This is a genomic window from Bacillus tequilensis, from assembly GCF_012225885.1.
Taxonomy (GTDB): domain Bacteria; phylum Bacillota; class Bacilli; order Bacillales; family Bacillaceae; genus Bacillus; species Bacillus tequilensis.
Genome location: NZ_CP048852.1, coordinates 2,962,230 through 3,077,572, shown reverse-complemented (window position 1 = coordinate 3,077,572; position 115,343 = coordinate 2,962,230). Strand labels below are relative to the sequence as shown.

103 protein-coding genes, 22 tRNA genes, 3 rRNA genes, 6 pseudogenes and 2 riboswitches (2 of these 136 cut by a window edge) are annotated in these 115,343 nt (G+C 44.1%); of the genes and pseudogenes, 96 read left to right on the top strand and 38 right to left on the bottom strand.

Annotated elements, in window-relative coordinates; all coding sequences use genetic code 11:
• Positions 1-1,760, top strand: partial view of an amino acid adenylation domain-containing protein gene (locus G4P54_RS16340; RefSeq protein WP_167873235.1) — the end only. 5,395 nt of this gene lie to the left of the window's left edge; only the last 1,760 of its 7,155 coding nucleotides appear in the window; its start codon lies off the left edge, out of view; its stop codon occupies positions 1,758-1,760.
• On the top strand, positions 1,761-1,970 hold the full coding sequence (locus tag G4P54_RS16335) for an MbtH family protein (RefSeq protein ID WP_167873234.1): 210 nt from the start codon (positions 1,761-1,763) through the stop codon (positions 1,968-1,970). It begins immediately after the preceding gene.
• A 43-nt stretch (positions 1,971-2,013) separates the two neighbouring features.
• On the opposite strand, the gene G4P54_RS16330 is transcribed toward G4P54_RS16335, so the two are convergent.
• From G4P54_RS16330 to adeR, 3 genes and pseudogenes are all read right to left on the bottom strand, one after another.
• Complete coding sequence (locus G4P54_RS16330) at positions 2,014-2,691, bottom strand: YukJ family protein (RefSeq protein ID WP_167873233.1); 678 nt, start codon at positions 2,689-2,691, stop codon at positions 2,014-2,016.
• Positions 2,692-2,802: 111 nt separating this feature from the next.
• Entirely contained in the window at positions 2,803-3,939 is a 1,137-nt protein-coding gene (ald, locus tag G4P54_RS16325; RefSeq protein WP_167873232.1) for an alanine dehydrogenase, read from the bottom strand.
• A 101-nt stretch (positions 3,940-4,040) separates the two neighbouring features.
• Positions 4,041-5,269 (bottom strand): annotated as a pseudogene (gene adeR / locus G4P54_RS16320) (sporulation transcriptional activator AdeR).
• 567 nt (positions 5,270-5,836) lie between these two features.
• Here adeR and G4P54_RS16315 point away from each other — a divergent pair.
• From G4P54_RS16315 to G4P54_RS16265, 11 genes and pseudogenes are all read left to right on the top strand, one after another.
• The gene (locus G4P54_RS16315) at positions 5,837-6,130 is read left to right on the top strand and encodes a WXG100 family type VII secretion target (RefSeq protein WP_003220661.1); all 294 of its coding nucleotides are present in this window, start codon (positions 5,837-5,839) and stop codon (positions 6,128-6,130) included.
• 71 nt (positions 6,131-6,201) lie between these two features.
• Complete coding sequence (gene yukD, locus G4P54_RS16310) at positions 6,202-6,441, top strand: ESX secretion system protein YukD (protein WP_010329928.1); 240 nt, start codon at positions 6,202-6,204, stop codon at positions 6,439-6,441.
• Between the two features lie 14 nt (positions 6,442-6,455).
• Positions 6,456-7,802: a type VII secretion protein EssB gene (essB, locus tag G4P54_RS16305; RefSeq protein ID WP_167873230.1), complete on the top strand. Its 1,347-nt coding sequence runs from the start codon at positions 6,456-6,458 to the stop codon at positions 7,800-7,802.
• A gap of 60 nt (positions 7,803-7,862) precedes the next feature.
• On the top strand, positions 7,863-12,350 hold the full coding sequence (essC, locus tag G4P54_RS16300) for a type VII secretion protein EssC (RefSeq protein WP_167873229.1): 4,488 nt from the start codon (positions 7,863-7,865) through the stop codon (positions 12,348-12,350).
• Positions 12,347-15,559 carry a type VII secretion protein EsaA gene (gene esaA, locus G4P54_RS16295; protein WP_167873228.1) on the top strand — a complete coding sequence of 1,071 codons (3,213 nt, stop codon included), beginning with the start codon at positions 12,347-12,349 and terminating at the stop codon, positions 15,557-15,559. The genes essC and esaA overlap by 4 nt, the downstream gene beginning before the upstream one ends.
• 31 nt (positions 15,560-15,590) lie before the next feature.
• Positions 15,591-16,046 (top strand): type VII secretion protein EssA, encoded by a 456-nt coding sequence (gene essA, locus G4P54_RS16290; protein WP_167873896.1) that lies wholly within the window; start codon positions 15,591-15,593, stop codon positions 16,044-16,046.
• Between the two features lie 63 nt (positions 16,047-16,109).
• Complete coding sequence (locus G4P54_RS16285) at positions 16,110-16,841, top strand: (S)-benzoin forming benzil reductase (protein WP_167873227.1); 732 nt, start codon at positions 16,110-16,112, stop codon at positions 16,839-16,841.
• 135 nt (positions 16,842-16,976) lie between these two features.
• A pseudogene (locus G4P54_RS16280) lies at positions 16,977-17,460 on the top strand (transposase); the annotation flags it as partial.
• Between the two features lie 128 nt (positions 17,461-17,588).
• Positions 17,589-18,155 (top strand): dihydrofolate reductase family protein, encoded by a 567-nt coding sequence (locus G4P54_RS16275; protein WP_167873226.1) that lies wholly within the window; start codon positions 17,589-17,591, stop codon positions 18,153-18,155.
• A gap of 283 nt (positions 18,156-18,438) precedes the next feature.
• Complete coding sequence (locus tag G4P54_RS16270; protein ID WP_024713699.1) at positions 18,439-18,969, top strand: HD domain-containing protein; 531 nt, start codon at positions 18,439-18,441, stop codon at positions 18,967-18,969.
• Between the two features lie 187 nt (positions 18,970-19,156).
• Positions 19,157-19,393, top strand: a complete 237-nt coding sequence (locus G4P54_RS16265) for a YuzF family protein (protein WP_167873225.1) — start codon at positions 19,157-19,159, stop codon at positions 19,391-19,393.
• Positions 19,394-19,433: 40 nt separating this feature from the next.
• Here G4P54_RS16265 and G4P54_RS21585 read toward each other — a convergent pair.
• Positions 19,434-19,723, bottom strand: a pseudogene (locus tag G4P54_RS21585) (DUF2283 domain-containing protein); the annotation flags it as partial.
• Positions 19,724-19,830: 107 nt separating this feature from the next.
• On the opposite strand from G4P54_RS21585, the gene G4P54_RS16260 reads away from it, so the two are divergent.
• From G4P54_RS16260 to pdeH, 7 genes are all read left to right on the top strand, one after another.
• A complete protein-coding gene (locus G4P54_RS16260) occupies positions 19,831-20,940 on the top strand; it encodes an AI-2E family transporter (RefSeq protein ID WP_167873224.1) in 1,110 nt (369 codons plus the stop codon).
• Positions 20,941-21,000: 60 nt separating this feature from the next.
• Positions 21,001-21,222, top strand: coding sequence for a spore germination protein (locus G4P54_RS16255; RefSeq protein ID WP_024713702.1), 222 nt, complete (start codon positions 21,001-21,003; stop codon positions 21,220-21,222).
• A gap of 72 nt (positions 21,223-21,294) precedes the next feature.
• Positions 21,295-21,543 (top strand): YueH family protein, encoded by a 249-nt coding sequence (locus G4P54_RS16250; protein ID WP_167873223.1) that lies wholly within the window; start codon positions 21,295-21,297, stop codon positions 21,541-21,543.
• A 71-nt stretch (positions 21,544-21,614) separates the two neighbouring features.
• Entirely contained in the window at positions 21,615-22,013 is a 399-nt protein-coding gene (locus G4P54_RS16245) for a YueI family protein (RefSeq protein ID WP_167873222.1), read from the top strand.
• A 96-nt stretch (positions 22,014-22,109) separates the two neighbouring features.
• Complete coding sequence (locus G4P54_RS16240) at positions 22,110-22,661, top strand: cysteine hydrolase family protein (protein WP_167873221.1); 552 nt, start codon at positions 22,110-22,112, stop codon at positions 22,659-22,661.
• A gap of 15 nt (positions 22,662-22,676) precedes the next feature.
• A complete protein-coding gene (locus G4P54_RS16235; protein WP_024713706.1) occupies positions 22,677-24,149 on the top strand; it encodes a nicotinate phosphoribosyltransferase in 1,473 nt (490 codons plus the stop codon).
• A 134-nt stretch (positions 24,150-24,283) separates the two neighbouring features.
• Complete coding sequence (gene pdeH, locus G4P54_RS16230) at positions 24,284-25,513, top strand: cyclic di-GMP phosphodiesterase (RefSeq protein ID WP_167873220.1); 1,230 nt, start codon at positions 24,284-24,286, stop codon at positions 25,511-25,513.
• Here the strand turns inward: pdeH and G4P54_RS16225 are convergent.
• Positions 25,489-25,857, bottom strand: a complete 369-nt coding sequence (locus G4P54_RS16225) for a YuzC family spore coat inner layer protein (protein WP_024713708.1) — start codon at positions 25,855-25,857, stop codon at positions 25,489-25,491. The genes pdeH and G4P54_RS16225 overlap by 25 nt on opposite strands.
• Before the next feature lie 461 nt (positions 25,858-26,318).
• Between G4P54_RS16225 and degQ the strand changes: the two genes are divergently transcribed.
• From degQ to G4P54_RS16195, 6 genes are all read left to right on the top strand, one after another.
• Positions 26,319-26,459, top strand: a complete 141-nt coding sequence (gene degQ / locus G4P54_RS16220) for a degradation enzyme regulation protein DegQ (RefSeq protein ID WP_003220708.1) — start codon at positions 26,319-26,321, stop codon at positions 26,457-26,459.
• A gap of 184 nt (positions 26,460-26,643) precedes the next feature.
• Positions 26,644-27,513 (top strand): polyprenyl synthetase family protein, encoded by an 870-nt coding sequence (locus tag G4P54_RS16215; RefSeq protein ID WP_024713710.1) that lies wholly within the window; start codon positions 26,644-26,646, stop codon positions 27,511-27,513.
• The gene (comX, locus tag G4P54_RS16210; protein ID WP_024713711.1) at positions 27,510-27,731 is read left to right on the top strand and encodes a competence pheromone ComX; all 222 of its coding nucleotides are present in this window, start codon (positions 27,510-27,512) and stop codon (positions 27,729-27,731) included. The genes G4P54_RS16215 and comX overlap by 4 nt, the downstream gene beginning before the upstream one ends.
• A gap of 15 nt (positions 27,732-27,746) precedes the next feature.
• Complete coding sequence (locus G4P54_RS16205; RefSeq protein WP_167873219.1) at positions 27,747-30,053, top strand: sensor histidine kinase; 2,307 nt, start codon at positions 27,747-27,749, stop codon at positions 30,051-30,053.
• A gap of 80 nt (positions 30,054-30,133) precedes the next feature.
• A complete protein-coding gene (comA, locus tag G4P54_RS16200; protein WP_024713713.1) occupies positions 30,134-30,778 on the top strand; it encodes a two-component system response regulator ComA in 645 nt (214 codons plus the stop codon).
• Positions 30,779-30,795: 17 nt separating this feature from the next.
• A complete protein-coding gene (locus tag G4P54_RS16195) occupies positions 30,796-31,176 on the top strand; it encodes a hotdog fold thioesterase (protein ID WP_024713714.1) in 381 nt (126 codons plus the stop codon).
• 37 nt (positions 31,177-31,213) lie between these two features.
• Here the strand turns inward: G4P54_RS16195 and mnhG are convergent, their stop codons facing one another.
• From mnhG to G4P54_RS16160, 7 genes are read right to left on the bottom strand one after another with little or no spacing between them, the layout of a single operon-like run.
• Entirely contained in the window at positions 31,214-31,588 is a 375-nt protein-coding gene (mnhG, locus tag G4P54_RS16190; protein ID WP_167873218.1) for a monovalent cation/H(+) antiporter subunit G, read from the bottom strand.
• The gene (locus tag G4P54_RS16185) at positions 31,572-31,856 is read right to left on the bottom strand and encodes a Na(+)/H(+) antiporter subunit F1 (RefSeq protein WP_003228814.1); all 285 of its coding nucleotides are present in this window, start codon (positions 31,854-31,856) and stop codon (positions 31,572-31,574) included. The genes mnhG and G4P54_RS16185 overlap by 17 nt, the downstream gene beginning before the upstream one ends.
• Positions 31,856-32,332, bottom strand: coding sequence for a Na+/H+ antiporter subunit E (locus tag G4P54_RS16180; protein ID WP_024713716.1), 477 nt, complete (start codon positions 32,330-32,332; stop codon positions 31,856-31,858). The genes G4P54_RS16185 and G4P54_RS16180 overlap by 1 nt, the downstream gene beginning before the upstream one ends.
• Before the next feature lie 5 nt (positions 32,333-32,337).
• Positions 32,338-33,819, bottom strand: coding sequence for a Na+/H+ antiporter subunit D (locus G4P54_RS16175; protein WP_167873217.1), 1,482 nt, complete (start codon positions 33,817-33,819; stop codon positions 32,338-32,340).
• Positions 33,812-34,153, bottom strand: coding sequence for a Na(+)/H(+) antiporter subunit C (locus tag G4P54_RS16170; protein WP_024713718.1), 342 nt, complete (start codon positions 34,151-34,153; stop codon positions 33,812-33,814). Before G4P54_RS16170 ends, G4P54_RS16175 begins: the two co-directional genes overlap by 8 nt.
• A complete protein-coding gene (locus G4P54_RS16165; RefSeq protein WP_024713719.1) occupies positions 34,153-34,584 on the bottom strand; it encodes a Na(+)/H(+) antiporter subunit B in 432 nt (143 codons plus the stop codon). Before G4P54_RS16165 ends, G4P54_RS16170 begins: the two co-directional genes overlap by 1 nt.
• Positions 34,577-36,982, bottom strand: a complete 2,406-nt coding sequence (locus G4P54_RS16160) for a Na+/H+ antiporter subunit A (RefSeq protein ID WP_167873216.1) — start codon at positions 36,980-36,982, stop codon at positions 34,577-34,579. The genes G4P54_RS16165 and G4P54_RS16160 overlap by 8 nt, the downstream gene beginning before the upstream one ends.
• Before the next feature lie 231 nt (positions 36,983-37,213).
• Here G4P54_RS16160 and G4P54_RS16155 point away from each other — a divergent pair, with 231 nt between their 5' ends.
• Entirely contained in the window at positions 37,214-37,429 is a 216-nt protein-coding gene (locus G4P54_RS16155; protein WP_167873215.1) for a hypothetical protein, read from the top strand.
• Positions 37,430-37,466: 37 nt separating this feature from the next.
• Here the strand turns inward: G4P54_RS16155 and maeN are convergent, their stop codons facing one another.
• The 4 genes and pseudogenes from maeN to maeL all read right to left on the bottom strand — a co-directional run bounded on the left by maeN (position 37,467) and on the right by maeL (position 41,617).
• The gene (gene maeN / locus G4P54_RS16150; protein ID WP_167873214.1) at positions 37,467-38,813 is read right to left on the bottom strand and encodes a sodium/malate symporter MaeN; all 1,347 of its coding nucleotides are present in this window, start codon (positions 38,811-38,813) and stop codon (positions 37,467-37,469) included.
• A gap of 153 nt (positions 38,814-38,966) precedes the next feature.
• Positions 38,967-39,209 (bottom strand): annotated as a pseudogene (locus G4P54_RS16145) (ABC transporter permease); the annotation flags it as partial.
• Between the two features lie 106 nt (positions 39,210-39,315).
• Positions 39,316-40,023 (bottom strand): two-component system response regulator MaeM, encoded by a 708-nt coding sequence (gene maeM, locus G4P54_RS16140; RefSeq protein WP_024712992.1) that lies wholly within the window; start codon positions 40,021-40,023, stop codon positions 39,316-39,318.
• Entirely contained in the window at positions 40,016-41,617 is a 1,602-nt protein-coding gene (gene maeL, locus G4P54_RS16135) for a two-component system sensor histidine kinase MaeL (RefSeq protein WP_167873213.1), read from the bottom strand. The genes maeM and maeL overlap by 8 nt, the downstream gene beginning before the upstream one ends.
• A 177-nt stretch (positions 41,618-41,794) precedes the next feature.
• On the opposite strand from maeL, the gene G4P54_RS16130 reads away from it, so the two are divergent.
• Positions 41,795-42,352 (top strand): YufK family protein, encoded by a 558-nt coding sequence (locus G4P54_RS16130; RefSeq protein ID WP_024712994.1) that lies wholly within the window; start codon positions 41,795-41,797, stop codon positions 42,350-42,352.
• Between the two features lie 17 nt (positions 42,353-42,369).
• On the opposite strand, the gene G4P54_RS16125 is transcribed toward G4P54_RS16130, so the two are convergent.
• From G4P54_RS16125 to G4P54_RS16115, 3 genes are all read right to left on the bottom strand, one after another.
• The gene (locus G4P54_RS16125; RefSeq protein WP_167873212.1) at positions 42,370-42,783 is read right to left on the bottom strand and encodes a thiol-disulfide oxidoreductase DCC family protein; all 414 of its coding nucleotides are present in this window, start codon (positions 42,781-42,783) and stop codon (positions 42,370-42,372) included.
• A gap of 18 nt (positions 42,784-42,801) precedes the next feature.
• Positions 42,802-44,676 carry a transglycosylase domain-containing protein gene (locus G4P54_RS16120; protein WP_167873211.1) on the bottom strand — a complete coding sequence of 625 codons (1,875 nt, stop codon included), beginning with the start codon at positions 44,674-44,676 and terminating at the stop codon, positions 42,802-42,804.
• Between the two features lie 91 nt (positions 44,677-44,767).
• Positions 44,768-45,976: a multidrug efflux MFS transporter gene (locus G4P54_RS16115; RefSeq protein ID WP_420809529.1), complete on the bottom strand. Its 1,209-nt coding sequence runs from the start codon at positions 45,974-45,976 to the stop codon at positions 44,768-44,770.
• Between G4P54_RS16115 and G4P54_RS21405 the strand changes: the two genes are divergently transcribed.
• Entirely contained in the window at positions 45,879-46,082 is a 204-nt protein-coding gene (locus G4P54_RS21405; RefSeq protein WP_167873210.1) for a hypothetical protein, read from the top strand. The genes G4P54_RS16115 and G4P54_RS21405 overlap by 98 nt on opposite strands.
• Before the next feature lie 75 nt (positions 46,083-46,157).
• Positions 46,158-46,775 (top strand): 3'-5' exonuclease KapD, encoded by a 618-nt coding sequence (gene kapD / locus G4P54_RS16105; protein ID WP_167873209.1) that lies wholly within the window; start codon positions 46,158-46,160, stop codon positions 46,773-46,775.
• 26 nt (positions 46,776-46,801) lie between these two features.
• Here kapD and kapB read toward each other — a convergent pair whose 3' ends face one another.
• The 3 genes from kapB to patB form a co-directional block, all read right to left on the bottom strand.
• Positions 46,802-47,188: a kinase-associated lipoprotein KapB gene (kapB, locus tag G4P54_RS16100; protein ID WP_024713000.1), complete on the bottom strand. Its 387-nt coding sequence runs from the start codon at positions 47,186-47,188 to the stop codon at positions 46,802-46,804.
• A 45-nt stretch (positions 47,189-47,233) separates the two neighbouring features.
• A complete protein-coding gene (locus G4P54_RS16095) occupies positions 47,234-48,520 on the bottom strand; it encodes a sensor histidine kinase (RefSeq protein WP_167873208.1) in 1,287 nt (428 codons plus the stop codon).
• Between the two features lie 125 nt (positions 48,521-48,645).
• Positions 48,646-49,809, bottom strand: coding sequence for a cystathionine beta-lyase PatB (gene patB, locus G4P54_RS16090; RefSeq protein WP_167873207.1), 1,164 nt, complete (start codon positions 49,807-49,809; stop codon positions 48,646-48,648).
• A gap of 86 nt (positions 49,810-49,895) precedes the next feature.
• Between patB and G4P54_RS16085 the strand changes: the two genes are divergently transcribed.
• Positions 49,896-50,156, top strand: coding sequence for a YugE family protein (locus tag G4P54_RS16085; protein WP_167873206.1), 261 nt, complete (start codon positions 49,896-49,898; stop codon positions 50,154-50,156).
• Between the two features lie 24 nt (positions 50,157-50,180).
• Here G4P54_RS16085 and G4P54_RS16080 read toward each other — a convergent pair whose 3' ends face one another.
• The gene (locus G4P54_RS16080) at positions 50,181-51,002 is read right to left on the bottom strand and encodes an alpha/beta fold hydrolase (protein ID WP_167873205.1); all 822 of its coding nucleotides are present in this window, start codon (positions 51,000-51,002) and stop codon (positions 50,181-50,183) included.
• A gap of 148 nt (positions 51,003-51,150) precedes the next feature.
• On the opposite strand from G4P54_RS16080, the gene G4P54_RS16075 reads away from it, so the two are divergent.
• The 3 genes from G4P54_RS16075 to yugI all read left to right on the top strand — a co-directional run bounded on the left by G4P54_RS16075 (position 51,151) and on the right by yugI (position 53,408).
• On the top strand, positions 51,151-51,651 hold the full coding sequence (locus tag G4P54_RS16075) for an Lrp/AsnC family transcriptional regulator (protein ID WP_003220765.1): 501 nt from the start codon (positions 51,151-51,153) through the stop codon (positions 51,649-51,651).
• The gene (locus tag G4P54_RS16070) at positions 51,652-52,812 is read left to right on the top strand and encodes an aminotransferase (protein WP_167873204.1); all 1,161 of its coding nucleotides are present in this window, start codon (positions 51,652-51,654) and stop codon (positions 52,810-52,812) included. It abuts the gene before it with no gap.
• A gap of 203 nt (positions 52,813-53,015) precedes the next feature.
• Positions 53,016-53,408, top strand: a complete 393-nt coding sequence (gene yugI, locus G4P54_RS16065; protein WP_003228864.1) for a S1 domain-containing post-transcriptional regulator GSP13 — start codon at positions 53,016-53,018, stop codon at positions 53,406-53,408.
• Positions 53,409-53,656: 248 nt separating this feature from the next.
• Here the strand turns inward: yugI and G4P54_RS16060 are convergent, their stop codons facing one another.
• Positions 53,657-53,893, bottom strand: a complete 237-nt coding sequence (locus G4P54_RS16060; RefSeq protein WP_003220771.1) for a DUF378 domain-containing protein — start codon at positions 53,891-53,893, stop codon at positions 53,657-53,659.
• Between the two features lie 221 nt (positions 53,894-54,114).
• Here G4P54_RS16060 and G4P54_RS16055 point away from each other — a divergent pair, with 221 nt between their 5' ends.
• The 5 genes from G4P54_RS16055 (at position 54,115) to G4P54_RS16035 (ending at position 58,913) form a co-directional block, all read left to right on the top strand.
• Positions 54,115-55,278 (top strand): iron-containing alcohol dehydrogenase, encoded by a 1,164-nt coding sequence (locus tag G4P54_RS16055; RefSeq protein WP_167873203.1) that lies wholly within the window; start codon positions 54,115-54,117, stop codon positions 55,276-55,278.
• Positions 55,279-55,381: 103 nt separating this feature from the next.
• A complete protein-coding gene (locus G4P54_RS16050) occupies positions 55,382-56,554 on the top strand; it encodes an iron-containing alcohol dehydrogenase (RefSeq protein WP_024713007.1) in 1,173 nt (390 codons plus the stop codon).
• Positions 56,555-56,665: 111 nt separating this feature from the next.
• Entirely contained in the window at positions 56,666-58,018 is a 1,353-nt protein-coding gene (locus G4P54_RS16045; RefSeq protein WP_167873202.1) for a glucose-6-phosphate isomerase, read from the top strand.
• A gap of 65 nt (positions 58,019-58,083) precedes the next feature.
• Entirely contained in the window at positions 58,084-58,449 is a 366-nt protein-coding gene (locus tag G4P54_RS16040; protein ID WP_167873201.1) for a hypothetical protein, read from the top strand.
• A 59-nt stretch (positions 58,450-58,508) separates the two neighbouring features.
• The gene (locus G4P54_RS16035) at positions 58,509-58,913 is read left to right on the top strand and encodes a YugN-like family protein (protein WP_024713009.1); all 405 of its coding nucleotides are present in this window, start codon (positions 58,509-58,511) and stop codon (positions 58,911-58,913) included.
• On the opposite strand, the gene kbfO is transcribed toward G4P54_RS16035, so the two are convergent.
• Positions 58,910-59,896 (bottom strand): potassium channel protein KbfO, encoded by a 987-nt coding sequence (gene kbfO / locus G4P54_RS16030; RefSeq protein WP_024713010.1) that lies wholly within the window; start codon positions 59,894-59,896, stop codon positions 58,910-58,912. The genes G4P54_RS16035 and kbfO overlap by 4 nt on opposite strands.
• Entirely contained in the window at positions 59,893-60,147 is a 255-nt protein-coding gene (locus tag G4P54_RS16025) for a protein mistic (RefSeq protein ID WP_032681571.1), read from the bottom strand. The genes kbfO and G4P54_RS16025 overlap by 4 nt, the downstream gene beginning before the upstream one ends.
• 123 nt (positions 60,148-60,270) lie before the next feature.
• On the opposite strand from G4P54_RS16025, the gene G4P54_RS16020 reads away from it, so the two are divergent.
• The 7 genes from G4P54_RS16020 to G4P54_RS15990 all read left to right on the top strand — a co-directional run bounded on the left by G4P54_RS16020 (position 60,271) and on the right by G4P54_RS15990 (position 66,213).
• The gene (locus G4P54_RS16020; RefSeq protein WP_167873200.1) at positions 60,271-60,534 is read left to right on the top strand and encodes a YuzI family membrane protein; all 264 of its coding nucleotides are present in this window, start codon (positions 60,271-60,273) and stop codon (positions 60,532-60,534) included.
• Between the two features lie 39 nt (positions 60,535-60,573).
• Positions 60,574-61,251 (top strand): zinc metallopeptidase, encoded by a 678-nt coding sequence (locus G4P54_RS16015; protein ID WP_167873199.1) that lies wholly within the window; start codon positions 60,574-60,576, stop codon positions 61,249-61,251.
• A 43-nt stretch (positions 61,252-61,294) separates the two neighbouring features.
• On the top strand, positions 61,295-62,584 hold the full coding sequence (locus G4P54_RS16010) for a hemolysin family protein (protein ID WP_024713013.1): 1,290 nt from the start codon (positions 61,295-61,297) through the stop codon (positions 62,582-62,584).
• Positions 62,585-62,708: 124 nt separating this feature from the next.
• Positions 62,709-64,373 carry a glycoside hydrolase family 13 protein gene (locus G4P54_RS16005; RefSeq protein ID WP_167873198.1) on the top strand — a complete coding sequence of 555 codons (1,665 nt, stop codon included), beginning with the start codon at positions 62,709-62,711 and terminating at the stop codon, positions 64,371-64,373.
• A gap of 117 nt (positions 64,374-64,490) precedes the next feature.
• Positions 64,491-64,889, top strand: coding sequence for a secondary thiamine-phosphate synthase enzyme YjbQ (locus tag G4P54_RS16000; RefSeq protein WP_024713015.1), 399 nt, complete (start codon positions 64,491-64,493; stop codon positions 64,887-64,889).
• Positions 64,890-64,902: 13 nt separating this feature from the next.
• The gene (locus G4P54_RS15995; RefSeq protein ID WP_167873197.1) at positions 64,903-65,928 is read left to right on the top strand and encodes a nitronate monooxygenase; all 1,026 of its coding nucleotides are present in this window, start codon (positions 64,903-64,905) and stop codon (positions 65,926-65,928) included.
• A gap of 30 nt (positions 65,929-65,958) precedes the next feature.
• Positions 65,959-66,213: a hypothetical protein gene (locus tag G4P54_RS15990; protein WP_024713017.1), complete on the top strand. Its 255-nt coding sequence runs from the start codon at positions 65,959-65,961 to the stop codon at positions 66,211-66,213.
• A gap of 12 nt (positions 66,214-66,225) precedes the next feature.
• Here G4P54_RS15990 and G4P54_RS15985 read toward each other — a convergent pair whose 3' ends face one another.
• Positions 66,226-66,963, bottom strand: a complete 738-nt coding sequence (locus G4P54_RS15985) for a protein-glutamine gamma-glutamyltransferase (RefSeq protein ID WP_167873196.1) — start codon at positions 66,961-66,963, stop codon at positions 66,226-66,228.
• A gap of 157 nt (positions 66,964-67,120) precedes the next feature.
• On the opposite strand from G4P54_RS15985, the gene mcpB reads away from it, so the two are divergent.
• The 5 genes and pseudogenes from mcpB (at position 67,121) to G4P54_RS15965 (ending at position 75,481) form a co-directional block, all read left to right on the top strand.
• The gene (mcpB, locus tag G4P54_RS15980) at positions 67,121-69,109 is read left to right on the top strand and encodes a methyl-accepting chemotaxis protein McpB (protein ID WP_167873195.1); all 1,989 of its coding nucleotides are present in this window, start codon (positions 67,121-67,123) and stop codon (positions 69,107-69,109) included.
• Between the two features lie 177 nt (positions 69,110-69,286).
• On the top strand, positions 69,287-71,275 hold the full coding sequence (locus tag G4P54_RS15975) for a methyl-accepting chemotaxis protein (protein ID WP_167873194.1): 1,989 nt from the start codon (positions 69,287-69,289) through the stop codon (positions 71,273-71,275).
• 122 nt (positions 71,276-71,397) lie between these two features.
• Positions 71,398-72,438 (top strand): annotated as a pseudogene (locus G4P54_RS21800) (cache domain-containing protein); the annotation flags it as partial.
• Positions 72,433-73,383 carry a methyl-accepting chemotaxis protein gene (locus G4P54_RS21795; RefSeq protein WP_370444912.1) on the top strand — a complete coding sequence of 317 codons (951 nt, stop codon included), beginning with the start codon at positions 72,433-72,435 and terminating at the stop codon, positions 73,381-73,383. The pseudogene G4P54_RS21800 and the gene G4P54_RS21795, both read left to right, overlap by 6 nt.
• A 112-nt stretch (positions 73,384-73,495) precedes the next feature.
• The gene (locus G4P54_RS15965) at positions 73,496-75,481 is read left to right on the top strand and encodes a methyl-accepting chemotaxis protein (RefSeq protein ID WP_167873193.1); all 1,986 of its coding nucleotides are present in this window, start codon (positions 73,496-73,498) and stop codon (positions 75,479-75,481) included.
• 172 nt (positions 75,482-75,653) lie between these two features.
• Here the strand turns inward: G4P54_RS15965 and iolU are convergent, their stop codons facing one another.
• Positions 75,654-76,640 (bottom strand): scyllo-inositol 2-dehydrogenase, encoded by a 987-nt coding sequence (gene iolU, locus G4P54_RS15960; protein ID WP_167873192.1) that lies wholly within the window; start codon positions 76,638-76,640, stop codon positions 75,654-75,656.
• Between the two features lie 183 nt (positions 76,641-76,823).
• Here iolU and G4P54_RS15955 point away from each other — a divergent pair, with 183 nt between their 5' ends.
• The 3 genes from G4P54_RS15955 to G4P54_RS15945 all read left to right on the top strand — a co-directional run bounded on the left by G4P54_RS15955 (position 76,824) and on the right by G4P54_RS15945 (position 79,093).
• Positions 76,824-77,990: an AI-2E family transporter gene (locus tag G4P54_RS15955; RefSeq protein WP_024713024.1), complete on the top strand. Its 1,167-nt coding sequence runs from the start codon at positions 76,824-76,826 to the stop codon at positions 77,988-77,990.
• A gap of 91 nt (positions 77,991-78,081) precedes the next feature.
• Positions 78,082-78,912: an undecaprenyl-diphosphate phosphatase gene (locus G4P54_RS15950; protein ID WP_167873191.1), complete on the top strand. Its 831-nt coding sequence runs from the start codon at positions 78,082-78,084 to the stop codon at positions 78,910-78,912.
• A 108-nt stretch (positions 78,913-79,020) separates the two neighbouring features.
• Positions 79,021-79,093, top strand: a tRNA-Ala gene (locus tag G4P54_RS15945).
• Between the two features lie 353 nt (positions 79,094-79,446).
• On the opposite strand, the gene G4P54_RS15940 is transcribed toward G4P54_RS15945, so the two are convergent.
• Positions 79,447-80,103, bottom strand: a complete 657-nt coding sequence (locus tag G4P54_RS15940) for a hypothetical protein (protein WP_167871453.1) — start codon at positions 80,101-80,103, stop codon at positions 79,447-79,449.
• A 200-nt stretch (positions 80,104-80,303) separates the two neighbouring features.
• On the opposite strand from G4P54_RS15940, the gene G4P54_RS15935 reads away from it, so the two are divergent.
• Entirely contained in the window at positions 80,304-80,702 is a 399-nt protein-coding gene (locus G4P54_RS15935; RefSeq protein WP_024713027.1) for a hypothetical protein, read from the top strand.
• 31 nt (positions 80,703-80,733) lie between these two features.
• Positions 80,734-81,033, top strand: a pseudogene (locus G4P54_RS21400) (aspartate phosphatase); the annotation flags it as partial.
• A gap of 398 nt (positions 81,034-81,431) precedes the next feature.
• On the opposite strand, the gene cdoA reads toward G4P54_RS21400, so the two are convergent.
• On the bottom strand, positions 81,432-81,917 hold the full coding sequence (cdoA, locus tag G4P54_RS15930; RefSeq protein WP_167873190.1) for a cysteine dioxygenase: 486 nt from the start codon (positions 81,915-81,917) through the stop codon (positions 81,432-81,434).
• A 495-nt stretch (positions 81,918-82,412) separates the two neighbouring features.
• Here cdoA and G4P54_RS15925 point away from each other — a divergent pair, with 495 nt between their 5' ends.
• The 3 genes from G4P54_RS15925 (at position 82,413) to G4P54_RS15915 (ending at position 85,313) form a co-directional block, all read left to right on the top strand.
• Positions 82,413-83,942 carry an MFS transporter gene (locus tag G4P54_RS15925; RefSeq protein ID WP_167873189.1) on the top strand — a complete coding sequence of 510 codons (1,530 nt, stop codon included), beginning with the start codon at positions 82,413-82,415 and terminating at the stop codon, positions 83,940-83,942.
• Positions 83,943-84,094: 152 nt separating this feature from the next.
• On the top strand, positions 84,095-84,943 hold the full coding sequence (gene lytG / locus G4P54_RS15920) for an exo-glucosaminidase LytG (RefSeq protein ID WP_167873188.1): 849 nt from the start codon (positions 84,095-84,097) through the stop codon (positions 84,941-84,943).
• A gap of 106 nt (positions 84,944-85,049) precedes the next feature.
• Entirely contained in the window at positions 85,050-85,313 is a 264-nt protein-coding gene (locus G4P54_RS15915) for a YiaA/YiaB family inner membrane protein (RefSeq protein WP_167873187.1), read from the top strand.
• A gap of 34 nt (positions 85,314-85,347) precedes the next feature.
• Here the strand turns inward: G4P54_RS15915 and ktrB are convergent, their stop codons facing one another.
• From ktrB to gbsR, 4 genes are all read right to left on the bottom strand, one after another.
• The gene (gene ktrB / locus G4P54_RS15910; RefSeq protein ID WP_167873186.1) at positions 85,348-86,685 is read right to left on the bottom strand and encodes a Ktr system potassium transporter KtrB; all 1,338 of its coding nucleotides are present in this window, start codon (positions 86,683-86,685) and stop codon (positions 85,348-85,350) included.
• A 6-nt stretch (positions 86,686-86,691) separates the two neighbouring features.
• On the bottom strand, positions 86,692-87,360 hold the full coding sequence (gene ktrA, locus G4P54_RS15905; protein WP_167873185.1) for a potassium uptake protein KtrA: 669 nt from the start codon (positions 87,358-87,360) through the stop codon (positions 86,692-86,694).
• Between the two features lie 72 nt (positions 87,361-87,432).
• Positions 87,433-87,581, bottom strand: a riboswitch (cyclic di-AMP (ydaO/yuaA leader).
• A gap of 140 nt (positions 87,582-87,721) precedes the next feature.
• Positions 87,722-88,267: a biofilm surface layer hydrophobin BslA gene (gene bslA / locus G4P54_RS15900; RefSeq protein ID WP_024713035.1), complete on the bottom strand. Its 546-nt coding sequence runs from the start codon at positions 88,265-88,267 to the stop codon at positions 87,722-87,724.
• Between the two features lie 206 nt (positions 88,268-88,473).
• Positions 88,474-89,016, bottom strand: coding sequence for a transcriptional regulator GbsR (gbsR, locus tag G4P54_RS15895; RefSeq protein ID WP_024713036.1), 543 nt, complete (start codon positions 89,014-89,016; stop codon positions 88,474-88,476).
• 198 nt (positions 89,017-89,214) lie between these two features.
• Between gbsR and betB the strand changes: the two genes are divergently transcribed.
• The 3 genes from betB to G4P54_RS15880 all read left to right on the top strand — a co-directional run bounded on the left by betB (position 89,215) and on the right by G4P54_RS15880 (position 92,577).
• Positions 89,215-90,687, top strand: coding sequence for a betaine-aldehyde dehydrogenase (gene betB, locus G4P54_RS15890; RefSeq protein WP_167873184.1), 1,473 nt, complete (start codon positions 89,215-89,217; stop codon positions 90,685-90,687).
• Between the two features lie 16 nt (positions 90,688-90,703).
• On the top strand, positions 90,704-91,912 hold the full coding sequence (gbsB, locus tag G4P54_RS15885) for a choline dehydrogenase (RefSeq protein ID WP_167873893.1): 1,209 nt from the start codon (positions 90,704-90,706) through the stop codon (positions 91,910-91,912).
• Between the two features lie 86 nt (positions 91,913-91,998).
• Complete coding sequence (locus tag G4P54_RS15880) at positions 91,999-92,577, top strand: MOSC domain-containing protein (protein ID WP_024713039.1); 579 nt, start codon at positions 91,999-92,001, stop codon at positions 92,575-92,577.
• A gap of 5 nt (positions 92,578-92,582) precedes the next feature.
• Here G4P54_RS15880 and G4P54_RS15875 read toward each other — a convergent pair whose 3' ends face one another.
• Entirely contained in the window at positions 92,583-93,071 is a 489-nt protein-coding gene (locus tag G4P54_RS15875; protein WP_024713040.1) for a DinB family protein, read from the bottom strand.
• A gap of 168 nt (positions 93,072-93,239) precedes the next feature.
• Here G4P54_RS15875 and G4P54_RS15870 point away from each other — a divergent pair, with 168 nt between their 5' ends.
• From G4P54_RS15870 to G4P54_RS15860, 3 genes are read left to right on the top strand one after another with little or no spacing between them, the layout of a single operon-like run.
• Positions 93,240-93,764: an NfeD family membrane protein gene (locus G4P54_RS15870; protein ID WP_167873183.1), complete on the top strand. Its 525-nt coding sequence runs from the start codon at positions 93,240-93,242 to the stop codon at positions 93,762-93,764.
• A gap of 18 nt (positions 93,765-93,782) precedes the next feature.
• The gene (gene floT, locus G4P54_RS15865) at positions 93,783-95,312 is read left to right on the top strand and encodes a flotillin lipid rafts scaffold protein FloT (protein WP_167873182.1); all 1,530 of its coding nucleotides are present in this window, start codon (positions 93,783-93,785) and stop codon (positions 95,310-95,312) included.
• A gap of 24 nt (positions 95,313-95,336) precedes the next feature.
• Positions 95,337-95,858 (top strand): GNAT family N-acetyltransferase, encoded by a 522-nt coding sequence (locus G4P54_RS15860; RefSeq protein WP_167873181.1) that lies wholly within the window; start codon positions 95,337-95,339, stop codon positions 95,856-95,858.
• A 39-nt stretch (positions 95,859-95,897) separates the two neighbouring features.
• Here the strand turns inward: G4P54_RS15860 and thiT are convergent, their stop codons facing one another.
• Positions 95,898-96,476 (bottom strand): energy-coupled thiamine transporter ThiT, encoded by a 579-nt coding sequence (gene thiT / locus G4P54_RS15855; protein ID WP_167873180.1) that lies wholly within the window; start codon positions 96,474-96,476, stop codon positions 95,898-95,900.
• Between the two features lie 100 nt (positions 96,477-96,576).
• Positions 96,577-96,678: riboswitch (TPP riboswitch) on the bottom strand.
• A gap of 378 nt (positions 96,679-97,056) precedes the next feature.
• On the opposite strand from thiT, the gene G4P54_RS15850 reads away from it, so the two are divergent.
• From G4P54_RS15850 to glgP, 29 genes are all read left to right on the top strand, one after another.
• Positions 97,057-98,606 (top strand): 16S ribosomal RNA (locus G4P54_RS15850).
• A gap of 169 nt (positions 98,607-98,775) precedes the next feature.
• A 23S ribosomal RNA gene (locus G4P54_RS15845) occupies positions 98,776-101,703 on the top strand.
• A gap of 133 nt (positions 101,704-101,836) precedes the next feature.
• Positions 101,837-101,952, top strand: a 5S ribosomal RNA gene (gene rrf / locus G4P54_RS15840).
• Together the 16S, 23S and 5S rRNA genes with 21 tRNA genes alongside form the textbook arrangement of a ribosomal RNA operon.
• Positions 101,953-101,974: 22 nt before the next feature.
• Positions 101,975-102,050 (top strand) — tRNA-Val (locus G4P54_RS15835).
• Between the two features lie 31 nt (positions 102,051-102,081).
• Positions 102,082-102,157 (top strand) — tRNA-Thr (locus G4P54_RS15830).
• Between the two features lie 37 nt (positions 102,158-102,194).
• A tRNA-Lys gene (locus G4P54_RS15825) sits at positions 102,195-102,270 on the top strand.
• A gap of 10 nt (positions 102,271-102,280) precedes the next feature.
• Positions 102,281-102,367 (top strand) — tRNA-Leu (locus G4P54_RS15820).
• Between the two features lie 5 nt (positions 102,368-102,372).
• A tRNA-Gly gene (locus G4P54_RS15815) sits at positions 102,373-102,447 on the top strand.
• Positions 102,448-102,461: 14 nt separating this feature from the next.
• Positions 102,462-102,547 (top strand) — tRNA-Leu (locus tag G4P54_RS15810).
• A 9-nt stretch (positions 102,548-102,556) separates the two neighbouring features.
• A tRNA-Arg gene (locus G4P54_RS15805) sits at positions 102,557-102,633 on the top strand.
• A 15-nt stretch (positions 102,634-102,648) separates the two neighbouring features.
• Positions 102,649-102,725: transfer RNA gene (locus tag G4P54_RS15800), tRNA-Pro, on the top strand.
• Between the two features lie 5 nt (positions 102,726-102,730).
• Positions 102,731-102,803 (top strand) — tRNA-Ala (locus tag G4P54_RS15795).
• A 20-nt stretch (positions 102,804-102,823) separates the two neighbouring features.
• Positions 102,824-102,900, top strand: a tRNA-Met gene (locus G4P54_RS15790).
• A gap of 2 nt (positions 102,901-102,902) precedes the next feature.
• A tRNA-Ile gene (locus G4P54_RS15785) sits at positions 102,903-102,979 on the top strand.
• Positions 102,980-102,985: 6 nt separating this feature from the next.
• Positions 102,986-103,078 (top strand) — tRNA-Ser (locus G4P54_RS15780).
• Between the two features lie 20 nt (positions 103,079-103,098).
• Positions 103,099-103,175: transfer RNA gene (locus G4P54_RS15775), tRNA-Met, on the top strand.
• Positions 103,176-103,233: 58 nt separating this feature from the next.
• Positions 103,234-103,310: transfer RNA gene (locus tag G4P54_RS15770), tRNA-Asp, on the top strand.
• A gap of 12 nt (positions 103,311-103,322) precedes the next feature.
• A tRNA-Phe gene (locus G4P54_RS15765) sits at positions 103,323-103,398 on the top strand.
• A gap of 19 nt (positions 103,399-103,417) precedes the next feature.
• Positions 103,418-103,493, top strand: a tRNA-His gene (locus G4P54_RS15760).
• Positions 103,494-103,503: 10 nt separating this feature from the next.
• Positions 103,504-103,577, top strand: a tRNA-Gly gene (locus G4P54_RS15755).
• A 15-nt stretch (positions 103,578-103,592) separates the two neighbouring features.
• A tRNA-Ile gene (locus G4P54_RS15750) sits at positions 103,593-103,669 on the top strand.
• A 12-nt stretch (positions 103,670-103,681) separates the two neighbouring features.
• Positions 103,682-103,756, top strand: a tRNA-Asn gene (locus G4P54_RS15745).
• A 3-nt stretch (positions 103,757-103,759) separates the two neighbouring features.
• Positions 103,760-103,850, top strand: a tRNA-Ser gene (locus G4P54_RS15740).
• Between the two features lie 29 nt (positions 103,851-103,879).
• A tRNA-Glu gene (locus G4P54_RS15735) sits at positions 103,880-103,951 on the top strand.
• A gap of 234 nt (positions 103,952-104,185) precedes the next feature.
• On the top strand, positions 104,186-106,069 hold the full coding sequence (gene glgB, locus G4P54_RS15730; protein ID WP_167873179.1) for a 1,4-alpha-glucan branching enzyme: 1,884 nt from the start codon (positions 104,186-104,188) through the stop codon (positions 106,067-106,069).
• Positions 106,066-107,208 carry a glucose-1-phosphate adenylyltransferase gene (locus G4P54_RS15725; protein ID WP_167873178.1) on the top strand — a complete coding sequence of 381 codons (1,143 nt, stop codon included), beginning with the start codon at positions 106,066-106,068 and terminating at the stop codon, positions 107,206-107,208. Before glgB ends, G4P54_RS15725 begins: the two co-directional genes overlap by 4 nt.
• 23 nt (positions 107,209-107,231) lie before the next feature.
• Positions 107,232-108,263 (top strand): glucose-1-phosphate adenylyltransferase subunit GlgD, encoded by a 1,032-nt coding sequence (gene glgD, locus G4P54_RS15720; RefSeq protein WP_167873177.1) that lies wholly within the window; start codon positions 107,232-107,234, stop codon positions 108,261-108,263.
• A complete protein-coding gene (gene glgA, locus G4P54_RS15715; RefSeq protein WP_167873176.1) occupies positions 108,260-109,714 on the top strand; it encodes a glycogen synthase GlgA in 1,455 nt (484 codons plus the stop codon). Before glgD ends, glgA begins: the two co-directional genes overlap by 4 nt.
• Positions 109,701-112,097, top strand: a complete 2,397-nt coding sequence (glgP, locus tag G4P54_RS15710) for a glycogen phosphorylase GlgP (RefSeq protein WP_167873175.1) — start codon at positions 109,701-109,703, stop codon at positions 112,095-112,097. Before glgA ends, glgP begins: the two co-directional genes overlap by 14 nt.
• Before the next feature lie 30 nt (positions 112,098-112,127).
• Here glgP and G4P54_RS15705 read toward each other — a convergent pair whose 3' ends face one another.
• Both G4P54_RS15705 and cotI read right to left on the bottom strand, forming a co-directional pair.
• Positions 112,128-112,595 carry a TspO/MBR family protein gene (locus G4P54_RS15705; protein ID WP_167873174.1) on the bottom strand — a complete coding sequence of 156 codons (468 nt, stop codon included), beginning with the start codon at positions 112,593-112,595 and terminating at the stop codon, positions 112,128-112,130.
• 85 nt (positions 112,596-112,680) lie between these two features.
• Positions 112,681-113,754 carry a spore coat kinase CotI gene (gene cotI / locus G4P54_RS15700; RefSeq protein WP_167873173.1) on the bottom strand — a complete coding sequence of 358 codons (1,074 nt, stop codon included), beginning with the start codon at positions 113,752-113,754 and terminating at the stop codon, positions 112,681-112,683.
• A 189-nt stretch (positions 113,755-113,943) separates the two neighbouring features.
• On the opposite strand from cotI, the gene cotSA reads away from it, so the two are divergent.
• Positions 113,944-115,077: a spore coat protein CotSA gene (gene cotSA / locus G4P54_RS15695; protein ID WP_167873172.1), complete on the top strand. Its 1,134-nt coding sequence runs from the start codon at positions 113,944-113,946 to the stop codon at positions 115,075-115,077.
• 14 nt (positions 115,078-115,091) lie between these two features.
• Positions 115,092-115,343: the 5' portion of a spore coat putative kinase CotS gene (gene cotS / locus G4P54_RS15690; protein WP_167873171.1), read on the top strand. The gene runs 804 nt beyond the window's last position; the window shows 252 of its 1,056 coding nt (coding positions 1-252); its start codon is at positions 115,092-115,094; its stop codon lies beyond the right edge, outside the window.

Below are 115,343 nucleotides of genomic sequence, written 5' to 3'. Positions count from 1 at the left end.
GCCGTCTAGAGGATTGGTATAACCGCCACCCTGAAAATCGACCGCAGCTGATCAATATGTATGGGATTACAGAAACGACGGTGCATGTGAGCTATATCGAATTAGACCGAAGCATGGCAGCTTTGCGGGCAAACAGCTTGATTGGCTGCGGCATTCCCGATCTTGGTGTTTATGTGCTGGATGAGCGCCTGCAGCCGGTTCCGCCTGGTGTTGCCGGCGAGCTGTATGTATCAGGAGCGGGGTTGGCAAGAGGCTATTTAGGCCGTGCTGGATTGACAGCAGAACGCTTCATAGCTGATCCGTTCGGTCCTCCGGGCAGCCGGATGTACCGCACTGGGGATGTGGCCCGCCTTCGCGCTGACGGTTCTCTAGACTATGTCGGGCGTGCCGATCACCAAGTGAAAATTCGGGGCTTCCGGATTGAGTTGGGAGAAATTGAAGCCGCGCTTGTTCAGCATCCGCAGCTTGAAGATGCGGCAGTCATTGTACGCGAGGATCAGCCGGGAGATAAACGGTTGGCAGCTTATGTCATACCTTCTTCGGAAGAAATGTTTGATGCGGCGGAGCTGCGCAAATATGCTGCTGAGAGGCTGCCGGATTACATGGTGCCTTCAGCTTTTGTGATGATGAAAGAATTGCCGCTGACACCGAATGGAAAGCTCGATCGTAAAGCGCTGCCCGCTCCGGATTTTGCAGCGGCAGTGACAGGACGCGGGCCGAGAACGCCGCAGGAAGAAATCCTCTGTGAGCTGTTTATGGAGGTGCTCCATTTGCCTCGTGTCGGAATTGATGACCGTTTCTTTGATTTAGGCGGGCATTCCTTGCTTGCTGTTCAGCTGATGAGCCGCATTCGTGAAGCGCTCGGCGTTGAACTCACCATTGGCAGCCTATTCGAAGCGCCGACTGTTGCCGGGCTTGCAGAAAGACTTGAAATGGGTTCAAGCCAAAGCGCACTTGACGTTTTGCTGCCGCTCCGAACAAGCGGAGACAAACCTCCTTTATTCTGCGTGCATCCGGCAGGCGGACTCAGCTGGTGCTATGCCGGTTTGATGACAAATATAGGAACGGATTATCCGATCTATGGCTTGCAGGCACGGGGAATCGGACAGTGTGAAGAGCTTCCGAAAACACTTGACGATATGGCTGCCGATTACATTGAACAAATCAGAACAATCCAGCCGAAAGGCCCTTACCATTTGCTAGGATGGTCCTTGGGCGGAAATGTCGTTCAAGCAATGGCCACCCAGCTGCAAAATCAAGGAGAAGAAGTATCCCTATTGGTGATGCTTGACGCCTATCCGAACCACTTCCTTCCTATAAAAGAGGCGCCGGATGATGAGGAAGCGCTGATTGCCCTTTTGGCGTTAGGCGGGTACGATCCGGACAGCTTAGGGGACAAACCGCTTGATTTTGAAACGGCGATCGAGATTCTTCGCCGTGACGGAAGCGCGCTTGCGAGCCTGGATGAATCGATCATTTTAAATCTGAAGAATACGTATGTCAATTCTGTCGGCATTTTAGGCTCGTATAAGCCTAAAACCTTCAATGGAAATGTCTTGTTTTTCAGATCAACAATCATTCCTGAATGGTTTGATCCGATTGAACCTGATGCGTGGAAGCCTTATATTCACGGAAAAATTGAACAAATTGATATTGACTGCCGTCATAAAGACCTTTGTCAGCCGGAGCCGCTTGCTTTTATCGGCAAGGTTCTAGCTGTCAAACTGGAAGAGATGAATAAAGAAGGGGGGAAGCAATAGATGGCAAATCCTTTTGAAAAAGCGGATGGCACATATTTGGTGCTGATCAATGATGAGGGCCAGTATTCCCTATGGCCCGCTTTTATAGATGTGCCGAGCGGCTGGACAGTCGTTCATGAACAAAAAGGGCGTGAAGCTTGTCTGGACTATATCCAATCGCATTGGAGCGATATGAGACCAAACAGCCTAAAGCCTGTTGGAAATGTATAATCGCATAAAAAAGAGACTGCTCGCGGCAGTCTCTTTTTCTATCTTATGCAGACGTTTGGGTATGATCACAATCTCTGACCGGGTTTCCGTTTTCATCTGTACACCACGATTGGGATAAAAACGCTAAAAACACAGCCGCCCACTGATCGCCAAATTGAATCAGAATGCCTCCGTCATGCCAAGAGCCGTTGTCTTTTTTCCAGCGGGTATCCATTGCATTTCCTTGATTCATATGGATATTGTGCATGCCGTTGGTCGGGGTAAAACCAAATATTTTATCTGCAGCCTGTTCCGGCCCAAATTTTGAGCCGAAAATATAAACCGGCGCTTTCTCTGCTTGCGCTTTCTTCATATACGTTTCAATAAAATCATTCAAATCATTATCAGGACCAGTGATTTCATGCGGCAAAGGCTTCATTTCTGCCGGATCAAACAAATTGCCACGCACATAATCCAGCGCCACTTCACGGTTTGCATCATTGATCTTTGTATATCCATACGGCATATTCGGAAGGATGGTGATCGAGCTCGAATCAAACTGATCGTCAGCCAAATACAATACTTCAGATTCCTCAGAGCTGGACATCACGTTGATGGCGCACCTGTAATACGTATTCTCTTCACCGAGCACTTTGACTTGGAAATGAGGACTGTCATCATCGGTTTCCCGCTTCATGTCTAAGACAATGCCTTTTAACACGCCATATTGCTGAACAGCCATATGAATCCTCCTTTATGATCAACTTCATAATTTAATTCGTGAAATGGTCTCTTTTTTCCTTTGAAAAGATAAAAAAAGCCTGCAGAAATCTTTCTGCAAGCTCATTGTGAATTAAGCACCCGCCACGGAGGACTCGTCCTGTAAGGCTTTTTCGGCAGGAACATACTCATATCCTAAATCCTTTGCCACAGCCTCATAGGTCACGTGTCCGTTTGCTGTGTTTAAACCGGCTCTCAGTGCCGCATTGTCTGCGAGCGCTTTCGCTGCCCCTTTGTTTGCGATTTGCAGCGCGTATGGAACAGTAACATTAGTCAGGGCGATTGTTGATGTGCGAGGGACAGCGCCCGGCATATTGGCCACAGCGTAGTGGACGACACCGTGTTTTTCATATGTCGGCTGATCATGTGTAGTGATATGGTCGACAGTCTCGACGATGCCGCCTTGGTCGATCGCAACATCGACAATCACCGAACCAGGATTCATTTGTTTTACCATTTCCTCAGTGACAAGAGTCGGTGCTTTAGCTCCCGGAATTAAGACCGCGCAAATGAGAAGATCCGCTTCTGCGACAGCATCTGCAATGTTGACCGGATTAGATATTAACGTTTTAGTTTGATGGCCGAAGATATCATCAAGCTGGCGCAGGCGGTCTGCATTTAAGTCGATGATGGTCACGTCTGCACCGAGGCCGACAGCCATTTTCGCCGCGTTTGTGCCGACAGCGCCGCCTCCGATAATTGTTACTTTTCCGCGTGAAACGCCTGGCACTCCGGCAAGCAGAATGCCTTTTCCGCCTTTAGGCTTCTCTAAGAATTGAGCTCCGATTTGCGCTGCCATTCGGCCTGCAACCTCTGACATTGGTGTCAGCAGGGGCAATGTCCGTCCTTCACTAACCGTTTCGTATGCAATAGCAGTTACTCCTTTGTCCTTCAAGGCCTGTGCAAGCTCAGGCTCAGCCGCTAAATGAAGGTACGTAAACAGCACAAGTCCTTTGCGGAAATAAACATATTCTTCCGGAAGCGGTTCTTTTACCTTCATGACCATTTCGGCGTCCCACACCTGTTTCGGTTCAGCAATGATTTCCGCTCCTGCTGACTCATAGGCTTCATTTTCAAATCCGCTTCCAAGGCCCGCGCCTGTTTCAACCAGCACCCGGTGCCCGTTTGAAATGAGCTGTGAAACGCCCCCGGGTGTTAATGCGACACGGTTTTCATTGTTTTTTATCTCTTTAGGAACCCCTATGATCATATCTGTCTCCTCCTGTATCTGTGATATTTTTAGTGTAGCTTGATATTTTTGAAAATTCTTTGTTTGAATAAGAAAATAAAAAAACATGGATTTGTGAAATTTCACAAATCCATGTGCCGAAGTTTGATATCTAAATAGATGGTGAATTTTTGATTGATATTTTTTAAATCGATTTCAGCGATCTGGCTGATACGCTTGAGACGGTAATTCAACGTATTGACGTGTATATTTAACACCTTGGAGGCTGTGTTCACGTTGCTGTCAGCTTCAATAAAACGCTCTAGCGTTTCTACCATATTTGACTGGTGATCCCGGTCATACTGCTCCAGCTTGGAAAGTGAATAATTAAAATATCCCGTCTGTTTTCGTTTTTCATCTAAAACGTCCAAGTATTGATAAATGCCTAATTCAGAAAAACTAAACAGATGTTTTGTTTCTTCAGCGAAGCGTTCCTTCGCTTTTAAGACGGATAATGCCTCCTGATAGGAGCGGGAGACAAAAGAAATAGAATGGTATATTCCGCCAAAAGCAATCGAAACGTCTTCTATTTTATACCGCTCCCTCAGCTGTTTTTGCGTACTGAAAGCAAATTGCTTTGCATCTTGAAATGGGTGATCTGTTTTGGGTGCGGTTAAAATAATGAGTTCATTGGAATCTACGGTCGTCAGCAGCACGTGAACCTGCTGGGTCGTTTCCTGCAAATATTGCAGCTGCTGCTCGATTTTTTCAGTCAGCTCACCGTTTATCCGGATGATCATCACGGAAAACTCAGAAGGGGCGGCCATTCCAAGCTTGTGGAATCCAGCCGCCATGTCATGCTCCTGATGAATGTGTCCGGTCAGCATTTTCCAGAAAAACTCTTGGCTGCGTTCTTCATTTTTCGTTTTTCGGATTTGGAGTTTGAGCAGCTGGTTTCTCACTGCTTTTGCCGCCATTTGCAATGTCGCCAGATCATCGTCAGACAATGTTTTTTGAATCTCAAGCGCCCATATGAATCCAAGCACCTGGTTGTTTTTCCAAATGGAGATGGCAACGCGATTGCTCAGTCCGACTTCATCTATTTGCTTGACTCTGATCGGCTGGTCCGTATTTAAAAGAGCTGGAATCGTCCCATCCTTCCACAGCTTGTTAATGACCTTCTCCGGCACTCTTCTGCCAATGATTGTAGACGTCCGGGCAGGGTCCGTGCAGTCGCTGTGTGTGCTGTAGGCCAGCAGCTTGTGGTTAACATCCTCTATGGTGATCGGGCACCGCAGGACGTCGCTGATATGATCAGCCACATCTTCAAGTCTGTCAAAACTGTATTTAAACGGATCATTCGGCATGGCATAAATCTCCCTACTTTTCAAGCTTGATTTCTCTTTGACATCTCATCCCCTTCCTTTTATTATGATTGTTGATGTTTGTGAAAATCAACAACAAAGAACGGAAGCCGAAAAAACAATGACATGGCATATGAGAGAAATGTTTTATAGATGATTAGCGGCGTAATTGCCTTTTTACAGTACAGTTTTATTCCTTATATGATACGAAAGCTTATTCTATTATTCTTCTAAGTAAGTCATCGGGGGCGAGACTATTAAGGAAAGAAAAAACGGAACCTTTCAGAATCGGTGCTGCAGCATCAAATGTTCTGGAAGGTTTTTTTTGGGAGTTGGGGAATGATTTGGGTCTTTTGGATTATTCGGAGGATGAAGAGGAGATTGAGGAAATAAACCTATTTGTTTAACAAAATATGTCATTTTGCAGTGAATTAGGGTAAACCATTAGACTCATTTTGTAAAATTAAAACATATTTGTTTGACTGTGCCGAAAAACTGTTTTTATAATAATGACGTTCTAAAAATAAGTGAATTAGCCCATATTTAGGCTGATGGCACAGGAGGTAATGAGGAATATGGCAGGATTAATTCGTGTCACACCCGAAGAGCTAAGAGCAATGGCGAAGCAATACGGCGTTGAAAGCCAAGAAGTATTGAATCAGGTTGATCGTTTAAACCGAATGATTTCTGATTTGAAGAGCATGTGGGAAGGTGCTTCAAGCGAAGCGTTCGCAGATCAATACGAGCAGCTCAAACCTTCATTTATCAAAATGTCAGATTTGCTTCAAGATGTGAACCAGCAGCTTGATCAAACAGCAAATACACTTGAGTCTACTGACCAAGACATCGCAAACCAAATCCGCGGATAACAGTATGAAAGGGAAGGAGCGCCTGATTCACGAGAAGACGGCGCTCTTTCTATGTAAGGGTGATCCAATATATGTATATTGATATTACAATAGATTTGAAACATTATAACGGCAGTGTCTTTGATCTCAGATTGTCAGATTACCACCCGGTGAAAAAAGTAATTGATATTGCTTGGCAAGCCCAGAGTGTAGCCATACCTCCGCGCGAAGGGCACTGGATCAGAGTGGTTAATAAGGATACGGTGTTTTCCGGAGAATGCAAGCTGTCTGATTGCGGCATTACAAACGGAGACCGGCTTGAAATATTATGAAAGGATCTGGTTGAATGTCGGATAAACAAAAATCATATGTAGAAAACCAATTAGAAGCTGTTGCCGAGAAAACAGATGCCGGCTATACATTTACCTTTCAGCGGGAAAAAATAAAGCTTCTGGACGGTCTCGAAGCCAACGTGATCAAAGATGTAAATCCATTTTTTCATAAAGAGATCGATGTGACGGATGATGAAGTGATCATCACAATCCAGCCTCCTCCCTCCTATAAAGCATTCCGCTTCATGAAAGCTAAAGATAAAAAAAGCAAATGGCAGTTCGCCTATCAGCTTGTCAAGGCTGTACAGCAGCACAATCTGTCGAGGCTGAATTTGATTGTCGCTCCTGAAAACATTGTATTCGATAAAGGCCTGACGCCTTATTTCCTCCATTATGGAGTAAAGGAGAGCATTCCTCCTTACGAGCAGGATGAGGAAAGAGTGTGGCGGGAGCTGAAAGCGTCAGCGGCTTTGGCGGTTGACGGCGCTTTTGCGTTTGAAGACTACCTGAAATTTAATGAAACGCTGACGTTTTCCGCAGAGGCCAAAGCGATATTGGATGCGGCGTCCTATGATGACCTGCTCGAGCTGATTCAAACCCATATCGATGAGCTCGAAGCCAAAGCGAAAACATACATACATATCCCGAGAAAAAAGTGGAACATCCAGCGGTACATCGGCCTGGGGCTCATTGTTTTGCTTGTACCGTCCCTTATTTATTCGATGTACGTCTTGTTTTTCGCACAGCCAAAGCACCAAGCGATAGTGGACAGCAACCGCGCTTTCCTAAACAAGCAGTACAGTGAGGTTATCAGCAAACTGTCCAAGTACGATGCGGAAAGCCTGCCTGAATCGGTGCAGTATCAGCTGGCAACGTCTTATGTTGAGGTTGAAAGTATAGACGGTGATGAAAAGAAAAAAGTGGAAAATAATTTAGTCACGCTGCAGTCAGATCCGCAGCACTTCCTTTATTGGATAGATTTAGGGAGAGGAAACAATAAAGAAGCCGTTAGCATCGGAAGAAAGCTTGAATATAATCCGTATATTGGATTGGGCCTGATCAGATATAAGGCCGAGATACTAGCAGATGAAAGTATGAAAGATGACGAAAAGCAAAAAGAATTAGACTCTGTGCAGAGCGAGATCGACCAAATAAAAAAACAAATTGAGGAACAAAAAGAACAAGAGTTGTCTGACACATCAGGAACTGATGCAACCAGCCAAACTGCTGAAGAACAATCAGACAAAGAAAAACAACAAGCTGAAGAAAAAGCCGCAGCCGAGGAAAAAGCGAAAAAAGAAGAACAAGCAAAGAAAGAAAAAGAATCAGAAAAGAAAGATGAGAAAAAAGATGACAAATAACGTAAGACATGAAGCGCAGGTCATCGTATGCTGTCATTTGGCCGTTAGGAGGTTCGCCATTTGAGTCTATTATGGGTTTTTTACCAAAATAACGTTCAAAAACTGAAACTGTCTGACCTCCCGTCGTCCCATCCGGTGACCATAGGACCTGATGTGAAGGATTCCATTACGATCGGCGCCATTCCGTTTACAAGCGGAGCGATTTCTCTTCAAAGAAAGGAATCTGGCGGCCAATACGAAGTTTTCCTGGGAAATGATTGTCTCGGTACGATTGAGCCGAATACCTCCTTTTCTCTCCAAACGGACGAGCAGGATATACGCTTTATTTTGATGGGCAGTGAGCCCGAGAAATCGGTTTATTTCACAGGGAATCGGGATGGAATCGTATGTTCTTCAGAAAAAACGGATGCTGATATCTATCTGAATCCGCAAGATTTTGCTTTTGCCGAACAAAGCACGTTCTCTTTGCTGCGTGTCGGTGAAAGCTGGTCGGTTCGTCCTGAAAGCGGGACGGTCTTTTTGAATGGAGAGAAGATCATCGGCAATACACGGCTTCAGCCTGGGGATGAAATCTTCTGGAACTTCACGCAAATGAGAGTGACGGAACAAGACCTTTTAGAAATTGTACATTTTGCCTCATTTAAAACAGCATTAACAGAAACGGTCAAACCGACCACAGAGATGCAGAAAAAATATCCGCAGTACAGAAGAACGCCGCGAATGGTGTACGATCTGCCAGAAGACCGCGTGTCCTTCAGTTTTCCCTCTCAGGAGAGCGATCAAACCAATAGAGGGCTGTGGCTCGTCATCCTGCCGCCGCTAGTGATGCTGATTGTGATGGGCGTTGTTGCCATCATTCAGCCGCGGGGCATATTCATACTCGTTTCTCTCGCGATGTTTATGATGACCCTCATTACCTCGACAGTGCAATATTTCCGGGATAAAAACCAGCGGAAAAAACGCGAGGAAAAACGGGAGCGCGTGTATAAGCTTTACCTAGACAATAAGCGGAAAGAGCTTCAGGAGCTTGCTGAAAAGCAAAAGCAGGTTCTTGAATTTCATTTTCCTTCGTTTGAACAAATGAAATACTTAACAAGTGAAATCAGTGACCGGATCTGGGAAAAATCACTGGAAAGCAAGGATTATCTTCAGCTGCGGCTTGGAACGGGAACAGTTCCGTCAAGCTATGAAATCAATATGAGCGGCGGAGACTTGGCGAATCGTGATATCGATGACCTCATGGAGAAATCACAGCACATGCAGCGTGTCTACAAAGATATCCGCAATGCGCCGGTTACAGTCGATTTGGCGGAAGGTCCGATGGGGCTTGTCGGTAAATCACAAATTGTGAAAAATGAGATTCACCAGCTGATCGGTCAGCTGTCGTTCTTTAACAGCTATCACGATTTGCGTTTCGTTTTTATTTTTCATGAAGAAGAGTATAAAGACTGGGAGTGGATGAAGTGGCTTCCGCAATTTCAAATGCCCCATATTTATGCGAAAGGTTTTATATATAATGAGCAAACCCGAGACCAGCTTCTGTCCTCGCTTTACGAATTGATCAGAGAGCGCGATCTCGAAGATGACAAAGAAAAACTGCAGTTCAAACCGCATTTTGTATTTGTCATCACGAATCAGCAGCTGATCTCAGAGCATGTCATTCTCGAATATTTAGAAGGACAGCATGAGCATCTGGGTATCTCTACAATTGTCGCTGCGGAAACAAAGGAAAGCTTGTCGGAAAACATTACGACCCTTGTCCGCTACATCAATGAGCATGAAGGCGACATTTTAATACAGAAGAAAAAAGCGGTAAGAATCCCGTTCCGCCTTGATCATCATCAGCGCGGAGACAACGAACGGTTCTCACGCACGCTGCGGACGCTGAATCACCAGGTCGGCATTACGAATTCCATTCCGGAAACGGTGTCGTTCCTGGAGCTTTTCCATGCGAAGGAAGTAAAAGAAATCGGCATTCAGCAAAGATGGCTGACGAGCGAATCGGCGAAGTCACTCTCAGTGCCGATCGGCTATAAAGGGAAAGATGACATTGTGTATCTGAACCTTCACGAAAAAGCACACGGGCCGCATGGGTTGCTTGCGGGGACAACGGGGTCAGGGAAAAGTGAATTTCTTCAGACCTACATTTTGTCACTTGCGGTTCATTTTCATCCGCATGAAGCGGCTTTCTTATTAATTGACTATAAGGGCGGGGGGATGGCGCAGCCGTTTCGAAATATTCCCCATCTGCTCGGCACGATCACAAATATTGAAGGCAGCAAAAACTTCAGTATGCGTGCGCTTGCTTCCATTAAAAGCGAGCTGAAAAAAAGGCAGCGCCTGTTTGACCAATATCAAGTCAATCACATCAATGACTATACAAAGCTGTACAAGCAAGGCAAAGCAGAAGTGGCGATGCCTCACTTGTTCTTAATTTCTGATGAGTTCGCCGAGCTGAAAAGCGAGGAGCCTGATTTTATCAGGGAGCTTGTCAGTGCCGCGCGTATCGGCCGAAGCCTTGGCGTGCATTTGATTTTGGCGACACAAAAGCCGGGCGGCATCATCGACGACCAGATCTGGAGTAACTCGCGCTTTAAAGTAGCGCTGAAGGTTCAGGACGCTACCGACAGTAAAGAAATTTTGAAAAACAGCGATGCGGCAAACATTACCGTGACAGGACGCGGTTATTTGCAGGTCGGCAACAATGAAGTGTACGAGCTGTTCCAATCGGCTTGGAGCGGGGCGCCTTACTTAGAGGAAGTCTACGGAACAGAGGATGAAATCGCGATCGTCACAGATACGGGCTTGATCCCGCTTTCTGAAGTTGATACCGAAGATATCGGAAAAAAAGACGTTCAAACAGAAATCGAAGCTGTCGTTGACGAAATTGAACGCATCCAAGCTGATCTGGGAATTGATAAGCTGCCAAGCCCTTGGCTGCCGCCGCTCGCGGAACGTATCCCGCGCACTCTTTTCTCTTCAGACGAAAAAGACCATTTCCACTTCGCTTATGTCGACGAACCTGATCTGCAAAGACAGGAGCCGATTGCTTATAAGATGATGGAAGACGGAAATATCGGCATATTCGGCTCTTCCGGCTACGGAAAATCGATCGCGGCCGCAACGTTCCTGATGAGCTTTGCTGATGTGTACACACCAGAAGAGCTTCATGTCTATATCTTTGATTTTGGAAACGGAACGCTGCTGCCATTAGCGAAGCTCCCGCATACCGCGGATTACTTCTTGATGGACCAGTCAAGAAAAATAGAAAAGTTCATGATTCGCATCAAAGAAGAAATTGACCGCCGTAAACGTCTGTTCAGGGAAAAAGAAATCAGCCACATCAAAATGTACAATGCGCTTAGCGAAGAAGAGCTTCCGTTCATTTTCATCACCATTGACAACTTTGACATCGTCAAGGATGAGATGCATGAGCTTGAATCGGAATTTGTCCAGCTTTCCAGAGACGGACAGAGCTTAGGGATCTACTTCATGCTGACGGCGACGCGTGTAAATGCTGTCCGCCAATCATTATTAAATAACCTGAAAACGAAGGTTGTCCATTATCTCATGGACCAATCTGAGGGATATTCCATTTACGGACGGCCAAAATTCAATCTTGAACCGATCCCGGGTCGCGTCATCATTCAAAAGGAAGAGCTTTATTTCGCGCAAATGTTCCTGCCTGTTGACGCTGATGATGATATCGGCATGTTCAACGGACTAAAATCAGACGTTCAGAAACTCCAAGAGCGCTTTGCTTCAATGGAGCAGCCGGCACCGATTCCGATGCTGCCTGAAAGCCTGTCGACGAGAGAGTTTTCTCTGCGCTTCAAGCTGGAACGCAAGCCTTTATCTGTACCTATCGGGCTTCATGAAGAAACCGTCAGCCCAGTCTATTTTGATTTGGGCAAACATAAGCACTGCCTGATTTTAGGCCAGACTCAGCGCGGGAAAACAAACGTCTTAAAAGTCATGCTTGAACATCTGATTGATGATGAAACCGAAATGATCGGCTTGTTTGACTCGATTGACCGCGGCTTGTCCCGATATGCGAAAGAATCAGATGTCTCATATTTGGAAACGAAAGAAGATATTGAGCAGTGGATCGAAACAGCGGAAGACATTTTTAAAACAAGAGAAGCCATGTATGTAGAAGCCGTCCGTCAGGGAGATGTGCACAATTTGCAATTCTCGCAAGTGGTGCTGATGATTGACGGGATTACGAGATTCCAGCAGACGATAGATACGAGAATACAAGACCGTCTGGCAAACTTCATGAAATCATACGCGCATCTCGGCTTCAGCTTTATCCCGGGCGGGAACCACAGCGAATTCTCAAAAGGCTATGACTCCTTGACGACAGAAATGAAGCAGATCCGCCACGCGATTCTGCTGATGAAAAAATCTGAGCAAAATGTCATTCCTCTCCCGTACCAAAGACAGGAGCCTGAGATTCAGCCGGGCTTCGGATATGTTGTGGAAAACGGGAAGGAGCAAAAAGTTCAAATTCCTTTATGTTCTGCTGAAAGGGAGAGTGCTAGATGACAGAACAACGAAAAAGCTTGATCAAGTTAATATCCGCCGTCATCATCATTTTGCTGCTGCCGGTTTTGTTTTTCCGTTTTATCGGAGACGATCCGACGAAAAAAGCAGTCAATTCCACTCGGCAAATCGCAGTGGTGAATGAAGACACAGGCGTATTGAGTGATGAGGTGAAGTCTGACGAAGAGGACAAATCCGCCCAGTTCGGCAAGGAAGTTGCCGCCGCTTTGGGTGAACGTCCCGATTATTCATGGACGGTCGTAAACCGAAGCGCGGCCGAGACCGGTCTCGCGTCAAAGAAATACGATGCGATCGTTTACATTCCGTCAGACTTCTCAAAAAACATTTTGAGCTATGATAAAGATCATCCCCAAAAAGCAACGCTCGAATTCAGCATTCAAGATAACCTGAATGCGGTCAACAAAGAAAAAGTTCAGCGTGAGCTTGAGGATGCCCAAAAGACGATGAACAAAAAAATGTCAGCCTTATACTGGAACTTTGTGTCACAAAAAGTGGACAACATCAGAGGAGAATTTGACAAAATCGTCAATAAAGAATCTGAATTCCAGAATGTCATGTACAATTTTTACAAACCAAGCTCTAATGATTTAGCAGGTGAAATCAAACAGCAAAAAGATTTAATCGATGAGCTAAAGAAATCAATGAATGAAGCACAGGGCACGACAAAAGAAAAAGCTTCAACAGCGGAGGAAGCCAAAAACACGCTGAAAGAATTCGTTGATACAGTTGAACGATACAAAGAATATCAAGAAAATCAGAAAAAACTGCTTTTGGAAGCCCAGGATTCAACCCAGCAGCAAATCCGCACAGGTTTGGACGCCATCCAAGCTCAGCAAAAGGCGAATCAGTTCAGCGAACGCATGAGCGGACTGGCAACAGGGATCAGCCAAGCGAAAACACAGCTTGGGCAAACCAGCAATGTGCTGGCAGACGCCCAGAGAGTCAGGGAAGGACAAGTGCCTCAGCAGGAATTTGGCATGGCAAAAATCCAAAGCGATTTAATCAATCAATATCAAGCCGCTTCAAAACAGGCTGCATTAAACCAGGTTTATGAATTGCTTGTCCCGGCACGTCAGGCACTGACAGTTGTGAAAGGGGACGACCCAGTTGAAGACGACGGCTCTGACAACGATGATCAAGATAAAGACCCGAAAGAAGAAAATCCTGAAGAACTAAAAATCGATCTTGAAAAACAGCGTGAAGAACTGAAAACCATCGCTGCTGATATTCAAGATATTTCAGACAATCTGAAGGAGCCTGAAAAAGAAAACCCAACACCGGAGGACCCGGGTACTGAACCAGACGATCCGTCCACTGACAATCCGGAACATCCAGATGACGGGGGCAGCACAAATCCCGATGATACACATGGAGACACAGGGAACGATAATAACAGCGGTGATACCGGACAAACGGACGGCAATACTCAGGATCAAGACCAGCAGAAGGGAACAGACGGTCAGGAGCAGAACGGCAATGCCTCTGATGGTGCGTCCGACAGCGGACAAACCGAAACGGGTACATCTGCCGAACAGACTGCATCATCTGATTCAGCCCTTCAATTTATCAAGCTGGCAAATGAAGACGGAACCGGAGATTCAGGAGATACTGGAGACGACGGCGGCACGACTCAGCCTGGAGATGACGGTGAGGTTTCGGATATTGCAAAAGCAAAAGAACAGCTCAGCAAAGCGTCTGAGCGAATCAAACAGATCGAAGAAGAGCTCAAAGAAAAAGAAACGGCTCATAATGAAGAGCTGAAAAAGAAACTAGAAGAACTAAAAGAGCAAATGGATGGTCTCAACGATGAAATAGATGATCTCAAAGGCCAAGTGAAAACGCTCGAAGATAAACTCAATAGACTCGAAGCGAAACGCCAGCGGGAGTTCGAAGGAATTTACAGCGCGATTCGCGAGCTGGAAAATAAAAATCAGCTTCAATTCTCAGGAGAAATCAATACAGAAAGAATCTCCGCTTTAATGAGATACTATAAATATTTATCTGTTTATGACTCTGTATTATCCGGTACGATAGACAATGCTGCAAAAGCCGGCGCCATTAACGGCCAGCAGGGCAACCTCAAATCCATCCTGGCTCTCACACCTGAAGAATCAGCCAGCTGGGAAGCTCTCAAAAACAACACGATGCAAACTGATGAAGACATTAACAGCTTCATCGACGGCATGACCAAATTTGCGGACGAATACAGCGGGTTTATCCGTGACTCTCAAGCAGGGGTTCTTGACGAACTGACGAAAATCTCTGACAGTGCCGCAAAAGCGTCAGAACAGCTGGTAACGGGCGCAACGCAGGAATCTGCCACGTTCAGTAACGACGGGCTGTCAGGCACAATGGCGCTGAATGTCCAGGATACGGTCGGCCAGGAAGTGCTGCAAATGTCAGACATGATGGGTTCATTGTCTGATCGCCAGTCAGGCATTATTGATTACACGACCAACATGCAGCAAAGCGTCAATGATGTTCAGTCGAAAGCGGATACCTTAAACAACAACTGGGGGAAAAATGTCGCCTCCACGAAACTCATTCGCAATGACGTATACGGTATATTAGGAAATACTTTAGTAGACGGGCAAAACAACGGCTATGTATATGATTACTTGGCGAATCCGCTTAAAATCAGCGGAGAGGTTCCGGAAGAGAAAACTCAGACGGTGCCGCCGGTTGTCATCCTTGTCATTATATTGATCAGCAGTCTGTTAATCGGCTATTTCAGCTCGTATTACCAAAACGCGCCGCTTCTCGTCAAAGGAGCGTTATTCGGAATTCTGAATATCCTTGTCGGACTCATGATCAGCTTGTTCGGTTTGAATATTTATTCACTGCCGGACGATCAGACGATTAAGTGGTCAGTGTTTACGATTCTATTGCTGGTCGCAAGCTCTGCCTTCATCCGGACGGCATTCAGATTCGGATCGATCCCTGGATGGGCTGCTTCAGCGGCAATGATTCTATTCTACGTCGCACCGCTTATTGATTTGATTATGCCGAACTTTACCTTTGAAGATCCGGTATCGAAAGTATATATCGACATCCAGTACGGCACTGGGCATTTGTTTGCAATGGGAATATCGGTTCTGCTGATCATTACGGTGTTAGCCGCGGCCCTGCCGCTTATTATCCGGCTGATGGCAGAAAAATCAGCAGAAAGCGATGAAACGTATGAAGCGTAATCGCAGCATGGAAAAGGGGATCATGATTTGTATGCTCTCCTTTTCCCTTTTCATCCCCTCAGCCGCTGCTGCCGAAACCGAAAAAAATACAGATGTCGCGCCAAACCAATATGAGAAAAAAGACATTGAAATCGATACGAATTATTTGCATGAAGATACCTACTATGAAGAGAAAACAGAACTGCCTGAGGAACAGAAGGACATCACCTTTGATAAGCCGAAGGACAAAGACACCGAGCTGATAAAAGAGTTGTTTACATCAACAGATCCTGAGAAATCCAACACCATTAAGGCCCAATCGAAACAGCTCGGAATTACCTTTGCAAAAAAACCAATCACAAAGGCGTCCTCCACGGAAACAAAAGAAGAACAAGGAACATCCTCACTGCTGCTTCCGATTATCTATGTCGTGCTGATCCTGCTCGGAATTGCGGGCATTGTCTTCCTCATCCCAAAAGTGACAGCGCAGGAGAACAAAAAGGCGTAGGCCCCGGGGCTTGTGTTGGATAAAAGCGGTACGTACAATAGGAACGGAAGGAGGAGGTTTCCAATGGAACTTTATATCATCACAGGAGCGTCAAAGGGATTGGGTAAAGCCATTGCATTGCAGGCTTTAGAGAAGGGCCATGAAGTCCATGCCTTATCAAGAACGAAAACGGATGTCTCTCATGAAAAACTGACGCAGCATCAAATAGACCTCATCAATCTCGAAGAAGCTGAACAGCAATTTGAAGCATTGCTTTCATCAATCAACGCAGAACGATATTCAGGCATTACCCTGATCAATAACGCCGGAATGGTAACGCCGATCAAACGCGCCGGCGAAGCGTCTCTTGCCGAGCTGCAGCGCCATTATCAGCTGAATCTGACTGCGCCTGTGCTTTTGAGCCAGCTGTTTACAAAACGGTTTGCTTCATACAGCGGCAAAAAGACGATCGTCAACATTACGTCAGGCGCCGCCAAAAATCCATACAAGGGATGGAGCGCGTATTGCAGCTCAAAAGCCGGGCTTGATATGTTTACGAGAACATTCGGATTTGAACAGGAGGATGAGGAGCTGCCGGTGAACATGATTTCGTTCTCGCCAGGAGTGATGGACACAGAGATGCAGGCTGTCATCCGTTCTTCATCGAAAAAGGATTTCCACGACATCGAACGATTCCAGAAGTTAAATGAAACAGGAAATCTTCGAAGCCCGGCCTTTATTGCCGGCACGCTGCTTTCTTTATTAGAAACCGGCGCGGAAAACGGCCGCATTTACGATATAAAAGAGTTTTTGTAGAGCAGATATTTTCTGCTCTTTTTTTTATAAAGGCTCTGTTAAAGGTAAATGTTGATATTTATCCGAATTCTTGATATGATCAAAAAAGGAACTGATGTTCGATTTATTATCAAGGTGAGCTAAGCGTTTAGCAACTTGTTCAAGTATATCGGCAAATTGCCACATACACAAAAAGAACAGGCTTATCAATGGGTTAAACGCTATATTGAACCTTCTTCCTCTGCTTGGTGGTAGATTAATCAATGAAATGAGAGAAACTCGCTTCAAGGATAAAATTGAGTGTCCCATTGTTCATCAGAACACGTTGTTCGATTTGGAAAGTATAATGGTCGGCAACGGTATCACTGTAAATGCTGTGGCAAAACTTTCACTGACACACCGAATACCGTCTTGTGGCGTCAAAGGAAATGACTGTATGTTCAAGGGATATTCCCTGAGAAAATCGGCTAAAATCGCAGGGGTTATTTGGATTAGGTTTTTAATCGAAAAGCACAAACTGCTAAATGCCTTAAAACAAATAGATTTTGAGCATTTTGATGGTATCGTTGAAATTGACGAGATCTATTTCCTGTATTCTCAAAAAGGTCAACGGTGTATTACTGAACGAAAACCACGAAAAGGTGCTTGTCGCAGATGCTTGGAGAGCCTAGATACTGATAATAGTCTGCGATTATCTAAATTCGTTGTGTCATTCTTATTCAACGGGACAGAAGAATCAACATCTGAATGGGAAAAGGATGAATCGGTATGACAAATAACTTAAAACAGAGAAGAATCATTTTAGATTTAGCAGTTACTTTAGATGGTTTTATTGAAGGGAAAAATGGAGAAGTTGATTGGTGCATTATGGACCCTGAGATGGGGTTTACTGATTTCTTACATCAAGTTGATACTATTTTATATGGGAGAAAAAGCTACGATTTATGGGGACAATACACTCCAAAAAATGAAGATCCTGATACCGAAAAGGAAATTTGGAAATTGGTTCATAGTAAAAAGAAATATGTTTTTTCCAGAACACAAAATGAGATTGATAATCAAGCTATATTTATAAAAGATAATATTCTTGAAGAAGTAAATAAATTGAAGAAAACGTCTGGTAAAGACATCTGGCTATATGGTGGAGCGAGTCTCATTACAACATTTATAAATTTGGGGCTTGTTGATGAATTTAGATTATCTATTCATCCTGTTGTTTTGGGAGAGGGAAAACCGTTGTTTATTGATTTAAAACAGAGGATAAATTTAAAAATGATTAATACAAGAACATTTTCCTCTGGGGTTGTGCAAATCATTTATCATTGGAATGGCTGAAAAATCTTTCACTCCAAAATATATATTGTAATAAATATGATAAGGCAATACTCGACAGTACAAGGGGAATCCATAAATAATGGGTTCCTCTTAATATTTGGAATTATCAACATTAAATTTTAAAGAGCCTTTATAAAAAAGACAACAGTCCGCGCAATTTGTTGAACAGCCGCATATACTGACTGAAACCCTGTTTTTAGGGTATAACAATGATGTGACATAAGGATTGAGTTTCTCTTCAAATTATGTTAGGATTCTAAAAATATCTTAAGGAGGGGTTTCCATGAGAAAGGTTACATTAATGGATGTTTTCACCCATCCAATTGCACAAAAATATTTGCAGCGTTCCGGCGTGGCCCATGCGATTGCCTGCGCTTATCATGCATACAGGCTGTCTGTAAAGGCTGACATCAACCCTGATTTAGCTGCAAAAGCTGCGCTATTGCATGACATCGGCCATTATGAATGGTATACAGACGGCAAGTGGGATTATGAGAAATACAAAAGAAATGACATTCATGCCATCAAAGGAGCGGAACGGGCGCATAAGCTTTTGATTCGACTTGGTGAGGAACCGAAAGCCGCAAAAGAGATTGCCCTTGCCATTTTGCTTCATACCGACTCCTATCTGCCTGAAGGTGAATTAGATAAAAATACGCTGCAGCAGATTGTCAAAAAAGCAGACGAACTTGATGAAGAGCCGGGCGGCCACCATCATTACCGCCAAATCGATCCTTCAACAGCACGTGAAAAAATAGTAAAGCTGGACCAATTAATCGATCAAGCCCTGTCATCTATAATAAAGCCTGTATAAGTCCCGCTTTTACACGGAACAGCGCCAGCTTTCTTCGCTGTTTCGCTTCATCACCTTTTCCTCTATACACCCGCTTCCACACATATTCCCCCAAAGGCCCAGCAGCCCTCGTTTTATCAGGTAAGCCTGTGTCATTAACCATCATTGCGGCATAAACTGAGATAAAACATAAAAAGGGGATTGAAGTATGGTCAACCAAGGTAGTCCGCAACTGGTCTCTTTAGTCGATCCTTATGTCTATCAGACCATTAAAAAGCTTATCGGCTCAAGGTTCGTTATACAGACAGTACGAGATACGGTCAGAGGCAGACTGATCGATGTAAAACCTGACCATATCACAATTGAAGGAGCACGAAATGCTGTTTGTTTGATCAGAATCCAGCACATGATTTCCGTTACGCCAGATTACAGTGAGCGGGTGTAACAGTGCTTGCGCGTGAAAAATAGGCGTACACCGTGACGTCCTATTTTTCGGTTAAGCGCTGCAAAAACGGATTGTGATCCATCGATTCGTCAAGATCAAAACCGGCAAATTCCTGAAGACCGCCATCTGAGAAAAAGTGACACCGCACACTGTATAGCTGGAACGGGTTGAAATATATTGACGAACACGAAATTGAAAGCCGTCCGCATCTTTTACATATCATCGGGATTTCCCGGCAAACGGGGCGCAGAGCCGTGCTGTCTCACTAACACATTCGAATCCTGTGATTTTGCCGTCTTGGCCGAGCAGGATACAATCATTCATCACCAATATCCCTTCATTATATTAAGAGTTCTGATATGGGTTCATTTTTGTTACAATAATGGGGTATTAGTCCTTTTATCTGACAGACAAAGAAAAACTAGGAGGAACAAAGCTTGTTGAAATCAAAAGTCCATTTTTGGACATTGCAGATTTTATTTGTTTTGCTGATTATTTACGTATCAACAAAGGTTTCATTTGTGTTTCAGCCGTTTATTGTGTTTATCTCGACATTGTTTTTCCCGATGCTGATTGCGGGAATTTTGTATTTCATTTTTAATCCGGTCGTCCGCCTCCTTGAGAAAAAAATTCCGCGGACATTATCCATTCTATTGATCTATTTACTGTTTATCGGTTTGCTGGCCTTCGCTTCAGCGTCGGTCGGACCTATCATTACATCGCAAGTGACCGGGCTGTTCAACAATCTTCCTGATTATATAAAACAAATTCAGGGGCTGACAAAAGATTTGTCCCATTCCCAATGGTTTACCTGGATGATGAATCAGGATTATGTATCCATATCAAAAATTGAACAGTCGCTGACAAGCTTTCTCCAAAACCTGCCGCAAAATATTACGTCCAGTTTATCTGCGGTGTTTGGCGTCGTAACAAACATCACGCTTGTTATTATTACTGTTCCATTTATCCTTTTTTATATGCTGAAGGACGGACACCGCTTTCCGAACCTGGCAGTCAAAATTCTCCCCGCTTCTTATCGGAAGGAAGGCTTGAAGATTTTTAAAGATTTATCCGATACGCTTGCAGCTTATTTTCAGGGACAGCTGTTAATTTGTCTTTTTGTCGGAACAGCGTGTTTTATCGGCTATTCCATTGCCGGGCTGCCGTATGCCTTGATTCTTGGGATTGTCATGGCGATTACCAATATCATTCCTTATGTCGGGCCTTTTCTCGGCGCTGCTCCAGCTGTCATTATCGGTTTTATGGACTCGCCGGCAAAAGCGCTGTTTGCGATTATTGTCGTTGTCGTCGTTCAGCAGCTCGACGGGAATCTGCTTTCTCCTCTTGTCATCGGAAAGCGGCTGAATACGCATCCGCTTACGATTATTTTGCTGTTGATCGGAGCGGGAAGCTTCGGCGGCATTCTCGGCATGATTTTAGCGGTGCCGGTCTACGCGGTAGTGAAGGCGTTCTTCTTGAATATTGTCCGTTTAATCAAACTGCGCCAGCGGTCACGTCTGGAAGAAAACGCAGAGTCTGCTGAATAAGGCGGGCACCCTTTCCCTATCTCTGCATATGATGGTGTAAATTAATGCGGAGGTGGGGAAATGCCTGCGATTGTGGGTCCGATTTATATTATGTCAGTTACGGGTAGTGCCGCGGCAAGCTTTGGAGATGTGTTTGCGATTTCGCCCAAAAGCGTCGCTCACTCTGGGGCGGGGTCAGGCACCTTTCAGCTCGGTGATTTTGTGAAAATTAATAACCAAACGAGTAAAACATCTTTCAAAGATGCCGATATCATTGATGAAACAGTCTCGTTTAACGGGTAACAGCCTTTTCATGAGAGGCTGTTGCTTTTTTATTGTATAATATGGTTAATCTTTAAATAGAGAGGTCATGTTATGAAAATTAGAAAAGCGAATATCACGACGGAAACCGGAATGATCACAGACGTGTATCTGCATGAAAACAGAAAAGAACTGCGCACGCTTGTAGCGGTTCCGCAGCTGGAGTGGAGTACGGTCATTTCCTATGAAGAAGATAAAACGTCTCTGCCTGAACGGCTGGAAGCCTCGCTGCGCCGGCATACAGAGGAAGACCCGGCTGGTGAGCTGGCAAAAAAAATCATTCATTGGGTAACAGAAATGTAAAACGCCGTTGAAAGTTTAGCTCCTGCCTGATCAGGTGATAATGAAGACAAACAAGCCGGGAGGACGAGCTTTTGAGTGAAGAAAAAATGGATCTCTATTTGCAGCAAGGAATGTACGGGCCTCTGGAGACAAAGCCTGACGAACGCCATTTGTTTTTAGGCTCATTAAGGGAAAGAGTGCTATTGGCACTGACAAAAGGACAGGTGCTCAGAAGCAAGCCGTATGAAGAAGCGGAGCACGAGCTCAAAAGCAGCAAAAACCTTACTCTTTTAATTAATGGAGAGCTTCAGTACCAGTCTTACTCTCCCTATATCCAAATGGCAAACCGGAACGGCGTGCACTTCAAAATCGTATCCGATCTTCAGTTTCATACGCCTTTAGGTCTTGTCATTGCGTCTGACATCGCTGTGAATCGTGAATTGATATATGTTCAGGACGACATGTTTAACCGGTCAGTGCTGAAATCTTAAGAGACAAACGGACCGTTTGTCTTTTTATTCATGGCAATTCACTTACAACTGGAGATAAGCTATAATGTTTTCATACTGATGGCAGGGAGGCCGGCTATGAAAAAAGCACTTATTTGTATTGATTATACGAATGATTTTGTGGCGAGTGACGGAAAATTGACCTGCGGGGAGCCCGGCAGAATGATTGAAGAGGCGATCGTCAATTTGACCGAAGCATTCATCACAAACGGTGATTACGCCGTATTAGCAGTTGATTCTCATGATGAAAGGGATCAATATCATCCTGAAACCCGTCTTTTTCCTCCGCATAATATAAACGGTACGGAAGGAAAAGATCTGTACGGAAAGCTTTTGCCTCTATATCAGAAACATGAACATGAACCAAATGTTTACTACATGGAAAAAACGAGATATTCTGCTTTTGCGGGAACTGATTTAGAGCTCAAACTCAGAGAGCGGCAGATTGGCGAAGTACATCTTGCCGGTGTCTGCACAGATATTTGTGTATTGCATACAGCGGTTGATGCTTACAACAAAGGTTTCCGGATTGTTGTGCACAAACAGGCTGTTGCCAGCTTTAATCAGGAGGGGCACACGTGGGCTCTTTCCCATTTTGCAAACAGCATCGGAGCGCAAGTGGCAGAGTAAGGAAGGGGAAAAACAGTGTTAGAGTATGGATTTAAAGATGACAGCCTGTCATTACATACAGACCTTTATCAAATCAACATGGCGGAAACATACTGGAGAGATGGCATTCATGAAAAGAAAGCGATTTTTGAGCTTTTTTTCAGAAGACTTCCGTTTGAAAATGGCTATGCGGTATTTGCGGGCTTGGAAAAAGCCATCGAATACTTGGAAAATTTTAAGTTTACGGACAGCGACCTGGATTATTTACAGGATGAACTCGGGTATCATGAAGATTTTATTGAATATTTGCGCGGCTTAACGTTTACAGGTTCACTTTATTCCATGAAAGAAGGAGAGCTTGTATTTAACAATGAGCCGATTATGAGGGTGGAGGCTCCGCTGGTAGAAGCGCAGCTGATTGAAACGGCTTTGCTGAACATTGTGAACTACCAAACATTAATCGCCACAAAGGCAGCCCGGATTAAAGGCGTTATCGGCGATGAAGTCGCACTTGAATTTGGAACAAGACGGGCGCATGAAATGGATGCGGCCATGTGGGGAGCGAGAGCAGCCTTAATCGGCGGCTTCAGCGCAACGAGTAATGTAAGAGCCGGAAAGCGCTTTAATATACCGGTATCCGGCACACATGCGCATGCGCTGGTGCAGGCTTACCGCGATGAATATACAGCTTTCAAAAAATACGCGGAAACGCACAAGGATTGCGTCTTCTTAGTCGACACGTATGACACGCTTCGTTCGGGCATGCCGAATGCGATTAAGGTTGCCAAGGAATTCGGTGACCGCATCAATTTCATCGGCATCCGCCTCGACAGCGGAGATTTGGCGTACCTGTCAAAAAAAGCCCGGAAAATGCTTGATGAAGCAGGGTTTACAGATGCGAAAGTCATTGCTTCAAGCGACTTAGATGAACATACCATTATGAATTTAAAGGCCCAGGGAGCGCGCATTGATGTCTGGGGGGTCGGTACGAAGCTGATTACAGCCTATGACCAGCCGGCTCTCGGCGCGGTTTACAAGCTTGTGGCCATCGAAGAAGACGGAAAAATGGTCGATACGATCAAAATTTCATCCAATCCTGAAAAAGTGACGACACCGGGCAGAAAGAAAGTGTACCGCATTATCAATCAGTCCAATCATCATTCTGAAGGCGACTATATTGCGCTTTATGATGAGCAGGTGAATGATCAGAAGCGGCTCAGAATGTTCCACCCGGTTCATACATTCATCAGTAAATTTGTCACGAATTTTTATGCAAAGGACCTTCATGAGCTGATTTTTGAAAAAGGCATTCTTTGCTACCAAAACCCCGAGATCTCAGACATACAGCAATATGTGCAGGATAACCTCAGCCTGCTGTGGGAGGAATATAAGAGAATCAGCAAGCCGGAGGAATATCCGGTTGATTTAAGTGAGGACTGCTGGAGCAATAAAATGCAGCGGATTCACGAAGTGAAAAGCAGACTTGATGAAGAGCTTGAGGAAGAATAAAGAAAACTGGCCTTTCGTTCGCGAGGAGGCCAGTTTTTTTATGAATATATTATTTTTCATGTTTAGACAATTTTCTACAAATTATTTGATATACTTAGGGTGAAAGCCGCGCGTATTGTAAGGGGGATAAACCAATGAGGGTGTTTGTTGCAAGACAGCCTATTTTTAATAGAAAAGAACAGGTTGTTGCTTATGAACTGCTGTATAGAGAAAGCGAAGAGAATGTATATAGCGCTAAAGACGGCGATCAGGCAACAACAGATTTGGTGATCAACAGCTTTTTAAACATCGGTATTGAGAAGCTGACGGAAGGAAAACGCTGTTTTGTTAATTTTACGGAAAGCCTGATGTATTCAGACCTTCCCACCTCCTTCAATCCGAAACAGCTTGTCATTGAAATCCTTGAAGATATACCGGTCACGCCGGCCCTCATTTCTAGATGCAAAGAGTTGAAAAAAATGGGATATATGCTGGCGCTCGATGACTTTTATGCAATAAACCCGCAAAATGAAGACTTATTGGAAAAACTCATGAGCTATATTGATATATTGAAAATTGATTTTCTCAAAACAACACGCATGGAACGCAGAAAAATTTTGCAAGCCTACAGCTGTAACGGCTTGATTTTTTTGGCGGAAAAAGTAGAGACCCGAAAAGAGTATAAACAGGCGGTCCAAGACGGCTTTCAATTATTCCAAGGCTACTTTTTCAGCGAGCCGCGCATCATCAGCGGGCATGATCTGTCGACTCATTTTTATTCATACTATGAACTGCTTAATGAATTGAGCAAAGAGCAGCCTAACATAAAGCGTGTGACAGAATACATAGAGCGGGATTTATCACTGTCCTATCAAATCTTAAAATTTTTAAACTCATCCCACAGCCGTTTGACCCAGAAAATTGAAAGCATCCAGCAGGCCATTATGCTTCTGGGGTTTAATGAAATCAAACGGTGGATATATATCCTTTCCTTTAAGGATTTAAGCAGAAAAGGGAATTCCAGCAAGCACGAGATCATAAAGATTTCTTTGATGAGAGCAAAGCTTTGTGAACTGCTGGCGAAAAAAACAGCCCGGCCGCAGCCCGCTTCTTATATGCTGATCGGAATGTTTTCTCTTATAGACACCCTGCTGCATAGAGAAATAGAGGAGATTCTCCAAGAACTGCCTTTAAAAGATGAGGTCGGGCAAGCATTGTTAGGCCATCAAAACGACTACTACCAAATGCTTGAGCTAGTGAAATTAATCGAAAGCAACAACTGGGACACCTGCACAGAATTAGGCAAAGAACTGGATAAAGAAGAAGCGTATGAATGTTATCTTGAGGCTCTCGAGTGGTGTCATAAGCTTATGGACGCAAAATGATTGCGGTTTTCTGACCATCGCAACGCAAGAATCATTCGGCTTTGCGTTCCGATGAGGCTGATGTAGATGCCATCGGGATTAAAGCCCGCATCCACTTCATGCCTGACGCCCATTTGTTTGATCAGACGCTTTACAGTTTGTTTATCCGATTGCTCGGCTGCAGTCAGGATGCGGCGCGAGAGCTCCCCAGAGCCCGCAATGCGGCTTAGAACGAGCTGGGCATCGGCGAACAGCCCTGCGGCCTGCTTCGCTGAACGGATAAAGATATCTGTATTGGCAGGAGAAGCTGGCGGGCGGCGAATCTCATACGGATAGGCGTAAAACCAGGGATAACGATATCTCATGGGAGCACCTCACACAAAAGGGATGTTTCTATATGTATAGAGCGCTAATTGCCGAATATGACAAAGCGAAAAGGCCTCAATTATAACGTTGCGGTCTTTTTCGGTGTTTGTCGGTCAGGATACGCCAAAAATCGCCTATTCAATTTTGAAAATGCGGCAATGAGGACTATAGTCTCACTTAATAAAAAGACGAAACACCTTAAAATCAAGGGAATTAAGAATCTTTCTCAATTTCAGCAGAAAGATACGCTCTTGAGAATAGAAAAATAGTCCTGTTCTCCATTTGATTGCATTAGGTATAAAGATCTATTGATATTTGCGGTGTCACGCAGGACTTTTTTGTATACTTTTCGGTGAAAAATAAGCCAAAAGCAGATACACTATTAGTAACAGATCAAATACCTAGGACTCGTTCACCATACACAATTCATTGATCTTTCAAAAAAAGGAGTGTGGAAACGATGGAAAAGAAACTTGAAGAAGTAAAACAATTGTTATTCCGACTCGAACTTGATATTAAAGAAACGACAGATTCATTACGAAACATTAACAAAAGCATTGATCAGCTCGATAAATACAATTATGCAATGAAAATTTCGTGAAAAAGACTTGGAAACAAGTCTTTTTTTTTGTTCTATCCATACAAATTATGGATAAAGTATTATATGATTGTTAAAAAACGAAAAACCTGCTGTCCTTTAAATGTTCCATTTAGTAAAATGGAATGGGAGGGGGGAAGTCGTTATTGAGCAGATATGTTTAGATTCTGTCCGGATAAAGGAGAAAATGAAGGAGATTGTACATGAAAATATTTCGAATGAAGACTTAAAAACAAAACTTATTTCTTTTATTGAAGAAAAAAAACAATTTTCATTCGCAGAATTAGCTTATCACCATTACATAGCATTTGACGGAAAAGATGATACAGCAATTGAGTTGTTGGCCTCTGGTATAGAACTTTTAATTTTATCTGCTGACATTTTTGACGATATAGAGGATAAGGACAATCTTCAGGCTTCTTGGATGAAAATAGATCCTTCGATAGTGATTAACGCAGCTACCGCACTTTATACATTAAGTTTGCAAGTGATAAGTTTAGTTTCTAACAATCCACAACATTTACGTCTGACTTTACAATATTCACTTCAATCTTTACAAGGGCAACATGCAGATTTAAATGTAACAAGCTCTTCAGAATCAGAGTTTATTGAAATGATTAAACTTAAGTCAGGTTCTCTTGTAACATTGCCTAATGTACTAGGTGTATATTTGGCAACTGGTGAATTTAATGAAACAGTCGATGAGTATTCACATTATTTGGGCATAGTCGAGCAAATTGCGAATGATCACCATGGGTTATATTATCCTGACAATAATGACATAAAAACTAGACACAATCTAGCCTTCTACTATCTTAAAAATAAATATAACCAATCATCGATTGACTTATTAAATTTTTATGCGCAAGAAAATAATCAGATAAATAATATGGACGAATTGAAAAAGAAGCTGCGAGAATCAGGTGTAATACAATATTTGAATGTTATTAAAAATATAGCATTGGAAAACTTTAAAGAATCATTCAAAAAACTGAGATTAGATGAACAAAATAAGAATAAACTATTTGTTCAATTATTAAGGGGGAATATAAATTGAAACATATTGACAAAATTATAAGCCATCTAGCAAACAACCCGGAAGCGTTTGATCAATTTAAGAAGGGGAACTTAACCTTGCTAAATATAAATGAAAAAGAAAAGAAAGCAATATTATATGCGTTTGAAGAAGGAGAGGCACCGAGAACAAGCAATTGGCCTCCAATTGAAGCTATCAGTAATTTTTTTGAGGATGATAAAAGAAAAAGTTTTATTTAATTATGGGATGATGAGATGCACATAAATAATAACGTCTATAAATATTTGTCTCTAGCTTTTATCATTTTAAGTTTTGTTTATGTGATCTACCTCTCTTATATTTCTGTTTTTAATATCTTTGTAGGTGCGGATGTGAAGATTAATGAACAGGGTAAGTTAGAGGTTACCAAAGTTGTGGATTATAAATATTATTCAGGTGTAAAAAAAGGTGACATCATTCTTGAAGTGAATGGGCAAAAAGGAAGCGAAATCCAGTTAGAGAGCGGAAGATTGGTCAACGTAGAAAGCTTAACTGTTGAGAGAGATAATAAATCATTTCATTTGCAAAATGTAAGCCTAATAAGTGAAGAAAATTTATTTATGTATCTCATTCCACTCATATCTTATTCAATCTGTTTATTTTGTATATTTTTTGTTTACAGAATAAATAAAGTAAGAAAATCATCTTCTGCTTTTGTTTTAATCTTATTTTTGTTATTTGTATCAGTAGCATATGTAAGTGCCTGCGGGGCAAGAAGAGGTGAAGAGGTTAGCACTTACCTGCTTGTCCTTACTTTAGTAAGTTGTCCAATTTTATATATACATTTCATATATAAATACTTTGCGGAATTGGGCACTAAGTTATTCAAAAAGAAGATTTTAATCATAATGTATATACTTCCACTCGTAAACCTGTTACTAGAAGCTGTTTTGAGTAATAGATTAAATTCTTCGGCTTTTTTGTCTAACTTGAACTTGATTTCCTTTTTTGTCCTAGTCCTTACTGTAGCTATCCTTATCCATCAAGGGATTAGAAAAATCAAACAAAATGAGCAAAAGTCAATTTTAAAAATCCTTGCTTATATAAATATCCTGTCTTTTAGTCCCTTTATTATCTTTTTTGTTATTCCATATGTGTTGTTTGATAAGTATCTTTCACCCTTTAGTTTGGCAGCTTTTACACTTGTTATACCTTTTTCTTTAGTGTATCAATTTATGACAAATAGACTTTATAATATTGACTTTGTTGTAGGACGGCTTAAATACTATGGTTTTTTAGCAATTACACCTACTGTTATTGTGGTCACCATATTTAATTACATTCAAAAACCAAAAGATAACTTTTATTCTGTTAAACTAACAGTTGTTATATATTTGCTTATGTTTGCTGTCTTTTACTTTAAAGAGATTATTGATTTTCGTTTTAAGTTGAAAAGATTTACAGAGAAATTTAATTATCAAGATGGAATTTTTAAATTTACTCAATTAATTAAGCAAGCATCATCGGTAGATCAAGTACTTGATCACTTTAAAAATACAATCCTAGAAGTATTAAACATAGATAATGCTTGCGTGTATGATAATTCTAAAGGGGAAATCATCCTCCTTAGCAAGAATAACTTTAAAGATCTCACTTATAAGAATTATGAGCAATATGTGAAAAGCTTTTCTGGTGATATCGGTAAAATTAAAGAGTTTAAACAAGGTTTTATTATTAAAATAGGTGAACGAGGAGACAGATCGTTTTTAGTACTCTGTTTCTCAAGTTATAATACTTTTAAATTAACAAGAGATGAAATTGCATGGCTTCAAACATTAGCGTTCTATACAAATGTCTCATTGGAAAACGTAATGAAAATCGAAGAGTTGATGGTGCATCTTGAGGATTTAAAACAACAAGAATCAAACCCTGTCTGGCTCAAAAAACTCATGTACACCATCGAAGAAAAACAACGCTCTGATCTCGCCCGCGATCTTCACGATTCCGTCCTTCAGGATCTGATTTCTTTAAAACGACAGTGTGAGCTGTTTTTGGCTGAATTTAAGAAGGACGATAATCCGTGCCGGGAAGATGTGCAGGACAAGCTTGTTCAGATGAATGAACAGATGTCTGATGTGATTTCGATGACGAGGGAGACGTGTCATGAGCTGCGGCCGCAGCTTCTGTATGATCTTGGGCTGGTGAAGGCGCTGTCCAAGCTGGTGGCGCAGCAGCAGGAGCGGGTGCCGTTTCATATCCGTTTAAATACGGGCAGATTTACGGCTTCACTTGATCTGGATTCGCAGCTGAATTTGTACCGGATCATTCAAGAGTTTCTGTCTAATGCGGTCAAGCACTCTCAGGCGACGGATGTGCTGATTATGCTTATCAGTATTCAAAACAAAATCGTTCTTCATTATGAGGACGATGGCGTAGGGTTTGACCAAGAAAAAAATAATGAACATTCTCTGAGTATGGGGCTTTCTGGAATTAAGGAGAGAGTCAGGGCTTTAGATGGACGCCTTCGGATTGAAACAAGTGAAGGAAAGGGCTTTAAGGCTGATATTGAAATTGAATTGTAATGGTTTTATAACGGAAAAGACTTGGCACAAGCCAAGTCTTTTTTATAAAATGAAAAAGAGTGAGTAAAAGGGAGGAAAACATGAAAAAGATACTAGTGATTGATGACCATCCGGCTGTCATGGAAGGCACCAAGACAATTTTGGAAACGGATTCGAATCTGTCTGTTGATTGTCTCAGTCCCGAACCGAGTGAACAGTTTATCAAGCAGCACGATTTCTCGTCGTATGATCTTATATTAATGGACCTGAATTTAGGCGGCGAGGTCAATGGGATGGAGCTTTCTAAACTGATTTTACAAGAGTGTCCTCATTGCAAAATTATCGTCTATACCGGTTATGAGGTCGAGGATTATTTTGAGGAAGCAATTCGTGCGGGTCTGCACGGTGCCATTAGCAAAACCGAATCTAAAGAAAAAATCACCCAATACATATACCACGTACTCAACGGAGAAATTTTAGTCGATTTTGCTTATTTTAAACAGCTGATGACGCAGCAAAAAACAAAGCCGGCTCCTTCCTCTCAAAAAGAACAAGATGTGCTCACACCTAGAGAATGCCTGATTCTTCAAGAAGTTGAAAAGGGATTTACAAACCAAGAAATCGCAGATGCACTGCATTTAAGCAAGCGGTCCATTGAATACAGCCTGACATCGATTTTCAATAAGCTGAATGTCGGTTCCCGGACGGAAGCGGTTTTGATTGCGAAGTCAGATGGTGTACTGTAAATAAGGGGGTGTATATGATGGATACGAAACACACATTGCTTGAAGCGCTTGGAATTGAGATTGTTGAAAACACAGCGGAACGATGCGTTGCGGTCATGCCGGTGGATCATCGGACGGTGCAGCCGTTCGGGTATTTGCATGGAGGCGCTTCAGTGGCTCTGGCGGAAACTGCAGCGAGTGTGGGCGCGCAGAACTTGATTGATCACACAACACAGGCCTGTGTCGGTTTAGAGATCAACGCCAACCATGTAAAATCCGTAAAGGAAGGAACGGTAAAGGCGGTGGCCGAACCCGTTCATATAGGCAGAACGACGATTGTCTATCAAGTTCACATTTATGACGAGCAAGAGAGGCTGATCTGTATATCCAGATGCACGCTGGCTGTCATCAAGAAATAAAAAAACAGCCGGAACTATGCCTGTCCGGCTGCTTATTTTATAAGTAGGAATCCTCTTTCCGTTTAATCACAAAGTTTCTGATCCCCTTGTAGTCATCCTGTACGCTTTTCTCATCAAGCTTGACGCCGGAGTTGTACGCAGCACGGCAGATCAAATGTCCCCCGATAGGCGACGTCATAAAGATAAAGAAAATCCCAAGGAGGATTTTAGCTGATAGTTCTCCGGTTATAAACCACAAAAAGAAGAAGACACCGAGCAGTACCATATTGACGCCTAACGTTGAGCCTTTTGAAGCAGCGTGTGAGCGTGTATACATATCAGGAAGGCGAAGTGTCCCAAATGAAGCGGCAAGGCATACAAGAGAGCCGAGGAGAATGAATACAGCCACGACGACTTTAGCGATTTCGATCATTTTCGATAATCTCTCCTTTCTCCAGGAACTTGGAAAATGCGATCGTTCCGATAAACGATAAAATCCCCAGCAGCAAAATAATATCCAGAAACGCACTTGTTTTCAGCAAAATGGAGACAAGCGCCGTGATCGCAATCAGGTTGATGCCGATTGCATCCAGAGCCACGACCCGGTCAGGCACAGTCGGCCCTTTAATGACACGAATGACATACAAAAAGGTAGACACTGCCATGATGCCGAGCGCGATTTGCAGAATCAGCGTAAACATCAGCGGCTCACCTCCTGTATCGCTTTCTCAAATGACTCCCGGATATCAAAAATAGCTTTTTCCGCATCCTCAATATCCATCGCGTGAATATAAAGAATCGTCCTGTCATCGGAAATATCCATCACCAAGGTTCCCGGCGTTAAGGTAATGAGCAGTGACAGCAGGGTGATTTCCCAATCCTTCGTCAGCTCTGTTTTAAAAGCGAAAATGCCCGGTCTGATATTCAGTTTCGGCGATAGGACTGTTTTCAGCACACTGACATTGGCAAGGTATAGCTCCTTTAGAAAAATCAAAAAGAGCTTGATGATAGAAAACATTTTCCATAGATAAAACTGGCGTGTGAAAAAGCGCCGGAAGAAAAAGAGCGTGAGCATTCCCAGAATATAGCCTGCGAGAAATCCTGTGGCGCTTGGATTATTGCTCAAGAACATCCAGCAAAAAGCGAGAAACACATTTAATAAAATTTGAAATGCCATGCGATCTACTCCTTCAAAACAGCTTCAATATATTTTTCCGGATTCAGCAGCGTCTCGGCCGCTTGATCAACGTAAGGTGACACCCATTCTGTACCCAGTCCGAAGAGCAGAGACAGCAAGAGAAAAAGAGCTGCCGGATAAAGAAGACCTTTAGCGGTTCGATGATTTGGTTTTGGTGTTTCTTTTTCTTCGCCCCAAAACGCATGTATAAAGATCCTCAGCACAGAGTATAGTACGAGCAGACTCGACAGCAGAATCAGCATGGAAATAGTAAATTCACCTTCCGCGAAGCCGCCCTCTGCAATTTTAAATTTGCCTACAAATCCGCTGAGAGGCGGGATGCCCGCAAGAGAAATAGCTGAAATGAAAAACATCCATCCAAGAACAGGGTAGCGTTTGATCAGCCCGCCCATTTTATGCAGGCTGGCTGTTCCAGTCAATGCGATCAGCGTTCCTGCCAGCATAAATAAAGCGCCTTTAATCAGCATATCGTGAATCAGATAGTAAATCGCGCCTTGAATGGATGCGGGAGTATGGACTGCCACCCCAAACAAAATCACGCCTACTGCGGTGATAATATTGTAGATCACAATTTTCATGACATCCGAATAAGCGAGTGAACCGATCACACCGAAAATCACAGTCAGCGCCGCCAGCCAAATCATCAGCTGATGGGTAAAGGCTGTATCGTGAATGAAAATCAATGTGAAAACTCTCGTGATCGCGTATAAACCGACTTTTGTCAGCAAAGCGCCGAACAACGCGGAGATGGCCGCCGGAGGCGCGTAATAAGAGCCTGGAAGCCAAAAGTAAAGGGGGAAGATTCCGCCCTTCATGCCGAATACAATCAGCAGCAGGACACCGATGACAGTAATCAGCCCGGTTTGCCCGGATTCGCTGATTTTGGCGCTTAAGTCCGCCATATTTAACGTACCGGTTACCGCGTATAAAAAGCCGACGCCGATGACAAACATGGCCGACGACACGATATTAAACACAATATATTTAATGGACTCCCGCAGCTGAATTTTTGTGCCGCCTAATACAATCAGCATATAGGAAGCAATAAGCAGCAGCTCAAAAAATACGTACATATTAAATAAATCGCCTGTTAAAAACGCTCCGCTGACACCGGCAAGCAAAAACTGCACACCGGAGTAATAAAAGGAATGCTCGCGTTTTTCACCGACGGAACGGAAGGAATAAAGCCCAACCAATAAACCGATTACCGCTGTTGTCAGAACGAGCAGGCTGGCGAATTGGTCTGCGGCCAGCACAATGCCGTACGGGGCTTTCCAGCCGCCTAAATTGAGTGTCTGGATCCCCTTAGTAAAGACAGTCTGTACAAGTATGCCGCCGATCACAATCCCGACTGCTGACGCCGCAGTGCTGAAAATTCGCATGAGCATCAGATTCTTCGTCATGAAAATCAGCAAAATGGCCGACAGGAGCGGGATCAGGATTGGCAAAATAACAAAATTATTCATGTTGATCATTTCCCCTCATTTGATCCATATCGTCCGTTTTCAATTCCTGATAAGCCCGAAAGGCCATGACGAGGATGAATGATGTAACGCCAAATGAAATGACAATTGCCGTCAAAATCAGGGCTTGCGGAAGCGGATCGACAAATGATTTGGCATGCTCGCTCAAAATCGGAGCGGCGCCTTTCTTTAATCCTCCCATAGTTAAAAGCATTAAATGGACGCCATGGCTTAACAGTGCTGTTCCGATAATGACGCGAAGCAGGCTTTTAGACAGCAGCAAATACGTAGCGGCCATAAAAATAAAACCGGCTAAAACAGCCATTAAGATTTCCATTATTCTTCCTCTCCAATCGTTTGAATAATGGTCATCGTAATGCCTACGACAACAAGATAAACGCCTAAATCAAATATCGTCGCCGTGGCGAGCTCCGTTTTCCCAAGGATCGGCAGCTGAAAGTATCCGAATGTGTGGGTTAAAAAAGGAGTCCCGAATACAAAGGAGCCAACGCCGGTTAATACAGCGAGCAGAAGGCCGGCTCCCGCGACATAAATGAAATTAACCGGCAAAATCGAACGCACGGTTTTTAAATCATATGCCAGGAGCAAGAGAACGATGGAAGAGGATGTGATCAGCCCGCCGACAAATCCTCCTCCAGGCGCGTTATGCCCCGATAAAAATAAATAGAAAGAGAAAAGCAAAATGATAAAGGATACAAGCTTTGTCACGGTTTGAAGAATGATGTCATTTGTTTTTTGTTCATTCACCGCTCTTCCCCTCCTCTTTTACTTTTGTTTTAATCATGCTGTAAATGCCAAGAGCGGCAATCGTCAGCACCGTGATTTCAAACATCGTATCAAAGCCCCTGAAATCAACGAGGATGACATTGACGACATTATCCCCCCCGCCGAGATCGTGGCTGTGTTTTGTGAAGAAGGATGCAATGCTGTCCTTGGTGCGCTGGCTAGAAGACGCGATGCCGAGCAGAGTGACGATAATACCGACGCCTAAAGAAATAATAAGGTTCGTCATCCGAAACGTTCTCGTTCTCTTTTTCAGCCGCAGTTTCGGCAAATGGTAGAAACAAAGCAGAAACAGCGCGACAGAAATCGTTTCAATGACAAGCTGAGTCAATGCCAAGTCCGGCGCTCTGAAGATCACAAAAAACAATGCGAGCGTATAACCGACAACACCTAGTGAGATAATCGCCGTCAGTCTTGATCTGGCAAAAACAGTCGCCGCTGTGGCGCTGATCATGACAAGCGTCAAAATGATTTCGTATACGCCGATTTTAGCCATGCCTTCCGTCGTAAAGGAAAACCCGCCTTTAATGACAAAAGCGCCTCCCATCAGAATGATGAAACCAGCGAAGATATACAGCAAATAATCTCTTAAAAACCCAGTCATATATTGTCTTGTGACCCGGTAGGAACCTTTCTCCATCAGCGTCACGAGCTTGTCGTATAACCGGTTGAGTGTAAGCTTCGAAGGAAACAGCTTATAGATTCCTTTCCACTTATTCATCGTCAAATAACCGATCGTGCCGAGAACAATAATTCCTAAAGTCATGAGCACTTCCGTTGTAAGACCATGCCACTGTGAAATGTGAACGTGGAATTTCTCATGGCTGTCCAGCAGTGTCGGATAGATTGAGTTCATTGCAGGCTCTATCAGGCTGTAGGACAGGATATTCGGGAAAAAGAAGAGGCTGACTGCGAACGCCACCAGAATGACTGGTGACACGAGCATGCCAACTGGTGCCTCATGAGCCTGTTTTTCAAGCTGCTCAGGCTTGTCACTTCCTCTGAAAGTCTTAAACAGCAACTTCATGCTGTAGATAAATGTAAACACGCTCCCGACCCAAGCAAGAACAGGGAATAAAGCGCCCCATGTCTGCACGTTAAACAGATTGAAATGTGTCACGCGAAGCATGCTTGTGAAAAACATTTCCTTACTCAAAAATCCGTTAAACGGCGGAAGGCCGGCCATTGAAAACGTCCCGATTAAGGAAATGGTAAACGTAATCGGCATAATCGCCATCAATCCGCCGAGCTTCCGGATATCCCGTGTGCCTGTTTCGTGATCAATAATCCCGACTGCCATAAACAAGCTTCCTTTAAATGTAGCGTGGTTGATTAAATGAAAAATGGCAGCCATGGCGGCAGCTGTATAATATTCTGTATGGCCGTAATGAAGCGCCGCAGCACTGACCCCGAGCATGGAGACGATCATACCGAGCTGGCTGACGGTTGAAAACGCCAAAATCGATTTTAAATCCGTTTGTTTCACGGCATGGAATGAGCCCCAAACCATCGTAAAGAGACCGACGAGGGAAACGATCCAAAACCACTGGGCTGAAAAGGCGAAAATCGGACTGAATCTCGCAATCACATAAATGCCGGCTTTCACCATAGTTGCTGAATGGAGATAAGCGCTGACAGGTGTCGGAGCTTCCATCGCATCAGGCAGCCAGATATAAAAAGGGAATTGCGCGGATTTCGTAAAAGCCCCTAATAAAATGAGAATCATAGCCGGGATAAACAAGTCGTGGCCGGCAATTAATTGAACCTGATGAATCATCTCTCTAATACTGAAGGAATCTGTGATCAGATAAAGGAGAATAAATCCGCCGAGCATGCACAGACCGCCGCTGACTGTAATCAAAAGGGATTTGGCGGCGCCGTAGCGCGATTTTTCACGCTTGTACCAATAGCCGATCAGCAAGAAGGATGAAAGGCTTGTCAGCTCCCAAAACATGTAGAGAACCATCACATTGTCTACTAAAACGACACCGAGCATCGCACCCATGAACATCAATAAATAGACATAAAAGGGTCCAAGCTGTTCTTTTTCTTTCGATAAATAAAAAATGCTGTAAAGAGTGACCAAAGAACCGATACCTGTGATCAGCAAGGCGAATAACAATCCGAGACCGTCTATATAAACAGTAAAGTTAATGCCAAGTGAAGGGATCCACTCCAATACCGACCGCAGTGTTTCTCCAGATTGTGTCATTCTGATCATTGAGAGAAAGTATATAAACAGCAAGACGGGCAGGATCAACACAAACCAGCCCGTGTGCACTCTTTTTGCGTATTTTGCCAAGAAAGGAATGATAAAAGCAAATAAAAAAGGTGCTAAAATAGCAAAATGTAAGAGCTGCAAAGATAAGACCTCCTTTTTCTCGTTCTCAATTGAAAAATCGCTATGTATCAAATATACGGTCAAACGACCTAGTCCAAATTATATCGCACTTTTTTGGAAGCCGCCATGCTTCGAACTGCTGCAATAGAATTTTACGAGTTCTTTTGACCTCGAAAATAATTCTAACAAAAATAAGATCATTTGTATATTTAAAATCAATCCGGATCAAGCTGAATGTAAGGAGCTGGTCATATGAAGAGAAAGGTACTGATGTGCTCAGGTTTATTCTGCTCAGTATTTGCAGGGGCATTCATTTTGAATCAATATGACGGGCGCAGCGGTGCGGCGGCCGGTGAGGAGTGGGAACTGTATTTACTGGAGCACCACTTGTCAGCCAGAATGAGTGAAATGGAATCAAAGGATCTGCCGTTTGGCCCCCGAGAGTATATCCGGATTGTGAACAGATAAAAAAAGAGTTCCGCATATAACGGAACTCTTTTTCTGATTATGAAGTGAAAAAACGAAGCAGAACTGTCGCACAAATGACTGTGCCTGCACCGCCGAGGCGGGTGGAAATTTGAGCGAACGGCATAAGGCCCATTCTTCCGGATGCTGATAAAATCGCAACATCACCAGTTCCGCCAAGACCGCTGTGGCAGCAGGTAACGATTGCGGATTCAACAGGGTACATGTTCATCAGCTTGCCCACAAAATATCCAGAAGCAATCATCGCGACAACAACTGAAATACAAATGACGACAAACGGGATAGAGATCACAGACGCTACGTCATCCAACGGAATAAAGAGGATGCCGAGGCCGACCATCAGCGGCCATGTAAAGCTAGAAGAAATAAACTTATATAGCTGGTAAGCGCCATCCTCCATTTTTTTCGGAAGAATATTCGCATACTTGACAGCCGCCGCTGAAATAATCATTAAGATCGCGCCCGGAATGAAAATGAATTTCTCCAATAACCCGCCGAAAATAAAGAATGTACAAGCGAGCAGCACACCGGCTCCCATCAGTTTAAAATCAATTTTTGCTTCGGCTTCTTTTTGATTGAAAATCTCATTTGCTTTTTTAGATTTGACGAGACGTCCGTTCCCGTTTAGATCTGGACGCTTATCGCCAAGCTTTTTCATTAAGGCGGCACAGATGATTGCAAAAACGTTTCCGATAATAGCGGCAGGGACCAGCTGTGATACAAACACATCAGCGGATGAACCGAGGATTTGTGAATACGCAATTGAGAGCGGCAAAATTCCTTCGCCTATTCCCCCGGCAATAATCGGAACAACAACAAAGAAAAAGGAATCGTAAGCACTGTAGCCAAAAATAAATCCGACAAGGATGCCGGCCGCAACGGCTGCGATCGTTCCGGCAACCAGCGGAACGAACATTCTGATAAATCCCTGTATTAAAACAATTCTGTTCATTCCAAGGATACTTCCCACAACAAGACAAGCAATATAGAAATAAAGGAAGTTAGACGTTTTCATCAAGTTGGTTACAGCGTCTAAAGATGTTGAATTCAGCACATTGTAAAAGACTAAAAATGAAGGAACAAACAACGATAAAATAGCTGGGCCGCCAATATCCTTCAATATTGGAATGCGCTGGCCGATGTCCCCAAGAAACACACCCAGAATCATGATGATGGCAAAACCGCCAAGCATATTTGCGGGCAGTTTATTGTAATAGGCTGCAAGAATAATAATAATAGCCAACACTGTGTATAATGGCAGAGGAATCACACCGATCTCCCAGGACCATATTTTTTGAAACGGATTTTTCTCCTGTGTGACTTTTTGCTCAGGTGAAATTGTCCCCTTTTTTGGAATTGCTCCCATGTCATACACCCCCATGTATTGTTTGTTACAGTCTACAAGAAAGCGTTAACATATTATAGTTTTTTAATTTAAAAAACTAATAAACAATTAAATTAATAGGGTCATTTGGATTAGGAGAATCTCCCCGAGAAGCGTCTTCCCGGGAGGAATATTTTATCGTTTTATATAAGGCACGCCATTTGCTTTCGGCATCTGTGCGTCCGATAAAGCCGTTCAAAACGAAAACGTTAATACACATTTGGCTTGTCTTTAAAAAGAGCGAGCAGTGGACTGATGGTGCTTAAGCAGTGCCCCAATCGGCTGCCATTTTCCGAATACAAGCGCTGCAAGTATGATAAAACCTTGCCCGGAGATGGCAGAGTGCGTAAAATCAAGTGCAATCGCAGAGGCATACACACACACCGCCGCCGAGACATAGCTTTTCACCAATAGAATCAATTATTATCTTGGCAAGAGATGTAACAGAAAAAAATGCACTGCTCGGAGTGAACAGTGCGTTTTTTTATAAATATTGCTTAATTCCGTTAAGGTTTCCTGTGTTGACATTGTATTGAAATACCGGTCTTCCGATTGTTCCGTACGCCATTTCCACATTCAGAACTTGTATATCTTCAAGAAATTTTAAATACTTTCTTATGGATACTTGAGAGATTTCTGTATGCTTTGCCAAGTCTTCTGTTGTAAAAGAGTCATTTTCAAACGACTGGATACTGGACCAAATCAGCTTCAGCGTGCTTTTTGTCAGGCCTTTAGGAAGCTGCACCTTTTCTGTCGCTTCTTTCTTTTGAAAAAGCTCGGCGTCCAGCTCTTTTTGGCTCATGTTGCGATGAGTTGAGTAGACCTTTTGTTTTCGTCTGTAATCAGACAGGGCAGTTTGGAAACGTTCGAATTCAAACGGTTTGATTAAATAATCAACAGCTCCGTAACGAAGTGTTTTCTTGATTACGTCCAGCTCGCTGGCCGCCGAGATGACGATGACGTCAACCGCTTCATTTTGGGCTCTCAATTCCGTCAGCAGTTCCAGCCCGTTTTTCCCCGGCATGTAAATATCGAGCAAAATGAGGTCGATGTGATGCTCTCCTAAAATATGCAGAGCGCTTTGAAAGGAAGAGGCAATGCCTTTCAGCTGAAAGCCATCTATTTGGCTTAAGTATCGTTTATTTAATTCACCCACCATGGGGTCGTCTTCAACTATTAGTACATTAATCATGGTTTTCCTCCTTCGGTTCGTACGGGACACGAAGACTGAATGTCGTTCCTTCATTCTCTTCGCTTGTGAGGATCATTTGACCCTTTAAATTTTCGATGCTTTGCTGTGTAAAATAAAGGCCGAATCCCCGGTTTTTGCCCTTCGTTGAATAGCCTTGTTCAAACACCTTGGCTTGATCTTCTTCCGACATGCCGGCTCCGGTATCGGTAATTTCAATATCCAGTATGCCGCTATGAAAACGCATGGACATGGTGATTTGTTTTTTCGGCATATTGGCAACGGCGTCCAAGGCATTGTTGATCAGATTTCCGATAATGGTAATGAGTTCATGAATGACTGAAGGGTCTGCCGCATTGGGGATGACACCGCTGCATTCAATATCAAGATTTGCGCCCTGCTCCCGTATGAAGCTCTGCTTTCCAAGCAGAAAACCGGCCAGTACGGAGCTTTTGACATCATTTATAATCTCGCTTGTTTCTGATTTTTGCTGAATTGCAATATCTTTAATATACTCTCCAAGATCGTCATACTCTTTCAGCTGGACGAGACCTAATATCACGTGCAGTTTGTTCATAAATTCATGAGACTGCGCTCTCAGTGCGTTTGCATACATTTTAACACCGGAAAGCTGTTCGGCTAAATGTTTTACCTCGGTTTTGTCCCGGAATGTCGCAATTGCTCCGACAGTTTGTCCTTTCAGATGGATGGGAACTTCGTTAAATACCAGCTCTAATCCGTTAATGCGGACATCTCTGTCTTGAAGCGGTTTTTTTGTCTCGATGACCTTTTTTAAGCGGCTTTTCGGCAAGATGTCATTGACATCCTGATCAACAGGATTTGTGCTGATGCCCATTTTCACGAATAGTCGCTTTGCTTCCGCGTTGGCAAGCTTGATTTTGCCGTGTTCATCAACAGCGAGAATTCCTTCCTTCGTTGATTCCAGCATGGCGCTGCGTTCTTCAAGAAGAGTCGCAATTTCATAAGGCTCAAGTCCGTACATGATATTTTTCACCGTACGGGCGACGATAACAGCTCCGATTACACCGACGAAAATGCTGACGCAGATAATAAAGTAGAGCGGACGTAAGCTATGGCTGATCACTTCATCAATTTCATTTACGGTGATGCCGACAGCGACCGCCCCGACCTGTTTTCCATTCTTCGCGTAGACAGGAACGAAGGCTCTCTGCGATTTTCCGAGCGTGCCGGAGGCAGTGCTGATGTGGACATGCCCTTTTAATACTTCGGATTCATCACCGCCCCTGAATTTTTTTCCGATTTTGCTCGGGTCAGGATGTGTTTTGCGAATGCCGTTCATATCTATGACAACAACAAATTCCGTACCGGTGATTTTCTGAACCCGCTTTGTGTAGCTTTGCAGTTCCTTCTGGTTTGTTCCGCTTTCCAAAGCAGAGGCTGTTATCGGCGCTTCGGCTACCATTTCAGCAGTTTGCAGCGCTGTGGCCTTTTCCTGATCTCTAATTCGTTTAGTGGTTTGGGCACCGACTGTAAAAAATGTAATGAGCAGTGCGATTAACACAACGATACAAACAAATATGGTGAGTCTGGTTTGCAGTTTCAATGTTTTTTTCATCGTAAACTTCCTTATGTTTTATGATTCCTGCGTACTACTTTACCCTCAAAATGCTGCTTTGTGAAGATTTGGGACCGTAATTCGTAAAAAGGAGAAAAAATGGAATAATTTATCTTGTCAATGTGTTTTAAGTCCTCCATAATAAATGAGGTAGATTATAGAAAGGGACTTTTTTATATGAAAAATACTTATTTGACAGGATACTTTCCTCTGATTGCGATCCTGCTTTTTAGTTCGTCTTTATCCATTTCAACTTCACTTTATGCAATGAAGATGCTGTCCTCATTTGGAATGTATGATGGAATGCTCGATTATTTTTCAGAGAAAGGGATCAGGCTTGCGTTATTTGCGGCCTTTGCACTTTTATATTTCATGGTTCTGTCCGCTCTGAAATTAATTGCGAATACCGTGACTGAGCTGTCGTTGCTGTTTTTTGCCAATGATCCGGAAGGGAACAATCTGAAAAAAATCAGAATGGGTTCCATGATTTATTTAGGCGGCGGGATTTTATCCTTTGTGCTCTTGCACAATATCGTCTGGATTGTGATCTGGTTTGCGGTCGTCACGCTCGCTTACTTTGTGTTTATCGTATACCGGATTTATTCGACGCTTTCTCTTATGTCATTAGTCGGATTCATTCTATTGGAACTGCTGTTTTGGTTTACCTTTGTTATCGGTATTCTGTTCATATTTATCAAGCTTTATAATAGCATAATGGCTAGCTTACCTGTGTAAGCTAGCCATTTTTTCGTTTATGGTAAAAACCTTTTTTGAATAGAAGGAGAGGGGAGCATGCATTCATTTTTTTTGCCGAACCACTTATAGCGGTTTTTGGCAATGAAAGAATAGACCGTATCTCTGACAGGCTTCGGCACAGCGAAAAACAGGACGGAAAGCCGCCACGGGCCTCGCAGATGCCTGAAAACCTTAATAGCTGCAGTTGACTTTGTGTACACTTGACCGTCTTCAATAAAGACAAAGCTGTCAAACTGATCAGTCGGGAGCCCGCTTTTTTTCAGCAGGCTCTGTCCTGTTTCCGACTGCAGCGATGTAAAAGAGATCAATCCTTCTGGATCACGTGTAATGATAAATTGCACGGCGCCATTGCATAAATTGCACACACCGTCAAAGAGCAAAACGCGATTTGGAATGTGTTCTGGTGCCACCAGATCCCCTCCTATCTTTTAATAAGCCGCTTGCAGCGTTCCTTTCCAGATCGAAAGCTGAGGGCTGATGCTGTGCAGATATTCAACGCTGCTCGGTGTATCTTTTCCGACCCAAACCCCCATTGTATACGTATCTGTCAGGCCGACAAACCACATATCGTGATAATCATTTGATGTTCCTGTTTTCCCGCCGATGTAAGGCGCTTTAAAATAGGCTTTTTTCCCTGTTCCGCTTTTCACAACAGAAGACATCAGTTTTTTCAGCTGCATGTTCGTGCGGACACTGAATATTTGAGTCGGCTGATCATTCCATTTATAAATCGTTTTTCCTTTAAGGTCTGTCACCTTTGTAATCGCATGGCTCGGCGTATAACTTCCGCTGTTGCCGAATGTCGTATAGGCCTTTGTCATCTCAAGAGGCGTCATGCCGTTTGTAAATCCGCCAAGGGCCGCCGGGAGAAGATAGTCGCTGTTGACAAGTTTGGCAAAATGATACGGCTCAATATAACTGAATGCTTTTTGGATGCCGACACGGTCCAGCATTCTGATGGCCGGTGTATTATATGAATTTTTAAACGCCGTATCGACCGTCACTGTGCCGTACGTGCGGTTATTATAGTTTTGCGGACAGTAATCTTTGCTGCAAAACTTGCTGGCATCAATAGTGCTGCTTGTTGTCGCGCCGGTTTGTTCAATATAAGGGCCGTAATCAAGGAGCGGCTTAATGGATGAACCCGGCTGTCTGTATGCCTGGTAGGCGCGGTTAAAGTCATATTTTTGATAGTTTTTCCCGCCGGATAGAGCGATGATTTGATGCGTCTGGTGATTGATCACAGCCGCACCGCCCTGTACGTCCGCGTACGGGAGCTTGGAATTCATTTGTGCCACAACTTGATTTTGCATGTACGGATCAAGTGCGGTATAAATTTTCACGCCGTCTTTCGTTAGCGCGCTGACTCTTGCGGACAGCTCGTTTTCGATCTTTTCTTTTTGTTTTCCTGATGCTTTTTGAAGACGTTTATCATAGCCTTCTGATTCAGACACCAGCTGAGTGAATTCATCATTGACATATGAAACGTAGTCCGGATATTTGTCTTCTTTCTTTTCAACATCCAGTTTGATTTTTTGTTTGACGGCTTTTTTCAGCTCTTTATCCGTAATGACCCCAGCATCTTTTAACCCTTTAAGCAAACGTTCTTGACGGCTTTTCGTGTAGTCAAAATGCTTGAGAGGATCATATAATGTAGGGTTATTAGGTATAGCGCAAATAAAAGCCATTTCTCCCGCTGTGAGAGATTTCAGCGGTTTGCTGAAATAGAATTCAGCCGCTGAACCGACGCCGTAAACGCCATTGTTGAAATAAATCGTATTTAAGTAAGCTCCAAGAATTTCATTTTTCGTATACTTTTTCTCTAGCTGATAAGAATACGCGAGCTCAGTCAGCTTTCGGCTGAAGGAGCGTTCGTGGCTTAAATACAAGTTTCTTGAAAGCTGCTGTGTGATGGTGCTGGCACCCTGATCAATTTTCTTGTCTTTTACGTTGGAAGCGGCTGCCCGCACCATTCCCATAAAGTCAAAGCCTTTATGCTCGTAAAAATGGCGGTCCTCAGATGTTAAGAATATCTGTTTGACTTCCTCGGGAATCTTGTCAAATGGAACGATCACACGGTTTTCGTGATTGCTGACGATTTCCGAGACAAGGGAGCCGTCCCTGTCATACATGTAGCTGTTTTGAACAAGGCTGATATCTTCCAGATTAATATTTTTATCAAGCACCTGATCCAGAGACTTCATTTGTTTAACTTCTTTTCCGGAAGCGATAACTGTAAATGCAAACAATGGGATTATGCAAAGGAGCAAAATCCATCCGATTATTTTTCGTAACATGGTCACTCTCTTTTCTCCTAAATTCTAGCCATATCGTACCACTCTTTTGAGTTTACGAGAAGGTTAAATTTAGAAGATTCCTTAGTTTTTCTGAGAATCAGCTTGCTTTGGCATAAGAATCCTTCCGGAATTTCTGCATGACCCAAAGCATGCAGGCGCCGGCGAAAAAGAGAAACGCTGTGACATAAAAGGCGGCCGAAATGGTAAAATGGCTCGATATGATTCCGCCGAGAAGAGGCCCGAGCACGTTTCCTAAAAAGCGAAAGCTGACATTATAGCCGAGTACTTCTCCTTGAATGCTGCCGGGAGCCTGAACGCGGATCGCTGCCGTGATGCATGGCAGCAACCCGCCCATCGCCATTCCGAATAAAAATCTGAAAACAAGGAGCACGCTGAGTGAGGACGCGAGCGCCTGCGGAATAAAAAAGAAAGACGCGGCGAGCAAAAGTCCGATTAAAATGCGGCGGTGGCCGTAGCGGTCGCCCAGATCACCCCATTTTCTAGCCAGCAGCAAACTTCCGAGTCCCGTTGCTGAAAATGCCATACCAGAGAAAAAGGCCAGATTGACAGGTCCGTGCAGCTCATTTACATATAAAGCGAGCAGCGGCTGGATACTGAAATTGCCTGTTTGAATCAGCATGGTTAACAGCATCATGACCCAAAGCGCCGGCTGGTGAAAAATATAGGAGAGCACTTCTTTTCTCGTGTAAGACGCACGTTTGGCTGACTTCTCTGCAAGAGGCTTTTCCTTAACGCCGAATAACACGAGAAGAACAGATGAGAAAATCACAAAGGATGTGATAAAAAAGGTATACGTAAAGCCGAAACGATCAGCGAGCATGCCGCCCAATAGCGGACCGAACAAGCTTCCGGACACCTGCCCCATTTGCAGCGTGCCGAGTGTTTTGCCGGCTGAACTTTTTGGAGTCTGCGCCGAGATCATCGCTAGAGATGTCGGGATGAATCCGGTTACAAGGCCCATTGCCATACGCAGAAAAAACAATTGGTATACCGATGTAACAAAGCCCATGAATAAAATGCTGAGGGCAATGCCTGTTCCGGTTGCCATAAGGATTTTCTTGTATCCTCGTTTGTCTCCGAACCGTCCCCAAAACGGGGATACCAAAAACGCCATGAGAAATGTAATGCCGAACACATAGCCGCTCCACCTTTGCACAAAGCCGTTTGAAAAAGTGCTGAGCGTCTCAATGTATAGGGAGAGAAAAGGAACGATCATCGTTGTGCTGGCAGAGACAAAAAAGTTCGCCAGCCACACAATGACAAAGTTTTTTTTACGGATAGAAATAACATCACCTTCTTATTATTTCGAGTTCCTTACTAATTATAAAGAAACGATGCATCATTTAAAAGAAACAAAGCGGCTGGGGAAATTCATTATTTTTAGAAAATGAAGAAAGGTCGAGAGGGTGAATTGATATACTATAAAGATAGCATTTTCTGATCGGAGGAAAGGCAGGTGTAAAGAGGTGACGACAAACAGCATACTCATTATTGATTTCGAATTTACGATGCCGGAAGGAAAGTACAGGCCGCAAAACTTTTTCCCTGAAATCATTGAAGCCGGAATTGTAAAGTCGGTTGATGATGAAGTAGTTGAGACGTTTTCTAGCTATGTCAGACCGAAAAAATTTCCGAAGCTGACAAAGCGCTGCAAATCATTTTTGAAAATAACCCAAAAGCAGGTAGACGAGGGAATGAGATTCGAAGATTTCATCCGTAAACTAAACGAGCTGGACCCTGAGAAAAACAGCACGATTATTACGTGGGGAAACATGGACATGAAAGTGCTGAAGCAAAACTGTATGTTTAACCATATTCCTTTTCCTTTTAAGGGAGAAATGAGAGATTTGTCGCTTGAATACAAAAACTTTTTTGGAGACCGGACACTGACGGGTTTATGGAAAGCTGCCGAAGAGTATGGCGATTCCGGAACCGGCACTCATCATAAAGCGCTTGATGATGCTCTAACAGCACATAAGCTTTTTAAGCTTGTTGAACAGGATAAGCAGTATCTCGAAAAACCAAAACCGCCGACAATCGGTGAAAGAATCGATTTATCCGAACTGCTCAAGCGCGCGACGTAAAAAACCCAATCTTTTGTCAGACTGGGTTATGTCCGGTTGAAATATTCCTTTTCTAACACGTCCAGATTGTGAAGGGAGCGCTTTGCCCACTCCGAACCATCCTCATTTAATTTAGCTCTCAGCTGTGCTGCCGCTTCCCGCAGAGACGCGGTATAATCCGGCACTTCACCGTCATAAGGCTTCACCATATGATGGGGGATATTGGTCTGTTCGCCGTATGCAAGCGCTTTTCTCTCATGAAAAAAAGGCACATCCGCCTGTTTTGGATGATGAAGGTCTCCTTGAGCGGGATGGGTGAGAACCGCTTTAATTTTCACTAAATAATGCTGCGGCCTGCAAGCCGTGATTTCTCCTATGTATACACCTGTTTTGTAAAATCCTTTAACGATAGAGCCTGTTTCAAACGTACTCATCTGTCATCACCTCGCATTTATTCTATAAAAGTTCCGTTCGATTTGCTAGTGAGGAAGATCAGCGGGAAGCTTAATTGTTACAGTGGTGCCTCTTTGGAAGCTGCTGTTAAATGAAATGGTCCCATGATGATGCTCAATAATTGAAAAGGTTACGGTAAGACCGAGCCCCGTTCCGTTTGTTTTTAATGAATAATAAGGTTCGCCGAGTTTTTGCATTTGATTGTCTGTCATGCCGACTCCATTATCTGAGATGTTGGTTATGATCGTATGGCCGCTTCTTTTCGCCGATATGTGGATGATCCCCTTTCCGTGGGGAACAGCTTCAATGCTGTTTTTTATCAGGTTGATGACAGCCTGCTTCAGCTTTGTTGCGTCACCATATACAAGAAGGCCCGGCTCCGCTTCGGCCTCGATGGTGACAGACTTGTAATTGGCATACGACACCATAAGGGAGCTTGTCTCTTTGATAAGAGTTGATAAATCAAAAACTTCTTTTTCGTACAATTGCTGTTTAGCCATATCAAGATAGTTTGTAATGATGCCTTGCGCCCGGTCAAGCTCTGACAGTACAAGCTTTTTGTAGTCTGCACTTGATTTGGTCTGAAGGGTTTCGTCATTAAACAGAAGCTGGACAAACCCGCGGACAACTGTCAGCGGATTCCTGACTTCGTGAGCGACGCTCGCTGCCAGCTCACTGACAATCGTCATTTTTTCTGAATGGATAAGCTGTGAACGCAGGGCGATATTTTCGGCGATGCTTTCGATTATATAGATGCTTAATAGAAGAACGATGGAGCGGAACAGCCCTGAGACTGTTGCCTCATAAAATAAAATCGATGATTTTTGAAAATTTAAAATATTGAGAGCGAAAAAAATCCAGCTGGAGGCGAAAAATAAGAAGATCTCCAAGCAGCTGATCAATAATGACAGCAGCAGTTTTTTCGCTTTGGACATGAATGGCCATTTTTTTTGAAATAGGATGGGGATGATAGTAAGAAAAGGAAGCAAAGTGAAAACAAAGATGGCGGAAGGTTCGTAAAACAGCAGTTCAAAACATAAGACACCTGCGGCGACTGTAAGCCCTGAAGCAGTCCCGATGTAAAATAAACAAATGATAACGGGAATCATCTGAAGGCCGTATTGTATGTATTCCATTTCATGGATAGGAAATATAATGCATAAAACGGAGGCGCCGCAGGCGAATAACGTGACCAGCCCGCTGTTTATTTTGGGCACAAGGATCGTCGGCTTTCCAAGCCAAAACACTTGGTAAAGAAGAATAGGAAACAAAATAAAGCAGATATGCAGGAGATAGTCTTTTAGAATTTCCATTCGCGTGAAATCCTTTCGTATAAAATATGAATCCATTATAACACTAAATATGACAAGGGAAATATAAAATTCCTTTATTAAGAACGCCTTTACAAATGATATGTAAAGGCGTTTAACAGCTATATTTACATTAAAGCGGCTTTAATGCGGCGCAGTCCGTCCTGTAAGGTTGCGAGAGAGCAGCCCGCGTTCAGGCGCATAAATCCTTCTCCGCCGGGGCCATATTTCGTTCCGGGCTCTAAAATAATTTTCCCTTTCTTCAGCATCCTTTGCTGAAGCTCTTTGTCAGACAAGCCGTAGGCGCTGAAATCGAGCCAGATCAGGTACGATGCATCCGGCTTCATCATGTTGACTTTCGGCAGCTCGGCGCTCAAAAAGGCTTCAGCTTCGTTCATGTTTCTCTCAAGGTATGAGATTAATTCGTCAAGCCACGGTCCGCCTTTTGAATAAGCGGCTTCGATCGCAGTGACGGCAAACGAGTTCAGTCCGCCTAAACCGTTGCGCTGCAGGCTTGCGTTAAACTTGGCACGCTTCAGCCGATCCGGAATCATGATTGCAGAAGCCTGCAGCCCTGCGATATTAAATGTTTTGCTTGGTGCAGCACATGTTATGGAAATATCAGCCAATTCATCTGAGAGAGCTGCGAATGGCGTGTGTTTGTTTCCGTACAGCATTAAGTCGGAATGGATTTCATCCGATACAACTGTGACACCGTGCTCAAGACACAATTCGCCGAGCTTCAATAAATCCTCCCGGCTCCATGAACGTCCAGAAGGGTTATGGGGATTGCATAAAATAAATAATTTGACGCTTGGGTCACTGAGCTTCGACTCCAAATCTTCAAAATCCATTTCATATGCGCCGTCTTTTTCCTGCAGCGGATTATGTAAAATCCGGCGGCCGTTTTTCTCAACCATATGATAAAAAGGCGTATAAACAGGAGGCTGGACAACCACTTGATCACCGGGCTCCGTGAAAGCCTGTACCGCCATGCTCAATGCAGTGACAATTCCCGGGCTGAATGTAATGCTCTCCGGATTCACCTTCCAGCCGTGCCTGTTTTGCATCCATCCGCACACGGCATCCTTCGTTTTTTGATCTGGAGCCGTATAACCGAAAATTCCGTGATCGAGGCGCTCTTTTAATGCTTCAGTTATCGCTTCCGGTGCGCGGAAATCCATATCCGCCACCCACATCGGGAGTGCGTCTGTCACGCCGAACAATTCGCCTGTTTTGTCCCATTTGACTGATTGGGTGCCAAGGCGTTCTTCTCGTTTATCAAAGTTCATTTTGTTACCCCCTCATGTCTGTTTCTTCTTCTGAACGCGACTATGATAAAATAGAACTGCAAATTTTATTATAAGCGGTGATGAATATGGAAGAAAGTCAAGCGGTCAGGGAAATGATCAAGATTATTTCCAAATGGGACCCGTTTCAATATGGAGAAGAGTTTTACGAAACGGAGGCTGTTGATGTCGTACAAGCCGTTTACGATGAAGACGACCCCAACGTCCTGGCGAAACGCATTCAGCAGATATTTGAAACCTCTTTTGAACAAACGCTGCCGATTGACAGCTGCCGGGAAGTGGCTGGCCGGCTATTAGTCATGAAAGACAGCAGCTCCTGTACGCCTTAAAAAAACCGGTTCGCACCGGTTTTTTTATTTGATAAACTCCGCAATTTGTTCGGAAACGAATTCAGGCCGTTCCTCAGGCACAAGATGCCCTGTCTGGCCAAGTGAGTACAGCACGGAATCGGGCAAATCACCGTGCAGGCGTTTACCGATCTCAACAGGGACGATTCGGTCCTCCTCGCCCCAAATCAATAAAGCAGGTTTGGTCATTTTCTTTAATTGCTCAGGTTCTAAGTCTCCTTCTCTATGGCGGATAAATCTTGCCATGGCTTTGAAAATCTGCTTGTCTTGAAACGGCCTGCCATAGCCGTCAATCATCTCCTCATCAATCAGCGCTTTGTCATGCACCACATTTAATAAATTTTTCATCACGCCGTCTTTCGAGAGCCAGCGCTTGATATAAAGGTGAAAATACGGGAGGTGGGTCCCGAGTATGATCGTCGGGTGCGAGCGTTTTAAATACCCTGAGCTGCAAAGCAGCACAACCTTTGAGACAAGCTCCGGCTTTTGGAGAGCAGCAGACAGTGCTATTTGCCCGCCCATAGAATGGCCGACAAGCGCAGCCTGTTTCACTTGCAGGTGATCCAGCATTCCAATGACAAGCTTTGCGAGGTTTTGATAGGTATAGATAAACGTTCTTGATTTTTCAGATTGGCCGAAAGGAGGCAAATCTAGCGCGATGATGTCGTACTTGTCCCGAAGAAGAGGGATAACTTTTCTGAAACTGAAAGCAGACGATAAAAAACCGTGCACGCAGACAAGCGTTTGCCTGCCGGGGTTTTGATAATGTTCGTAGTATACATTTACGCCATCGACCGTAAGCCGCCTTATTGGTGAAATCGCCTCCATTCTGTGTCACTTCCTTTCATGTGATGTCTGTATTGTGCCCTGAAATTGTCAATTCTAGCGGAAGTTTCTCCTTGTTTTTTCTTAGCATTCGTCAAAAAACGTGATATAATGTCATGAGATTTCTTGACATTGCAAAGGTGTGAATCGAATGAAATTGACAGAAAAAGAAACAGAAATATTAGAAATTTTAGACGAAAACAGCCGCGCCGATTTAGAAACCATTGCAAAGATGGCGGGCATCCCTGTAAATGAAGTACAAACAATTATTGATAAACTGGAAAAAGAAAAGGTTATCATCGATTATTCCGCTATGATTGACTGGCGAAAAGTCGACGGACATGAAGGCGTCACAGCCATGATTGACGTCAAAGTAACGCCGAAACGGGGAGTCGGTTTTGATGAAGTGGCGGAACGAATTTACCGATTTCAAGAGGTTGAATCAGTTTACCTGATGTCAGGCGTATACGATTTGTCTGTCGTGATTCGCGGCAATTCGATGTCTGACGTAGCGCGTTTTGTTTCAGATAAGCTGTCCACACTTGATTCAGTTGTATCTACGACAACCCATTTTATCCTGAAAAAATACAAGCATGACGGCAAAGTGTTTGAAACAGGAGACGACGACAAAAGAATCGTGGTGTCACCGTAAATGACTTCGTATTTATCTGACTATGTACAACAAATAAAACCGTCAGGCATCCGCAAATTCTTTGATTTGGCGGCAACGATGGAAGGCGTCATTTCTTTAGGCGTCGGCGAACCTGATTTTGTTACTGCATGGAATGTCCGCGAAGCAAGCATTCTTTCCCTTGAACAAGGATATACGTCCTATACTGCCAATGCCGGTTTATACTCACTGCGTGAGGAGATCAGCCGTTATTTAAGCAGCAGGTTTGACCTTCGCTACTCGCCGGATAATGAGCTGATTGTGACAGTAGGTGCAAGCCAGGCTTTGGATATTGCCATCCGCGCGATCGTGAATCCAGGGGAGGAAGTCATCATTCCTGAGCCTTGTTTTGTGGCATACGATGCGCTTGTTTCTTTGGCAGGCGGCATCCCTGTTCACGTCCACACAACAGCGGAGAAAGGATTTAAAGCAACGGCTGCGGATTTTGAAGCAAAAGTCACTGAAAAAACAAAAGCCATTCTCATCTGCTCGCCATCGAATCCGACAGGTTCTGTATATTCGAAGGAAGAGCTGAATGAAATTGCTGAGTTTGCCAAAAAACATGATGTCATCGTTTTAGCCGACGAGATCTACGCGGAGCTGACATATGATGAGGAATTTACAAGTATAGCGGCATTACCGGACATGAAGGAACGGACGGTAGTCATTTCAGGCTTTTCAAAAGCATTTGCGATGACGGGCTGGAGGCTCGGTTTTGCCGCGGCACCATCCGTGCTTCGGGATGCCATGCTTAAAATTCATCAGTATGCGATGATGTGCGCACCTTCAATGGCTCAGTTTGCCGCCCTTGAAGGCCTGAAGAACGGCATGGAAGACGTAGAAAAAATGAAAAAAAGCTATCGAAGAAGACGGAATTTGTTTGTGGAAACGCTCAATGAAATCGGCCTCAGCTGTCATCATCCGGGCGGTGCTTTCTATGCGTTTCCTTCCATCAAAAGCACGGGAATGAGCTCGGAGCAGTTTGCCGAGGAGCTTCTGACACAGGAAAAAGTCGCTGTTGTTCCGGGAAGTGTATTCGGTCCGAGCGGTGAAGGATATATCCGCTGTTCATACGCAACCTCGATTGAGCAGCTTCAAGAAGCGTTAGTCAGAATGAAACGATTCCTGCATAAAACAACATAAAAAAAGATACGGACCTTTTGTCCGCATCCAATAAAAAGGGGGGGAATACTAGAAAGCCTTTGGTATTTTCAGTTTACCCCCTTTTTGCTGTGCATAAACCTGATTTTTGATAAAAAAGTTTTCTTTGCGGAAATTAGACATGTGTGATATAATTTTTAATTGCGTATAAACAGATATTTAATTTAACTTAGGAGTTGTTACGAATGGCAGCAAAATTTGAAGTGGGCAGTGTTTACACTGGTAAAGTTACAGGATTACAAGCGTATGGTGCGTTTGTTGCATTAGATGAAGAAACTCAAGGTTTAGTACACATTTCTGAAGTGACTCACGGTTTCGTAAAAGATATCAACGAGCACCTTTCAGTTGGCGACGAAGTACAAGTAAAAGTACTTGCTGTTGATGAAGAAAAAGGAAAAATCAGCCTTTCAATTCGTGCGACACAAGCTGCGCCTGAGAAAAAAGAAAGCAAACCAAGAAAACCTAAAGCTGCGCAAGTAAGCGAAGAAGCTTCTACACCACAAGGTTTCAACACATTAAAAGATAAGCTTGAAGAGTGGATTGAAATGTCCAACCGCAAAGACCTTATCAAAAAATAAGCATCAAAAAAGCACCGGACAGGAATGTTCGGTGCTTTTGATTTAATGCAAAATCCCAAAACACTATGTTTTAGGATTTTGTCTCCTTTTGTCAGCGTGATTGCAAACCTTTGAAGTCTAGGAAGGGCGAGCATTGAAGCACAGCGAATGTACAATTCGTGAGCACCGACGCGCAGACCCGACAACGAATGCGAAGGTTTGTCAACTCGCTGAAGCACCGGACAGGAATGTTCGGTGCTTTTGTGATCCTATCGCATTTCAGGATTTGCTGCCTCTTCGCGTGATCTTTCCTCGTTTGGCTTAAACAGCAGACCGAGGTTGATTAAGCCGGCAATTCCGACCAGACCGTAAATGATGCGAGAAAGGGCTGAGCCTTGGCCTCCAAAGATGGCCGCTACTAAGTCAAATTGGAAAAATCCGATCAGCCCCCAGTTAATAGCGCCAATGATCGTTAAAACAAGACAAATTCTTTGAATGGTGCTCATGTTTTGCAACCTCCTCCATGAATTATTAAAACAGTTATAGATTGTGACATTTTGGAGAATCTATACATGCATTCCCCATATTGAAGGAAACTGGCTTGCCCTCACTTATATCAGCTTTTTCCCAGCATCCTTCCATACGAAACCATTCGATATGGTGAGAGCTGATTGCTTTACATGTAGTGAAGGCATTCTGCATAATAAAAAAACAAGGAGGAGATGTCATGCAAAACTTTACATACTGGAATCCGACCAAATTAATTTTCGGGCGCGGAGAAGTGGAAAGACTGCCGGAGGAACTCAAACCTTACGGAAAAAACGTATTGCTCGTCTACGGAGGCGGAAGCATTAAACGGAGCGGCTTGTATGATCAAGTGATTGAACAGCTGAATAAAGCCGGAGTGAACGTGCATGAATTAGCAGGTGTAGAACCGAACCCGCGTGTGGCGACTGTTAATAAAGGTGTTGCGATCTGCAAAGAACAAAACATTGATTTCTTGCTTGCTGTCGGAGGCGGAAGTGTCATCGACTGTACAAAAGCGATTGCCGCAGGAGCGAAGTATGATGGTGATGCGTGGGACATCGTCACGAAAAAACATCAGCCAAAGGATGCCCTGCCTTTCGGAACGGTATTGACTCTCGCTGCGACTGGATCTGAAATGAACTCAGGCTCGGTGATTACAAACTGGGAAACAAAAGAAAAATACGGCTGGGGCAGTCCGCTCGTATTCCCTAAATTCTCAATTCTAGATCCGGTGAATACGTTCACCGTTCCTAAAAATCACACGATTTACGGAATGGTTGACATGATGAGCCACGTATTCGAACAATACTTCCATCACGTATCAAACACGCCGTATCAGGACCGTATGTGTGAATCTCTTCTGCGTACAGTCATTGAAACAGCGCCTAAGCTGATCAACGATCTCGAAAATTACGAATTGCGTGAGACGATCCTGTATACAGGAACAATCGCATTAAACGGCATGCTCTCTATGGGTGCAAGAGGGGATTGGGCTACTCATAATATTGAACATGCAGTATCAGCCGTTTATGATATTCCTCATGCCGGCGGACTGGCGATTTTGTTCCCGAACTGGATGAGACACACACTGTCTGAAAATCCTGCCCGCATGAAACAGCTTGCAGTTCGCGTGTTTGATGTTGAAGAAGCAGGTAAGACAGATGAAGAAATCGCCCAAGAAGGCATCGATAAGCTGTCTGCATTCTGGACAAGTCTTGGCGCTCCAAACCGTCTTGCTGATTACGATATTAATGACGAGCAACTTGACACAATTGCTGACAAGGCAATGGCGAACGGGACATTCGGCCAGTTTAAATCACTCAATAAGGAAGATGTGCTTGCCATTTTAAAAGCATCTCTATAAACAAAGGGGGAAATAGCCGTTCGGCTGCTTCCCTTTTTCTTTTTGTCAGCTTATGTTACAATTGAAAACCTGTTTTTCATCAGTATCATTTGGAGGTTGTTACATGGAAAATTTCACTTATTATAATCCGACAAAGTTAATCTTTGGAAAAGGCCAGATTGAACAATTAAGAAAAGAATTAAAACAATACGGCAAGAATGTCTTGCTTGTTTACGGAGGAGGAAGCATTAAACGCAACGGCCTCTACGATCAAGTCACAGGTCTTCTAAAAGAAGAAGGCGCTGTTGTTCGTGAGCTGTCAGGTGTAGAGCCGAATCCGCGTCTTGCGACTGTTGAAAAAGGCATTGCTCTATGCAGAGAGCATGACATTGATTTTCTGCTTGCTGTGGGCGGAGGAAGCGTTATTGACTGCACAAAAGCGATTGCTGCCGGTGTCAAATATGACGGCGACGCTTGGGATATTTTCAGCAAAAAAACAACAGCAAAGGATGCGCTGCCGTTCGGAACTGTTTTAACTCTTGCTGCGACAGGCTCTGAGATGAATCCAGATTCCGTGATTACAAACTGGGAAACAAATGAGAAATATGTGTGGGGCAGCAATGTGACTCATCCGCGTTTCTCTATTTTAGATCCTGAAAATACATTCACTGTTCCGGAAAATCAAACAGTGTACGGCATGGTTGATATGATGAGCCATGTATTCGAGCAATACTTCCATAATGTCGAAAACACACCGCTTCAAGACAGAATGTGCTTTGCGGTTCTGCAGACCGTCATCGAAACAGCGCCTAAGCTTCTAGAAGATTTGGAAAACTACGAGCTTCGTGAAACGATTTTGTATGCGGGCACAATCGCTCTGAACGGCACGCTGCAAATGGGCTACTTCGGTGACTGGGCTTCACATACAATGGAGCATGCTGTTTCAGCTGTATATGATATTCCTCATGCGGGCGGACTGGCAATTCTGTTCCCGAACTGGATGAGATACACGCTAGATACAAATGTCGGCCGTTTTAAAAACCTCATGCTCAACATGTTTGACATTGATACCGAAGGCAAAACAGATAAAGAAATTGCGCTTGAGGGCATCGACAAGCTGTCTGCCTTCTGGACAAGCCTCGGCGCGCCTTCCCGTCTTGCCGATTACGATATCGGGGAAGAAAAGCTTGAGCTGATTGCTGATATCGCAGCCAAAGAAATGGAGCACGGCGGTTTCGGCAATTTCCAAAAACTAAACAAAGATGACGTGCTTGCCATCCTTCGCGCGTCTCTATAATCCCTTAGGGCGGAATCCAGTCATTCCGCCCTTTTTTCTTCACTTGATTTCACAGATAAGTTCATATAAAGTGAAAGATGAAAACATTCTACCGTTATGGAGGGACAAGCAATGACGCATGTACGCTTTGACTACTCAAAAGCGTTGACTTTCTTCAACGAACATGAACTTACATATCTGCGAGACTTCGTAAAAACAGCACACCATAATATTCATGAAAAAACAGGCGCTGGCAGCGATTTTCTAGGCTGGGTTGACCTCCCTGAACATTATGATAAAGAAGAATTCGCGCGCATCAAAAAAAGCGCGGAAAAAATCAAATCTGACTCTGATATATTGCTTGTTGTCGGAATCGGCGGCTCTTACCTCGGCGCGCGGGCTGCAATTGAAGCGCTTAATCACGCGTTTTATAACACATTGCCAAAAGCAAAACGCGGCAATCCGCAAGTTATTTTCATCGGAAACAACATCAGTTCATCTTATATGAGAGATGTCATGGATCTTCTTGAAGATGCTGACTTCTCTATTAATGTGATTTCTAAATCAGGTACAACAACTGAACCTGCAATCGCTTTCCGTATTTTCCGCAAGCTTCTTGAAGAGAAATACGGCAAAGAAGAAGCAAAAGCGCGGATTTACGCAACAACTGATAAAGAGCGCGGCGCATTAAAAACGCTCTCAAACGAAGAAGGCTTCGAATCATTTGTCATTCCTGATGACGTCGGCGGCCGTTATTCTGTATTAACAGCTGTAGGCCTTTTGCCGATTGCTGTGAGCGGCGTCAACATTGACGACATGATGAAAGGCGCATTTGATGCGAGCAAAGATTTTGCAACATCTGAATTGGAAGAAAACCCTGCATACCAATATGCGGTTGTTCGCAATGCGCTTTACAATAAGGGCAAAACAATTGAAATGCTCATCAACTACGAACCGGCGCTGCAATACTTTGCAGAATGGTGGAAACAGCTGTTCGGAGAAAGTGAAGGGAAAGATGAGAAGGGCATTTATCCTTCTTCAGCTAACTATTCAACAGACCTTCATTCATTAGGCCAGTACGTACAAGAAGGCCGCAGAGATTTATTCGAAACAGTACTGAATGTAGAGAAACCTAAACATGAGCTGACAATCGAAGAAGCGGATAGCGATCTTGACGGCTTAAACTATTTAGCCGGAAAAACGGTTGATTTCGTTAACAAAAAAGCGTTCCAGGGTACGATGCTTGCGCATACAGACGGAAATGTCCCGAACTTAATTGTTAACATTCCTGAGCTGAATGCATATACTTTTGGATACCTTGTGTATTTCTTCGAAAAAGCCTGCGCGATGAGCGGCTATCTCCTTGGCGTCAATCCATTTGACCAGCCTGGAGTAGAGGCGTATAAAGTCAATATGTTTGCATTGCTTGGCAAACCTGGCTTTGAAGAGAAAAAAGCAGAGCTTGAAAAACGTCTGGAAGATTAATGTAAGGAAGCTGACTGGCATGTGCCGGTCAGCTTTTTATAAAATCAGAAGGGTGCTGATGGTTCATGAAACAATTGGTTAAGCATCTCATCATTGCCATTTTTTCTGCTGCTGTTCTATGCATTCTTTTTTCCTTCGACGCCGTGCACACAGAGTTTTCCTCAAGCTTCGGCGGTACGATGTTATACTTTTTCATCCTCGTCTTTCTTCCTATTGGTTTGCCGCTTGCGCTTTTTACCGATGCGGTACACCGGATGTTGCATGTAAAACGATCTCATACTCTTTTCACTAAATTAGGGCTCTATGCCGCGGTTGTTTATCTTTCATGGGAATCGGCCGCAGGGCTTGCACCGGCGATGGCTGTTTACTTTTTATTTGAATGCGCTTTCTTTTCTGTCGGACGATCGAAAGAAACAACGATTTCCATGTAGTTTGCCTCTGAATGAAGTCTTGCCCGGAAGGACAGGATAAGTAAAAAAGGGGCATTTTGATGATACCAATACCTTCTGTGATAGATGGGCAGTCTTTTCTGCTTCAAGAACTGGAACAAGTGATGAAGCCGCTCGGTTATGTGATAAACGGCGGCTGGGAATACCATCACGGCTATTTTGATTATAAAATTGATGATAGAGACGGCTATTTGTTTTTAAGGATTCCCATCAATGCGGTACAGGGCAGTCTCGATGAACGCGGCGCGGCTGTCCGGATCGGAACGCCGTTTATGCTAAGGCAGGTGTTTCAGACGGATCTTGACGACCACGCCGAGGGAGGGCCGTTCCAATCATTGTTTAATCAATTTTCCGAACCGGAAAGGCGGGACGCGGAAATTGATCCAGCGTATTTAGATATCGGCGCCTCCCTTGTGAAGGAACTGGAGGATGTTTTGCTGCATTAGATGGCAAGAAATTGGTCTGTTTCGAGCACTTTGTATGTAAGAGGAGGGGAAATCATCGGCCCCTCCTCTTTTTGTACGCCTATAATTGTCGTGTTGTGATCAAGGAAATAGAGGATGCACGTTTTGTAAGCCGCTCCCTTTAGTTCATCAGGAACAGCAAGAAGCTCCACATGCTGATCAAGTGTCAGCTTGATTCCGTTCTGCTGTTTAGAAGGCCGTAGCTTGACTTGGTAATGATGCAGGATCGCCCGGCTGATAAATTCTGAAGTTCCGATAATTTGATTAGCGCCTGCCCGCTCAGCGTTTGTGACAAACCGGTCAGTCAAAATCTCAGCAATGCAGTAAGCAAGAGGATTAAGGCCTTTAACTGATAAAAGAATCAGCACCGACAGCATATCTGCTTCCGTTTCACTTTTATACTGATCGGCCGTAATGATCACTGATTCCGCTTCAGTAATATTGGCTCGTTTCAATGTCTCATCATCAGCAGCGTACCCTCGTATGAAATGGACATTTTCGATAAGCGGGCCTTCTTTTAAAGATTCATCGATCAGCACAACCGTCTTAGAAGGAGCCGCAAGCTGCAGCTCCTTCAGCAGGCGGTTTGTTTTTTCATTCCACCCGATGATAATAATGTGGCCGCGGCCTTTGTAAGCGACTTTTCCTTCGATGTAGCGGTGCTGTCTGTTGAATGCAGCCGCTGATAATGTGGCGAAATACGCGGTGACAAAGCTTGCTCCGCTCAAAATCAGCAGAATCCCGGCAGCCTGTCCCAGCGGCGTGTGCGGCACATAATCTCCATAACCGACTGTCGAAACAGTAACGACAGCCCACCAAATGCCTTCAAATACCGAAGTGAACTGCTTTGGCTCAAGTATATAAATGATTTGGCCGAATAAAAGAATCAGACATAAAATAATAACCCCAATTCGGATAAATAACGGCCACCGGAGCCATGAAATAAATATCCGGTTTGATTTCATTCGTTTTCTCCTTCTTCAGATACTGAAATGGATAAAATCTGTTTTATGATTGTATTTAATTTCTTATTTAGCTTTTCCTGGCCGTACATATCCCGAGCCTGCTTCATTAAATCGGCAGTATCATCATCAAACTGGATCAGCGGCTCATCGATTTCCGATTCATTATAAAGCTGGATAAACGCGTCCAGCCCTTCATTCATTCGGTCAATTGCCGTGCTCAGCCGTTCCTTTTCCTCGCTCGTCACTTTCATGGCTTATACCACCCGTACTTTTTACTAACAGTATGTCCCACTTCCGGTGATGTTTTTCAAAAAATGAACAAAACATATAAAAACGGATTTCTCCATAAACTAAAACAAAAAGGATGAAAAAAGATGACGATCATTCAAAGAACGATCGTGGTTTTGATCGGTACACAGCTGGCTGCATCCGCAGTCATATTGTTTATTTTCGATTTGAATTCATATAATCACTTTTCAGGCAGCTTCTCATGGCTTCACTTTCTGAAACAGCTGGCCGGCAGTTTTTCCTTTTATTTGTTTATATCAGGACTGTTCTTTCTGCTGATCGGAATGTGTGCTCCGAGCCGGAAGAAGAAGCGCATTTCTGTACACGGGAAAGAAAACTCATTAAAATAATCGTAATAAGAAATGATCATGAAAAAAGGATGATGAAAAATGCTGTTTATATTTTTAACAATAGCCGCATTGGGATTGTCGTTTTGGGCACAATTTAAAGTGAAGAGCAACTTTGAAAAATATTCAAAAGTGGAAGCCTCAAGCGGACGTACAGGGGCAGAAACGGCAAGACGGATTTTAGATATAAACGGTCTTTACGACGTGCCGGTCGAACCGGTAAGTGGCACTTTAACAGACCATTACGACCCGACAAGACGGGTGGTGCGTTTATCTGAGCCGGTCTATTACGGCCGCTCGATTTCCGCCATATCCGTAGCTTCCCATGAAGTCGGACATGCCTTGCAGCATCAGGAGTCATATGGTGCGCTTGTGCTGAGACATAAAATCTTCCCAGTCGTGAATTTCGCATCCGGTGTAGCGCCTTTGCTTTTCTTAGGGGGCATGCTTCTCGGCAGCCTGAATTTGATCGGCCTCGGCATCATTTTGTTTTCAGCCGCTGTCTTTTTCCAGCTGATCACATTGCCGGTTGAATTCAATGCAAGTTCACGCGCAAAGCAGATTATAGTGTCAGAAGGATTCATCCGAAACAATGAAGAGAATGGGGTAAATAAAGTGCTGAGCGCCGCCGCCTTAACGTATGTGGCTGCCGCCCTGGTTTCCCTGTTTGAGCTTCTTCGCTTTGTGATGATCTTCTTAAACGGTCGTAATGAGAATTAACGTTAAGGAGGTGGCCCCTTACCATTTATGGTAAGGGCTTTTTTTGCTTATTTTACAATTGATCGCCCTATTTGTTTTGATTGGCATTACGGCTGTGTTTGTCGCAGCTGAATTTGCGATCGTCAAACTCAGAGGCTCAAAAATCAATCAGCTCATCGAAAGCGGTGACAGCCGGGCGCTTGCCGCACATAAAATTATCTCCAACCTTGACGAGTATTTATCAGCCTGCCAGCTCGGGATTACGATTACAGCACTCGGCCTTGGATGGCTTGGTGAACCGACATTTGAACGCATTCTTCATCCCTTATTTACAATGACAGGCATGCCGGAACCGTTTAACCACATCGTCACATTTGTAGTTGCATTTATCATCGTCACTTTTTTGCATGTGGTGATGGGGGAGCTTGCCCCGAAAACGGTTTCTATTCAAAAGGCTGAGGCTGTCAGTTTATGGATTGCAAAGCCGCTGATCTGGTTTTATAAAATCACATATCCGTTTATTAAAGCATTGAACGGCTCTGCAAGCTTTCTTGTCAAATTGTTTGGCTTTCATTCGGTGAAGGAGCATGAGGTCGTCATCAGTGAAGAGGAGCTGAGGCTGATCCTTTCTGAAAGCTATGAAAAGGGAGAAATCAATCAGTCTGAATTTCGCTATGTGAATAAGATTTTTGAATTCGACAACCGGGTAGCGAGAGAAATTATGATTCCGCGGACAGAAATTGCGGTCATCTCTCTGGAGCAGTCGCTTGAAGAAGCGATTCATCACATCATTAATGAACGGTATACACGCTATCCCGTCATTAAAGAAGACAAGGATCATATTTTAGGGATCATCAACAGCAAAGATATGTTTAAAGCTTATTTTCTCGGCCAGCCGATCGAGCTGGAGCAGATCATGAGACCCGTCATCAGGGTTATTGAAAGCATCCCTGTGCAGCAGCTTTTAATCCGCATGCAGAAGGAGCGGATTCACATGGCGATTCTCGTTGATGAATACGGAGGAACAGCGGGTCTCGTCACTGTCGAGGATATTATCGAGGAGATCGTCGGGGAAATCCGTGATGAATATGATCAGGATGAAACGCCGCACATTTTGAAAAAAGGCGAGCACCATTATGTCATGGATGGAAAAGCGCTAATAGATGAAGTGAACGATCTGCTCGATATTGCCATTGAAAATGAAGAAATCGATACGATTGCAGGATGGCTGCTGGCGCAAAAAATGGAGCTGAAAGCAGGAGAGGTGATACACGCTGAGGGCTGTGAATTTAAAATTCTCGATGCCGAAGATCATCATATCCGTTTTGTGGAAATTAAAAAAACTGACTTTTGATCAAAAACAGCCGAAGATTGAGCGGCTGTTTTTTTGATGGCTGACGGTTTTCTAAAAAACAATGCTGTAAAGCCTTTTTTCTACATAAGATATATAGACCGCACACTTAGGAAGGAGTGCTCGTATGAAAAAGGCTTGGTGGAAGGAAGCGGTTGTCTATCAAATTTACCCCCGCAGTTTTAAAGATTCAAATGGCGATGGAATCGGCGACATTCAAGGGATTAGATCCAAGCTTCACTACATAAAAGAGCTGGGTGCTGACGTCATCTGGATTTGCCCGCTGTATGATTCGCCCAATGCCGATAACGGCTATGATATCAGGGATTATCAAAACATATTAAGCGATTTTGGCACAATGGGGGATTTTGATCAGCTGCTTGATGACATTCACGAGCTGGGGATGAAGCTGATTATGGATCTTGTCGTGAACCATACAAGCGACGAGCATCCATGGTTTATTGAATCACGTTCATCCATACACTCCGAAAAACGAGACTGGTATATTTGGAAGGACGGCAAAAACGGAAAAGCGCCGAACAATTGGGAAAGCATTTTTGGCGGGCCGGCATGGCAGTATGACCAAAAGACAAGCCAGTATTACCTGCACCTTTTTGATCAAAAACAGCCGGATTTGAATTGGGAAAATGAAAAAGTGAGAACTGCCGTTTATGACATGATAAATTGGTGGCTTGATAAAGGAATTGATGGCTTTCGGGTAGATGCCATTACGCATATTAAGAAAAAAGAAGGGCTTCCTGATCTGCCGAATCCAAAGGGGCTGGATTACGTACCTTCCTTTCCGTATCATATGAACGCTGACGGTATAATGGATTTGTTAACAGAGCTGAAGGAACACACATTTTCCCGCTATCCGATCATGACAGTCGGAGAGGCGAACGGTGTCGCTGCGAAGGAAGCGGCTGAATGGGCTGGAGAAAAAAACGGCATCTTCAATATGATTTTTCAATTTGAGCATCTCGGCCTGTGGGATGTAGAGATCAATGAAAGCATCGACATCGTCTCCTTCAAACGAATGTTAACTGACTGGCAGGCCAGTCTTGAAGGGATCGGCTGGAATGCTTTGTTTATGGAAAATCACGACCAGCCCCGTTCGGTTTCTGTGTGGGGAGACGACGAAGTGTACCTGAAAGAAAGTGCAAAAGCGCTTGCCGCTGTCTATTTTCTCATGAAAGGCACACCGTTTATTTATCAGGGACAGGAACTCGGCATGACAAACGTAGCATTTCCGTCTATTCAGGATTATGATGACGTCGCCATGAAACGCATGTATGAAACAGAAATGGCGAAAGGCGCATCACACGAGGATGTGATGAAGATTGTCTGGAAAAAGGGAAGGGACAATTCACGAACGCCGATGCAATGGACTGCTGATCGATACGCCGGATTCTCTGAAGCCAAACCGTGGATGGGAATCAATGAAAATTACAAATGGCTGAATGCCGAAGCGCAAGAAAACGATCAAACATCCGTATACCACTTTTACAAAAGCTTGATCAAACTGCGTCAAACATCCGATGTTTTTATCCACGGGACATACGAGCTCATCTTACCGGAGGATCAGCAAATCTTTGCGTATCTTCGGAAAAACGAGAACCATACTGCATTGGTGATGGCTAATCTGACAAGAACACCGGCTTTATTTAAGCACTCCGGGCTGCCCTTGTCATCGGACAGACTCGCATTGGCAAATGTGGAAACAAAGCCTCATAAGCACATGACATCATTGCTGTTAAAGCCGTATGAAGCAAGAATTTATGTATGGCGCTAAACTCCAGCCAGAGACTGGAGTTTTTTGTTTTTATCAGGTTTATATGAGCGCTGTAACAGGAAAAAAAGAACACAGAACGAAATAGCAAATAGAGCGGACAAATGAAAGGAGAAACAAATGCTGAAAACACTGCAAATCAAAACGGCCAAACGAGATGAAATGATTGAGATTACGCGTGAGGTGGAAGCCTTTCTTCAAGAAACAGGTGTGACGAGCGGCGCGGTGCTGATTTATTGTCCGCATACGACAGCGGGCATTACAATTAATGAAAATGCCGACCCAGACGTCAAAACAGATATGCTCAGAAGATTTGATGAGGTGTATCCGTGGGAACACGAGCTGGACCGCCATATGGAGGGCAATACAGCTGCGCACATGAAGTCGAGTACGGTCGGAGCTTCACAGCATGTCATGATCGAAAACGGCCGCCTCATTCTTGGGACATGGCAGGGCATTTATTTCTGCGAATTTGACGGCCCTCGCACTCGGACATGCTATATCAAAATCATGGAGTAACAGGAGGTTTTTTATGACGGAATGGATGAAAGCATTATCACTGACAAAACCTGTCATCCAGGCGCCAATGGCCGGCGGGCTTGTCACGCCCAGCCTGGCATCCGCTGTGTCGAACGAAGGCGCGCTTGGCAGCCTGGCGTCAGGATATCTCAGTCCCGACATGCTTGAAAAGCAAATCATTGAAATGCAGCAGCTGACTGATCGGGTATTTCAAGTGAATGTGTTTGTTCCGGAAAGCAGAAATGAACCGGCTGAGGACACCGTTCGAATTTGGAAAAACAAAATCCCGTTTGCCGAACAGGCTCCTCCATTCTCTTCAGAGGAAGAAGAATGGGAGGATTTCCATGAAAAAATAAATATCATTCTCAAACACAATGTAAAAGCCTGCTCGTTTACGTTCGGCATTCCGCCGGGCGAAAGCATTCAAGCGTTAAAGAAAAATGGCTGCTCTCTCATCGGGACAGCTACAACTCCGGAGGAAGCCGTCCTGCTTGAAAAACGCGGAATGGACATCATCGTACTGCAAGGAAGCGAAGCGGGCGGGCACCGCGGGTCTTTTCTGCCGGTCAGCGGGGAATCCGCACTTGGCCTCATGTCACTGATCCCCCAAGCGGCAGATTCTGTTTCCGTTCCAGTCATCGCGGCAGGCGGGATTGCCGACCGGCGCGGCGTCCAGGCCGCTCATTGTCTAGGCGCGCACGGCGTACAGGTCGGGACGCCGTTTCTCATGTGTGAGGAATGCGAAGTTTCGGAAACGTACAGACGAGAATTAAAAAAGGCACAGGGAACAGACACACGCCTCACCTCATTGTTTTCAGGTAAGCCTGCAAGGGGTATAGTCAATCAATGGATGAAAGAGCAGCAGGCTGAGGAAGCAAACGCACTTCCGTATCCATTGCAAAACACATTAACAAAGCCGATGAGAAAACACGCAGCCAAAGAAAAAGATTCCGGGTACATGTCTCTGTGGGCGGGGCAATCCGTCGGAATGCTGAACGGTCCCATTGACGTGAAGACACTGTTAGCCGAACTTTGCTGAACGTAACTTGATCAACAGAGGTGACAGATGATGAACATTCTTCAATATTCGTATAAAAAAAGAGGGAAAATTGAGTTTGTATTTGAAGGCTGGCCTCATTCAAAAGTTACAATGGCTCCTATAAAAGGCTACTATTTTGTCCGCTTTATTAAATGGAGCAGCCAAGATCCTATCGTGACAAGAAATGACCTTGAAAAAATGGAATGGACTGCGAACCAGTATTTTGGCACAGCCCCTTTTTATCGAAAACGAAGAGTGTTTGAAACCCCGTCGTCGCAGAAGTAGACGATGGGGTTTTTAGCGGACGATGCGGTAAAGAGACGGAACATCCAGTCTGGTCGCCTGAGGCATAAGGTAGGCCTGCTGGACGGCGCCCATTCTTCTAAAAGAATTCAGCTTATCGATAATTTGCTTTCCGCTTAAGATTCCAAGGCCGTGGGCAAAATATTTATCCTCTCCCAATACAATCACATTTTCGCCTCTCCACTGCGCTTTTTGCGGATCAAACTCTGGATTTTTAAAATACAAGCAATCTCCGAGGAAATAATGATGTCCTGTTTCCGTATATATCGGCAATTTCTCATAATGCCAATCATATAAAATAATGTTGTCAAAGCTGGCATCAAATTTTTCTTCCCCGATTGTATCAATCAAAGCCAAGTAATAAATGACAACAATTGCGGTCGCGCATTCAAACGCGTAAAACGGGCCGTTTTTTGCAATGTCCCGAATCGCTTTTGAAGGCGACATTCGATACTTCAGCTCCAAGGCGCCTTCCGGTGAAACCCTCCAATACGCTGTATTCCCGTACGTTTTTAAAAAAGTGGCAAACTTTGCTCCGCTTTTGTACAGCGCTTTTGCCGATGCAACAATATTCATCCGCAGTTTAAGCTCAAATATCAGTTCAGCGATTGAATGATAATCAAACTGAACAGGCGTCTCGATCATCTCTTTTAACAGCGGTTTCAAATGCTGTTCAATCTGCCAGTTCTCAATATCTTGGGGACGGAGCCATTGTCCGGATACAATAATCATCTTAATCCCCCCTTGTTTTTTATAAGATATGCAAAGAGCTTGGGCAATGAAAGTTAAAAGGCAGAAGGCAGCCAAAAAAGAACTTCTTCTTTTTTTATTTTAAAACTTTTTTAAGCAGCCGATATATACTGTATTAAACCTGAAGGAGCAACTGTGCATGAAGACTTTTATCAACTGGCTGAAGAAACCGTCTATCTCAAGGAAATTAATCGTCTCATTTATTGCGATTCTCATGATCCCTATTCTTATTTTGGAATTTAGTTCTTACCGAAGCGCCAGCGGAAAGCTGGATCAGGAAATTATGGGGAATGCGAAAAACAGTGTCAATACATTTAATACAACCGTTACAAATGATCTGGGAGCAAAAGCGAAAGCAGTCACCTTTTTCAGTGAATCTCTTAAAAGCTCCGCGTTCAAAGGAAAATCTAATCAAGAAGAGCTTAAGGCCAAGTTTTCACAATATGTTTCGATCAATCAAGGGGTAGCCAGAATTTATGGAGGCTCAGAAAACGGTACTTATGTACAAGCACCAAAGGAACAATTGCCGGATGGATACGATCCGAGACAGCGCCCTTGGTATCAAGATGCGATGAAGGCCGGCGGTGAAATTGTAGTGACAGATCCTTACGTGGCAGCGAGTGACGGAAGCATGGTCATTACTATTGCCCAGGAGCTGAAGGACAAATCCGGTGTTGTCGCCATGGATATTACCATAGATAAATTGTTAGAACAGATGAAACAAATCAAGGTCGGTAAAGAAGGCTATGTTTTCATTGCGACGAAAAACAAAACCTATGTCGCCCACCAGGACCATAAGGCTGGAGAAAAGCTGTCAGGAGACTGGGTAGCCAACATGTATGCCAACGACAGCGGTGAACTCCAGTATACTTCGGAGCATGCAGATAAAAAGATGACATATACAACAAATGAACTGACGGGCTGGAAAATAGCCGGCGCAATGTACATGAGTGAAATCAAGGATGCCTCAAAATCTGTGTTGATAACAGGTATGATCGTGCTGATCGCTTCCATTGTTATAGGCGGGGTTTTAATTCTGTTTATCGTCCGTTCAATTACAAAACCGTTAAAACGACTCGTTCAGTCATCGAAAACAATCAGCAGCGGGGATCTGACAGAAACGATCGAAATCCGTTCGAAGGATGAGCTTGGAGAGCTTGGGGAAAGCTTCAATGAAATGGGACAATCTCTCCGCTCACTGATCAGCGCTATTCAGGACTCGGTGAACAATGTGGCCGCATCATCAGAACAGCTGACTGCATCTGCCGGACAGACAAGTAAAGCCACCGAGCATATCACGATGGCGATTGAGCAGTTCTCCAACGGAAACGAAGAACAAAGCGAAAAGGTTGATTCCAGCTCTCATCAGCTGAACTTAATGAATGAAGGGCTCCAAAAAGTCTCACAAACATCATCAGATATTACAAAGGCGTCTATCCAATCAACGGAAATCGCCGGAACGGGTGAAAAGTTTGTACAGGAGACAGTCGGACAAATGAACTCGATTAACCAGTCGGTTCAGCAGGCTGAGGCTGTAGTTAAAGGCTTAGAAGGAAAATCAAAAGACATCACAAGCATTCTGAGAGTCATCAATGGCATCGCTGATCAAACAAACCTGCTGGCATTAAACGCAGCTATTGAAGCGGCGCGTGCCGGAGAATCAGGACGCGGCTTCTCTGTCGTAGCGGAGGAAGTGCGCAAACTGGCAGTTCAATCAGCTGGTTCAGCAAAAGAGATCGAAAAGCTGATTCAAGAAATCGTAGCAGAAATCGATACCTCTCTTCACATGTTTAAAGAGGTCAATCAGGAAGTGCAGTCCGGACTTGTTGTGACAGATCATACAAAAGAGAGCTTCCAGAGCATTTTCGGCATGACAAACGAAATCGCGGGCAAATTGCAGACGATGAATTCGACCGTCGAACAGCTGTCAGACCGTTCACAGCATGTTTCCACAGCAGTCAGCGGCATTGCCGATGTCTCGAAAGAAAGTTCGGCAAGTATCCAGGACATTGCCGCATCAGCTGAGGAGCAGCTTGCCTCAATGGAAGAAATCAGTTCATCAGCGACCACTCTTGCACAAATGGCAGAAGAGCTCCGTGATCTGACAAAGCAATTTAAAATTGAATAAAAACAGAAAAACAGCGCTTATCAAGGCGCTGTTTTTTCATACCGGAAATAATAACAAAGTCCTAGTACGTTCGGTGATTTTAGAACTATTTTTCATTTTTTCCTTCATTTTCAATGTAATATAAAGGAATATCATCCGATATAATTTGTAAATTATTGAAAGAAGGTTCAAAAGGAAATGAAAAAAACACTTACCACTATTCGCAGGTCATCAATTGCCAGGAGACTTATCATTTCTTTCCTGCTGATCTTAATTGTTCCGATAACCGCCCTTTCGGCAAGCGCTTATCAATCAGCAGTTGCTTCTCTAGATATCCAGATGACGCAAAGCGCAAAGGAAAACGTTCAAATATTAGACAACATTATTGATGGTAAAATCAGCACAACTGAAAAAAGCCTCGCGTTTTTCAGCGATTGGGTTACAGCAGATAAGTTAAACGATAAAAAGAAAACAGAGCTGAAACAGAGATTTAAACAATTTATCCAAATGAATGACAATGTCGCTGCAGTATTTTCCAGCAGCAAAGGCGGGGAATTCACATATTTTCCATACACAGAAATGCCGAGTGACTTTAATCCTTTGGAACGAGATTGGTACAAAGAAGCAATGGCCCATAAAGGCAAAACAATTGTTACTGAACCCTATGAATCTGTTTCTTCAGGAAAAATGGTCGTCACCCTCGCCCGTCAGACGGAGGATGGATCAGGTGTCGTCGCCATTGATATGAAGATTGATGACCTGGTCTCGACCGCGGAAGGAATCAATATCGGAAAAGAAGGCTATGCTTTTATCTTAAGCCAAAACAAAAAAGTTATTGCCTTTGCCGGAGAAAAAGCGGGAGCTGAATTAAAAGGGGACTGGGTTGATAAGCTCTACAAAGATAAAAACGGCGATTTTGAATACACGTACGAAGGCAAAGAGAAGAAAATGATCTTTGCCACAAGTGAAACAACAGGCTGGAAAATCAGCGGCACGATGTATGCGGATGAGATCCGCGATGCTGCAAGCAAAGTGCTGACCGTGGCATCAATCGTACTGGCAATTGCCATTGCAGCTGGAATAACGGCGATTTATTTTGTGATTCGATCTATTACAAAGCCATTAAGACGCATTGTCGCATCGGCTGAAAAAATCAGTGAAGGCGATCTAACGGAAACAATTGAAATCAAATCAAAAGATGAACTCGGCGTTCTGAGCCAGAGCTTCAATCATATGGCCCACTCACTCCGATCGCTCATTCACGGCATCAAAGATTCAGTAGAACATGTCGCTTCATCGTCCGAAGAACTGACTGCATCGGCCGATCAGACAAGCAGAGCCACTGAGCATATTACGATGGCCATTGAGCAATTTTCAAACGGAAGCGAAAGCCAAAACGACAAAATTGAGACGACTACCGAACAAATTAATGAAATGAACGACGGATTGGCTGAACTGGCGCGGGCTGCTGTAGTCATTACAGAAACATCCGCAGATTCAACAGAGTTATCAAGCAAGGGTGAGACACTCGTACAGAAAACAGCCGACCAGATGAATACGATTGATCATTCCGTAAAGAAAGCAGAACAAGTCGTGAAGGGACTTGAGATCAAATCAAAGGATATCACGAATATTTTGCGTGTCATCAACGGCATTGCAGATCAAACCAATCTTTTAGCGTTAAATGCCGCCATTGAAGCTGCCAGAGCGGGAGAATATGGGCGGGGCTTCTCCGTCGTCGCTGAGGAAGTGAGAAAACTCGCGGTACAGTCCGCTGACTCGGCCAAAGAGATTGAATCGCTGATCAGCGAAATTGTAAAAGAAATTCATACATCATTGAACGTGCTCCAGTCTGTGAATAATGAAGTTGAAACAGGGCTTGTCATGACGGATGAAACCAAACAGAGCTTCAAACATATTTCAAACATGACCAAAGAAATTGCTGCAACTCTGCAAAACATGAATGCGACGGTTGAGGAGCTGTCAGCGGGAGCTCAGGAAATTTCCGCTGCTTCAAATGACATCACAGCTATTTCTAAAGAAAGCTCGGACGGCATCCAGGATATCGCCGCTTCAGCCGAGGAACAGCTGGCATCCATGGAGGAGATCAGTTCTTCCGCACAGACGCTTGAAAAAATGTCTGAAGAACTCCGTGATCTGACAAAACGATTTAAGGTGGATGAGTAATAGGTCCAAGAAACCATCTTTTTATAGGAAAATAGTTTCTTTTTCTAAAATTCTTCTTTTTTACTGTATATATTTACCCATTTCCAGCCGATATGAAGGGTAGCATAAAAAAGGAGAAATGAATGATGAAAAAAATACTCCAACTGATAAAACAAAGATCAATCACACGGAAGCTTCTCGTTTCCTTTCTGTCGATCCTCATCATACCGGTTGTCATATTGGCAGCCATTGCGTATCAATCGGCAAGCAGTTCTCTCGACAAACAGATGATGGGGAGCGCATTACAAAATGTACAGCAATTAAACGAGATTATTAACACGAGCATCGGTGAAAAAGAAGACAGCGCCGATTACTTCAGTGAATGGCTGACAAAAGAAAGATATAATGCGAAAAGCAATGCAAGCATTAAAGAGAAATTTTCACAGTATATCAGCATTAATAAAGATGTAGAATCCATTTATACAAGTGATGAAAACGGACGCTTCACCCGTTACCCGGATATTCCAATGCCGAGCGATTACAAGCCGGTAGAGCGCGACTGGTACCAAAAAGCGGTTGCGAACAAAGGGAAAGTCGTAATCACAGATCCTTATAAAACGGCTTCTACAAATACGATGGTTGTGACAATCGCCCAGCAGACAAAAGATGGTTCAGGCGTTATCGCAATCAACATGACGATTGAAAACCTGCTGAAAACAACCAAAAAAGTCAGCATCGGCAAACAAGGCTATGCTTTTATCATGACAAAGGACAAAAAAGTGGTCGCCCATCCTAAGGAAACTTCAGGAACTGAATTAAAAGGCGCAGTCGATAAGATGTTAAATGCGGATAAAGGTGATTATCAATACGAAAAAGATGGAGAAAGTAAAAAGCTGGCCTTTGACACAAACAAGTTAACAGGGTGGAAAATTGCCGGCACGATGTCATTGGATGAAATACACGATGCTGCGCAGCCTGTCCTGCATCTCGCTTTAATTGTGCTGGCAGCTGCCATTATTATCGGGATCATCGTCATGACACTGATCATTCGATCTATCACATTGCCATTGAAACAGCTTGTCGGTTCCTCTAAGCGGATCAGCGAGGGAGATTTGACGGAAACCATTGATATCCGTTCAAAAGATGAATTGGGCGAGCTCGGCAAAAGCTTCAACAATATGGCGTCGTCACTTCGGTCTCTCATACAAGCGATTCAGGACTCCGTGGACAACGTTGCGGCTTCCTCTGAGGAGCTGACCGCATCAGCCGCGCAAACAAGCAAGGCAACAGAGCACATTACATTGGCGATTGAACAATTCTCAAACGGCAATGAAAAACAGAATGAAAACATTGAAACCGCAGCAGAGCATATTTCTCAAATGAATGACGGATTGACGAATATGGCACAAGCTTCTGAAGTCATCACAGATTCATCCGTTCAATCAACAGAAATCGCAAGTGAAGGCGGAAAGCTTGTTCACCAAACCGTCGGCCAAATGAACGTTATTGACAAGTCCGTTAAAGAAGCTGAACAAGTCGTACGCGGATTGGAAACGAAATCGAAAGACATCACCAATATTTTACGTGTGATTAACGGTATCGCAGATCAGACGAACCTGCTGGCGTTAAATGCTGCAATTGAAGCGGCACGCGCAGGCGAATACGGCCGCGGCTTCTCCGTTGTAGCGGAAGAAGTGAGAAAACTGGCAGTTCAGTCAGCGGATTCAGCAAAAGAGATCGAAGGATTAATCATCGAAATTGTGAAGGAAATCAATACATCTCTGGGCATGTTCCAATCTGTCAATCAAGAGGTTCAGACAGGCCTTGACATTACAGATAAAACAGAAATAAGCTTTAGACGCATTTCTGAAATGACGAATCAAATCGCCGGCGAACTGCAAAATATGAGTGCGACGGTTCAGCAGCTTTCTGCCAGCTCTGAGGAAGTTTCTGGGGCCTCAGATCACATTGCATCAATTTCAAAAGAAAGCTCAGATCATATACAAGATATCGCGGCGTCAGCCGAAGAGCAGCTTGCTTCTATGGAAGAAATCAGCTCGTCAGCGGAAACCCTTTCGTCTATGGCGGAAGAGCTTCGCGATATGACTAAGCGTTTCAAAATCGAATAATAAGCCAAAACACCCAAGCCTATGCGTTTGGGTGTTTTTTTTAGTTTTTTTATTAAAGCTTTTATCCTAGTTTGACGATATTAGATTTAGCTTAAAGGAGGAATCAATAAGAATGGGGAAATTTATAAAATGGATTAAACAGCCATCAATCAGCAAACCGCTTATTGCAGCTTTTCTGGCGGTGCTTATTTTGCCGGTTGGGGTTTTAGCATATTTCAGTTATCAATCAGCTTGGAATGCACTGGACAGAGAACTTACGAATAGTGCAATGGGAAATGTTGAAGAACTTAACAGCACCCTGCAAAACAAATTGAATAATAAAGTAAAAGCACTTAATTATTACAGCGAGTCACTAGATAAAGGTGTTTTACAAGGAAAAAACAAAACGTTGTTGAATGAAAAATTTAAGCAGTATACCGAGCTGAATGCTGATGTAGCGTCTGTTTACATTGCTTCAAATGATAAGAAAATGGTCCAGTATCCAAAAACGACTAATCCAAAAAACTATGATCCGACAGAACGTGATTGGTTTAAGGATGCAGCAAGTAAAAGCGGAACAGCTGTTTTTTCAGAGCCTTACACTGATGTTTCAACAAATAAAACAGTTATCACAATTTCCGAACAACTAAAAGACGGCTCAGGGGTTGTGGCAATTGATTTAAACCTGGATGAAGTGCTTGCGGCTTCGCAAAGAATCAAAATCGGTAAAGAAGGCTTCGCATTCATTACAACAGGCAGCAAAAAATACATCGCCCATCCGACGATTAAGCCAGGGACAATCGGATCCGGCGATTGGACAAACGAAGTATATTCCAAAGAAGGCGGCACATTTGAATATACGTTTGAAGGCAAAGAAAAGAAAATGGCCTTCACAACAAATAAACTGACTGGCTGGAAAATTGGGGGCACATACTTTGTCAGTGAATTGCAAGATGCTTCAAGCCCGGTACTGAACACGGCACTTATCATTCTATGCGTGTCAATTGTGATCGGCGGCATACTTATTCTCTTTATTATCAGTGCCATTACCAAGCCGTTAAGAAAACTGGTCACAACGTCTGCGAAAATCAGCAGCGGGGATCTTACAGAAGTTATTGACATCCACTCGAAAAACGAGCTTGGCCAGCTCGGAGAAAGCTTTAACGAAATGTCTGCATCCTTACGTTCTGTGATCGGCGTTATCCAAACGTCTGTAGAAAACGTGGCGTCATCTTCTGAAGAGCTGACAGCAAGCGCAGCCCAAACGAGCAAGGCGACAGAACACATTACACTTGCCATTGAACAATTTTCAGATGGCAATGAGGCGCAAAGCGAGAAGCTGGAAACAAGCTCAAACCACCTTTCTCAAATGAACGAGGGAATTTCCAAAGTGGCACAGACGTCTTCAACCATTACAAAGTCATCGATCAAGTCCTCTGAGGCAGCAGGCAGCGGTGAAAAACTGGTGGAACACACAGTCGGCCAAATGAAAACAATCGATCAATCTGTTCAAAAAGCAGAGGCTGTTGTGAAGGGCCTTGAAACAAAATCGCAAGACATCACAAGCATCTTAAATGTGATTAACGGCATTGCTGACCAAACCAACCTGCTGGCATTAAATGCTGCGATTGAAGCGGCAAGAGCGGGAGAATACGGAAGAGGCTTCTCGGTAGTAGCGGAAGAGGTCAGAAAACTAGCCGTACAATCAGCAGACTCTGCCAAGGAAATTGAAGGGTTAATTCAAGAGATTGTCAGAGAAATCAGCACCTCCCTTTCGATGTTCCAATCTGTGAATCATGAAGTGAAGGAAGGCTTGCAGATTACGGACAAAACAGCGGAAAGCTTTAAACAGATCTATGAAATGACAAGCCAAATTTCCGGCGAACTGCAAAACCTGAACGCGACAGTTGAACAGCTGTCAGCCGGGTCACAGGAAGTGTCAAGTGCGGTTGAGGATATTTCTGAAGTGTCGAAAGAAAGCTCAGCAGGCATTCAAGACATCGCAGCTTCAGCGGAAGAACAGCTTGCGTCAATGGAAGAAATCAGTTCTTCAGCTGAAACGCTGGCAAACATGGCGGAAGAACTTCAGGACATCACGAAGAAATTTATCATTGAATGATAATGGAAAAGAAAGCGGCATTTTGCTGCTTTCTTTTTTTTGTGGGAAAAAAGAAACAAAGATCGTTTATAATGAAGCGGCTGACGGACTCACTTGCTTTTCATGAGGAAGGCATTTTCTCCGATTGTCTAATAAAACATCCGCCGCGGCTTTTGCACGCGGGCGGATGTTTTCAGGCTTGATCAGCAGGGTAGATAATCCCCATTTGCTTTCTTGCTTCTTCCATGATTTTCGCGGTGATCAAAGACCGTTCAAATGTATTTTCTTCAGATTCCTGCTTTTTCTCTTTTATGAGTGAGACAAATTCCTCTGCTTCGTAGAACATCGCCGGTTTAGGATCATGAATTGAGATGTTTTCCAAACGGCCGTCACGATAGCGGATTTCCACTCGTTCAGGACGGTGAATCGCATCGATGACAATTGTCCCGTCTTCACCTTGGATTTCCGCAGGGGCGTAGGAAGTAGAGATTTTAGAATGCATCAGAACGGCTTCAAAACCGTCGTAAGACAGAATGACGGTGCCTTCTCCATCCACTCCGGAAGATAAAGCATATCCGTTCGCTTTCACATCCTGCGGCTCACCAAACAGCACGACAGCAGGATAAATACAATAGACGCCGATATCCATTAATGATCCATTGGAAAGCTCAGGCTGAAACGCATTCAAGACGGTTCCGTTTCTAAACGCGTCATAGCGTGAGGAGTACTGGCAGTAGCTTGCGGTAAATCTGCGGACAGTTCCGATTTTATGTAAGTGTTTTTTCAGCTCTTTGAAATTCGGCAGGAAAGTGGTCTTCATCGCTTCCATAAGCACAACGCCGTTTTCCTTAGCCGCTGAAATCATCTCTTCTGTTTCTTTTGTATTCGAAGCAAACGGCTTCTCGCAAAGTACATGCTTGCCATGGTTCATAAAGAGAACGGCTTGTTCTTTGTGAAGAGCGTTCGGGCTGGCTATATATACGGCATCAAAGCAATTGCTTGCCGCCATTTCCTGAAGGTCTGAGAAGATGTGATCAGCACTGTGTTTAGCGGCAAACTCGGCAGCGCGTTCAGCCGATCTTGAATAAACAGCTGTCAGCTGAAAATCTTCTATCTCTGCTGCTGATTCAAGAAAGCGGTCTGTAATCCAGTTGGTTCCTATTATTGCAAAACGTATCACTGTTATCGCTCCTTTTACATGATATAGCTAAATTATAGCTTAAAAAGAACAAAATCACATGATAGATATGACTACGAATGCAAATAGGCTTGAAAGCTTTTCCAGCAATTAACGGTTATTGTTTTTCATTATAGGGACGATAGTGTACAATTTAATTAAACTAAGTATGACGGAGGAACGATAGTGGAGACGTTGCAAACGTGGAGCGGCAGATTCAAGCGATTCTTCTTGGACAATAAGTTTGTTTTATTTTTGCTTGTGCTGCTGTTGATTGGTTTAAATATTCTTGTTTTTACAAAAACATCATTCATTTTCACCCCGATTATTGTTCTGCTCAAAACGATATCACTGCCGATCATTTTAACAGGCATTGTGTTCTATCTGTTAAATCCAGTGGTCGATTTCCTTGAGAGAAGAAGAATCAGAAGAATCTATTCTATTTTGCTGTTATATCTGTTGATTATCGGGCTGATCACGATCACGATCGTGTCCATCATCCCCTTTTTAAAAGAACAAATTATGAGTTTGATTGACAACATCCCGAGATATGTGGATGTCGTAGAAGACCAGACGAAACAGCTGATTGGCAGCAACTTCGTCAATCAGGCCCAGCAAACGATGAACATCAATATATCCGATCTCGCGACAAAGGTTTCAGACCAGGCAGCGACGATTGTGAACAGCACCTTTACCGGCGTTGGGAATTTTATCGGCGCGCTGACTGAGATTATTATTTCGATCGTCACGGTTCCGTTTATTCTTTTCTATTTATTAAAAGATGGAAGAAAATTGCCGGTCTACATACTGAAGTTTGTGCCGACTCGATTGAAAGAACAGACATATACAGTCTTAAGCGAAATGAATCATCGGCTAAGCTCTTATATCAGAGGCCAGATCATTGTCAGCTTCTGTATCGGCTTTTTGCTGTTTATCGGTTATTTGATTATCGGGCTGGATTATGCTTCATTGCTTGCCGTCATTGCGGCTTGTACAAGCATCGTTCCGTATTTAGGACCAACGATTGCCATTACGCCGGCGATTATCATCGCAATAGTGACATCGCCGCTCATGCTGCTCAAGCTGGTTATCGTATGGACTATTGTTCAGCTGATTGAAGGGAAATTGATCTCTCCGCAAATTATGGGGAAAAACCTTCACATCCACCCGATTACGATTATTTTTCTGCTATTAACAGCCGGCAAGCTGTTTGGCGTTGTTGGAATCATTCTGGCCATTCCGGGCTATGCGGTTGCCAAAGTCATTACAACACATTTATTTGACTGGTTTAAAATGCAATCACACCTGTACGATGAAGAGAAAAAAGAAAATACGCCGGGTCATAAAGTGTGATTTTCGTTTATAGTTATATAAGACGGGCTTTCCATTTATGGAAAGCTCCCATTATGTAAAAAATAAATGTCTAATGGGGAGAATCAAAATCATGACTCTATGGGAATTGTTTGTAGCTGCCATTTTAGGAATCGTAGAAGGCTTAACAGAATACGCTCCGGTTTCTTCGACAGGACATATGATCATAGTAGACGATCTCTGGCTGAAATCAAGCGGTCTGATGTCAGAAGAAGCTGCCAACTCATTCAAAGTTGTTATTCAGCTAGGCTCCATTTTAGCAGTAGCCATCGTGTTTAAAGACCGGATTTTGAATTTGCTCGGCTTAAAAAAGAATATTACAAACGACCAGAAACAGGGACATAAATTAAGCATCGCTCAAATTGCCGTCGGGCTTGTGCCTGCAGCTGTTCTCGGCTTTTTGTTTGAGGATTACATTGATGAATATTTATTTTCCGTTAAAACTGTTGCCTTCGGTTTAATCGCCGGGGCAATCCTGATGCTTTTTGCTGATTGGGTCAATAAACGGAAAGCAGCGACAGACACACTCGACCGCATTTCCTATAAGCAGGCGATAGGCGTCGGCTTATTCCAATGTCTTGCGCTTTGGCCTGGCTTCTCACGTTCCGGTTCAACCATTTCCGGAGGTGTTATTCTCGGATTAAACCATAGAGCGGCGGCCGACTTTACCTTTATTATGGCGATGCCGATCATGATGGGCGCCAGCTTTTTAAGCCTTGTGAAGCATTGGGACAGCTTAAGCTCGGATATAATGCCGTTTTTCATCGTCGGCTTCGTCTTTGCCTTTGTTGTTGCGCTATTTGTTGTCCGTTTCTTCCTAAAACTCATTAACAAAATCAAACTCGTCCCATTTGCAATCTATCGAATCATTCTCGGTGTGATTTTACTTTTGATCATGATGTAAAACTGAAAAATAAGGCTCCTTCCAGAGCCTTATTTTTTCTGTCCGTTCAAGAGGAAACAGCTTGTTTTTCAAAAAAAAATCATCTATAATAAACATGACGTTACATACGGGGCCATAGCTCAGCTGGGAGAGCGCTACGCTGGCAGCGTAGAGGTCAGGGGTTCGAGCCCCCTTGGCTCCATACTTGTAAACCCTTATTCTATAAGGGTTTTTTTGTTTGTCAGGAACAGAGCCAATTACCCAAAAAAGCAATTGGGGACAATTTGGGGACGGAAATTTCATTTTGGGGTCGTTTAGTTGCTTTTTGCCTTCAAAGTAGGGTTAAATTGGTCAAACTACGACCGCCATCGTAGAACGAACTGTCAAAGAATACATTTATTATGATAACAATATTTGTAGCCAAACAAAAAAACCAATCACCGATAAAACCATCGGCAATTGGTTTTATCGGTGATTGGTTTTTGATAAAGGTGTTTTGATCCCTGTCTCACCTGTTTCAAAAACGGGAGGTTAGTCCCTAGTGAGAGGGCTTTTTTATTTGATAGAAACGTGATGTGTGTACCAGTTTCCCGTTGCTGTGAATCGTAATTCCATATGGCCGTGGCGGTTACCGCCATACTTTACAAACGTGTAATCAGAATTGGCGATTGCATCCTTGGCCGTTTTGTCAATGTTTGCAATTTTTTTGGAAGTGATTTTACCATTCCAACCAGCGAAACCTGAAGCTGAGGCGCTCGGCGGGTTTTCCCACTTCGTTATTTTCTTTCCATATTCGTATGAATAGTTGTCGCTTACTCGAATATCGTATAATTTTAGCCCTGCAAATTTTACAGCGTAATAGCCACTTGCTGTTTTATTTTGAGTGGCTTGTGTTTTTATCTTCTCCATTCCCATATCTGTACTGACGCCCATTTCCACAGTGAAACCATTGCCGAGATCGATTTTTTGATATGGGTGATTTTTGCTGACATGCATACTGTTTAAAGCCTTATTTACTTCTTTTACAGTTGGGATTTTCTCAGATGAAAGAGTTCTCACGTTTTTTTGTTTTGTTACCTCGTGAAGGGTTCCCTTATCAATAATCAAATCTGATTCCTTGTCCACTTTTTCGGCAGCATTAGCATGAAGACTGAACAGGAGTGAAAAACTCAAAGCCAGAGTGAATAAAATACCAACGGCAAATTTTTTCATTCTATCTCCTCCTTTAAGTATTCGTTTCCCATGGTAACGCAATGTTTAATTTTGGTAAACAAGACTAAAGTAACAAAAGTGTGAAATATGCAGGGAATTAGGTTCTGTTCTGGCAATCATGGTATAAAAGTAAATGATGGTATTTTCCCATTTAAACAACCTTTTGGCAGGTGTATATTGAATGAAGGGGAGGGATGTTTTTGGTCAAGGTTATATTATCATTTGTTTATTTACTTGGCTTTATCTTTTTGAGTAGATGGTCTTTTGATGGTTTTTTTCATGAAAATTATTTTTCGATTTTTGGCTTTTTGTGGTCTATTATTTTTACGTTTTTCGTCGGCATTTACACTGGAAGCCCATTGCTTTTTAAAAAGATAACACGATCGAAACGGTTAACTTTTAAAAACAAAAAAGCATTTTACGTTTTAAGCGGAACGGCAGTTATCTTTTTTGCTCTATATTTCATCTTCTCTAAATCTCTCATAAACGAAATTGCGCCCTACACTGTCTTGAGCGGGTATATACTGACTTGGGCATCAGGGATAACTCTTACCATACTATTAAAGCCACAAAACGATGGGGATGCGCAAACAACATAAACGTAATAATTAGATCGCAGACAAACTGCGGTTATTTTTTCGTGGAATGTATGAGTTTGATAAAAGGGAATATGTCAAAGCAATCGGCTTTTATCGAGAAGCAGAAAAACATCTTACTCATGTAAATGATGATATTGAGAAGGCGGAGTTTCATTTTAAGTTGGCTGAAGCCTATTATATTATGAAGCAAAATCTTATCTCGATGCACCATGTTAAACAAGAGATGGACATTTATAATCAGTATGATCTTTATATAGTGCGAAAAATCCAGTGTCATTTCGTTATATCTGTAAATTATGTTGATTTTAAACATATTGAGAAACGCTTTCCGCCATTCATTCCGACCACTCCTTAAACAATATTATATTCGAGCAAATGTTCTTTTAGTAACTGTATTGGAATAATTCGGGTTTTGTTTAAAATAGTTAATTAATTTAACTCCGGACAGGGACGTTAACGGAGTATGATATAATCCCATTTGGGGACAGTGGGGATTTTTAATCAGAAGCTTATGTAAGAAAACCCTATAAAATTAGGGTTTGAATATAAACCTTCTGTTCCTATCAGGAACCCATCTCCAGACTAGCGGCGTAGAGATCAGGGGGTTCGAGCCCCCTTGGCTCCATACCTGTAAACCCTTATTCTATAAGGGTTTTTTGTTTTGAAGAATAGGTTCATTTGCTGAATCCTCTAGTTGAGCGCAGTCAAAGTGAGCAGTTCATCTGTAAATCATGAATTTTCCATTACGCCTCTTTGTTCTTCAAAGACCGCCATGTCTTCTAAAGGTGGGGAGTAGACATGAAGAGACACCATTCGTTCGGACGTGGGATTAGACATTTTGTGAATTAAGCCTTTGGTTGAAATAAGGCATTCTCCTTCGTGGACAAAGTATGATTTGGAGAGTTCCGCGTGTTTGCCGGTTGAGCGATAAATAGAATTGAGAAGTTTTCCTTCCAATACCATTGCACAACCAATGGATTGGCCATGATCGTGGACTGCTGTCTCCTTGTTTGGCGGAATGTGAATCACGATGACTTCCAATTCATTGTTTCGATAGATGGCATTCCGGCCGTAAGCATACTGGTCTGGTTCCTGAATATACGGCTGACTCAATTTTGCTGCGTTTGGAATTTGTTTTAAAGCAGTTGCCAAATCCTTAACCGATGGGTTTTTCAAGCCGTTAAATATGTCGTGAATATACTCATACAGTTCCATTCGTTTTGCCTCCCTGGGTATTTAAAATGAAGCAGCATTGATATTTTGCAGATTAATTCATGGTATTTACCCATATACAATTTAGAGGCGGCAAACGCCCAGTGTACATAAAAAATTTGTGCGGTCAAAATGTTGTTTTTATTCCGATTTATTCGAGTTGGTTAGTTATATTCAAAACAGTTTACTTAAAATCGATTGAGGAAGCAAGCAGGGGCCCATCATTGTAAAGTGCCAGACACCTTAGCTCAAATCATGATATCAGATGAAAGTTGTTCAGGTTCTGTATTAGAAATTTACGCCATTGACAAAACAAAACCGATTTGAAATAATATTTGATTATATGCTCATTTGTTCACATATAGATAAAAGATTATATCATTTCCCATGTTAGGGATAGGATTAGAAGTAAAGCTAATGGCATCTAAAAACTATTAGCTTCTTTTGTTTTCAAAAAATAATGTGTTTCTTATGAATGATATAGGAAGGAATGACAACATGAAGACAAAACACTATTGGGTGATTTCTTTGCTCGCTGTTTTAGCGGTCGGGCCGGGATTGATGTCCAACACGGCATTGTCGTCAGTTCAAGGCCTTGTTCAGAAGACGGTTGGAACAAGTGACTTCACATCAGTGAATCCGATATTGATCGGCAATATGGCCTTTGCTTTATTGGTGCCGGCAGGACCGCTGTTGAGGAAAAAATTCGGAGCCCGTCCGATCTATCTGGCTTCATTACCTGTTTTTATACTTGGCTCACTGCTTTTCGCATGTTCCAGCGATATTGCATGGATGGCGGCAGGACGCTTTTTACAGGGTGCGGCTACAGGCGTTATGCTGATGGTTATGATTCCAATGCTTGTTTTGTCATTTCCGATTGAACGCAGAAACTATGCGCTGCTGGTGCTGATCGGCGGATTTTATGGCTCTGTGATCATCGGCACGATCCTTGGAACAATTGCATCAGGATGCGGCCACTGGAGATGGCTGTTTTACACCTTTGGTGCACTGTCACTGCTCGGTGTGTTAGTGAGCTATTTCTTTCTTCATGATGAGCATCATGGGGCGGCAGATCAAGAACAGCCGCTCGATAGTGCAGGGATCATTTTATCTGTTTGCCTCGCTGCAGCCTCAGCGGTTGCATTTATTTTTCTGCAAAAATGGGGGCTTTCATCAGGTTATGTATGGACTGGTTTTGGCGTTACGTTATGCTTGCTTCTCATTCTATTGATTGTGGAATATAAAGCGAAAAACCCCTTTATTTCTATTAAACAGATGCTGCTGCCAAAACCGGTGCTCGGCCTATTCATCATAGCTGCGGGGACGATAACGGTAGCTGTCAGCCTTTCTGCTTTTCAGGGCTTGCTCCGTCAAATGTATGGCATTTCTCAGGAGCATCTCATTCTTTTAAACTTGACGCTTTTAATCGGAGTGGCGATCGCCGCTGTTGTGAGCGCTTTGTTTTATGATAAAGTCGGGCCCGGGATGCTCGGTATTATAGGCGCCCTCATTCTCGTATTTGTGAATTTTCAATGGCTGCATATGCAGGATCATTCGTCTCTTTATATGTTCGCAGTGCTGTTTATCATGCTTGCGGCTGGAACGGGGCTGACAGTCGCCGCAGGACTGATGGGAGCTGCTATGGGCGGCCCGCTGCCCGATTTGGTCAAGAGAATGACAGCCGTTCAGTTTTTAAGGTTATTTGTCTATATGGGAGTTCCAATCCTCATCGGCTTTTTCACGAAAAAAGATGCTGCTAGACAGAACGGTTCGATGCAGGATTCTATGATGACTGCTTATCATGATCTCTTTTTCATTTCATTTATCCTGAGCGTGCTGCTCGTTTGCCTGTCATTCTGTATGAACGCTACAGGCATGGGGCACAAGCTGGCGCATAAACCCCATGATAAAGCGAAACCGACTCCGGAAAAACCAGCTGTTTCAGCACATAGATTGTCACATAAAGTGATACATGATAGAGAATATCGTGATGCACTCAGAAAGCTTAAACAGAAATATGATATGTGATCAAAGCCTTTTCCTTGAGGGGAAAGGTTTTTTGTTTGCAATCTTTTCCTAACTTTATCCTTAAAGAATTGAAAAATATTAGAAGTGCAAGTAAAATTCTAAAAGGTAGATTCTTTTACATTCGTAATCTTTTAACTTGAAGGAAGGTTTTCATGGCTCGTAAAAAACTAAAAAAACGCAGACTCTTCATTACACTATTTTTCATCGTATCTATTCCGCTAGCCCTGTTTGTATTGGCGACAACTTTATCAAAACCGATTGAAACATCCAAAGAACCTGAAGAAGTTGATGAACAGCAAGTATTCATTGACAGCCTGTCAGGACATGCACAAATTTTGTATGAGAAATATCATGTTCTTCCCAGCATCACGATCGCTCAGGCTATTCTCGAATCTGACTGGGGGAACAGCGAGCTTGCTGCTAAAGCCAACAACCTCTTTGGTGTAAAAGGAAACTATAAAGGACATCACGTCACGATGGAAACAGACGAAGTGGAAAAAGGGAAGAGAAAAACCATTCGCGCAAAGTTTCGAAAATACAGCACGTTTTTTGAATCGATGGATGACCACGCCCAATTGTTTGTCCGCGGCACAACATGGAATAAAAAGAAGTATAAACCGGTGCTTGAGGCTGGAGATTATAAGGAAGCGGCAACTGCCTTGCAAACAGCAGGATATGCTACAGACCCTGACTACGCTGACAAAATTAGCGATATTGTGGAAAAATACGATTTAGCTGAGTACGATAAGGTAAATCCATCCCTCAAATCAGTGGATTTAAACGCCTCCATTAAAGACAGTGCCGTTCAAGACGTATGGTCCAAGCCTTCTACTGATGATCGGTCCATAAAGCTCACTTCTGTCCAATCTTACGTCGGAAAAGACATAAAGGTCGTATCTAAAAAGCAGCAAGGCCAATCGGTATGGTACCAATTTCAAATCAATGATAAACTCATCGGCTGGATTGACGATTCTGCTGTTGAAATAAAGGAGGCAACCTAAACCCTTCTTACTGGTATTTTTAATTCTTTGTTCCATTCAGGGGAATTTGAGGTATAATATTCCACGGAAGTTATCACTTATTGACTATGTTTAGGAGGGGATAAAGATGCAGAAATATAGACGGAGAAACACGGTTGCCTTTACAGTATTGGCTTATTTCACTTTTTTTGCGGGAGTATTTTTGTTTAGTATCGGACTCTATAATGCTGATAACCTGGCACTCAATGAAAAAGGCTATTATATTGCAGTTATGATACTTGTAGCAGTCGGTGCGATTCTTACACAAAAAGTGACCCGTGATAACGCAGAAGATAACGAAATTATCGCGGAACAAGAAAAAAGACAGAATCAATCTCATATCGAATCATAAAAAATCCGGCGCCTGCACGCCGGATTTTTTCATTTCACCCTGTAAACACCTCGCCGTCAGGGTAACGGATATTTGATTTCTCTGTTCTCGCGAATGAAAACACGAACGTCAAAGGACCAATTCTTCCAATGAACATGATGATGATAATGATGCATTTTCCCGCTGTTGTCAGTTCAGGAGTAAGGCCCATCGTAAGTCCAACAGTTCCAAAAGCGGAAAAGGTTTCAAAAACAACTTGAATAAATGGCGCTTTTTCTGTGATCGTCAGGGCGAATATCCCTAAAAACACGATGAACAAACTGGTGACGCTCACGGCTAAAGCTTTAATAATAATTGGATATTTGATGGAGCGACGGAAAATAACCGTTTCTTTTTTACCTCGCAAATAAGCGATAACAGACGTTAAAATCACGATGAACGTAGTCAGCTTAATGCCGCTCGCCGTTGAGGCGCTGCCAGCTCCGATAAACATCAATAATAAAATAAATACAATGGTTCCTTCTCGCATACTTCCGAAATCGAGGGAATTGAAGCCCGCGGTTCTCGGGGTCACTGCCTGAAAATAGGAAGCCCACAGTTTATCTGCTAGATGCAGGTGGCCGAGGGTGCCGGGGTTGCTGTACTCTAATATAAAAATCACAAGCATCGCAATCGCATTCAGAATCAACGTTCCTGTCAGCATGAGCTTTGTATGTAAAGAAAAGGTTTTAAATCGCCGATTTTTCAAAATGTCATACAGAACCGTAAATCCGATGCCTCCTGTGATAAATAAGAACGTAATCACAAGATTTACGGTAGGGTCCCCAACGTAGCTCATCAAATTATCCGGCCACAACGAAAACCCGGCATTGTTAAAAGCAGATATGGCGTGAAACAGACTGGCAAACAAGCCGGCCGCCCAGCCATACTGGGGTATAAGCCTGATGGATAAAATGAGTGCTGCCATCAATTCAATGCTGATGGAAAACAGAAACAGGACTTTGACAAGTCGTATGACGCCGCCGATTGTCGGCTGGTTTAAGGCTTCCTGAACCAGCATTCGTTCTTTTAATCCGATTTTTTTCCCTAATATCATCACGATCAAAACAGCGAAAGTCATAAAGCCAAGCCCGCCGACCTGAATCAGCCCCATGATAACCGTTTGCCCGAATACCGTAAATTGAGTGCCTGTATCGACAACAGCAAGTCCTGTAACGGTGGTAGCAGAAGCCGCCGTAAAAAGGGCATCTATCCATGACAATGGCTTTGTTGTGGAAATCGGAAGCATCAAGAGCGCAGACCCGATCATAATCGTAAGGAAAAAACCGATTGCAAGCACTTGAGGCGGTGTCAACCGAACCCATTTGATGACTTTATCCTTTTGAAGTGTCACCTTTGTCTACATCCCTTCGTTTTCAAAACGCTTAATATCCTTTTTGTGCCCCATGATCACAAGGCAGTCCTGTTCGTGAATGGTGTCTTCAGGTGCGGGAGAAAGACGGATATCTCCATGATGTTTAATAGCCAGGATCGTGCAGCCGTACTTCGCTTTTACATCCAAATCATTAATCGATTTTGAATCAAGCTTGCGTGTTGCCAGCAGTTCAACAATACTGTAATCATCTGATAAATCAATGTAATTCAAAACATTCTCGTCAGAAAGACTGTGTGCGATTTTGACGCCCATATCCTTTTCAGGATGAATGATGCGGTCAGCGCCGATCTTTTCAAGCACCTTGTGATGATAATAGTTTTGAGCTTTTACCCAAATATTCGGAATGTCCAATTCCTTCAATAATAGCGTAGTCAAGGTGCTCGCTTGAATATTCGCTCCGATGGCAACAATCACATATTCAAAATTGCGTATTCCTAACGAAAGCAATTCGTTTTCTTCGGTGGCGTTGGCAATCACCGCATGTGTCGCATAAGAAGCGTATGCATTTACCTTTTCCTCGTTGATATCAATCGCAAGGACCTCATGGCCCATTCTGTGCAGCTCTTTGCAAATGCTTCCGCCAAACCGGCCCAGACCGATCACGGCAAATTGCTTATTTTTTATTCTTCCCAATGTTCATAACTCCCTTAGTAAAGTAACGTTTTTGAACCAAAAAAGACCATTTCGAAGAATGGCCGCTAATAGACCTCCTCTCTGCATACGCCTACGAGGTTAGCTGTCGGATTAGGGATTCAGAGTACCCCTTCTTACTAAGTAAGATTCACCCCAAGGCTGGTAAAAAAACAGCCAATCGTTGGTTCCCCCGTTCGTGTTTGATTAAGCGATAAAAGAGACTGTATGAAATTGAACACTCAAGAATTTACTCCTGTTTCTAGTGTTTGTCAATTTAAATTTTAAACCGGAAAAAAGACATTGGGAATAGAGGAAAAAGGGGGAAAACGCAAAAAAGACCGGCGTTAACCGGTCTTTCAGATTATTTGGAGTCGCATGGCTGAGTCGGAGGAGTGCTGCGTTTAGCGACGTCAATGCTGGCTTCTGCGTAAAATCTATCTCCGACGCTCAATGATCTATTCTCCGCACGGAAAGTATATGTACCAGCGGCAGGAAGTGTTTTGTTATTCAGTCTTAATTTGAACTCGCCAGCTCCTAACAAATCAAGTGCCAAAGGAATTCTTACTGTTTTGCCGTTATTGAGGATCTGTGTTGTACGCAAAGCATGTCCGTTCATTGTGTCTTTTGTATTTGCAGTAAATCCGCTTGGTAATGTAAATTCCATCACACCAAGGCTCAGAAGCGTGTTTGGACGATACGTCAATTCGATATCTGAGAAAGACCATTCCGTTTTGCTCGCCCCTGTGATAGTTGCAAACAACGAAGCTGTTGCCTGTGTTTTCATCGTTGATTCAGTATGAGCTTTAGTTGCTGTGGATTCAGCCGCAAAAGAAGCTGTAGGCGCAGAAACGAGTAAACCAAGACTTAATGCGCTGATTGCCAAAGAAGATAATAATTTGCGTTTCATAATAAATTCCCCCTAATTAAGTTGATAAAAATACACAGGCCTGCCGTTTTTCACCTCCCCTTACCGGCCAAATACAAATTTTACCTACATAAAAACTATCATCATTTTTTTTGGGAGTAAATGGTATGTTTTTCCCGTATTTTTCAAATTTTTAATAATTTCATATAAAAGAACAAAAAACGCCCGGTTTCCCAGGCGTTTTCTGTTTACTTTGTTTCGATCGGTATAAACTTAAAAATTTCTCCGCTTTGCACCGCATCAGCGAGCCGCTTCAGCCAGTCATAGTAAGCTTTAGAGCTTTCCAGCTGTTCGAATAGCTGCAACGCTTCATTTTTAATGTCCTCATTAAGACCTTCCTTGTTTAAAACGTCTTGTAAATCAGCCTGAGCTTCCTCAATTGCTGCTACATTCACTTGAACTTCCCGCTCCCATTTAGGCGGAAAGAAATTCGTGAAAAATTTGAAGAAATCTTTTTCAGCGACAAATGTATGCTTGCGGATGCCCCGATGAAATGTTTTTTTCACTACATTTAAGTCTTGAAGCTTTTTGACGCCTGTGCTCATGCTTGGTTTGCTCATTTGCAATTCCTCACGCATTTCGTCAAGCGTCATCTCATCCCTCATATACATCGTTCCATATAAAATCCCGACACTGCGGGTAATTCCGTAAAGATCCATCGTTTCAGCAATGGAGTCGATAACAAGATCGCGTGCCTGTTCTATAGCTGCAAATTCTGGACTTTCATCCATACTGACCCTCTTTTCCTTTAGAAAGTTAAATTCGTTAAGTTATTTCTTTATGTTCTTTATCTTAACGAAACATAAGGAAAAGTCAAAAAGAAAAAACAAAAAGGGGCTTTGACAGTTTAAAATTCGTATGTTAGATTAATGTTGTTAAAAACGTTAAATTTTTATTTAACAAACTTTATTTACGTCAAGGAGGCTTATATGAGTCAAACATTATACATTGACGGAGAATGGATCAGTGCCGAAAAAGGACAGATCCGCACCATTATCAATCCATTTAATCAAGAAGAAATTGCAGCAGTAAGCGAAGGAGGGCGAGAGGACGCCATCAAGGCAATCGCAGCCGCGCGCAGAGCATTTGATAAAGGGGAGTGGTCATCGCTATCCGGGCTTGAACGCGGAAACATTGTTCTGAAAATTGCGGAATTAATCAGGCGTGATCTTGATGAGCTGGCTGAGCTTGAATCCCTTGATACGGGAAAAACACTCGAAGAAAGCAAGGCCGATATGAATGATATCGCCAATGTTTTTCAATATTACGCCGGATTGGCAGATAAAGATGGCGGAGAGATCATTTCATCTCCGATCCCTGATTCAGAAAGCAAAATCATCAGAGAGCCAATCGGGGTTTGCGGCCAGATCACTCCGTGGAATTATCCGCTCCTGCAAGCAAGCTGGAAAATCGCACCCGCACTTGCTGCAGGTAATACGATTGTTATGAAACCGAGTGAGATCACGCCGCTGACGACAATTAAGGTCTTTAAGCTGATGGAAGAAGCCGGTGTTCCAAAAGGTGTCGCGAATCTTGTCCTTGGACCGGGAGCCACAGTAGGCGATGAGCTTGCCGTAAATAAAGACGTCGATTTGATTTCGTTTACGGGCGGAATTGAAACAGGCAAAAGCATCATGCGTGCGGCAAGCGGAAACGTCAAAAAAATCGCGCTTGAATTGGGAGGCAAAAATCCAAATATCGTTTTTAGGGACGCGGATTTAGAAGTCGCGGTCGATCAGGCATTAAACGCTGTATTCTTCCACGCCGGCCAAGTGTGCTCTGCCGGTTCCCGCTTGCTTGTTGAAGAAGCCGTTCACGATCAGTTTCTAGCAGAGCTTGTCAAACGGACGAAACGCATTAAACTCGGAAATGGTTTTCACGCCGAGACAGAAAGCGGCCCGCTTATTTCAGCGGAGCACAGGGCAAAGATCGAAAAATATGTAGAGATTGGAATAGAAGAAGGGGCCAAGCTGGAGACAGGAGGCAAACGTCCGGAGGACCCTGAGCTGCAAAACGGCTTTTTCTATGAACCTACTATTTTCTCAAACTGCAAATCTGATATGAGAATCGTTCAGGAAGAGATTTTCGGCCCTGTATTGACAGTCGAAACCTTCAGCTCTGAAGAAGAGGTCATCGCGCTTGCGAACGATACCATCTATGGCTTGGCTGGAGCGGTATGGTCAAAAGATATTGAGAAGTGTGAACGTGTAGCAGCCCGTTTGAGAATGGGCACAGTCTGGATTAACGATTTCCATCCTTACTTTGCACAGGCGCCGTGGGGCGGCTATAAGCAATCCGGATTCGGTCGCGAGCTTGGAAAAATAGGCCTTGAAGAATACACAGAAGTCAAACACGTGTATCGCAATACAAAACCGGCAGCGGTTAATTGGTTCAATTCATAAGAGGGGGAGATTGATGATGACATTAAATATGAAAGTAGAAAGCATGCACAAATTCCACACATTTGAAATTCCAACTGTGATTAAGCACGGAATCGGGGCTGTCAAGCATATGGGTGAAGAAGTAGCTGCGCTGGGCGTGTCAAAGGCGCTCCTTGTCACAGACCCTGGGATTTATAAAGCCGGTGTCGCTGATCCTGTTATTGAGTCGCTAAAAGAAGCGGGCATTGAAGTAGTGCTCTTTCATAAAGTAGAGCCAAACCCGCCCGTCCGTCTGGTGAATGAAGGGTCTGAGCTATACAAAAAAGAGAACTGTAATGGTTTAGTGGCAGTCGGAGGCGGAAGCTCCATGGATACAGCAAAAGCAATCGGAGTAGAAGCGACTCACGAAGGAAGCGTGCTTGATTATGAAGCTGCAGATGGGAAAAAACCGCTGGAAAATCGTATTCCTCCGCTGACGACAATTCCGACAACGGCCGGAACAGGATCAGAAGTCACTCAATGGGCGGTTATCACAGATGAAGCAAGGGAATTCAAATTCAACACGGGCGGCCCGCTGATCGCGGCGCACCTGACCATCATTGATCCTGAGCTTCATATTTCAATGCCTCCGCATGTAACGGCCATGACAGGAATCGATGCGCTTGCTCATGCCATTGAGTGCTATACAATGAAATTTGCACAGCCAATCACGGATGCAGTTGCCTTGATGGCGATTGAATATGCCGCTCATTACATTAAAAGAGCATTTGCTGACGGAGAGGATCTGGAAGCAAGATACGGAATGGCGCAGGCTGCGATGCTTGCCGGTCTTTCTTACGGCAGTGAATCAGCGGGCGCCGCTCATGCGATGAGCCAAACGCTTGGCGGTATCATTCCAGTTGCTCACGGTCAATGTGTGGCCGCGATGATGGGCCCTGTCATGGAGTATAACTGGAAGGGCTATCCTGAGAAATTTGCACGCATTGCAAAAGCATTCGGAATTGATACAAGCAAGATGACAACAGAAGAAGCTGCGAAAGCATCTGTCAATTGGATGTATGACCTTGTCGAAGACTTAGAAGTACCGACTTTAGAAGAGCAGGGAGTCTCACCTGATATGATCGAACGCTTGTCAAAAGAAGCGATGAAAGATCCGCAAACCTTTGGAAACCCTAGAGATTTAAATGAAAAAGCATATCATTGGATCTACAAGCGCTGCTTTAACCTGATACCGAAAACAGTATAACTACATGTCCCGCTCCTTTACAGAGCGGGCTTTTTTTTAGATAATGAAGCACAGATGGAAATTTCAGAGAAAGAAGGTGCCGGCTGATGTGGAAGCGCATGAGTGCAAAAACGGAAGGACTATATATCGCAGATACAGAAAGTTTCGTAACAAAGCAAATGGACAAGCTTGATTTTGATTATGGCGGCATCCCTGGCGACTTGCATTTTGGCCTGACAAAAAAAGCGGGAGCCAGAGAACCGATGTTTTCTAGAGGGACAGAAATTTTCAACCGAAGACAAATTTCAATTGTATCAGCAGAGGAATGCGACGAAATGGCTTTAAAAATGGGAGTGCCGAGCATTTTCCCGGAGTGGCTCGGCGCGAATGTGGCAGTCAGCGGCATACCTGATTTCACTTCATTAAAAGAAGGAAGCCGGCTCATTTTTCCTAGCGGAGCCGCATTGCTGTGTGAGGGAGAAAATGATCCGTGTATCCAGCCGGGAGAAGTCATTCAGTCCTATTATCCGGACAAGCCGAAGCTGGCACCTGCTTTCGTCCGCCATGCATTGGGCATGAGAGGGATTGTCTGTATTGTTGAGAGACCTGGTGCTGTTTACGCAGGTGATGAAGTCGAAGTTTATTCCTATCAGCGGAAAGTCAAACGAAAAGCAGAAAGGGTCTGATCAAATCAGGCCCTTTCTACCTTTTCTTTAATTTCTTTAATCTGGCTGAGATGCCGTTTTTCATGATGGCCGATAAAATCGATCCACTGTTTGACAGTCAGCTCTTGAAACACAGGATGCGGAAGCACTCTTTCAAAATCCTCTTCTTTCAGAGAGGCAATTACAGCTGTCAGCTGCTCTCTTACTACATCGAGCTCGCGTTTCATTTGGCTGCTTGAGATAAAATCATGCGCAGGCTCAAGATGACTCGGGGCTTTCCGTTTATTATTTCTGTTTTGCGCTGCCTCAAGCGATTTTTCTTCAATTTCTTTAATCGGAGCTTCCTTTACACGTTCCTTCAGCATTTGTTGTGCGGTCATATCGATTTTTTTCAAATGGTCAAGAACTTCCCGAATACTCCATTCCTCAGCAGAAGGCTTTTGATTCAGCTTTTCATCAGAAAGTCCTTTGATTTCGTTCCACGTTTCTAATCTGGCTTCATTAAAGATACTCATCATATCTCCTCCTAAAATGACATTACCATATATATAGGCAATTATCATTCATCAAGCACTTCAAAATGGGTTATTTGTCTTAAAATTTCGAAACCTTTTCGGCAGTGTCTCGTATAAATGGTAACGGCAGCCGTTCATCAATGCATTGATGAAGAAAGGATGAGGAAATTGGAGTTACTTGGAGTTCCTATACAAACGATTTATCTTTATGTGCTGATTATTGCTGGCAGTCTTACGCTGTTATTTTTGTTTTTCGGAGATGTATTTGCAGGGCTGTCAGAAGGCATTCCGTTTCTTAATCCTACATTAGTGCTTGCATTTTTTACATGTTGTTCGGCAGGCGGATACATTGGCGAGCTCGTATTGCCGCTGTCCAGCCTGTTAATAGCGCTTTTCTCTTGCATCCTTTCGATCATGCTGGTGGTATTGCTTCACCTCTTTGTCCTGGTGCCATTATCATCCGCTGAAGAATCATTGGCTTATAAAGAAGATGATCTAAGAGGCAGGGTCGGTAAAGTGATTACAGCTGTTCCTGTTGATGGGTTTGGTGAAGTGGTCATTGAAGGGATAGGCGGCACCATCTCGAAGTCAGCGATCAGCTTTGAAAATCAACAGATCGGTTATGGCACAAGAGTGCTAGTCGTAGATGTCAAAAACGGAGTTCTTTCGGTTATTCCGCATGAACCCATCTAAATCAAGGAGGAATGTAATATGACAATGCCGATTATAATTGTCATCGGAGTTGTATTCTTTTTATTAATTGCACTAATAGCTGTGTTTATTACAAAGTACCGTACGGCAGGGCCTGATGAAGCCTTAATCGTAACCGGGAGCTATTTGGGCAATAAAAATGTTCACGTCGATGAAGGCGGCAACCGTCTTAAAATCGTCCGCGGCGGAGGAACCTTTGTCCTTCCCGTCTTTCAGCAGGCAGAGCCGCTAAGCCTTTTATCAAGCAAACTTGATGTTTCGACACCTGAAGTCTATACAGAACAAGGAGTGCCTGTAATGGCCGATGGAACTGCGATTATTAAAATCGGCGGTTCTATAGGAGAAATCGCTACAGCGGCCGAGCAATTTTTAGGAAAATCAAAAGACGACCGTGAGCAGGAAGCGCGGGAGGTTTTAGAAGGCCACCTTCGTTCCATTCTCGGCTCCATGACAGTAGAAGAAATCTATAAAAACAGAGAAAAGTTCTCTCAAGAGGTGCAGCGTGTCGCTTCACAGGATCTCGCAAAAATGGGACTTGTGATTGTCTCCTTTACCATTAAAGATGTCCGTGATAAAAACGGTTACCTTGAATCATTAGGAAAACCGAGAATTGCCCAAGTAAAACGTGATGCTGATATCGCAACAGCTGAGGCTGATAAAGAGACCCGAATAAAGCGGGCGGAAGCCGCTAAAGATGCAAAAAAATCAGAACTTGAACGGGCGACGGAAATTGCCGAAGCTGAAAAAATCAATCAGCTCAAAATGGCTGAATACCGCAGAGAACAAGATACGGCAAAAGCGAATGCTGACCAGGCTTATGATTTAGAGACTGCCAGAGCTCGCCAGCAGGTCACAGAGCAGGAAATGCAGGTTAAAATTATCGAACGCCAAAAACAAATTGAACTAGAAGAAAAAGAAATTCTCCGCCGTGAACGTCAATACGACTCAGAAGTGAAGAAAAAAGCCGACGCAGACCGTTATTCTGTTGAGCAGTCAGCAGCAGCTGAGAAAGCCAAACAGCTCGCGGAAGCCGACGCCAAGAAGTACAGTATAGAAGCAATGGCGCAAGCTGAGGCCGAAAAAGTCAGAATTGACGGACTGGCAAATGCAGAAGCTGAAAAAGCGAAAGGGGAAACAGAAGCTGAGGTAATCCGCCTAAAAGGTCTTGCAGAAGCGGAAGCCAAAGAGAAAATTGCCAATGCCTTTGAACAGTACGGGCAGGCGGCGATTTTCGATATGATCGTAAAAATGCTTCCGGAATACGCGAAACAAGCAGCGGCTCCTCTTTCAAATATTGATAAAATCACCGTGGTTGATACAGGAGGAAGCGGTGAATCAAGCGGTGCCAACAAAGTAACAAGCTATGCGACGAACTTAATGTCAAGCCTGCAAGAAAGCTTAAAAGCCTCGTCGGGAATTGACGTAAAAGAAATGATGGAGAACTTTTCAGGAAAAGGAAACGTAAAACAAAGCATTAATGAATTAACAAATGAAATCAAAGAAGCTAAAGCAGCCCCAAAATCAGAGTAATGAGTAAGGGAAGGAGAGAAGCGGGTGGTAGCTGTACGTGAAGCGAAGGTAGAGGATATAAAGGACATTGCAAAAGTGCATGTAGACAGCTGGAGGACAACATACCGCGAAATGATCCCGGCTGATTATTTAAACAGTCTGAACTACAAGGATTTTGAAGACAAATGGAAAAGGCGCTCGTTAAAGGGTGTATTTGTCGCTCAGGATGAAAAGGGTTCGATATTCGGCTTTGCTTCATTTGGACCTATCCGCTCTGAACAAGAAGGTTACGACGGCGAGCTATACGCAATTTATCTTCTGGAAGAGTGCCAGCGTCAAGGTGCAGGCAGGGCGCTCTTAATAAAAGGAGCAGAATTTTTGCTTCATCATGGTTTTTCGAGCATGTTTGTATGGGTCATTGAGCAGAACCCCTCGATTATATTTTATCAGTCCTATTCACCTGAAAGAGTAGCGGAGGACAGCATTGATATCGGGGGAGTAAGAATCAAAGAAGTGGGCCTTGGCTGGCCGGATCTTTCTGCTTTGAAAACAGTTCTCAAAAGATAACAAAAACCCCCCAGCGGACTGCGCTGGGGGGATTCGCTTTTAAGTTTTGTCAGTTTTGAGCAAACGCGGTGCGGTTAAAAACAATAAACAAAGGACAATTGCACAAATGATGAAAGAAGGGACCATATAAGTAGCATTATAAGTTAAAGAATAAATCCATACCGGCGTTCCTTCTGGAGCGTAGCTGCCGAAAAACACAGCCCCTGAAATGACATGCGCGGTATAACGCAGGAAACTGCCGATAAAAACTGCACCGATCACTGAAGCAATTAATTTACCTTTTGTTTTGGATTCAGCAGCTTTACGGACAGAAGAAGCGAAACAGCCGCTTACGCCGATAGCTGAGAACGCGATAATATAATCTAACAGCAGCTGTATAGGATGTTGTGGGAATAAGTTTCCGATCGCTATTTGTACCAGACCTGTCAATAAACCGGTAGTAAGGCCTGCTTTGACACCCCAGCGAAACGAAATCAAAAAGATGGGTATCATCATGATGGAGACCGAGCCTCCTTGAGGCATACTGAGAAACATTCCTGAAACGATGTCTAAAATAACAGCAGCCGCAGTCATAATGGCAATTTCAATAAGGCGAACCAGTTGCTTAGATTGATTCATAAAAATCCCCTTCCATTGATAGACAATCCAAAAGGACAACAAAAAAGCAGCACGCGGAAGGATGAGAAAAGTTCCACGCACTGCTTTACGAGCTGCAATTCATTTGACTTTGCCACATCCCTACGCCAGCGTTAACTAACAGGTTCAAAGGGTCAGAACGAAATCGCTCACTCTCAGCTTTAATGCTCCCCTTGTGGTCATCAGTATTCAGTTCGTTTCTACTATACAAGAAAAAGAAAAAAACAACAAGATTACATTATTGGTGTATATGTTCTTTTAAAATAGTTATATCTCATGACAAGGATTATAGTTTATTTGTTTTATAATTTTTTTGCCAAAACTATTGCAATAAATAAATACGGATGTTATAGTATTAAACGTCGCTGATGAACAGCAGACAAAATAAGAAGCTTCAAAACAATTTAAAAAGTTGTTGACAAAAAAGAGGCTGAATGTTATATTAGTAAAGCTGCTTCGCTAGGCGGCAGTCATGATCTTTGAAAACTAAACAAGACAAAACGTACCTGTTAATTCATTTTTTAAACAAATCGCACAGCGATGTGCGTAGTCAGTCAAACTTTTATCGGAGAGTTTGATCCTGGCTCAGGACGAACGCTGGCGGCGTGCCTAATACATGCAAGTCGAGCGGACAGATGGGAGCTTGCTCCCTGATGTTAGCGGCGGACGGGTGAGTAACACGTGGGTAACCTGCCTGTAAGACTGGGATAACTCCGGGAAACCGGGGCTAATACCGGATGGTTGTTTGAACCGCATGGTTCAAACATAAAAGGTGGCTTCGGCTACCACTTACAGATGGACCCGCGGCGCATTAGCTAGTTGGTGAGGTAATGGCTCACCAAGGCGACGATGCGTAGCCGACCTGAGAGGGTGATCGGCCACACTGGGACTGAGACACGGCCCAGACTCCTACGGGAGGCAGCAGTAGGGAATCTTCCGCAATGGACGAAAGTCTGACGGAGCAACGCCGCGTGAGTGATGAAGGTTTTCGGATCGTAAAGCTCTGTTGTTAGGGAAGAACAAGTACCGTTCGAATAGGGCGGTACCTTGACGGTACCTAACCAGAAAGCCACGGCTAACTACGTGCCAGCAGCCGCGGTAATACGTAGGTGGCAAGCGTTGTCCGGAATTATTGGGCGTAAAGGGCTCGCAGGCGGTTTCTTAAGTCTGATGTGAAAGCCCCCGGCTCAACCGGGGAGGGTCATTGGAAACTGGGGAACTTGAGTGCAGAAGAGGAGAGTGGAATTCCACGTGTAGCGGTGAAATGCGTAGAGATGTGGAGGAACACCAGTGGCGAAGGCGACTCTCTGGTCTGTAACTGACGCTGAGGAGCGAAAGCGTGGGGAGCGAACAGGATTAGATACCCTGGTAGTCCACGCCGTAAACGATGAGTGCTAAGTGTTAGGGGGTTTCCGCCCCTTAGTGCTGCAGCTAACGCATTAAGCACTCCGCCTGGGGAGTACGGTCGCAAGACTGAAACTCAAAGGAATTGACGGGGGCCCGCACAAGCGGTGGAGCATGTGGTTTAATTCGAAGCAACGCGAAGAACCTTACCAGGTCTTGACATCCTCTGACAATCCTAGAGATAGGACGTCCCCTTCGGGGGCAGAGTGACAGGTGGTGCATGGTTGTCGTCAGCTCGTGTCGTGAGATGTTGGGTTAAGTCCCGCAACGAGCGCAACCCTTGATCTTAGTTGCCAGCATTCAGTTGGGCACTCTAAGGTGACTGCCGGTGACAAACCGGAGGAAGGTGGGGATGACGTCAAATCATCATGCCCCTTATGACCTGGGCTACACACGTGCTACAATGGACAGAACAAAGGGCAGCGAAACCGCGAGGTTAAGCCAATCCCACAAATCTGTTCTCAGTTCGGATCGCAGTCTGCAACTCGACTGCGTGAAGCTGGAATCGCTAGTAATCGCGGATCAGCATGCCGCGGTGAATACGTTCCCGGGCCTTGTACACACCGCCCGTCACACCACGAGAGTTTGTAACACCCGAAGTCGGTGAGGTAACCTTTTAGGAGCCAGCCGCCGAAGGTGGGACAGATGATTGGGGTGAAGTCGTAACAAGGTAGCCGTATCGGAAGGTGCGGCTGGATCACCTCCTTTCTAAGGATATATACGGAATATAAGACCTCGGGTCTTATAAACAGAACGTTCCCTGTCTTGTTTAGTTTTGAAGGATCATTCCTTCGAAACGTGTTCTTTGAAAACTAGATAACAGTAGACATCACATTCAATTAGTAAGACAAGATATCACATAGTGATTCTTTTTAACGGTTAAGTTAGAAAGGGCGCACGGTGGATGCCTTGGCACTAGGAGCCGATGAAGGACGGGACGAACACCGATATGCTTCGGGGAGCTGTAAGCAAGCTTTGATCCGGAGATTTCCGAATGGGGAAACCCACCACTCGTAATGGAGTGGTATCCATATCTGAATACATAGGATATGAGAAGGCAGACCCGGGGAACTGAAACATCTAAGTACCCGGAGGAAGAGAAAGCAAATGCGATTCCCTGAGTAGCGGCGAGCGAAACGGGATCAGCCCAAACCAAGAGGCTTGCCTCTTGGGGTTGTAGGACACTCTGTACGGAGTTACAAAAGAACGAGGTAGATGAAGAGGTCTGGAAAGGCCCGCCATAGAAGGTAACAGCCCTGTAGTCAAAACTTCGTTCTCTCCTGAGTGGATCCTGAGTACGGCGGAACACGTGAAATTCCGTCGGAATCCGGGAGGACCATCTCCCAAGGCTAAATACTCCCTAGTGACCGATAGTGAACCAGTACCGTGAGGGAAAGGTGAAAAGCACCCCGGAAGGGGAGTGAAAGAGATCCTGAAACCGTGTGCCTACAAGTAGTCAGAGCCCGTTAACGGGTGATGGCGTGCCTTTTGTAGAATGAACCGGCGAGTTACGATCCCGTGCAAGGTTAAGCAGAAGATGCGGAGCCGCAGCGAAAGCGAGTCTGAATAGGGCGCATGAGTACGTGGTCGTAGACCCGAAACCAGGTGATCTACCCATGTCCAGGGTGAAGTTCAGGTAACACTGAATGGAGGCCCGAACCCACGCACGTTGAAAAGTGCGGGGATGAGGTGTGGGTAGGGGTGAAATGCCAATCGAACCTGGAGATAGCTGGTTCTCTCCGAAATAGCTTTAGGGCTAGCCTCAAGGTAAGAGTCTTGGAGGTAGAGCACTGATTGGACTAGGGGCCCCTACCGGGTTACCGAATTCAGTCAAACTCCGAATGCCAATGACTTATCCTTGGGAGTCAGACTGCGAGTGATAAGATCCGTAGTCGAAAGGGAAACAGCCCAGACCGCCAGCTAAGGTCCCAAAGTATACGTTAAGTGGAAAAGGATGTGGAGTTGCTTAGACAACCAGGATGTTGGCTTAGAAGCAGCCACCATTTAAAGAGTGCGTAATAGCTCACTGGTCGAGTGACTCTGCGCCGAAAATGTACCGGGGCTAAACGTATCACCGAAGCTGCGGACTGTTCTTCGAACAGTGGTAGGAGAGCGTTCTAAGGGCTGTGAAGCCAGACCGGAAGGACTGGTGGAGCGCTTAGAAGTGAGAATGCCGGTATGAGTAGCGAAAGAGGGGTGAGAATCCCCTCCACCGAATGCCTAAGGTTTCCTGAGGAAGGCTCGTCCGCTCAGGGTTAGTCGGGACCTAAGCCGAGGCCGAAAGGCGTAGGCGATGGACAACAGGTTGATATTCCTGTACCACCTCCTCACCATTTGAGCAATGGGGGGACGCAGGAGGATAGGGTAAGCGCGGTATTGGATATCCGCGTCCAAGCAGTTAGGCTGGGAAATAGGCAAATCCGTTTCCCATAAGGCTGAGCTGTGATGGCGAGCGAAATATAGTAGCGAAGTTCCTGATTCCACACTGCCAAGAAAAGCCTCTAGCGAGGTGAGAGGTGCCCGTACCGCAAACCGACACAGGTAGGCGAGGAGAGAATCCTAAGGTGATCGAGAGAACTCTCGTTAAGGAACTCGGCAAAATGACCCCGTAACTTCGGGAGAAGGGGTGCTCTGTTAGGGTGCAAGCCCGAGAGAGCCGCAGTGAATAGGCCCAGGCGACTGTTTAGCAAAAACACAGGTCTCTGCGAAGCCGCAAGGCGAAGTATAGGGGCTGACGCCTGCCCGGTGCTGGAAGGTTAAGAGGAGCGCTTAGCGTAAGCGAAGGTGCGAATTGAAGCCCCAGTAAACGGCGGCCGTAACTATAACGGTCCTAAGGTAGCGAAATTCCTTGTCGGGTAAGTTCCGACCCGCACGAAAGGCGCAACGATCTGGGCACTGTCTCAACGAGAGACTCGGTGAAATTATAGTACCTGTGAAGATGCAGGTTACCCGCGACAGGACGGAAAGACCCCGTGGAGCTTTACTGCAGCCTGATATTGAATGTTGGTACAGCTTGTACAGGATAGGTAGGAGCCTTGGAAACCGGAGCGCCAGCTTCGGTGGAGGCATCGGTGGGATACTACCCTGGCTGTATTGACCTTCTAACCCGCCGCCCTTATCGGGCGGGGAGACAGTGTCAGGTGGGCAGTTTGACTGGGGCGGTCGCCTCCTAAAAGGTAACGGAGGCGCCCAAAGGTTCCCTCAGAATGGTTGGAAATCATTCGCAGAGTGTAAAGGCACAAGGGAGCTTGACTGCGAGACCTACAAGTCGAGCAGGGACGAAAGTCGGGCTTAGTGATCCGGTGGTTCCGCATGGAAGGGCCATCGCTCAACGGATAAAAGCTACCCCGGGGATAACAGGCTTATCTCCCCCAAGAGTCCACATCGACGGGGAGGTTTGGCACCTCGATGTCGGCTCATCGCATCCTGGGGCTGTAGTCGGTCCCAAGGGTTGGGCTGTTCGCCCATTAAAGCGGTACGCGAGCTGGGTTCAGAACGTCGTGAGACAGTTCGGTCCCTATCCGTCGCGGGCGCAGGAAATTTGAGAGGAGCTGTCCTTAGTACGAGAGGACCGGGATGGACGCACCGCTGGTGTACCAGTTGTTCTGCCAAGGGCATCGCTGGGTAGCTATGTGCGGACGGGATAAGTGCTGAAAGCATCTAAGCATGAAGCCCCCCTCAAGATGAGATTTCCCATTCCGCAAGGAAGTAAGATCCCTGAAAGATGATCAGGTTGATAGGTCTGAGGTGGAAGTGTGGCGACACATGGAGCTGACAGATACTAATCGATCGAGGACTTAACCACATGTTGAATGATGTTATACCTGTTATCTAGTTTTGAGAGAACACCTCTCTAACAGCGGAAAAGCAAGGAAACTCCGCTAAGGGCTCTCACATCCTGTGAGAAACGCCCAGTACCTTCATCCTGAAGGCATTTGTTTGGTGGCGATAGCGAAGAGGTCACACCCGTTCCCATACCGAACACGGAAGTTAAGCTCTTCAGCGCCGATGGTAGTCGGGGGTTTCCCCCTGTGAGAGTAGGACGCCGCCAAGCAATTGCACGTTAGTGCAATTATGGAGGATTAGCTCAGCTGGGAGAGCATCTGCCTTACAAGCAGAGGGTCGGCGGTTCGAGCCCGTCATCCTCCACCATTTTTATTATACATATCGGTTTTACATATATGCCGGTGTAGCTCAATTGGTAGAGCAACTGACTTGTAATCAGTAGGTTGGGGGTTCAAGTCCTCTTGCCGGCACCACTTTTATATGGTATAATACTCAAGTCTCTTGTAAAAAGAGCCATTAGCTCAGTTGGTAGAGCATCTGACTTTTAATCAGAGGGTCGAAGGTTCGAGTCCTTCATGGCTCACCATTTATATGTTGCGGATGTGGCGGAATTGGCAGACGCGCTAGAATCAGGCTCTAGTGTCTTTACAGACGTGGGGGTTCAAGTCCCTTCATCCGCACCATTTTTGCGGAAGTAGTTCAGTGGTAGAACACCACCTTGCCAAGGTGGGGGTCGCGGGTTCGAATCCCGTCTTCCGCTCCAACTATACCATCCACGCCGGGGTGGTGGAATTGGCAGACACACAGGACTTAAAATCCTGCGGTAGGTGACTACCGTGCCGGTTCAAGTCCGGCCCTCGGCATTAAGTTTTGCGCCCGTAGCTCAATTGGATAGAGCGTTTGACTACGGATCAAAAGGTTAGGGGTTCGACTCCTCTCGGGCGCGCCATGTTCTATATGAAATCGGGAAGTAGCTCAGCTTGGTAGAGCACATGGTTTGGGACCATGGGGTCGCAGGTTCGAATCCTGTCTTCCCGACCATTCTTGGGGCCTTAGCTCAGCTGGGAGAGCGCCTGCTTTGCACGCAGGAGGTCAGCGGTTCGATCCCGCTAGGCTCCACTTGATTTCAATAAATATTTGGCGGTGTAGCTCAGCTGGCTAGAGCGTACGGTTCATACCCGTGAGGTCGGGGGTTCGATCCCCTCCGCCGCTACCAATGGACCTTTAGCTCAGTTGGTTAGAGCAGACGGCTCATAACCGTCCGGTCGTAGGTTCGAGTCCTACAAGGTCCACCACTATACGGAGGAATACCCAAGTCTGGCTGAAGGGATCGGTCTTGAAAACCGACAGGGGTGTCAAAGCCCGCGGGGGTTCGAATCCCTCTTCCTCCGCCATATATATTCTTCTTAATCATCGCGGGGTGGAGCAGTTCGGTAGCTCGTCGGGCTCATAACCCGAAGGTCGCAGGTTCAAATCCTGCCCCCGCAACCAAATTATATGAATGAAATAAGGAGTGCCCGAAGGGTGCAACCAAATCATCATATTTAATGGTCCGGTAGTTCAGTTGGTTAGAATGCCTGCCTGTCACGCAGGAGGTCGCGGGTTCGAGTCCCGTCCGGACCGCCATTTAAATAATAAGGCTCGGTAGCTCAGTTGGTAGAGCAACGGACTGAAAATCCGTGTGTCGGCGGTTCGATTCCGTCCCGAGCCACCATTTATCAATATATATTTTGGCGGTTGTGGCGAAGTGGTTAACGCACCAGATTGTGGCTCTGGCATTCGTGGGTTCGATTCCCATCAATCGCCCCAAATAATAATTGCGGGTGTAGTTTAGTGGTAAAACCTCAGCCTTCCAAGCTGATGTCGTGGGTTCGATTCCCATCACCCGCTCCATTTTTATATTGTCATGGGCCTGTAGCTCAGCTGGTTAGAGCGCACGCCTGATAAGCGTGAGGTCGATGGTTCGAGTCCATTCAGGCCCACCATGATTTCTGTATTCCACAGTAGCTCAGTGGTAGAGCTATCGGCTGTTAACCGATCGGTCGCAGGTTCGAATCCTGCCTGTGGAGCCATATGGAGAAGTACTCAAGTGGCTGAAGAGGCGCCCCTGCTAAGGGTGTAGGTCGTGTAAGCGGCGCGAGGGTTCAAATCCCTCCTTCTCCGCCATATGATTACAGATATAAGCTCTCAACATCGGCCCGTTGGTCAAGCGGTTAAGACACCGCCCTTTCACGGCGGTAACACGGGTTCGAATCCCGTACGGGTCATCCAAAACCTTGCATATCATGCAAGGTTTTTTTATTTTCTATAAATTATATGATATACATTACATTTCATTCTTTCTTCTATAAACAGATAACAAAAATCTCCATATATTTCGTTATTTTTCGGAAAATGAAGTTAAATGTCAATAAGTATAAGCGCTTTCAAGAAAGGGCTTTTTTTTATTTCTTCGAATAAATATTATAAATGAAAACTATGATGTCAGAAAGGATGATTACATGGCCGCTGCCAGCCCAACAGCACATGATGTTTATCTTTTTCACGAAGGCAGTTTGTTTAAAAGCTATCAGCTATTTGGCTCGCATTACCGCGAGCTGAATGGCCAAAGCGGATATGAATTCTGTGTGTGGGCGCCTCATGCGTCAGAAGTACGGGTGGTGGGGGATTTTAACAGCTGGTCGGGAGAACGTCATGTGATGCACAGAGTGAGCGATAATGGGATTTGGGCGCTATTTATTCCAGGTTTGAGAGAAGAGGAGCGGTATAAGTATGAAATCGTGACTCATAGCGGTGAGATCAAACTGAAGGCAGATCCATATGCCATTTATTCTGAAGTCAGGCCCGATACAGCATCACTTACTTACGACTTGGGAGAATACAATTGGAAAGACCAAAAATGGCAAAAGAAACAGAAGACCAGGACGATGTATGAGAAACCTGTTTTTATTTATGAACTTCATCTCGGTTCTTGGAAGAAACATTCCGATGGCAGGCATTATTCCTATAAGGAATTAAGCCAGTCACTTATTCCCTATATCAAAGAGCATGGGTTTACCCATATCGAATTGCTTCCAATATATGAGCACCCCTATGACCGTTCCTGGGGATACCAAGGAACGGGCTATTACAGCCCGACCAGCAGGTTTGGCACGCCCTATGATTTGATGAAGTTTGTGGATGAATGCCATCAAGAAAACATTGGAGTCATTTTGGATTGGGTTCCCGGACATTTTTGTAAAGATGCCCATGGCCTTTATATGTTTGATGGAGAACCTCTTTACGAATATCAAGAAGAACGCGATCGGGAGAACTGGCTATGGGGTACGGCAAACTTTGATCTGGGAAAACCGGAAGTTCATAGTTTTTTAATTTCGAATGCGTTGTACTGGGCGGAAATCTATCATATAGATGGATTTAGGGTTGATGCGGTGGCTAATATCCTGTATTGGACAAATCAGGACGAACGCCATACGAATCCATATGCTGTTCAATTTTTAAAAAAACTCAATCAAACCATGAGAGAGGCACACCCGCATGTCATGATGATTGCAGAAGATTCCACGGATTGGCCTCAAGTGACAGGTGCCGTTGAGGAAGGGGGGCTCGGTTTTCATTTTAAGTGGAATATGGGCTGGATGAATGACGTACTGACATACATGGAGACGCCGCCAGAAGAAAGACGGTATTGTCATCAGTTTATTTCTTTTTCCTTACTGTATGCGTTTAGTGAGCATTTTGTATTGCCGTTTTCTCATGATGAGGTCGTATACGGAAAGAAATCACTTCTTAATAAAATGCCTGGCGACTATTGGCAGAAATTTGCCCAGTATCGGCTTTTGCTCGGTTATATGACGGCTCATCCCGGAAAGAAATTGATTTTTATGGGTTCTGAATTTGCCCAATTTGATGAATGGAAAGACACGGAACAGCTTGATTGGTTTTTGAACTCCTTCCCCATGCATCAGAAAGCCAGCGTCTATACGCAAGATCTTCTCCGCTTTTACCAAAAAAGCAAAATCCTTTATGAACATGACCATCGTGCAAAGTCGTTTGAATGGATTGATGTCCATAATGATGAACAATCAATCTTTTCTTTTCTTCGTTATGGCAAAAGGCACGGTGAGGCGCTTGTTATCATTTGTAATTTTACACCCGAGGTCTATCATCACTACGATGTCGGTGTTCCTTTTCTTACCCAATACATTGAGGTGCTGAACAGCGACAGTGAAACATATGGAGGCTCAGGACAAATCAACCAAAAGCCGTTAACGGCCAAAAAGGGAGCTCTTCATCAAAAACCGTGTTTTATCACGATGACCATTCCTCCTTACGGCATTTCGATTTTACGGGCGGTTAAAAAAAGAGGAGAGATAAAAAGATGAAAAAACAATGTGTTGCCATGCTCCTTGCCGGCGGAAAGGGCAGCCGTCTCAGCGGATTAACGAAAAATATGGCCAAACCGGCTGTATCTTTCGGGGGGAAATACAGGATTATAGATTTTACCCTCAGCAACTGTTCCAATTCAGGCATAGACACAGTCGGAATTTTAACACAATATCAGCCTCTTGAGCTGAATTCTTATATTGGAATCGGGAGTGCATGGGACCTTGACAGATATAATGGCGGTGTGACGGTTTTACCTCCTTATGCCGAGTCATCAGGGGTCAAATGGTATAAAGGGACGGCAAGCGCCATTTATGAAAATCTCAATTATTTAAATCAGTATGATCCTGAATATGTCCTGATATTATCAGGAGATCACATATACAAAATGGACTACGGGAAAATGCTTGATTTTCACATTAAAAAGAAAGCGGATGTAACGATCTCTGTCATCGAAGTGGGCTGGGAGGAAGCAAGCCGCTTCGGCATCATGAAGACCGATGCAGATGGAACGATCACACATTTTGATGAAAAGCCCAAATGCCCTAAGAGCAATCTTGCCTCAATGGGCATTTATATATTCAATTGGCCGCTATTGAAACAGTCCCTTGAGATGGACGGTCGGAATCCATATTCAAGCCATGACTTCGGCAAAGATATTATTCCTCTGCTTTTGGAGGAGAAAAAGAAGCTTTCTGCTTATCCGTTTAAAGGATATTGGAAGGATGTCGGAACGGTGCAGAGCTTGTGGGAAGCCAATATGGATCTGTTAAAAGAGGACTCGGAGCTGAAGCTCTTTGAACGCAATTGGAAAATTTACTCCGTCAATCCGAATCAGCCCCCGCAATTTATTTCATCTGACGCACAGGTGCATGAATCGCTTGTGAATGAAGGCTGTGCAGTGTATGGGAATGTGTCTCACTCCGTTCTTTTTCAAGGTGTTACTGTCGGTAAGCATGCGACTGTTACATCATCGGTGATTATGCCGGATGTGACGGTCGGTGAGCATGTAGTCATTGAAAATGCCATCGTGCCTAAGGGTCTGGTGCTGCCGGATGGCGCAGTGATCCGATCGGAAAAAGATATTCAGGAGGTGCTGCTTGTTTCAGAAGAATTTGTAGAAAAAGAATTGATTTAACGACTGAAGAGGAGGCAGAGTCAGTGTTCAATAATCAAATGTTAGGCGTTATAGATGAAACCACATATAAGCATTCTCTTCAGGATTTAGCCGCACAGCGGTCGCTGGGAGCGATCCCTTTTGCCGGCAGGTACCGTCTGATCGATTTTATGCTCTCTAACATGGTAAACGCGGATATTAAGAGTGTCGCGATTTTTCCGAAGTATCGATACCGTTCTCTTATGGATCATCTTGGGGCGGGTAAGGAATGGGATTTGCATCGGAAAAAGGATGGCCTCTTTTTTTTCCCGTCGCCCCGCCTTCACCAAGAATACGATGAATTCGGTTCCTTTCGACAGTTTTCCGACCACCTTGATTACTTTCACAGAAGCACACAGCAATATGCTGTTATCTCCAACAGCCATACCGTATGCAACATACAATTTCAATATGTGCTGAAACGCCATCAGGAAGTTGGCTGCGACGTCACCGAGGTATTTCAGGACGGCCAGCCGCTGCAAATTTATATCATGTCAACAGCGCTCTTAAAGGATCTGATCTACGGACATAGTGAAAAAGGCTATAAAACCATTCAGGAGGCTGTCGAAAAAGAATCCTCCTCCTTGACCGTTTGTCCTTATGAATATTCAGGCTATGTCGCAGTCATTGATTCGGTGGAAAAGTATTATACCCACAGCATGGAGCTCATTCAGCCTCGTTTTTGGCAGCAGGTGTTTTTGCCGCAGCAGCCGATCTATACAAAAGTGAAGGATGAGCCGCCGACGAAATACGGAAAACACAGCACTGTCAAAAATTCCTTAGTGGCAAACGGCTGTGTGCTTGAAGGAGAGGTTGAAAACTGCATATTGTTCAGGGCGGTTCATGTTGGCAAGGGAACGAAGCTGAAAAACTGCATCATTATGCAAAAAACGCAGATTGGCGAGGATTGCCTGCTTGAGCAGGTCATTTCTGATAAGGACGTTAAAATCGGCAATGCGACGGAGGCTGCGGGAACAGCTGAGCAGCCGCTTGTATTAAGAAAAGGTTTGGTGCAAGGAGAGCTGATGAATTCTTGAAGGTATTATTTGCTGTATCTGAATGTACCCCGTTTGTGAAATCAGGAGGTCTTGCCGATGTAGCAGGTGCTCTGCCAAAGGCACTTGTGCGATTAGGCAATGAAGTAGCTGTGATGCTGCCGAAGTACAGTCAAATACCTGAGCGTTGGAAAAAACGCATGAAAAAAACGGCTGAGTGTACGGTAGCTGTCGGCTGGCGTCAGCAATATTGCGGAATTGAACATATGGCAGAAGATGATGTCAATTATTACTTCATCGACAATGAGTACTATTTCAACAGGGATTCGTTGTACGGGCATTATGACGACGGTGAACGGTTTGCCTTTTTTTCAAGGGCTGTGCTGGAGGCCGCCGAAGCTGTGAATGTTCAAGCCGATATTATTCATACTCATGACTGGCATACAGCGATGGTCAATTATTTGCTGAAAGAGGAATATAAAACACTTCCTTTTTATGAACGGATGAAATGCGTGCTCACGATCCACAACCTGCAGTTTCAGGGTATATTCCCGCCTGATGTCACACATGACTTGCTGGGGCTTGGGATGGATCATTTTCATTACGAAAGGTTAGAATGCAACGGATTTGTTAATTTTATGAAGGCGGGCATTATTGCGGCTGATCATGTGACAACTGTAAGCCCTACTTACAGAAATGAAATATTGACGCCTTATTACGGCGAACAGCTGGAGCGGGTTTTGCAATATAGGGAAAATGATGTGACCGGCATATTAAACGGCATTGATGATACGTTCTATCAGCCGAAAAGCGATCCCTATATAGAGGTGCATTATGATTCAGAGCATCTTGCCTTCAAAGAAGAAAATAAAAGAAAGCTTCAGCGGCGTCTGGGGCTTCCAGAACGAAACGATATTCCGCTGATCAGTATGGTGACAAGGCTCACTAAACAAAAGGGGCTTGATCTTGTCCGCAGAATGATGCATGAACTTCTTGAGGAGCAGGACATACAGCTGGTTGTGCTGGGCACAGGGGAACGCGAATTTGAAGATTATTTCCGGTACGCAGAATTTGCCTTTTATGAGAAGTGCCGAGCGTATATTGGGTTTGATGAGCCGCTTGCCCATCAAATTTATGCGGGCTCTGATATGTTTTTGATGCCGTCGAAATTTGAGCCGTGCGGCTTGGGACAGCTCATTGCTCTCCAATATGGCACCATTCCGATTGTCAGGGAGACAGGCGGGCTTTATGACACTGTCCGTTCTTATCAGGAGGAAGAGGGTACGGGGAATGGCTTTACGTTCTCTGCCTTCAATGCGCATGATCTGAAATTTACGATTGAGAGGGCGCTGTTGTTTTATCGTCAAAAGGATGTATGGAAGAGCATCATGAAGACCGCAATGAACGCAGATTACAGCTGGGAGCAGTCAGCGAAAGAGTATCAGCGCATTTTCGAGCATGTGACAAGGAGTGGACGGGATGTTCTCGAGTAAAGAACGTTTTGCAGCCTTATTTTTAAAGCGTCTGGAAATGACGTGCGGAAAAAGCTTTAAAGACTCTGCCAAGCTGGATCAATATAAAACGTTGGGCAATATGGTCAGAGAGTATATCAGCGCTGATTGGATCCAGACCAATGAGAAGAGCAGGTCCAATGCCGGGAAGCAGACATATTACTTGTCAATCGAATTTCTTCTCGGTCAGCTCCTTGAACAAAATTTAATGAATCTTGGCGTTCGTGATGTTGTAGAAGCAGGTTTAAAGGAAGTCGGCATCAATTTAGGGGAAATCCTTCAGATTGAGAGTGATGCAGGTCTCGGCAACGGCGGGCTTGGACGCTTAGCCGCATGCTTTTTAGATTCGCTCGCTTCATTGAACCTGCCGGGACACGGGATGGGTATCCGTTATAAGCATGGCCTGTTTGAGCAAAAAATTGTAGACGGGCATCAGGTGGAGCTGCCTGAACAATGGCTGAAAAACGAGAATGTGTGGGAAGTGAGAAATGCGGATCAGTCTGTTGACGTGCCGTTTTGGGGCGAGGTCCATTTGACAGAAAAAAACGGACGTCTGCATGTTCGCCATGAGCAGGCGACAATCGTTACCGCTGTTCCTTATGATATTCCGATCATCGGTTTTGAAACGGGCACGGTCAATACGCTAAGGCTTTGGAACGCCGAGCCCTATACGCATTATCACGGCGGAAATATATTGTCTTATAAGCGGGAAACAGAAGCTGTTTCTGAATTTTTATATCCTGATGACACTCATGACGAGGGGAAAATATTACGGCTGAAGCAGCAGTATTTTCTAGTATGCGCAAGTTTGAAAAGTATTGTAAACAATTACCGCAAAACAAACAGATCTTTATCCGGGCTGCATAAAAAAGTAAGCATCCATATTAATGACACCCATCCTGCGCTCGCCGTGCCTGAGCTGATGAGGATTTTGCTTGATGAAGAGAATATGACCTGGGAAGAGGCCTGGCATATCACCGTACATACAATTTCTTATACAAATCATACGACATTGTCAGAAGCGCTAGAGAAATGGCCGATTCATTTGTTTAAGCCGCTGCTCCCGCGAATGTATATGATTATTGAAGAAATCAATGAAAGGTTTTGCCGTATGGTTTGGGAAAAGCATCCGGGGGACTGGAAAAGGATAGAGAACATGGCGATTACGGCGCATGGTGTTATCAAAATGGCTCATCTTGCCATAGTGGGCAGCTACAGTGTAAACGGCGTTGCCAAAATTCATTCCGATCTTTTAAAGGAAAGGGAGATGCGCGACTTTCATTTGCTGTTCCCAAATCGTTTTAACAATAAGACGAATGGAATTGCCCACAGGCGCTGGCTGTTAAAAGCGAATCCCGGCTTATCTGCCATCATCACGGAGGCGATCGGCAATCAATGGGTGAAACAGCCGGAATCACTAATCGGCTTAGAACCGTACGCTTCAGATCCTGCTTTTATTGAGCAGTTTCAAAATAACAAAAGCAGGAAAAAACAAGAGCTTGCCGATTTGATTTTTTGCACGGCGGGTGTTGTTGTGAACCCTGACAGCATATTCGACGTACAGGTAAAGCGGCTTCATGCCTACAAACGGCAGCTGCTGAATGTTCTTCACATTATGTATTTGTATAATCGCCTCAAGGAGGACGGTGGATTTTCAATCTACCCGCAAACCTTTATTTTCGGGGCAAAGGCTTCACCCAGCTATTATTATGCCAAGAAAATCATTAAGCTGATCCATTCTGTCGCCAAAAAAGTCAATTATGATCCGGCGGTTAAACAGCTGATCAAAGTTGTTTTTTTAGAAAACTATAGAGTTTCTATGGCTGAGCGAATTTTTCCGGCGTCAGATGTAAGTGAGCAAATTTCAACCGCAAGCAAGGAAGCGTCTGGTACAGGAAATATGAAATTTATGATGAATGGCGCTTTGACGATCGGCACGCATGATGGCGCAAATATTGAGATTCTTGAGCGGGTGGGGCCTGATTGTATTTATACATTCGGTTTAAAGGCGGATGACGTTCTATCGTATCAGGAAAACGGCGGCTATAGATCGAGGGAATATTATCAGCATGACCGCAGAATCAGACAGGCAGCGGATCAGCTGATCAACGGCTTTTTTGAAGGGGAAACAGATGAATTTGAAGCGATTTATGACTCGCTGCTTCCCCATAATGATGAGTATTTTGTGCTGAAGGATTTCAGCTCATATGCTGAAGCGCAGGAGCGAATTCAAGCTGATTATTGCGATCGGCGGAAATGGTCTGAGCGTTCGATTGTAAACATTGCCCATTCTGGATACTTCTCCAGCGACCGCACGATCCGGGAATATGCGAAGGACATTTGGGGCATCAAGCCGATGATGTGAAAAAGCCGCAGTATAAGCGGCTTTTTTGGTTCACAGGTTCATTGACTCGATTGTAAAGGATAAGAACGTTGCAAATGCGCTCCATAAAACATAAGGCAAAAGAAGATAGCTTGCGGCTTTGCTGTATTTTTTTGAAACAATCATTAGTACGAGTGCTGTAATGGCAACAAGCAGGCAGTCAATCGATGCGGCCAGCAGATTTTTTTGCGTGAACTGGAAATAGCTGAATGCTTGATTGAGCACGTAATTGATCAAAAGCACAAACCAAAAGCTTTTCGCATCTTTAAATGAAAATGCAGCATATACAATGGCAGCTGAAAGGGAAATGAGGGCAAACAGGATGGCCCAAATGATGCCGATTGCAGATCCGCTTGGCGTCCAGTCCGGCTTTTTCAATGAATTGTACCATTCTTGGTCAATTGGAAACAGGCAGCCTGCGGCTGAGAACAGCGCATATGTAATCACAAAAACCGCTATGGCGCCGGCAATCTTCTTCATGTTTGCACCTCCGCATGTATTTATTTTACATTTACCCTTTATCATATAAAGATCAAACCCCCGATATGCGGGGGAAATGATGGGTTTAAATCAGCTGCTGCAATGCGTTTGCTTTTATGCGTTCATATTCAAAAGCTGATTCCAATTCTTCCTTCGATAAAGCAGATTTACGAACGTATTTTTCACGAATGACATCGTAAAGCTCATAAGGAAACAGCATATCAATAAACATGACTTGTTTTTGTTCATCAGTTAATGGCGCTCTGGATTCATATGCGTTCAGCATGACATGAAATGTTTCTTCATCCCAAACGCCTGTTGTATCCAACAGAGGAATAATCATTTTGCGCAAATCGCGAATAGGCAAATCAAATGATACGGTATCTAAGTCGATGACCCAAATCTGTTCGTTTTCCCCTAAAAGAGTATTTCCGGTTCCATAATCCTGGTGGCAAAGGTTAGGGCTTTTTTTCAGCTGTTCAGTCCATGGAACATAGGACGATTGCAAAAGCCGGTCTTTGATGCGCAGCCCCTCTTCAATAAAGCTGTCTATCTCCTGCAGATATAGCTGTGAGAAAGGATCTTCGTTTTCCATCTGCGCCATCAGCTTCCATGTGTCCATCTGTTTGCACCGTTTTGTGTAGTGATTCGGCCAGCGCCCCAGTTTGGTGAATACGGGAACGCCATTTGGCGGCTGATATCCGACGGAGGCTGTATGAAAATCAGCAAGGCCTTTCATGATAAACTCCAAATCCGACTGTACAGTCAGCTCAAACGGCCTTCCTTCGATCCAGTCATAGACAACAAATAGAAAGGAGCCATGCTTGGAATATAGGCTGCCTTTTTTGTTTGGGCGTATGCCTGGAACATTCATGCCTTTTTTTGCTAAATAATCCTGCGCGAAAATAGAAAACAAGGCTTTCTTCTCGGGCCTGTGTATTCGTTTCAGACACACCGCGCCGGAGTCTGTGTGAATCTTCCATACTAGCGCCATCTGGTTACCCTGAATGACGTCTATCTTTTCGACCTGTATATCCCATCCTTGAAGCACATTTTCAGCCAGCTCGGTTAATTTTCTTTCATCTTCTGCTGATAAAGGAAGCTCTGATGAATTTCCCTCCTCAATGACTTCTTGGTTTTCTGCCATTAAAGGACACATCCTTACCTGTTTTACTCCTACCTTATGAATCAAAAGCAAAAAATGATTGAGATATTTGACTATATTTAACAGAAGGATATGGTTGTTTACCCGTTTTGTTTTTGAGCCAGTCCCAATCCGCACAAGTTGGTTGTTCAGCCGTATCATGATTCTAACTAGTTACAAATCACGCAGGAATGGAGGCTATGTATGAAAATAGCACTGATCGCCACAGAGAAGCTTCCTGTCCCCTCGGTTCGAGGAGGCGCTATTCAAATCTACCTCGAAGCGGTTGCCCCTTTGATTGCCAAAAAACATGAGGTGACTGTGTTTTCTATTAAAGATCCGAATCTCGCTGATAGAGAGACGGCAGACGGTGTCCATTATGTGCATTTGGATGAAAAACGTTATGAAGAAGCTGTTGGAGAAGAGCTGAAAAAGAGCCGATTTGATCTTGTGCATGTTTGTAATCGCCCAAGCTGGGTGCCGAAACTGAAAAAACAGGCGCCGGACGCTGTTTTTGTTTTAAGCGTTCACAATGAAATGTTCGCTTACGATAAAATCAGCCAGGCAGAAGGTGAGGTTTGCATCAATTCAGTAGCGCAGATTGTTACGGTCAGCGATTATATCGGCCGGACGATCACAAGCCGTTTTCCGTCAGCACAATCAAAAACAAAAACGGTGTATTCCGGTGTGGATTTAAAGGCATACCATCCCCGCTGGACGAAAGAAGGACAGCGGGCTCGCGAAGAGATGAGAAGCGAGTTGGATTTTCACGGCAAAAAAATCGTCCTGTTTGTCGGGCGGCTCAGTAAAGTAAAAGGCCCGCACATTTTATTGCAGGCGCTGCCTGACATTATCGAGGAGCATCCCGATGTGATGATGGTATTTATCGGGTCAAAATGGTTTGGAGACAACGAGTTAAATAACTATGTCAAACATCTTCATACTCTTGGTGCGATGCAAAAGGAACATGTCACATTTATTCAATTTGTGAAGCCAAAGGACATTCCGCGTCTTTATTCCATGTCAGATGTATTTGTGTGCTCTTCGCAGTGGCAGGAGCCTTTAGCAAGGGTGCATTATGAAGCGATGGCTGCGGGACTGCCTATTATTACAAGCAACAGGGGAGGAAATCCAGAGGTCATAGAGGAAGGGAAAAACGGTTACATCATTCATGACTTTGAAAATCCGAAACAATATGCTGAACATATCAATGATTTACTCAGCAGCTCGGAAAAACGGGAACGGCTTGGGAAATACAGCCGCCGTGTGGCAGAAAGCCAATTCGGCTGGCAGAGGGTGGCGGACAATCTGCTCAGCGTGTATGAAAAGAACAGATAGAAGGGGTGAACAGAGTGTACCAAAAAGAGCATGAAGAACAGATTGTGTCCGACATTCTCAGCTATTATCCGTTCCAAATTGAACATGTGGCGCTGAAGTCAAACAAAAGCGGACGCAAAATCTGGGAGATACAAACCGATCAAGGTCCAAAGCTGTTGAAAGAAGCGCAGATGAAAGCGGAGCGGATGCTTTTTATCACTCAGGCACACGCCCATTTACAAGAAAAAGGGCTGCCGATAGCGCCGATTCATCAAACAAAAAATGGC

Excerpts from the sequence above, each read along its gene's own strand:
- G4P54_RS16055 (WP_167873203.1), top strand. The coding sequence starts at position 54,115 with ATGCAAAACTTTACATACTGGAATCCGACCAAATTAATTTTCGGGCGC.
- G4P54_RS16025 (WP_032681571.1), bottom strand. The coding sequence starts at position 60,147 with ATGAAAGTGACGAGCGAGGAAAAGGAACGGCTGAGCACGGCAATTGAC.
- mnhG (WP_167873218.1), bottom strand. The coding sequence starts at position 31,588 with ATGATCGAAATCGCTAAAGTCGTCGTGGCTGTATTCATTCTCCTCGGC.
- cdoA (WP_167873190.1), bottom strand. The coding sequence starts at position 81,917 with ATGGAACTGTATGAGTATATTCACGACATATTTAACGGCTTGAAAAAC.
- G4P54_RS16000 (WP_024713015.1), top strand. The coding sequence starts at position 64,491 with ATGCTGAAAACACTGCAAATCAAAACGGCCAAACGAGATGAAATGATT.
- G4P54_RS16240 (WP_167873221.1), top strand. The coding sequence starts at position 22,110 with ATGAAAAAAGCACTTATTTGTATTGATTATACGAATGATTTTGTGGCG.
- G4P54_RS16195 (WP_024713714.1), top strand. The coding sequence starts at position 30,796 with ATGGATACGAAACACACATTGCTTGAAGCGCTTGGAATTGAGATTGTT.
- G4P54_RS16225 (WP_024713708.1), bottom strand. The coding sequence starts at position 25,857 with ATGAGATATCGTTATCCCTGGTTTTACGCCTATCCGTATGAGATTCGC.
- G4P54_RS16155 (WP_167873215.1), top strand. The coding sequence starts at position 37,214 with ATGAAGAGAAAGGTACTGATGTGCTCAGGTTTATTCTGCTCAGTATTT.
- G4P54_RS15995 (WP_167873197.1), top strand. The coding sequence starts at position 64,903 with ATGACGGAATGGATGAAAGCATTATCACTGACAAAACCTGTCATCCAG.
- gbsB (WP_167873893.1), top strand. The coding sequence starts at position 90,704 with ATGACATTAAATATGAAAGTAGAAAGCATGCACAAATTCCACACATTT.
- G4P54_RS16050 (WP_024713007.1), top strand. The coding sequence starts at position 55,382 with ATGGAAAATTTCACTTATTATAATCCGACAAAGTTAATCTTTGGAAAA.
- G4P54_RS16315 (WP_003220661.1), top strand. The coding sequence starts at position 5,837 with ATGGCAGGATTAATTCGTGTCACACCCGAAGAGCTAAGAGCAATGGCG.
- G4P54_RS16255 (WP_024713702.1), top strand. The coding sequence starts at position 21,001 with ATGCCTGCGATTGTGGGTCCGATTTATATTATGTCAGTTACGGGTAGT.
- G4P54_RS16205 (WP_167873219.1), top strand. The coding sequence starts at position 27,747 with ATGCACATAAATAATAACGTCTATAAATATTTGTCTCTAGCTTTTATC.
- pdeH (WP_167873220.1), top strand. The coding sequence starts at position 24,284 with ATGAGGGTGTTTGTTGCAAGACAGCCTATTTTTAATAGAAAAGAACAG.
- esaA (WP_167873228.1), top strand. The coding sequence starts at position 12,347 with ATGACAGAACAACGAAAAAGCTTGATCAAGTTAATATCCGCCGTCATC.
- G4P54_RS15950 (WP_167873191.1), top strand. The coding sequence starts at position 78,082 with ATGACTCTATGGGAATTGTTTGTAGCTGCCATTTTAGGAATCGTAGAA.
- G4P54_RS16080 (WP_167873205.1), bottom strand. The coding sequence starts at position 51,002 with ATGGAGGCGATTTCACCAATAAGGCGGCTTACGGTCGATGGCGTAAAT.
- patB (WP_167873207.1), bottom strand. The coding sequence starts at position 49,809 with ATGAACTTTGATAAACGAGAAGAACGCCTTGGCACCCAATCAGTCAAA.
- G4P54_RS15705 (WP_167873174.1), bottom strand. The coding sequence starts at position 112,595 with ATGAAGAAGATTGCCGGCGCCATAGCGGTTTTTGTGATTACATATGCG.
- G4P54_RS15990 (WP_024713017.1), top strand. The coding sequence starts at position 65,959 with ATGAACATTCTTCAATATTCGTATAAAAAAAGAGGGAAAATTGAGTTT.
- thiT (WP_167873180.1), bottom strand. The coding sequence starts at position 96,476 with ATGAATCAATCTAAGCAACTGGTTCGCCTTATTGAAATTGCCATTATG.
- essB (WP_167873230.1), top strand. The coding sequence starts at position 6,456 with ATGTCGGATAAACAAAAATCATATGTAGAAAACCAATTAGAAGCTGTT.
- G4P54_RS16175 (WP_167873217.1), bottom strand. The coding sequence starts at position 33,819 with ATGAATAATTTTGTTATTTTGCCAATCCTGATCCCGCTCCTGTCGGCC.
- essA (WP_167873896.1), top strand. The coding sequence starts at position 15,591 with ATGCTCTCCTTTTCCCTTTTCATCCCCTCAGCCGCTGCTGCCGAAACC.
- G4P54_RS16335 (WP_167873234.1), top strand. The coding sequence starts at position 1,761 with ATGGCAAATCCTTTTGAAAAAGCGGATGGCACATATTTGGTGCTGATC.
- G4P54_RS21795 (WP_370444912.1), top strand. The coding sequence starts at position 72,433 with ATGGCGTCGTCACTTCGGTCTCTCATACAAGCGATTCAGGACTCCGTG.
- betB (WP_167873184.1), top strand. The coding sequence starts at position 89,215 with ATGAGTCAAACATTATACATTGACGGAGAATGGATCAGTGCCGAAAAA.
- kapB (WP_024713000.1), bottom strand. The coding sequence starts at position 47,188 with ATGAGTACGTTTGAAACAGGCTCTATCGTTAAAGGATTTTACAAAACA.
- glgP (WP_167873175.1), top strand. The coding sequence starts at position 109,701 with ATGTTCTCGAGTAAAGAACGTTTTGCAGCCTTATTTTTAAAGCGTCTG.
- G4P54_RS16020 (WP_167873200.1), top strand. The coding sequence starts at position 60,271 with ATGACGATCATTCAAAGAACGATCGTGGTTTTGATCGGTACACAGCTG.
- lytG (WP_167873188.1), top strand. The coding sequence starts at position 84,095 with ATGGCTCGTAAAAAACTAAAAAAACGCAGACTCTTCATTACACTATTT.
- G4P54_RS15875 (WP_024713040.1), bottom strand. The coding sequence starts at position 93,071 with ATGAGTATCTTTAATGAAGCCAGATTAGAAACGTGGAACGAAATCAAA.
- G4P54_RS16085 (WP_167873206.1), top strand. The coding sequence starts at position 49,896 with ATGGAAGAAAGTCAAGCGGTCAGGGAAATGATCAAGATTATTTCCAAA.
- G4P54_RS15940 (WP_167871453.1), bottom strand. The coding sequence starts at position 80,103 with ATGAAAAAATTTGCCGTTGGTATTTTATTCACTCTGGCTTTGAGTTTT.
- bslA (WP_024713035.1), bottom strand. The coding sequence starts at position 88,267 with ATGAAACGCAAATTATTATCTTCTTTGGCAATCAGCGCATTAAGTCTT.
- glgB (WP_167873179.1), top strand. The coding sequence starts at position 104,186 with ATGGCCGCTGCCAGCCCAACAGCACATGATGTTTATCTTTTTCACGAA.
- G4P54_RS16185 (WP_003228814.1), bottom strand. The coding sequence starts at position 31,856 with ATGTTTACGCTGATTCTGCAAATCGCGCTCGGCATCATGGCAGTGTCT.
- mcpB (WP_167873195.1), top strand. The coding sequence starts at position 67,121 with ATGAAGACTTTTATCAACTGGCTGAAGAAACCGTCTATCTCAAGGAAA.
- G4P54_RS15965 (WP_167873193.1), top strand. The coding sequence starts at position 73,496 with ATGGGGAAATTTATAAAATGGATTAAACAGCCATCAATCAGCAAACCG.
- G4P54_RS16250 (WP_167873223.1), top strand. The coding sequence starts at position 21,295 with ATGAAAATTAGAAAAGCGAATATCACGACGGAAACCGGAATGATCACA.
- G4P54_RS16170 (WP_024713718.1), bottom strand. The coding sequence starts at position 34,153 with ATGGAAATCTTAATGGCTGTTTTAGCCGGTTTTATTTTTATGGCCGCT.
- ald (WP_167873232.1), bottom strand. The coding sequence starts at position 3,939 with ATGATCATAGGGGTTCCTAAAGAGATAAAAAACAATGAAAACCGTGTC.
- G4P54_RS16035 (WP_024713009.1), top strand. The coding sequence starts at position 58,509 with ATGATACCAATACCTTCTGTGATAGATGGGCAGTCTTTTCTGCTTCAA.
- G4P54_RS15725 (WP_167873178.1), top strand. The coding sequence starts at position 106,066 with ATGAAAAAACAATGTGTTGCCATGCTCCTTGCCGGCGGAAAGGGCAGC.
- floT (WP_167873182.1), top strand. The coding sequence starts at position 93,783 with ATGACAATGCCGATTATAATTGTCATCGGAGTTGTATTCTTTTTATTA.
- G4P54_RS16060 (WP_003220771.1), bottom strand. The coding sequence starts at position 53,893 with ATGAGCACCATTCAAAGAATTTGTCTTGTTTTAACGATCATTGGCGCT.
- G4P54_RS16045 (WP_167873202.1), top strand. The coding sequence starts at position 56,666 with ATGACGCATGTACGCTTTGACTACTCAAAAGCGTTGACTTTCTTCAAC.
- cotI (WP_167873173.1), bottom strand. The coding sequence starts at position 113,754 with ATGTGTCCTTTAATGGCAGAAAACCAAGAAGTCATTGAGGAGGGAAAT.
- maeL (WP_167873213.1), bottom strand. The coding sequence starts at position 41,617 with ATGAAAAAAACATTGAAACTGCAAACCAGACTCACCATATTTGTTTGT.
- maeN (WP_167873214.1), bottom strand. The coding sequence starts at position 38,813 with ATGGGAGCAATTCCAAAAAAGGGGACAATTTCACCTGAGCAAAAAGTC.
- G4P54_RS15915 (WP_167873187.1), top strand. The coding sequence starts at position 85,050 with ATGCAGAAATATAGACGGAGAAACACGGTTGCCTTTACAGTATTGGCT.
- G4P54_RS16215 (WP_024713710.1), top strand. The coding sequence starts at position 26,644 with ATGAAGGAGATTGTACATGAAAATATTTCGAATGAAGACTTAAAAACA.
- G4P54_RS16070 (WP_167873204.1), top strand. The coding sequence starts at position 51,652 with ATGACTTCGTATTTATCTGACTATGTACAACAAATAAAACCGTCAGGC.
- gbsR (WP_024713036.1), bottom strand. The coding sequence starts at position 89,016 with ATGGATGAAAGTCCAGAATTTGCAGCTATAGAACAGGCACGCGATCTT.
- G4P54_RS15975 (WP_167873194.1), top strand. The coding sequence starts at position 69,287 with ATGAAAAAAACACTTACCACTATTCGCAGGTCATCAATTGCCAGGAGA.
- G4P54_RS15925 (WP_167873189.1), top strand. The coding sequence starts at position 82,413 with ATGAAGACAAAACACTATTGGGTGATTTCTTTGCTCGCTGTTTTAGCG.
- degQ (WP_003220708.1), top strand. The coding sequence starts at position 26,319 with ATGGAAAAGAAACTTGAAGAAGTAAAACAATTGTTATTCCGACTCGAA.
- G4P54_RS16330 (WP_167873233.1), bottom strand. The coding sequence starts at position 2,691 with ATGGCTGTTCAGCAATATGGCGTGTTAAAAGGCATTGTCTTAGACATG.
- comA (WP_024713713.1), top strand. The coding sequence starts at position 30,134 with ATGAAAAAGATACTAGTGATTGATGACCATCCGGCTGTCATGGAAGGC.
- G4P54_RS15880 (WP_024713039.1), top strand. The coding sequence starts at position 91,999 with ATGTGGAAGCGCATGAGTGCAAAAACGGAAGGACTATATATCGCAGAT.
- G4P54_RS16265 (WP_167873225.1), top strand. The coding sequence starts at position 19,157 with ATGGTCAACCAAGGTAGTCCGCAACTGGTCTCTTTAGTCGATCCTTAT.
- cotSA (WP_167873172.1), top strand. The coding sequence starts at position 113,944 with ATGAAAATAGCACTGATCGCCACAGAGAAGCTTCCTGTCCCCTCGGTT.
- G4P54_RS15985 (WP_167873196.1), bottom strand. The coding sequence starts at position 66,963 with ATGATTATTGTATCCGGACAATGGCTCCGTCCCCAAGATATTGAGAAC.
- G4P54_RS16275 (WP_167873226.1), top strand. The coding sequence starts at position 17,589 with ATGACAAATAACTTAAAACAGAGAAGAATCATTTTAGATTTAGCAGTT.
- G4P54_RS16285 (WP_167873227.1), top strand. The coding sequence starts at position 16,110 with ATGGAACTTTATATCATCACAGGAGCGTCAAAGGGATTGGGTAAAGCC.
- G4P54_RS16015 (WP_167873199.1), top strand. The coding sequence starts at position 60,574 with ATGCTGTTTATATTTTTAACAATAGCCGCATTGGGATTGTCGTTTTGG.
- G4P54_RS16040 (WP_167873201.1), top strand. The coding sequence starts at position 58,084 with ATGAAACAATTGGTTAAGCATCTCATCATTGCCATTTTTTCTGCTGCT.
- yukD (WP_010329928.1), top strand. The coding sequence starts at position 6,202 with ATGTATATTGATATTACAATAGATTTGAAACATTATAACGGCAGTGTC.
- G4P54_RS16180 (WP_024713716.1), bottom strand. The coding sequence starts at position 32,332 with ATGGCATTTCAAATTTTATTAAATGTGTTTCTCGCTTTTTGCTGGATG.
- G4P54_RS16075 (WP_003220765.1), top strand. The coding sequence starts at position 51,151 with ATGAAATTGACAGAAAAAGAAACAGAAATATTAGAAATTTTAGACGAA.
- maeM (WP_024712992.1), bottom strand. The coding sequence starts at position 40,023 with ATGATTAATGTACTAATAGTTGAAGACGACCCCATGGTGGGTGAATTA.
- G4P54_RS16130 (WP_024712994.1), top strand. The coding sequence starts at position 41,795 with ATGAAAAATACTTATTTGACAGGATACTTTCCTCTGATTGCGATCCTG.
- kbfO (WP_024713010.1), bottom strand. The coding sequence starts at position 59,896 with ATGAAATCAAACCGGATATTTATTTCATGGCTCCGGTGGCCGTTATTT.
- G4P54_RS16095 (WP_167873208.1), bottom strand. The coding sequence starts at position 48,520 with ATGGAAATTCTAAAAGACTATCTCCTGCATATCTGCTTTATTTTGTTT.
- G4P54_RS16005 (WP_167873198.1), top strand. The coding sequence starts at position 62,709 with ATGAAAAAGGCTTGGTGGAAGGAAGCGGTTGTCTATCAAATTTACCCC.
- G4P54_RS21405 (WP_167873210.1), top strand. The coding sequence starts at position 45,879 with ATGTATAGGGAGAGAAAAGGAACGATCATCGTTGTGCTGGCAGAGACA.
- G4P54_RS16270 (WP_024713699.1), top strand. The coding sequence starts at position 18,439 with ATGAGAAAGGTTACATTAATGGATGTTTTCACCCATCCAATTGCACAA.
- yugI (WP_003228864.1), top strand. The coding sequence starts at position 53,016 with ATGGCAGCAAAATTTGAAGTGGGCAGTGTTTACACTGGTAAAGTTACA.